Origin of the sequence: Moraxella macacae 0408225, assembly GCF_000320365.1 — a bacterium.
Lineage (GTDB): Bacteria > Pseudomonadota > Gammaproteobacteria > Pseudomonadales > Moraxellaceae > Faucicola > Faucicola macacae.
Genome location: NZ_ANIN01000002.1, coordinates 461,371 through 576,713 on the forward strand (window position 1 = coordinate 461,371; position 115,343 = coordinate 576,713).

104 protein-coding genes (2 of these 104 only partly in view) are annotated in these 115,343 nt (G+C 39.2%); 54 read left to right on the top strand and 50 right to left on the bottom strand.

The window, feature by feature from the left end:
* A protein-coding gene (locus MOMA_RS07585; protein WP_009501937.1) for a cob(I)yrinic acid a,c-diamide adenosyltransferase crosses the window boundary here: on the bottom strand, positions 1 to 9 show its 5' portion. Its footprint begins 576 nt before the window's first position; the window shows 9 of its 585 coding nt (coding positions 1-9); its start codon is at positions 7 to 9; the stop codon falls past the left edge of the window.
* A 66-nt stretch (positions 10 to 75) separates the two neighbouring features.
* Positions 76 to 999 carry a PHP domain-containing protein gene (locus MOMA_RS07590; protein WP_009501938.1) on the bottom strand — a complete coding sequence of 308 codons (924 nt, stop codon included), beginning with the start codon at positions 997 to 999 and terminating at the stop codon, positions 76 to 78.
* A 92-nt stretch (positions 1,000 to 1,091) separates the two neighbouring features.
* On the opposite strand from MOMA_RS07590, the gene MOMA_RS07595 reads away from it, so the two are divergent.
* Genes MOMA_RS07595 through mnmC form a run of 3 tightly spaced genes read left to right on the top strand, consistent with a single transcriptional unit; the run spans position 1,092 to position 4,117 of the window.
* Positions 1,092 to 1,649 carry an inner membrane-spanning protein YciB gene (locus tag MOMA_RS07595; protein WP_009501939.1) on the top strand — a complete coding sequence of 186 codons (558 nt, stop codon included), beginning with the start codon at positions 1,092 to 1,094 and terminating at the stop codon, positions 1,647 to 1,649.
* Entirely contained in the window at positions 1,649 to 2,014 is a 366-nt protein-coding gene (locus tag MOMA_RS07600) for a hypothetical protein (RefSeq protein ID WP_009501940.1), read from the top strand. Before MOMA_RS07595 ends, MOMA_RS07600 begins: the two co-directional genes overlap by 1 nt.
* Before the next feature lie 18 nt (positions 2,015 to 2,032).
* Entirely contained in the window at positions 2,033 to 4,117 is a 2,085-nt protein-coding gene (gene mnmC / locus MOMA_RS07605) for an FAD-dependent 5-carboxymethylaminomethyl-2-thiouridine(34) oxidoreductase MnmC (RefSeq protein ID WP_009501941.1), read from the top strand.
* Between the two features lie 47 nt (positions 4,118 to 4,164).
* Here mnmC and MOMA_RS07610 read toward each other — a convergent pair whose 3' ends face one another.
* The 5 genes from MOMA_RS07610 to MOMA_RS07630 form a co-directional block, all read right to left on the bottom strand.
* A complete protein-coding gene (locus MOMA_RS07610) occupies positions 4,165 to 5,007 on the bottom strand; it encodes a glycosyltransferase family 2 protein (RefSeq protein ID WP_009501942.1) in 843 nt (280 codons plus the stop codon).
* Entirely contained in the window at positions 5,004 to 5,861 is an 858-nt protein-coding gene (locus MOMA_RS07615) for a beta-1,6-N-acetylglucosaminyltransferase (protein WP_009501943.1), read from the bottom strand. Before MOMA_RS07615 ends, MOMA_RS07610 begins: the two co-directional genes overlap by 4 nt.
* On the bottom strand, positions 5,854 to 6,849 hold the full coding sequence (locus MOMA_RS07620; protein WP_009501944.1) for a glycosyltransferase family 52: 996 nt from the start codon (positions 6,847 to 6,849) through the stop codon (positions 5,854 to 5,856). The genes MOMA_RS07615 and MOMA_RS07620 overlap by 8 nt, the downstream gene beginning before the upstream one ends.
* Positions 6,850 to 8,052, bottom strand: coding sequence for an oligosaccharide flippase family protein (locus MOMA_RS07625; protein ID WP_009501945.1), 1,203 nt, complete (start codon positions 8,050 to 8,052; stop codon positions 6,850 to 6,852).
* A 102-nt stretch (positions 8,053 to 8,154) separates the two neighbouring features.
* Positions 8,155 to 8,907, bottom strand: a complete 753-nt coding sequence (locus MOMA_RS07630) for a hypothetical protein (RefSeq protein WP_009501946.1) — start codon at positions 8,905 to 8,907, stop codon at positions 8,155 to 8,157.
* 445 nt (positions 8,908 to 9,352) lie between these two features.
* Here MOMA_RS07630 and MOMA_RS07635 point away from each other — a divergent pair, with 445 nt between their 5' ends.
* Positions 9,353 to 9,664 carry an HU family DNA-binding protein gene (locus MOMA_RS07635; protein ID WP_009501947.1) on the top strand — a complete coding sequence of 104 codons (312 nt, stop codon included), beginning with the start codon at positions 9,353 to 9,355 and terminating at the stop codon, positions 9,662 to 9,664.
* A 163-nt stretch (positions 9,665 to 9,827) separates the two neighbouring features.
* Here the strand turns inward: MOMA_RS07635 and MOMA_RS07640 are convergent, their stop codons facing one another.
* Positions 9,828 to 10,328 carry a hypothetical protein gene (locus MOMA_RS07640; protein WP_009501948.1) on the bottom strand — a complete coding sequence of 167 codons (501 nt, stop codon included), beginning with the start codon at positions 10,326 to 10,328 and terminating at the stop codon, positions 9,828 to 9,830.
* A 284-nt stretch (positions 10,329 to 10,612) separates the two neighbouring features.
* Between MOMA_RS07640 and yajC the strand changes: the two genes are divergently transcribed.
* The 5 genes from yajC to MOMA_RS07665 all read left to right on the top strand — a co-directional run bounded on the left by yajC (position 10,613) and on the right by MOMA_RS07665 (position 15,434).
* On the top strand, positions 10,613 to 10,951 hold the full coding sequence (gene yajC / locus MOMA_RS07645) for a preprotein translocase subunit YajC (protein ID WP_009501949.1): 339 nt from the start codon (positions 10,613 to 10,615) through the stop codon (positions 10,949 to 10,951).
* Between the two features lie 118 nt (positions 10,952 to 11,069).
* Complete coding sequence (gene secD, locus MOMA_RS07650) at positions 11,070 to 12,965, top strand: protein translocase subunit SecD (RefSeq protein WP_009501950.1); 1,896 nt, start codon at positions 11,070 to 11,072, stop codon at positions 12,963 to 12,965.
* A gap of 9 nt (positions 12,966 to 12,974) precedes the next feature.
* Positions 12,975 to 14,288 carry a protein translocase subunit SecF gene (secF, locus tag MOMA_RS07655; protein WP_009501951.1) on the top strand — a complete coding sequence of 438 codons (1,314 nt, stop codon included), beginning with the start codon at positions 12,975 to 12,977 and terminating at the stop codon, positions 14,286 to 14,288.
* A gap of 92 nt (positions 14,289 to 14,380) precedes the next feature.
* Complete coding sequence (locus tag MOMA_RS07660; RefSeq protein ID WP_009501952.1) at positions 14,381 to 15,064, top strand: AzlC family ABC transporter permease; 684 nt, start codon at positions 14,381 to 14,383, stop codon at positions 15,062 to 15,064.
* Between the two features lie 31 nt (positions 15,065 to 15,095).
* A complete protein-coding gene (locus MOMA_RS07665; RefSeq protein WP_009501953.1) occupies positions 15,096 to 15,434 on the top strand; it encodes an AzlD domain-containing protein in 339 nt (112 codons plus the stop codon).
* A gap of 22 nt (positions 15,435 to 15,456) precedes the next feature.
* On the opposite strand, the gene MOMA_RS07670 is transcribed toward MOMA_RS07665, so the two are convergent.
* A complete protein-coding gene (locus MOMA_RS07670) occupies positions 15,457 to 16,419 on the bottom strand; it encodes a pseudouridine synthase (protein ID WP_009501954.1) in 963 nt (320 codons plus the stop codon).
* 34 nt (positions 16,420 to 16,453) lie between these two features.
* Complete coding sequence (locus MOMA_RS07675) at positions 16,454 to 16,654, bottom strand: hypothetical protein (protein ID WP_009501955.1); 201 nt, start codon at positions 16,652 to 16,654, stop codon at positions 16,454 to 16,456.
* A 344-nt stretch (positions 16,655 to 16,998) separates the two neighbouring features.
* Here MOMA_RS07675 and alaS point away from each other — a divergent pair, with 344 nt between their 5' ends.
* Complete coding sequence (gene alaS, locus MOMA_RS07680; protein WP_009501957.1) at positions 16,999 to 19,677, top strand: alanine--tRNA ligase; 2,679 nt, start codon at positions 16,999 to 17,001, stop codon at positions 19,675 to 19,677.
* A gap of 41 nt (positions 19,678 to 19,718) precedes the next feature.
* Positions 19,719 to 21,149, top strand: a complete 1,431-nt coding sequence (locus MOMA_RS07685) for an L-serine ammonia-lyase (protein WP_319795821.1) — start codon at positions 19,719 to 19,721, stop codon at positions 21,147 to 21,149.
* On the opposite strand, the gene MOMA_RS07690 is transcribed toward MOMA_RS07685, so the two are convergent.
* Both MOMA_RS07690 and MOMA_RS07695 read right to left on the bottom strand, forming a co-directional pair.
* Complete coding sequence (locus MOMA_RS07690) at positions 21,146 to 22,876, bottom strand: sigma 54-interacting transcriptional regulator (protein ID WP_009501960.1); 1,731 nt, start codon at positions 22,874 to 22,876, stop codon at positions 21,146 to 21,148. The genes MOMA_RS07685 and MOMA_RS07690 overlap by 4 nt on opposite strands.
* Positions 22,877 to 22,944: 68 nt before the next feature.
* The gene (locus MOMA_RS07695; RefSeq protein ID WP_009501961.1) at positions 22,945 to 24,138 is read right to left on the bottom strand and encodes a two-component system sensor histidine kinase NtrB; all 1,194 of its coding nucleotides are present in this window, start codon (positions 24,136 to 24,138) and stop codon (positions 22,945 to 22,947) included.
* A 212-nt stretch (positions 24,139 to 24,350) separates the two neighbouring features.
* On the opposite strand from MOMA_RS07695, the gene rimO reads away from it, so the two are divergent.
* The 3 genes from rimO (at position 24,351) to iscX (ending at position 26,944) form a co-directional block, all read left to right on the top strand.
* Positions 24,351 to 25,814 carry a 30S ribosomal protein S12 methylthiotransferase RimO gene (rimO, locus tag MOMA_RS07700; RefSeq protein ID WP_009501962.1) on the top strand — a complete coding sequence of 488 codons (1,464 nt, stop codon included), beginning with the start codon at positions 24,351 to 24,353 and terminating at the stop codon, positions 25,812 to 25,814.
* A gap of 46 nt (positions 25,815 to 25,860) precedes the next feature.
* Positions 25,861 to 26,550, top strand: coding sequence for an MOSC domain-containing protein (locus tag MOMA_RS07705; RefSeq protein ID WP_009501963.1), 690 nt, complete (start codon positions 25,861 to 25,863; stop codon positions 26,548 to 26,550).
* Between the two features lie 193 nt (positions 26,551 to 26,743).
* Entirely contained in the window at positions 26,744 to 26,944 is a 201-nt protein-coding gene (gene iscX / locus MOMA_RS07710) for a Fe-S cluster assembly protein IscX (RefSeq protein WP_009501964.1), read from the top strand.
* A 54-nt stretch (positions 26,945 to 26,998) separates the two neighbouring features.
* Here iscX and MOMA_RS07715 read toward each other — a convergent pair whose 3' ends face one another.
* Positions 26,999 to 28,576 carry an RNA polymerase factor sigma-54 gene (locus tag MOMA_RS07715; protein ID WP_009501965.1) on the bottom strand — a complete coding sequence of 526 codons (1,578 nt, stop codon included), beginning with the start codon at positions 28,574 to 28,576 and terminating at the stop codon, positions 26,999 to 27,001.
* A 202-nt stretch (positions 28,577 to 28,778) separates the two neighbouring features.
* Between MOMA_RS07715 and MOMA_RS07720 the strand changes: the two genes are divergently transcribed.
* A complete protein-coding gene (locus MOMA_RS07720) occupies positions 28,779 to 29,723 on the top strand; it encodes a nitrilase-related carbon-nitrogen hydrolase (RefSeq protein WP_009501967.1) in 945 nt (314 codons plus the stop codon).
* A 65-nt stretch (positions 29,724 to 29,788) separates the two neighbouring features.
* The gene (locus MOMA_RS07725; RefSeq protein ID WP_009501968.1) at positions 29,789 to 30,247 is read left to right on the top strand and encodes a cyclic nucleotide-binding domain-containing protein; all 459 of its coding nucleotides are present in this window, start codon (positions 29,789 to 29,791) and stop codon (positions 30,245 to 30,247) included.
* Positions 30,248 to 30,280: 33 nt separating this feature from the next.
* Here MOMA_RS07725 and MOMA_RS07730 read toward each other — a convergent pair whose 3' ends face one another.
* The 4 genes from MOMA_RS07730 to lptM all read right to left on the bottom strand — a co-directional run bounded on the left by MOMA_RS07730 (position 30,281) and on the right by lptM (position 33,822).
* Complete coding sequence (locus MOMA_RS07730) at positions 30,281 to 31,201, bottom strand: tyrosine recombinase XerC (protein ID WP_152411816.1); 921 nt, start codon at positions 31,199 to 31,201, stop codon at positions 30,281 to 30,283.
* A gap of 21 nt (positions 31,202 to 31,222) precedes the next feature.
* Positions 31,223 to 32,122 carry a diaminopimelate epimerase gene (gene dapF, locus MOMA_RS07735; RefSeq protein WP_009501971.1) on the bottom strand — a complete coding sequence of 300 codons (900 nt, stop codon included), beginning with the start codon at positions 32,120 to 32,122 and terminating at the stop codon, positions 31,223 to 31,225.
* A gap of 189 nt (positions 32,123 to 32,311) precedes the next feature.
* The gene (gene lysA / locus MOMA_RS07740; protein ID WP_009501972.1) at positions 32,312 to 33,622 is read right to left on the bottom strand and encodes a diaminopimelate decarboxylase; all 1,311 of its coding nucleotides are present in this window, start codon (positions 33,620 to 33,622) and stop codon (positions 32,312 to 32,314) included.
* A gap of 2 nt (positions 33,623 to 33,624) precedes the next feature.
* The gene (gene lptM / locus MOMA_RS07745; RefSeq protein ID WP_009501973.1) at positions 33,625 to 33,822 is read right to left on the bottom strand and encodes an LPS translocon maturation chaperone LptM; all 198 of its coding nucleotides are present in this window, start codon (positions 33,820 to 33,822) and stop codon (positions 33,625 to 33,627) included.
* 701 nt (positions 33,823 to 34,523) lie between these two features.
* Here lptM and MOMA_RS07750 point away from each other — a divergent pair.
* Positions 34,524 to 36,365, top strand: a complete 1,842-nt coding sequence (locus MOMA_RS07750) for a DEAD/DEAH box helicase (RefSeq protein WP_009501975.1) — start codon at positions 34,524 to 34,526, stop codon at positions 36,363 to 36,365.
* Positions 36,366 to 36,466: 101 nt separating this feature from the next.
* On the opposite strand, the gene obgE is transcribed toward MOMA_RS07750, so the two are convergent.
* From obgE to MOMA_RS07775, 5 genes are all read right to left on the bottom strand, one after another.
* Complete coding sequence (obgE, locus tag MOMA_RS07755) at positions 36,467 to 37,693, bottom strand: GTPase ObgE (protein WP_009501976.1); 1,227 nt, start codon at positions 37,691 to 37,693, stop codon at positions 36,467 to 36,469.
* Between the two features lie 153 nt (positions 37,694 to 37,846).
* Positions 37,847 to 38,842, bottom strand: a complete 996-nt coding sequence (tolA, locus tag MOMA_RS07760; RefSeq protein ID WP_009501977.1) for a cell envelope integrity protein TolA — start codon at positions 38,840 to 38,842, stop codon at positions 37,847 to 37,849.
* Positions 38,843 to 38,872: 30 nt separating this feature from the next.
* The gene (gene tolR, locus MOMA_RS07765) at positions 38,873 to 39,394 is read right to left on the bottom strand and encodes a protein TolR (RefSeq protein ID WP_009501978.1); all 522 of its coding nucleotides are present in this window, start codon (positions 39,392 to 39,394) and stop codon (positions 38,873 to 38,875) included.
* 82 nt (positions 39,395 to 39,476) lie between these two features.
* A complete protein-coding gene (gene tolQ / locus MOMA_RS07770) occupies positions 39,477 to 40,148 on the bottom strand; it encodes a protein TolQ (protein WP_009501979.1) in 672 nt (223 codons plus the stop codon).
* A 4-nt stretch (positions 40,149 to 40,152) separates the two neighbouring features.
* Positions 40,153 to 40,917 carry a hypothetical protein gene (locus MOMA_RS07775; protein ID WP_009501980.1) on the bottom strand — a complete coding sequence of 255 codons (765 nt, stop codon included), beginning with the start codon at positions 40,915 to 40,917 and terminating at the stop codon, positions 40,153 to 40,155.
* A 242-nt stretch (positions 40,918 to 41,159) separates the two neighbouring features.
* On the opposite strand from MOMA_RS07775, the gene MOMA_RS07780 reads away from it, so the two are divergent.
* The 6 genes from MOMA_RS07780 (at position 41,160) to MOMA_RS07805 (ending at position 44,675) form a co-directional block, all read left to right on the top strand.
* Positions 41,160 to 41,489 (top strand): hypothetical protein, encoded by a 330-nt coding sequence (locus MOMA_RS07780; protein ID WP_009501981.1) that lies wholly within the window; start codon positions 41,160 to 41,162, stop codon positions 41,487 to 41,489.
* Between the two features lie 7 nt (positions 41,490 to 41,496).
* Positions 41,497 to 41,751 (top strand): hypothetical protein, encoded by a 255-nt coding sequence (locus MOMA_RS07785; RefSeq protein WP_009501982.1) that lies wholly within the window; start codon positions 41,497 to 41,499, stop codon positions 41,749 to 41,751.
* A 261-nt stretch (positions 41,752 to 42,012) separates the two neighbouring features.
* Positions 42,013 to 43,410 (top strand): APC family permease, encoded by a 1,398-nt coding sequence (locus MOMA_RS07790; RefSeq protein WP_009501983.1) that lies wholly within the window; start codon positions 42,013 to 42,015, stop codon positions 43,408 to 43,410.
* A gap of 162 nt (positions 43,411 to 43,572) precedes the next feature.
* Positions 43,573 to 43,959 carry a DsrE family protein gene (locus MOMA_RS07795; protein ID WP_040625358.1) on the top strand — a complete coding sequence of 129 codons (387 nt, stop codon included), beginning with the start codon at positions 43,573 to 43,575 and terminating at the stop codon, positions 43,957 to 43,959.
* An 81-nt stretch (positions 43,960 to 44,040) separates the two neighbouring features.
* Positions 44,041 to 44,346, top strand: coding sequence for a hypothetical protein (locus MOMA_RS07800; RefSeq protein ID WP_009501985.1), 306 nt, complete (start codon positions 44,041 to 44,043; stop codon positions 44,344 to 44,346).
* Positions 44,343 to 44,675, top strand: coding sequence for a TusE/DsrC/DsvC family sulfur relay protein (locus MOMA_RS07805; protein WP_009501986.1), 333 nt, complete (start codon positions 44,343 to 44,345; stop codon positions 44,673 to 44,675). Before MOMA_RS07800 ends, MOMA_RS07805 begins: the two co-directional genes overlap by 4 nt.
* Before the next feature lie 18 nt (positions 44,676 to 44,693).
* On the opposite strand, the gene MOMA_RS09925 is transcribed toward MOMA_RS07805, so the two are convergent.
* A complete protein-coding gene (locus MOMA_RS09925; RefSeq protein WP_009501987.1) occupies positions 44,694 to 45,002 on the bottom strand; it encodes a YdcA family protein in 309 nt (102 codons plus the stop codon).
* Between the two features lie 81 nt (positions 45,003 to 45,083).
* Positions 45,084 to 45,623 carry a tRNA (cytidine(34)-2'-O)-methyltransferase gene (locus tag MOMA_RS07815; protein WP_009501988.1) on the bottom strand — a complete coding sequence of 180 codons (540 nt, stop codon included), beginning with the start codon at positions 45,621 to 45,623 and terminating at the stop codon, positions 45,084 to 45,086.
* Between the two features lie 337 nt (positions 45,624 to 45,960).
* Between MOMA_RS07815 and MOMA_RS07820 the strand changes: the two genes are divergently transcribed.
* Positions 45,961 to 46,101, top strand: coding sequence for an entericidin A/B family lipoprotein (locus MOMA_RS07820; protein ID WP_009501989.1), 141 nt, complete (start codon positions 45,961 to 45,963; stop codon positions 46,099 to 46,101).
* 164 nt (positions 46,102 to 46,265) lie between these two features.
* Positions 46,266 to 46,532 carry a hypothetical protein gene (locus MOMA_RS07825; RefSeq protein WP_009501990.1) on the top strand — a complete coding sequence of 89 codons (267 nt, stop codon included), beginning with the start codon at positions 46,266 to 46,268 and terminating at the stop codon, positions 46,530 to 46,532.
* A 112-nt stretch (positions 46,533 to 46,644) separates the two neighbouring features.
* Here MOMA_RS07825 and MOMA_RS07830 read toward each other — a convergent pair whose 3' ends face one another.
* Both MOMA_RS07830 and MOMA_RS07840 read right to left on the bottom strand, forming a co-directional pair.
* The gene (locus tag MOMA_RS07830; protein ID WP_040625186.1) at positions 46,645 to 47,319 is read right to left on the bottom strand and encodes a TetR/AcrR family transcriptional regulator; all 675 of its coding nucleotides are present in this window, start codon (positions 47,317 to 47,319) and stop codon (positions 46,645 to 46,647) included.
* Between the two features lie 337 nt (positions 47,320 to 47,656).
* On the bottom strand, positions 47,657 to 48,136 hold the full coding sequence (locus tag MOMA_RS07840) for a hypothetical protein (RefSeq protein ID WP_009501993.1): 480 nt from the start codon (positions 48,134 to 48,136) through the stop codon (positions 47,657 to 47,659).
* Between the two features lie 326 nt (positions 48,137 to 48,462).
* Between MOMA_RS07840 and MOMA_RS07845 the strand changes: the two genes are divergently transcribed.
* On the top strand, positions 48,463 to 51,075 hold the full coding sequence (locus tag MOMA_RS07845; RefSeq protein WP_009501994.1) for an ATP-binding protein: 2,613 nt from the start codon (positions 48,463 to 48,465) through the stop codon (positions 51,073 to 51,075).
* Positions 51,076 to 51,195: 120 nt separating this feature from the next.
* Here MOMA_RS07845 and MOMA_RS07850 read toward each other — a convergent pair whose 3' ends face one another.
* The 3 genes from MOMA_RS07850 to MOMA_RS09930 all read right to left on the bottom strand — a co-directional run bounded on the left by MOMA_RS07850 (position 51,196) and on the right by MOMA_RS09930 (position 53,682).
* Positions 51,196 to 51,729 (bottom strand): methylated-DNA--[protein]-cysteine S-methyltransferase, encoded by a 534-nt coding sequence (locus MOMA_RS07850; protein WP_009501995.1) that lies wholly within the window; start codon positions 51,727 to 51,729, stop codon positions 51,196 to 51,198.
* A gap of 12 nt (positions 51,730 to 51,741) precedes the next feature.
* Positions 51,742 to 52,698 (bottom strand): signal recognition particle-docking protein FtsY, encoded by a 957-nt coding sequence (ftsY, locus tag MOMA_RS07855; protein ID WP_040625361.1) that lies wholly within the window; start codon positions 52,696 to 52,698, stop codon positions 51,742 to 51,744.
* Between the two features lie 93 nt (positions 52,699 to 52,791).
* A complete protein-coding gene (locus MOMA_RS09930) occupies positions 52,792 to 53,682 on the bottom strand; it encodes a hypothetical protein (protein WP_009501997.1) in 891 nt (296 codons plus the stop codon).
* 272 nt (positions 53,683 to 53,954) lie between these two features.
* Between MOMA_RS09930 and MOMA_RS07865 the strand changes: the two genes are divergently transcribed.
* Together MOMA_RS07865 and MOMA_RS07870 are read left to right on the top strand one after the other, a co-directional pair.
* Positions 53,955 to 55,463: a M16 family metallopeptidase gene (locus MOMA_RS07865; RefSeq protein WP_009501998.1), complete on the top strand. Its 1,509-nt coding sequence runs from the start codon at positions 53,955 to 53,957 to the stop codon at positions 55,461 to 55,463.
* Positions 55,464 to 55,501: 38 nt separating this feature from the next.
* Complete coding sequence (locus tag MOMA_RS07870; RefSeq protein WP_009501999.1) at positions 55,502 to 56,983, top strand: M16 family metallopeptidase; 1,482 nt, start codon at positions 55,502 to 55,504, stop codon at positions 56,981 to 56,983.
* Here the strand turns inward: MOMA_RS07870 and MOMA_RS09935 are convergent.
* Positions 56,961 to 57,653: a hypothetical protein gene (locus MOMA_RS09935; protein ID WP_009502000.1), complete on the bottom strand. Its 693-nt coding sequence runs from the start codon at positions 57,651 to 57,653 to the stop codon at positions 56,961 to 56,963. The genes MOMA_RS07870 and MOMA_RS09935 overlap by 23 nt on opposite strands.
* Before the next feature lie 239 nt (positions 57,654 to 57,892).
* Here MOMA_RS09935 and rodA point away from each other — a divergent pair, with 239 nt between their 5' ends.
* Both rodA and MOMA_RS07885 read left to right on the top strand, forming a co-directional pair.
* Entirely contained in the window at positions 57,893 to 59,032 is a 1,140-nt protein-coding gene (gene rodA / locus MOMA_RS07880) for a rod shape-determining protein RodA (protein ID WP_009502001.1), read from the top strand.
* Between the two features lie 282 nt (positions 59,033 to 59,314).
* The gene (locus tag MOMA_RS07885; protein ID WP_009502002.1) at positions 59,315 to 59,908 is read left to right on the top strand and encodes a septal ring lytic transglycosylase RlpA family protein; all 594 of its coding nucleotides are present in this window, start codon (positions 59,315 to 59,317) and stop codon (positions 59,906 to 59,908) included.
* Positions 59,909 to 60,032: 124 nt separating this feature from the next.
* Here MOMA_RS07885 and MOMA_RS07890 read toward each other — a convergent pair whose 3' ends face one another.
* The 3 genes from MOMA_RS07890 to leuA all read right to left on the bottom strand — a co-directional run bounded on the left by MOMA_RS07890 (position 60,033) and on the right by leuA (position 62,622).
* Complete coding sequence (locus MOMA_RS07890; protein ID WP_040625365.1) at positions 60,033 to 60,473, bottom strand: hypothetical protein; 441 nt, start codon at positions 60,471 to 60,473, stop codon at positions 60,033 to 60,035.
* Between the two features lie 48 nt (positions 60,474 to 60,521).
* The gene (locus tag MOMA_RS07895) at positions 60,522 to 60,842 is read right to left on the bottom strand and encodes a YcgL domain-containing protein (protein ID WP_009502003.1); all 321 of its coding nucleotides are present in this window, start codon (positions 60,840 to 60,842) and stop codon (positions 60,522 to 60,524) included.
* A gap of 70 nt (positions 60,843 to 60,912) precedes the next feature.
* Complete coding sequence (gene leuA / locus MOMA_RS07900) at positions 60,913 to 62,622, bottom strand: 2-isopropylmalate synthase (RefSeq protein ID WP_009502004.1); 1,710 nt, start codon at positions 62,620 to 62,622, stop codon at positions 60,913 to 60,915.
* Positions 62,623 to 62,791: 169 nt separating this feature from the next.
* On the opposite strand from leuA, the gene MOMA_RS07905 reads away from it, so the two are divergent.
* Positions 62,792 to 63,256 carry an Lrp/AsnC family transcriptional regulator gene (locus MOMA_RS07905; protein ID WP_009502005.1) on the top strand — a complete coding sequence of 155 codons (465 nt, stop codon included), beginning with the start codon at positions 62,792 to 62,794 and terminating at the stop codon, positions 63,254 to 63,256.
* A 171-nt stretch (positions 63,257 to 63,427) separates the two neighbouring features.
* Here MOMA_RS07905 and MOMA_RS07910 read toward each other — a convergent pair whose 3' ends face one another.
* Positions 63,428 to 64,354, bottom strand: a complete 927-nt coding sequence (locus MOMA_RS07910) for a hypothetical protein (RefSeq protein WP_009502006.1) — start codon at positions 64,352 to 64,354, stop codon at positions 63,428 to 63,430.
* A 563-nt stretch (positions 64,355 to 64,917) separates the two neighbouring features.
* Between MOMA_RS07910 and ahcY the strand changes: the two genes are divergently transcribed.
* The 3 genes from ahcY to metF all read left to right on the top strand — a co-directional run bounded on the left by ahcY (position 64,918) and on the right by metF (position 69,514).
* Positions 64,918 to 66,351: an adenosylhomocysteinase gene (ahcY, locus tag MOMA_RS07915; protein ID WP_009502007.1), complete on the top strand. Its 1,434-nt coding sequence runs from the start codon at positions 64,918 to 64,920 to the stop codon at positions 66,349 to 66,351.
* 305 nt (positions 66,352 to 66,656) lie between these two features.
* Entirely contained in the window at positions 66,657 to 68,366 is a 1,710-nt protein-coding gene (gene msrAB / locus MOMA_RS07920; RefSeq protein WP_040625188.1) for a bifunctional peptide-methionine (S)-S-oxide reductase MsrA/peptide-methionine (R)-S-oxide reductase MsrB, read from the top strand.
* Between the two features lie 191 nt (positions 68,367 to 68,557).
* Positions 68,558 to 69,514 carry a methylenetetrahydrofolate reductase [NAD(P)H] gene (metF, locus tag MOMA_RS07925; RefSeq protein ID WP_009502009.1) on the top strand — a complete coding sequence of 319 codons (957 nt, stop codon included), beginning with the start codon at positions 68,558 to 68,560 and terminating at the stop codon, positions 69,512 to 69,514.
* A 156-nt stretch (positions 69,515 to 69,670) separates the two neighbouring features.
* On the opposite strand, the gene proB is transcribed toward metF, so the two are convergent.
* On the bottom strand, positions 69,671 to 70,816 hold the full coding sequence (proB, locus tag MOMA_RS07930) for a glutamate 5-kinase (RefSeq protein ID WP_009502010.1): 1,146 nt from the start codon (positions 70,814 to 70,816) through the stop codon (positions 69,671 to 69,673).
* A gap of 232 nt (positions 70,817 to 71,048) precedes the next feature.
* On the opposite strand from proB, the gene MOMA_RS07935 reads away from it, so the two are divergent.
* On the top strand, positions 71,049 to 71,924 hold the full coding sequence (locus MOMA_RS07935) for a DegV family protein (RefSeq protein ID WP_009502011.1): 876 nt from the start codon (positions 71,049 to 71,051) through the stop codon (positions 71,922 to 71,924).
* 69 nt (positions 71,925 to 71,993) lie between these two features.
* Here MOMA_RS07935 and MOMA_RS07940 read toward each other — a convergent pair whose 3' ends face one another.
* Positions 71,994 to 72,800, bottom strand: a complete 807-nt coding sequence (locus MOMA_RS07940) for a ribonuclease HII (protein WP_009502012.1) — start codon at positions 72,798 to 72,800, stop codon at positions 71,994 to 71,996.
* A 207-nt stretch (positions 72,801 to 73,007) separates the two neighbouring features.
* Between MOMA_RS07940 and purD the strand changes: the two genes are divergently transcribed.
* Together purD and MOMA_RS07950 are read left to right on the top strand one after the other, a co-directional pair.
* Positions 73,008 to 74,300 (top strand): phosphoribosylamine--glycine ligase, encoded by a 1,293-nt coding sequence (gene purD, locus MOMA_RS07945; RefSeq protein ID WP_009502013.1) that lies wholly within the window; start codon positions 73,008 to 73,010, stop codon positions 74,298 to 74,300.
* Positions 74,301 to 74,583: 283 nt separating this feature from the next.
* Positions 74,584 to 76,113 carry an acetyl-CoA hydrolase/transferase family protein gene (locus tag MOMA_RS07950; protein ID WP_009502014.1) on the top strand — a complete coding sequence of 510 codons (1,530 nt, stop codon included), beginning with the start codon at positions 74,584 to 74,586 and terminating at the stop codon, positions 76,111 to 76,113.
* Between the two features lie 158 nt (positions 76,114 to 76,271).
* Here the strand turns inward: MOMA_RS07950 and MOMA_RS07955 are convergent, their stop codons facing one another.
* The 3 genes from MOMA_RS07955 to tkt form a co-directional block, all read right to left on the bottom strand.
* Positions 76,272 to 76,940 (bottom strand): alpha/beta hydrolase, encoded by a 669-nt coding sequence (locus tag MOMA_RS07955; RefSeq protein ID WP_009502015.1) that lies wholly within the window; start codon positions 76,938 to 76,940, stop codon positions 76,272 to 76,274.
* Positions 76,941 to 76,953: 13 nt separating this feature from the next.
* The gene (locus MOMA_RS07960) at positions 76,954 to 77,673 is read right to left on the bottom strand and encodes an SIMPL domain-containing protein (protein WP_009502016.1); all 720 of its coding nucleotides are present in this window, start codon (positions 77,671 to 77,673) and stop codon (positions 76,954 to 76,956) included.
* A 67-nt stretch (positions 77,674 to 77,740) separates the two neighbouring features.
* Positions 77,741 to 79,738 carry a transketolase gene (tkt, locus tag MOMA_RS07965; RefSeq protein WP_009502017.1) on the bottom strand — a complete coding sequence of 666 codons (1,998 nt, stop codon included), beginning with the start codon at positions 79,736 to 79,738 and terminating at the stop codon, positions 77,741 to 77,743.
* 255 nt (positions 79,739 to 79,993) lie between these two features.
* Between tkt and MOMA_RS07970 the strand changes: the two genes are divergently transcribed.
* From MOMA_RS07970 to sixA, 3 genes are all read left to right on the top strand, one after another.
* A complete protein-coding gene (locus MOMA_RS07970) occupies positions 79,994 to 80,554 on the top strand; it encodes a nitroreductase family protein (protein WP_009502018.1) in 561 nt (186 codons plus the stop codon).
* A 75-nt stretch (positions 80,555 to 80,629) separates the two neighbouring features.
* Positions 80,630 to 81,847, top strand: coding sequence for an NAD(P)H-dependent glycerol-3-phosphate dehydrogenase (locus tag MOMA_RS07975; protein ID WP_009502019.1), 1,218 nt, complete (start codon positions 80,630 to 80,632; stop codon positions 81,845 to 81,847).
* A 74-nt stretch (positions 81,848 to 81,921) separates the two neighbouring features.
* Positions 81,922 to 82,413, top strand: a complete 492-nt coding sequence (sixA, locus tag MOMA_RS07980) for a phosphohistidine phosphatase SixA (RefSeq protein ID WP_009502020.1) — start codon at positions 81,922 to 81,924, stop codon at positions 82,411 to 82,413.
* A 122-nt stretch (positions 82,414 to 82,535) separates the two neighbouring features.
* Here sixA and aceF read toward each other — a convergent pair whose 3' ends face one another.
* Positions 82,536 to 84,221, bottom strand: a complete 1,686-nt coding sequence (gene aceF, locus MOMA_RS07985; RefSeq protein WP_009502021.1) for a dihydrolipoyllysine-residue acetyltransferase — start codon at positions 84,219 to 84,221, stop codon at positions 82,536 to 82,538.
* A gap of 126 nt (positions 84,222 to 84,347) precedes the next feature.
* Positions 84,348 to 87,161: a pyruvate dehydrogenase (acetyl-transferring), homodimeric type gene (gene aceE / locus MOMA_RS07990; protein ID WP_009502022.1), complete on the bottom strand. Its 2,814-nt coding sequence runs from the start codon at positions 87,159 to 87,161 to the stop codon at positions 84,348 to 84,350.
* Positions 87,162 to 87,416: 255 nt separating this feature from the next.
* Between aceE and MOMA_RS07995 the strand changes: the two genes are divergently transcribed.
* Complete coding sequence (locus MOMA_RS07995; protein WP_009502023.1) at positions 87,417 to 87,968, top strand: hypothetical protein; 552 nt, start codon at positions 87,417 to 87,419, stop codon at positions 87,966 to 87,968.
* Positions 87,961 to 89,274: a membrane protein gene (locus MOMA_RS08000; RefSeq protein WP_009502024.1), complete on the top strand. Its 1,314-nt coding sequence runs from the start codon at positions 87,961 to 87,963 to the stop codon at positions 89,272 to 89,274. The genes MOMA_RS07995 and MOMA_RS08000 overlap by 8 nt, the downstream gene beginning before the upstream one ends.
* 24 nt (positions 89,275 to 89,298) lie before the next feature.
* On the opposite strand, the gene MOMA_RS08005 is transcribed toward MOMA_RS08000, so the two are convergent.
* Entirely contained in the window at positions 89,299 to 90,006 is a 708-nt protein-coding gene (locus tag MOMA_RS08005) for a glutathione S-transferase family protein (RefSeq protein WP_009502025.1), read from the bottom strand.
* Positions 90,007 to 90,195: 189 nt separating this feature from the next.
* Between MOMA_RS08005 and MOMA_RS08010 the strand changes: the two genes are divergently transcribed.
* The 4 genes from MOMA_RS08010 to aroQ all read left to right on the top strand — a co-directional run bounded on the left by MOMA_RS08010 (position 90,196) and on the right by aroQ (position 95,775).
* Positions 90,196 to 92,496: an NADP-dependent malic enzyme gene (locus MOMA_RS08010; protein WP_009502026.1), complete on the top strand. Its 2,301-nt coding sequence runs from the start codon at positions 90,196 to 90,198 to the stop codon at positions 92,494 to 92,496.
* A gap of 136 nt (positions 92,497 to 92,632) precedes the next feature.
* Complete coding sequence (nhaC, locus tag MOMA_RS08015; RefSeq protein ID WP_009502027.1) at positions 92,633 to 94,012, top strand: Na+/H+ antiporter NhaC; 1,380 nt, start codon at positions 92,633 to 92,635, stop codon at positions 94,010 to 94,012.
* 66 nt (positions 94,013 to 94,078) lie between these two features.
* Positions 94,079 to 95,281 (top strand): polynucleotide adenylyltransferase, encoded by a 1,203-nt coding sequence (locus MOMA_RS10070; RefSeq protein WP_009502028.1) that lies wholly within the window; start codon positions 94,079 to 94,081, stop codon positions 95,279 to 95,281.
* Positions 95,282 to 95,298: 17 nt separating this feature from the next.
* On the top strand, positions 95,299 to 95,775 hold the full coding sequence (gene aroQ, locus MOMA_RS08025) for a type II 3-dehydroquinate dehydratase (RefSeq protein WP_009502029.1): 477 nt from the start codon (positions 95,299 to 95,301) through the stop codon (positions 95,773 to 95,775).
* A gap of 3 nt (positions 95,776 to 95,778) precedes the next feature.
* Here aroQ and trmB read toward each other — a convergent pair whose 3' ends face one another.
* Positions 95,779 to 96,657: a tRNA (guanosine(46)-N7)-methyltransferase TrmB gene (gene trmB, locus MOMA_RS08030; protein ID WP_009502030.1), complete on the bottom strand. Its 879-nt coding sequence runs from the start codon at positions 96,655 to 96,657 to the stop codon at positions 95,779 to 95,781.
* A 37-nt stretch (positions 96,658 to 96,694) separates the two neighbouring features.
* On the opposite strand from trmB, the gene MOMA_RS08035 reads away from it, so the two are divergent.
* Both MOMA_RS08035 and nrdA read left to right on the top strand, forming a co-directional pair.
* Positions 96,695 to 97,684 carry a DUF2628 domain-containing protein gene (locus MOMA_RS08035; RefSeq protein WP_009502031.1) on the top strand — a complete coding sequence of 330 codons (990 nt, stop codon included), beginning with the start codon at positions 96,695 to 96,697 and terminating at the stop codon, positions 97,682 to 97,684.
* Between the two features lie 424 nt (positions 97,685 to 98,108).
* Positions 98,109 to 100,394 carry a class 1a ribonucleoside-diphosphate reductase subunit alpha gene (nrdA, locus tag MOMA_RS08040; protein ID WP_009502032.1) on the top strand — a complete coding sequence of 762 codons (2,286 nt, stop codon included), beginning with the start codon at positions 98,109 to 98,111 and terminating at the stop codon, positions 100,392 to 100,394.
* 142 nt (positions 100,395 to 100,536) lie between these two features.
* On the opposite strand, the gene dusB is transcribed toward nrdA, so the two are convergent.
* Positions 100,537 to 101,532, bottom strand: a complete 996-nt coding sequence (gene dusB, locus MOMA_RS08045) for a tRNA dihydrouridine synthase DusB (protein ID WP_009502033.1) — start codon at positions 101,530 to 101,532, stop codon at positions 100,537 to 100,539.
* A gap of 295 nt (positions 101,533 to 101,827) precedes the next feature.
* On the opposite strand from dusB, the gene htpG reads away from it, so the two are divergent.
* The gene (htpG, locus tag MOMA_RS08050) at positions 101,828 to 103,744 is read left to right on the top strand and encodes a molecular chaperone HtpG (RefSeq protein WP_009502034.1); all 1,917 of its coding nucleotides are present in this window, start codon (positions 101,828 to 101,830) and stop codon (positions 103,742 to 103,744) included.
* 135 nt (positions 103,745 to 103,879) lie between these two features.
* Here the strand turns inward: htpG and MOMA_RS08055 are convergent, their stop codons facing one another.
* The 4 genes from MOMA_RS08055 to rpiA form a co-directional block, all read right to left on the bottom strand.
* A complete protein-coding gene (locus MOMA_RS08055; protein ID WP_040625373.1) occupies positions 103,880 to 104,812 on the bottom strand; it encodes a branched-chain amino acid transaminase in 933 nt (310 codons plus the stop codon).
* A gap of 73 nt (positions 104,813 to 104,885) precedes the next feature.
* Positions 104,886 to 107,711 (bottom strand): bifunctional [glutamate--ammonia ligase]-adenylyl-L-tyrosine phosphorylase/[glutamate--ammonia-ligase] adenylyltransferase, encoded by a 2,826-nt coding sequence (glnE, locus tag MOMA_RS08060; protein ID WP_009502036.1) that lies wholly within the window; start codon positions 107,709 to 107,711, stop codon positions 104,886 to 104,888.
* A 110-nt stretch (positions 107,712 to 107,821) separates the two neighbouring features.
* Positions 107,822 to 108,436 (bottom strand): DUF1345 domain-containing protein, encoded by a 615-nt coding sequence (locus MOMA_RS08065; protein WP_227498102.1) that lies wholly within the window; start codon positions 108,434 to 108,436, stop codon positions 107,822 to 107,824.
* Between the two features lie 127 nt (positions 108,437 to 108,563).
* Positions 108,564 to 109,232, bottom strand: a complete 669-nt coding sequence (rpiA, locus tag MOMA_RS08070) for a ribose-5-phosphate isomerase RpiA (RefSeq protein WP_009502038.1) — start codon at positions 109,230 to 109,232, stop codon at positions 108,564 to 108,566.
* A gap of 206 nt (positions 109,233 to 109,438) precedes the next feature.
* On the opposite strand from rpiA, the gene ilvA reads away from it, so the two are divergent.
* The 3 genes from ilvA to MOMA_RS08085 all read left to right on the top strand — a co-directional run bounded on the left by ilvA (position 109,439) and on the right by MOMA_RS08085 (position 112,201).
* Positions 109,439 to 110,980 (top strand): threonine ammonia-lyase, biosynthetic, encoded by a 1,542-nt coding sequence (gene ilvA / locus MOMA_RS08075; protein ID WP_009502039.1) that lies wholly within the window; start codon positions 109,439 to 109,441, stop codon positions 110,978 to 110,980.
* Positions 110,981 to 111,023: 43 nt separating this feature from the next.
* Positions 111,024 to 111,485, top strand: coding sequence for a pyrimidine dimer DNA glycosylase/endonuclease V (locus MOMA_RS08080; RefSeq protein ID WP_009502040.1), 462 nt, complete (start codon positions 111,024 to 111,026; stop codon positions 111,483 to 111,485).
* Positions 111,486 to 111,637: 152 nt separating this feature from the next.
* Positions 111,638 to 112,201, top strand: coding sequence for a TetR/AcrR family transcriptional regulator (locus MOMA_RS08085; RefSeq protein WP_009502041.1), 564 nt, complete (start codon positions 111,638 to 111,640; stop codon positions 112,199 to 112,201).
* Between the two features lie 32 nt (positions 112,202 to 112,233).
* Here MOMA_RS08085 and MOMA_RS08090 read toward each other — a convergent pair whose 3' ends face one another.
* Complete coding sequence (locus MOMA_RS08090; protein ID WP_009502042.1) at positions 112,234 to 113,343, bottom strand: metallophosphoesterase; 1,110 nt, start codon at positions 113,341 to 113,343, stop codon at positions 112,234 to 112,236.
* 130 nt (positions 113,344 to 113,473) lie between these two features.
* Between MOMA_RS08090 and MOMA_RS08095 the strand changes: the two genes are divergently transcribed.
* Positions 113,474 to 113,713, top strand: coding sequence for a SlyX family protein (locus MOMA_RS08095; protein ID WP_009502043.1), 240 nt, complete (start codon positions 113,474 to 113,476; stop codon positions 113,711 to 113,713).
* A 47-nt stretch (positions 113,714 to 113,760) separates the two neighbouring features.
* Positions 113,761 to 114,579 (top strand): peptidoglycan editing factor PgeF, encoded by an 819-nt coding sequence (gene pgeF / locus MOMA_RS08100; protein ID WP_009502044.1) that lies wholly within the window; start codon positions 113,761 to 113,763, stop codon positions 114,577 to 114,579.
* Positions 114,580 to 114,616: 37 nt separating this feature from the next.
* On the opposite strand, the gene MOMA_RS08105 is transcribed toward pgeF, so the two are convergent.
* On the bottom strand, positions 114,617 to 115,343 hold the 3' portion of the coding sequence (locus MOMA_RS08105; RefSeq protein ID WP_009502045.1) for a peptidylprolyl isomerase. The gene runs 716 nt beyond the window's last position; the window shows 727 of its 1,443 coding nt (coding positions 717-1,443); its start codon lies beyond the right edge, outside the window; its stop codon occupies positions 114,617 to 114,619.

Genomic DNA, 115,343 nt, shown 5'->3' on the forward strand with positions numbered 1-115,343 from the left:
GTTGCCCATGGTTTTGCCCTTGTGTCGGTTGATTTTATATAAATTTTTGTAATTTTTGTAACTGATGAATTATTCTCAAAGTTTTTGCCAAATTCCAATTTGTCCATCGTGTAATTTTGGCACCCTACCCAAAATCCGCCATGGGCTTGTTATGCCGTGAAAATCACTGCCTACTGACACAAGCAACTGATGCTCTTTAATACACCTATCTATCATGTGGCGAGTAGACTGGGCTTCGTTGGTTTGAGGCAATTCAATCGCATCGCCTCCTGCTTGTTTAAAATCAGCAATCAGTTTTCTAATTTTATTGGCGGTTAAATTGTAACAAGTGGCATGCGCCAATGACGCTTTTCCGCCACAAGCATGAATCAAATCCACACAATCTTTTAAGCACAAAGTATCCAATGCCACATAACAGCTTTTGTGATCACCAAGATAGCGTGAAAATGCCTTTTGTACATCGCTTACAAAACCTTTTTTCACCATCACATTGGCAATATGCATCCGCCCAACGGCTTGTGGATTGCCCTTGGCTTCTGTCAAAACCGCTTGCCAAAATTCATCAAAATCCACTTGACACGTTTTTGCCACTTTTTCACACATAGCCTTTCCGCGCGTTTGGCGAGATTGTTGAATGGCTAATAATCGATCACCCATTTTGTCAAGGTTGTCAAAACCATAGCCCAGCACATGAATGACTTTTTCTGCCTGACTGGGCTTTTTGCTATAACCGCCAACAATGCGATGTCGACAACTGATCTCCACGCCATTTATCAACAACATGCCAAGTTTTTTTGCAGTTTGTTTGGCTTCTGCAAGGCCTAAAATCGTATCATGATCGGTCAATGCCAAAACTTTTACTCCGTTATCAAACGCTTTTTGCACAACTTCAGCAGGCGAAAATGTACCATCTGAACGCGTGCTATGACAGTGCAAATCAAACGGTAAAACGGTGTAAATCGGACTTTGCTTCAGTAGATTTTCAATATCGGTTGGCATTATGTCATTCCCAATGCTAATTTTTTCAATAAAAACTTGCCATTTTAGCACAGATGTGTAAACTAACCACATTAAATTATTCGGATTTTTTTATGACTGCTATACTTGATTTAATTCCACTGGTTGCTTTTTTTTATTTTGCCAAAACCCAAGGCGTCATTGCAGGTGCAGGGGCGTTATTGATCGCAACTTTAGCCGTGTATGTCGTACATTTTAGCAAACAAAAAGGCAAACTTAACAAACAACAATGGGTTACATTGATTTTAACCATCTTATTTTGCGGATTAAGTCTTGCGTTTAACAACGACATCTTTATCAAATGGAAATCCGTCGTGATTAACAGCGTTTTTGCCATAGCCTTGCTCATCAGTGTGATTATTAACAAACCTTTATTAAAGTTTGCTATGAATCAATTTTTTCAATTATCCAACAAAGGTTGGCAAAATCTAACCTTGGCTTGGGTTGGTTATTTTGTCATTATGGCCGGTTTACAATATTATTTTGCCTTTTTTAGCAGCAACGAAACGTGGATCAACTTTAAAACCTATGGTTGGATACCTGTCATGCTCATTTTTATGGTGGGACAATTTGCTGTGTTAAAAAATCATTTAAACCCCAACATACAAAAACAATTAAATGAGAAAAAGTAATGAAACTGTTAAAAACTGCTTTATTATCAACGATCTTACTAATTTCTGATAGCCAAGCTGAGGTAAGTGTAACCGTCAATTCGCCAATCGCTTCAACAACCACTCAAGCAGCAAACCCAAACGCACCAACCTTAGCCCAAATGACAAAGCCCTCCGACAGTCAACTTTCACAAGCGAACCAACAATTATTGGCTAAAAATACCGAGTTACAGCGCGAAATTGACAGTCTCAACGCCCAAGTTGGTGTATTAACCCATGATTTTAGCGGACAATTGTTTATTTATGGCGCATTTACTGCCTTGCTTAGCTTTATTGCAGGAGCAATGTTGAGCTTTTTTGTGCTTGGACGTAAACGCGGTTGGTAACAAACGAGCAAATCATCAATGAGTAAAATGACTTGTGCCAATTTGACATGGCAAACCGATAACAACGGCTTAAGCATACCTGTTTCGACCGATTTTGCTGATGTCTATTTTTGCAAAGAAAACGGGTTGAATGAAAGCCGTTATGTCTTTATTGAACAAAATAACTTACAAAACCGATTAGAAAATCTTGATGATTATCAAAGGTTCGTCATTGCTGAAATTGGTTTTGGTACAGGTTTAAACGTACTGGCCACGTGGCAACTTTGGCAAAAAATTACCCAAAAAAACCCCAATAAAAACAGTCATTTACATATCATTACCACCGAAAAATTTCCGTTAACTGCCAAAGACTTACAACAAGCCTTGGCAGTTTGGCAAGAATTAGCGCCTTTTTCTCAACAGCTTTTGGCAAATTATCCGCCGCCCTTAGCAGGTTGTCATCGTTTGAATTTTTGGCAAGATCGCCTTACCATTGATCTGTGGCTTGGCGATGCTTGTGAAAGTTTAAGCCAAATCATAGGACATCAAAAAGTCGATGCTTGGTTTTTAGACGGTTTTGCTCCTGCGTGCAACAGTGAGCTTTGGGAAAAAAATTTATTTAGCCAAATCAAACGCTTATCTAAAGCAACCACCACCTTGTCAACTTTTAGTGTCGCAAATATCGTAAAAAATAACTTAAAAAACCAAGGATTTTGTTTAAAAAAAGTTAAAGGTTTTGGTAAAAAACGTGAAATGCTAACAGCTTTTTTTGCCAAAGACGATGCACAAAATCAAACAACAGCCAAACAAACCACCCATCATTTGCACCAACTTAAATTTCAATACAACAAAAAAATTCCACCTTTTTGGACAAAAATTCCATTTTTGCAAACACAAAAAACCCGAACACACACAAAACAAGCAAAAACTCAAAATTTTGTTTTACCAAATATTCACCCAACTGATAGTAAAGTAAAAAACAGCAAAAAACCCTTAAAAATCAGCATCATCGGTGCAGGCGTTGCTGGTTTAAGTTGTGCGTATGCACTGGCAATGCGCGGACATGACATCACGATTTTTGACAAAAACGCTCCAATCTGTGGGGCATCTGGCAACATTCGTGGCGTGCTTGCACCAAAATTAACCGCACTGCATAGGTTGCAATACGATTTGCACACCATCGGTTTTTTGGCAAGCTGCCGGTTTTATCCAGCTTTACAAAACCAAACAAATTTTGAGATTTTAGAAACCACAGGCTGTTTGGATTTGTTGGTACATAATCGCATTAATCTTAACAAAGATTTTGATTTTCCTAAAGAATTTGCCAGTTTTTATGATGCAAATGCAACCAAACAACACACCAATTTTGCATTAGGACAAGCGATTTTTACCCCAAAATCTGGCTTAATCCATACCAAAAATTTTGCTCAAGCGGTTTTATCGTTGCCAAACATTCGCTTTATCCAAGCTAAATTACAAAGTTTTCAGCAAAAAAATCAACAAATTGGATTAAATTTTAACAACAGTGATTTGAATCAAAACGCCGATCACCTAATTTTAACCACTGCACTGGCAACCTGTGATTTTTTACCACAGCTTAAAAAATTCAATCACAGCCGCGGTCAAATTTCTTGGCTACCCATCGATCCAAAAACCGCCGCAACACTGCCAAACATACCACTTAAATACGGCGGTTATTGTGCTAAGTTTTATGACAACCACACCAAACAAAATTTTGTTATGCTTGGGGCAAGTTTTGTGCGCGATACGTTAGACACCACAGCAAAACTTGCCGATTTAATCAGTAATATCAAGGATTTGCAAAATTTTATTCCAGATTTGGCCAATCGAGCAATTTTTCAACAAAATTTGCACAACTGGCAAGGGCGAGCCAGCATTCGCTGTCAAACGGTGGATTATTTACCATTGGTAGGTCAAGTGTATCACGCAGATTTTAGCACAACGTCGCATTTATGGACTTTTTGTGCTTTAGGTTCAAAGGGTTATGCTTATGCACCAATTTGTAGCGAATTGATCGCAGGGCTGATTTGTGGTGAGATTTTGCCACTTAGCGAAACCATGGTAAAAAAATTAACCCCCAATCGGCGTGCTTTACAGCAATAATCAGTTTGTTAACATTAGTTTGTTAACATTAGTTTGTTAGTATTAGCTTAACAACCTCTTAATAATTTTTGATAAATCATCGAACGCAGTCTATTAGGCAACAAACGCACAGGCAAGCGAATTGCCAAATTTTTTATCATTTGCCAAACCGACACAAAACCCAATTGCCAAAATTTAACCTGCATTTGCATTTCATTTTTGGCATAAGCCAATCCACCACGGCGTTCATACATTGCCTGCCCTGCTCTGGCATACACAAGCACATCTGGCAAATTGGCAAATCGATAATTTTTACTTAACAATCTCACCCACAAATCATAATCTTCATACAAAGGAGCGTGCTGATAACCGCCGACCGCTTGCACAGCTGATTTTTTAAACGCCACCGTCATATGATTGATAGGGTTGCGAGATTTGGCATATGTTACAATCGCATCGTGTGATGTTGGTACAACTCTTGCGTTCTTGGTTTGTAAACAATCTGTTTGTAAACAATCTGCTTGTAAAAAATCTTGTTCAAATTCAATAATTTGCCCACCGACCACATCAATATTTGGCTGAGTTTTGATAAAATCCACTTGTTTGGCAAAACGCTCGGACACACAAATATCATCGGTATCCATGCGAAAAACCCACTCAAACTGACAATGCTCTAGTCCTGCATTTAACGCTTTACCCAAGCCAACATTGGCTGGCAATTGTATGATTTTGAGCGGTAATTTTGGCAAAAATCCATCAACAACCTCTTGTAAATCCCTGCCAATTTGACCATCATACACCAAAATAATTTCATCGGCTTGCAAAATTTGCTTAGTTAAACTTAACAAACACTCTGCCAAAAAATTTGGTTGTTCTTTGGCATACAGCGACATCAACACCGAAAATTTCACCTGCCCTCCTGTTTTAAATCAGCAAGCAACCAAGCAGTTGCCACATCTTGATTGACCTTGCGAGCGAACCAGTTGCCTTGTTGTTTGGCTTGTTGCAATTGAGCAAAATTTAGATAAATTGGACTGTTGGCATTGTTAATTTTTTTATCAAAAATAATATAGCGTTTATTAATATTACTTAGGCTAATTTGCGTTTCTTGCCTTAGTAAAGTTTGAAAAAAATGTTCATCGGGTACTAGTTTTTTGACAAAAAATTGCTCATATTTATGCAAAAATGGTAAAATTTTTTGCCAATCAGATCGCGTGATAGAAAACCACTGCGAACCAAAATACACAGGTTTCGGATTGACAACCAGCAGATAAATTTTAGCGAAAAGCTGCTGCATTTTGGTCAAAATTTTACCCACAATCTGTCGTTGCCAGTCCGTATCTGCGTGGATTGCGTTACACAAAAAACGGTAATTGTAGCTTTGATTTTGCTTACAGGTTATCATAGGAGCAAAATTGTAAATTGCTTGCCAATTTTTTTCAATCATTTCAATTGGTTGCAACAAAACATCTTCGCCACTCACCAAATGAAAAAATTGATTTTCAGGCAAGGACATCGCCTTATCAAACAGCGTTAAGGTTGCCAAAATTTGACTAAATCCACCCCAAAACACCGAAATTCGCTCCTCAATTAAGTAAAAATTTGTTGGTAAATTTTGAGATTTTAGGCGTGTAAATTCATCAGATTTTTTATCTAAATGCACATAAATATTGAGATTTTTTTCATAATCGGCAAGCCTAATAAAATAATCCACATTTTTATGAGCCTGCACGAGCAAAGCATGTTTTTGCGTTGATTTAGTCATGGTTTTGTTCCGGTAAAATCTGAATGCCTTGCGTTTGTAAAAATTCATAATTTTGGGCAAAATCTGCTTGCAAAAACTCATGCAAAATCGCAAAAACCTTGACTCTTGGTAAGGCTTGTAACGAAAAAATAGCAGTACTGGTAAAAGTGTAAATTTCAAATACGGTATTGGACTGTTGTTCAAGCTGATTGATTAGATAATCTTCAATAATACTTTGTGTTTTAATCACTGGCAATGTATCATCAAAACGGCTATTTTCTCGTGGGTGAGGGTAAAAATAGTTGATTTGATAATCCTTTATGGTTTGATTAATCATGGTTTGATAGGCTTGCTCGCCGATAATATCGTCAAATGGCTGTCCAAGCAAAATGCGTGTTGTAGCAGTAACTGTCTTTAAATTTTGATAAGTTTTACTAAACAAATTAATCGGTATTGGGTTGGCAACAATATTGGTTTTATCAGGAAAAATCGTGTAATGCTGCTGAGTTTTTGCCAAAATTTTATTCAGATCATCTGCTTGAATTCCCAGCATTTTTTTAAACAACCATTTGGCAAAAGGTTGTTTTTTCGGTAAAAAATAACGGCTTGTTGGAAAAATATTCATCGTGCCATCGTCAAATGTATTTAACGTTTTATAATTAACTTTTGCTAAAATATACTGGGGTATAATTAAATCCATATTGGCTAAAAACACAGTTGATATGGGCTGTTGCCAAATATTTAGTCGCATTAACTGCTGTTTCACTGTTGTGAATTGTTGCAATTTTGCCAGTGATTTTTGCCATTTGGTTGCTGATTTATCCGTATTTAGGCTGATATAAGCGTGGCGTAAACATTGTTGTGCCAATTTTTGGCTATAAAAACGATGCTTGGCGTTATCAGTTTCTGCCAAATAAATACCAATAAAATCCTGCGAATGTCGCTCAATGATTTTGCGTGCAATTAGCACTTGAAGCGGAGTCATGCAGATAATCAGATTGGGTTTCATTTAGGTTTTATTCACTTTAATTGTAAAATAATATAACAATGGTAAAATTGCCAAATTGCTTAGCACACTGGCAAACGGTATATAACTCAACTTTATTTGACTAAATAGCCACAAAGCGAGCAAATACACCAAAGTAGACAACACAGAACAAGTGGAAATTTGTTGGTTTTTGCCATGATAAAACAAAAAATTCACCAACACCAAATAAGGTATCGTCAAAGCAAATGCCAATACAAACACAAGCGTATAATAGCGACTGGCAATAAAATCCGCCCCTAATAACCATGCATACACCGCCTCGGGTATCAACCATGCAATGACAGTTATCACAGGAACCATGCCTAAACCAAGCCAAAAAAAATATTGAAGTTTAGCTAAAGTCATGCGTTTATTTTTTAAGTTTTCGTACAGATACGGAATGGTTGCAGTATTGATTGCCATAATCACAACACTTAAGCTGCTGGCAACCTGCACGCCTGCTGCATAAATACCCAACTTATGTTCGCTAAATTGTTGATAAATCAACACACGATCAAGCTGTCCTTTCATGGTATAACTTAAAACATGGAGCAACAAGGGCAAACCCAAACCAAGCAAATAACGCATTGCCAAACTTAATCGCCTGTACGTTGGACGAAAAGTTAACTTAAACTGGCGCTTTGCCAATAAAAAAGCCATCATACAAGTAAACAAATACGCCAAATTAATAGCAACCAAGCGCGTTTTTACATCATGACTAAACAGATTAAATAAAATAACTGTTAATAATAAGTTTGTCATACTTAAGGTGATTTGAATGCCAAAATAATGTAGGGCTAATTTTTGGCATTGGCGTAAAGCGAGTTGGTTTTGTAGCAATGTTTGCAAAAAAGCCATGCTAAAACAATACCATAGCAACTCATTACCAACCAACAAACTTAACACAGCCCCAAGCATTAACCATACAAAACCATACAATCCGCCCACCAAAAGCACATTGCCAAGCCCTTGTTTGCCGTACACATAATAATAGCGACTGATTGAACTGTTTTGCGACAACCCCATCGCAATCAGCAAAAAGGCCACAAGCGACAAATAGTAAGACAACTCACCAAAACCATCAACACCAAGCGTGCGAGTAAGATAGGGCAACAACAAAAAAGGTGTGGCTTTTGCCAGCACCTCTCCGGCTACATAAATAACACTGTCTTTGAGCAACCTCATGATTTTACGGTAGTTTTTATCTGTTTGTTTTTGTCTGTTTGTTTTTATGGTTTAGCATGTTGGGTTTAGTGTGTTGTTTTTTTAGGCTTGATTGACCTAAGTTTATCGCATGATGACAATTGCAAGCACCACAATAACAAGCACCGCCACCAAAAGAACGATTTTTAGGATTTTGTTTTGGCTTTTGGCTTCTAATAAAGCGGTACTGGTTTCAGCGACTTTTATGGTTAAGGTGTTGATTTCTTGTTTTTGTTCGTCAATTTTTTGCTGGTATTTTTCAAGGTTTTTTTTCGGTTTTTCAGATTTTTCACCAGATTTATCCGTAAATTTTGCAACAATTTCTTGCACCACATTACTAATAGCAACCGCAGCAAAAAACGCCTTAACGTTAGCAACATCATCAGCTTCCCCTCGAAATTGCAACTGTTTAAGCACCGATGTTTTATTGCCAAACAACGCCTGCAACACTTGGAAACTAAAGCCGTTAATCGTTACATGGATTTGTTGATTTGGGCGTAATTCGCTGTCTAGCAAAACCCCATTCACAGTAAAGGTTGCATAAATTGTAACATGTGGCACATAACTGCGCACGCACAGCACCAAGTTTTGTTGTGCAAGCGGATACACCACCTGGCGCAAATTTGCATCAAAACGCAACAACAACGCAAGCAAGGTTTCTAACAACACCAACACCACGTCCAACGCCGTTTTACTCAACGTTTGTTGGTTAATTTGTGGATTTTGTGTGCGATTATTGCCGATTTGTGAAATTGGCGGTATCTGATTGTCGGTTTGATTGCTCTCAATTTGATTGCGATTTTGGCTGTCTTTGGTTAAATCATCGGATACATTCAAGGCTTTTCACTCATTAAACAAAAAAATTATCATAATAATACATTGCTAAAAGTCTTAGTACAATAGAAGATTGATTAAATCGCGTTAAAAAACGTTTTTTTTGGTAAAAAATGAAGCAAAATGAATTTTTTTGCATAAATTTGGCAAAAAATTACAAAATTTACTTGCTTATTTTTGTTTAAACCCTTAATCTATAAGCCATTGAGATAATTTTTTATCAAAAAAATATGTTTTTTATCAATTTTTTGAAAAATTTTAAAATGTGTTTTTTAAAAACTTGCTAAATCACTTGTTTATTGATAAAACTTTACTTATAATTCTTAAAACACTAAAATTTTTTTAGTTTTTTGTCAAATCTTATGTACAAGTTCTCATATGTACAGGTTAATTTTACAAGTTAACATGTACAAGTTAAATTGTACCATTACAACTAGAGGATATCTTTATGAACAAATCAGAATTAGTTGCAAGCATTGCTAAAAAATCAGGCTTAAGCCAAGCACAATCTGCCGATGCCTTAAACGCCTTTATCAGCACCGTTGGTGAAGCACTACAAGCAGGTGATAGCATTGCCTTGGTTGGTTTTGGCACATTTGCAGTAAAAGAGCGTGCAGCTCGCACAGGTCGTAACCCACAAACAGGTGAAGAAATGCAAATTCCAGCCAGCAAAGTACCAAACTTTAAAGCAGGCAAAGGCTTAAAAGATGCGGTAAACCCTGCTCCAAAAAAAGCACCAGCAAAAGGCAAAAAGAAATAATTTCAATACAAAAACGCCAAAAGTGTATTGTAAAAAATTAATGAAAAATTACGATAATAAAAACGCACATTGATTTGTGCGTTTTTTATGCTAAATATTTTTATGCTATAAACATGTTTATGCCAAATGCCAACCATCATTAAAGCAAAATTAAAAAGTTGGGTTATTGAATGGTTAGCTGACTAATGGCACGGCTTAGCACCACGCCTTTTGTAGTTTGGCTAAACGTGGCTCGTGATGTGGTGGTCATGTTGAGTGTTTTGCCATTTTCACTGATAACTTCCGTGGTAACGATGTCGGCTTTTGCTTGATCGCCTGTGCTGATCACGTTGTTAATGTGAATTGTGTAGCGGTAATCTGTGGCTTTTGCCCAGTTGGTTTGTAGTAGGTTTAGATAACTGGATTTATCTAAAGTACTGGTAACACCGCGTCGCGAGATAGAAATTAAAGCATCGTCGCCAATCAAACGACTGACTTGAGCAATGTTTTTGCTGTTGGCGGATTGGTGCATTTTTTGGGCAAATTGCTTAATATCATTTTCGCTGATATTGGCTGCAGCAAAATTACTAACCAAAACCAAACTTAATGTCAGGGCAGCTTGCATGGTTTTGGTAAAAACTGCTTGCGTGGTAAAAACTTTCGTGGTAAAAATTGGTTTATTCATTCAGTTTCACTTTTTAAAAAAGAAATGATTTGTTACAACTGTCATAACTAGCATACCACATTTTGCCAGATGATTGTCAATAATTTGTTGGGTTTTATCAATGATTTGATTTTGCTGTTTTGGCAATTTAAATTTTTCATACAATTTTAAATTTTTCATACAATTTTTTATGCAATCACGCTAAATTTATTGATTTTTATTTATTATATTGATTTTTATTTATTAATAGCAATAAATCGGTTATCATTATCAGTTATTTTGTTTATTTTATTTAAGGTTATATTATGTTGTTATTTATTCAATCAGCATTTGCCGAATCTACAGCGGATACAGGGACGGCATCTTCTATGTTTATGCAATTATTGTTGCCAATTGCGTTTTTTGCAATTTTTTATTTTATGATTATCCGCCCACAAAGTCGCCGTGCCAAAGAACATCGCCAAATGATTGATGCCATTAAAGAGGGCAATGAAGTTGTATTTGCAGGCGGTTTAATGGGTAAGGTAAAACGCACACAAGGGGAATATGCTGTGATTGCGTTAAATGCAACTCAAGAAGTCATGGTTCAACGTGCGTCTATTATTTCGGTGTTGCCTGTTGGAACGATTGACAGTTTAAAATAGTTTCACTTAAAACAATTTAAACAAACAATTTAAACTGTTTTTCGTTTATTAAGATATTTTGTGCAAGATCTTTATGATTTCACAATCCTTTATTATTCACGATTAAGAAGTTCACGTTATGCAATATCCCATCTGGAAATATGTGTTAATTGGCATTGTGCTGTTGGTTAGCAGCATTTATGCCCTGCCTAATCTTTATCCTGATAAACCTGCGGTGCAAGTTACAGGTTCATCTGCCAGTACGGTGTTGACCGATGATGTGTTGACAAAAGCCGAACAAATTTTAAACGCTCAAGGCATCAAAACCACAAATAATAGTTTTGATGGCAATTCAGCATTGCTAAAAATAGCCGATGAATCTGGTGAAACCCAAATTAAAGCCCAACAAATTCTGCGTGAAAAACTCGGCGATAATTATGTGGTGGCTTTAAACCTTGCCCAAACTACACCTGAATGGTTGCGCAAAATCGGAGCCGCTCCTGTAAAATTAGGGCTTGACTTGCGCGGTGGTGTGCGTTTTGTCATGGAAGTGGATATGAGCAAAACCATCAGCCAACGCTTAGAAGCAGCCAGTCAAGATGTACGCAATGAACTGCACGGACAACAAATTACGCTTGACCGATTAAGCAGTACTAAAAATGGTTTAAATTTGACATTTTCCGATAACGCACAACGTGATAAAGCGTTAAATACACTGCGTAACCGTTTTGGGGCAAATTATCATTTACAGCCTGTGATTGGTGATAAAGGCGCAAGTATTAACATGACGTTAACCGAAACGGCATTGGCACAAATTTCTCAAGATGCAGTTACGCAAAACTTGACAACCATGCGCAACCGCATCAATGAACTTGGCGTTGCTGAAGCGGTGGTACAATCACAAGGTTCAAATCGCATCGTGGTAGAATTGCCAGGGGTTCAAGATACCGCTGAGGCAAAGCGGGTGATTGGACGTACAGCAAACCTTGAGTTTCGTATGGTTGCCAATGAAAATAACAATTGGCAAGCAAACCCTAGCCAAATTTTACCCCCAGGTACAGAAAGTTACTCTTTTGGTGAAGTAGACAGCCCACAAAAATCACTTTTAGAACGCCAACCCATCGTAACAGGGCAAAACGTACAAGACGCCCAAGCAGGGCTTGATCATCATGGTATGCCACAAGTTAGCATTACCCTTGACAGTCAAGGCGGTAAACTTATGCAAAATACCACAGCAAAATCCGTTGGCAAACAAATGGCTGTGTTATTTATCGAAAACAAACAACGCATTAGCTTTGAAACAGATCCGCTAACAGGTGAAAATAAAGAGGTGCGTACCCCCTACTCTGAAAGTCGCATTATTAATCAAGCAACCATTCAAGGCGTATTTGGATCAACTTTCCAAATCACAGGATTGGATAACAATGCAGAAGCATCTGAATTGGCATTGTTATTAAGAGCTGGGGCTTTGGCTGCACCGATGTATTTTGTAGAAGAACGCACCATCGGCCCGTCTTTGGGACAAGACAACATTGAAAAAGGCATTTTCTCAACTCAAGTTGGTTATTTGCTTGTGTTTTTGTTTATGCTTGTGTTTTATCGTTTGTTCGGTTTGATTGCCAACATTGCACTGGCGTTTAACTTAATGATGATTTTGGCAATTATGTCAATTTTAGGATCGGCGTTAACTTTACCTGGAATTGCAGGCATTGTGTTAACCATCGGTATGGCAGTAGATGCCAATGTGTTGATTTTTGAGCGTATTCGCGAAGAATTGACTGGCAGTACCAGACCAAAATCGGCAATTGTGGCAGGTTTTAACCGCGCCTTTAGCAGTATTTTTGATGCGCAAATTACCACATTATTGGTGGCGTTTATTTTGTTTGCAATTGGTACAGGCCCAATTAAAGGTTTTGCTGTAACCCTTGCAATTGGTATCACCAGTTCAATTTTTACCTCGGTTACCGTTACGCGTGCGTTGGTGCAAATTTTTTACGGTTATCGCAAATCTGTCAAACGTTTAAGCATTGGTTAAGGAGTTGACATGAATAACAAAAATTTAGACTTAGACAATGAAGACAGCGTTGACAACCAAAATGCCGAGCAAAAATTGCAAGACTTAGGGGTTTATCAAGTTTCACAAAATAAAAGTGTAAAACGCGAACGTCGCACGCCACGCCGTAATGGCAAAGGGATTAATAAAAACCTAAGTAGCAACCTAAGTAGCAATAAAAAAAATACAGACAATCAGGCCATCACTCAAAGCAGCCAACAAAAAAACCCACAAACTGGCTTAGAAAACAGCTTGACAGAAAATCCAAAACCAACAGATGATTTTGGACAAGATTTTGGTGGTGAAAAAAATCCAATCGGACGGCATATCATTGATTTTATGAAAGTTGCCAAACCGTTTGCAATTTTTTCGGTGATTTTAACCCTTGTTGCCTTGATTGCAATTTTTGCCAAAGGTTTAAATTTAGGCCTGGATTTTACAGGAGGCGTGTCTGCAACTGTTGCGTATGAACAGCCGGTTGAACAAGCCCAAGTTCAATCCGCCCTACAAAAACAACAGATTCATGACAGTTCGGTACAATATTTAGGCAGCAACAAAGAGATTTTGCTGCGTTTACCGCCTCAAGAAAAAATCGATGGATTAAGTGCCACACTGGATAGAGCCCTTGATTTGCCAAATAACAATGCAAGCATTAAAAACCTTGATGTCGTCGGTAGTCAAGTCGGTAACGAAATTTATTTAAGTGCTTTTGGTGCAACAGCGGTGGCATTGATTTGTATGTTTTTGTATGTGGCGGTGCGGTTTCAATCCAAACTTGCATTGGGTGCAGTATTGGCATTGTTTCACGATGCAATTATTACCGTCGGTTTGTTTGCTCTGTTTGGTTGGCCGTTTGACTTGACTGTATTAGCAGCCGTATTGTCATTGATTGGTTATTCAATTAACGATACCATTGTGGTGTTTGACCGTATTCGCGAAAATTTTCGCCGTGTGCGTGGCATTAGCCCAACTCAAATCGTCAACTTATCCCTAACTGAAACACTGCGCCGTACCTTTATGACCATTTCAACTGTATTGTTGGTGGTGCTCGCTATGTTATTTTTAGGCGGTGAAAGTTTGCGTTGGTTCTCGGTAGCGTTATTTATTGGTTTGATTTTAGGCACATTTTCATCTGTCTATATTGCCGCTGCTATTCCGTTATGGATGGGTATGAGCCGTAAAGATTTTATTGTCGAAGTAAAACCTGAATTTATTGAAGAAGAAGTTGTGTTTGAAGATCGCAATGCTTCCATTTACAACGATGAAACCATTGACATTAATCCAAACAATTTAAATAAATCTTAATATTAAGTTAAAATACCCTATCAAATGATGGGGTATTTTTTGTTTTTTTAAATTCATAATTTATAACCAATAAATTTACATTGTTACGTTACATGATATCAAATTTAGACTGGCGTGATGCCTTAAAATTAACCTTGCCTGTGGCAATGGGCTATATTCCTGCAGGTGTTGCTTATGGTGTGTTGTTTGTGGCGGCAGGATTGCCTGCTTGGGCGGCGGTGTTTTCCAGTATGATTTTGTATGCAGGGGCTGCTCAATACGCCTCCATTCCATTATTGGCAAGCGGTGTCGGCTTTTTTACGCATGCCAGCAACACATTTGCTATTAATTTACGCATGGCATTTTATGGCATACCGCTTATTCAACATCTTCCCACGCATCCGATTGCACGGTTAATTTGTTTGTTTTGTTTAACCGATGAAACCTTTTCGCTGCTAACAACCTTAACTCCACAACAACGCACCAAATTGATATTGCCAATTAGCGTGTTAAATTGGAGCTATTGGTTAATCGGTACGATACTGGGTTTGGTTATCGGTGCAGGTTTAAATGATTTGGTGCCAAATTTGGATTTTGCATTGGTGTGTTTGTTTGTAATTTTAGGCTATGAACAGTTTAAAAATACCAACGCCCTTTATCCGATTGTATTTGCCAGTATCGCCTTTGTGCTTGCAATGTGGCTTATGCCATCGTGGGTGTTATTAGGAGCAATTGTATTAAGCAGCCTACTGATTATCGCTCGCTATTTTTGGCAAACTCACTCAACCCATTCTTAACCTTACGTAATAACTTTTAATAGACAAATTTATGCACAGCCAACTTTATTTTATTGTGGCAATATTTAGCATGGCATCGGTAACATTTATTATCCGCTTTATGCCAACTTTTTTGCCAAAAAAATTACTCAATTCACCTTTATTATTGGCAGTGAATAAGGCCTTGCCCTTAGCGGTGATGATCCTGCTGATTTTAACCTCGCTTGCTTGGTTGGATAACAACCAACAATTTAACCCATCAAAATTATTGATCGCCCAAATTTTAGCATTAATTTTTGTGTTAATCAGTTATCATATGTTTAGACAATTGTTTGTTAGTATGATTGTTGGCATTGTCTGCATTAACTTATTTTTAAAAATTTTAACCTAAATTTTAACCTAACTTAAGAAAATCAAACCGTGGGTAAATTTTGTTGACTGATAAATTCACGGTATTGAGATGAAATGGGATCAACAAAACCGATTTGTTTTGCCAATAACTGTAATGGGAACTTAAAATCTGTTGACTTAAAATCTGTTGTGAGATTTGGGGCGGTTTGAGTTTTGACAAGTGGATAAAAATCATCATACAACAGTGGCATACCAAGCGATGCCATATGCACGCGCAACTGGTGTTTTTTACCCGTTAATGGCGTTAAACGATAACGACTAAACCCTGCCAATTTGCCTTGTAAAACCTCCATATGTTCAATATTGGTGATTGCATTCACCTCCCCTGCGACAGTTTTTGTCAAAAAAAAGCGATCGGCTCGCACAAGTCTTGAAGCAATTTGATAAGGATAAACCAAATCCAGACGCGTTGGTGCAATTGCTTCATACACTTTGTGCATTTGTTTTTTTGCAAACAATTGTTGGTAATTACTGCGAGTTGTTGGATTGTGCGAAAATAACATCACGCCCGCTGTGTCTTTATCCAACCGATGAATCGGTGAAATTGCCATAACATCTAAGTGCTGTAATTTAGGGTGCGAACGCAACCGTGCAAGCAGGGTTTGCTTTACAAATCGCCCCGTTGGAATGACAGGCAAAAAATGCGGTTTATCTACCACAATCAAATGCTCATCTACCGCCAAAATCCGCTCTTTAAACGGTATGGCCGGCTCTTGCCCCACATCGCGATAATACAGCAAGGTCTGCCCTACTTGATAGGGCGTATTCGCAGAAACTGGCTGATGATTTTCGTCCAAAATCAAAGCATTGTCAAAACGTTGTTGCCAAGTTGTTTTATCAATATGACTAAATTTTTTGGCAAAAAAATCTAATAAATTGACATGCAAAAACGCTTTGTCATTAGATAGATATACACGGCTTGGTTTAACCCCTTGTTTTAACAAGGTTTTTTCTAAGATTTTCATTTTAACTTACCCACCAAGCCAAATTTTACCAGTGTTATTCTTTACGCATGCCTAGGGTTTGGATTTTTTTGGTTAACACAAACGCAACCGGAAACGATACCACAATCCCACCAACTCCTGCCATGATAATGTGCGGAATTTCATCAAAACCTATCACCAACGCTACAGTAATCAAAATCCCCGCCAATACAGTTGATGCGATACTAGAAATCACACTAAAAAGTTGCCAGTTCATAATTTCCTCACAGAACTTCGTTACAAAGTAAGTTGCTATAGACATAAGTTGTTACGTGCAATGACCGTCAACAAGGCCAATCATTGATTAAATTAACTTAATTCATAAATAGATTACGCCAAATCCACACTCATATCAAGGAAAAAATCGTTGGCAGTTTTTACAGATTAATAACATTTTTTTATAAATTAGTAAGGGTTGAATTTTAATTTTAATTGTCATTATAAATTGTCATTGTATTGGTGCGTATTTTATTAGTGATTTAGGCAATTTTATGCTAAAATGAAACGTTATTTTGTTAAATTTAGGTTATTAAATTTAGGTTGTTAAATTTAGGATTTGTTATGAAAGCTACGCTGCCAAAATTTATGAATTCAAATGAGCTTCGCCAAGCATTCATTGATTTTTTTAAGTCTAAAGGACATACCCCTGTTGCTTCAAGTTCGCTTGTGCCACACAATGATCCGACGCTTTTGTTTACCAATGCAGGCATGAATCAGTTTAAAGATACTTTTTTAGGTCTGGAAAAACGCGATTATAAACGTGCGGTAACCTCACAAAAATGCGTGCGCGCAGGTGGTAAGCACAATGATCTTGACAATGTTGGCTATACCGCTCGGCATCATACATTTTTTGAAATGCTGGGTAATTTTTCTTTTGGGGATTATTTTAAAGAAACTGCGATTCCATTGGCGTGGGAATTTTTAACCTCGCCACAATGGCTTGGCTTGCCAACAGACAAACTGTACGTTACCGTTTATCACACCGATGATGAAGCTTTTGATATTTGGCATAAAGTTGTCGGTTTACCTGCTGATAGAATTATTCGCATTGGTGATAATAAAGGGGCAAAATTCCAATCAGATAATTTTTGGGCAATGGGTGATACTGGTCCTTGTGGTCCATGCACAGAAGTGTTTTTTGATCATGGTGAACATATTTGGGGCGGATTGCCAGGAACTGCTGAAGAAGATGGCGATCGGTTTGTTGAGATTTGGAATAACGTTTTTATGCAGTTTAACCGCCAAAAAGATGGTACGCTTGAAAACTTGCCCGCTCCAAGCGTAGATACAGGCATGGGGCTTGAACGCATCAGTGCAATTATGCAAGGCGTGCATAGCAATTATGAAATTGATATTTTTGTCAATCTTATGAATCACGCTTGCCAAATTATTGGTATGCCAAAAGATACCGATATCAACGCCGAACCGTCGTTAAAAGTGCTTGCCGATCACATTCGCTCGGTGGCGTTTTTGATTGCCGATGGCGTCATTCCAAGCAATGAAGGGCGCGGTTATGTGTTGCGTCGCATTATTCGTCGTGCCGTTCGTCATGGCAACAAATTGGGTGCAAATGAAGCGTTTTTTTACAAACTGGTAACACCCTTGGCTGATATTATGGGCGGTGCATACCCACAATTGATTGACAATAAAACAAACATCGAACAAGCAATTTTAAAAGAAGAAGAACAATTTGCCAAAACCTTGTCGCAAGGCTTACGTCTTTTATCGCAAGAATTAGAAACGTTAAAAGCCGGTGATACCTTAAACGGTGAAACCGTATTTAAACTGTACGATACTTACGGTTTTCCTGCTGATTTGACCGCCGATATTTTGCGCGAAAAAGACATTCATATTGATGAAATTGGCTTTGAAAACAGCATGAACGCACAACGCCAACGTGCCCGTGATGCAGGCAAATTTGGTATGGATTATAATGACTTAATTCAGGTGGATTCCGCTACCGAGTTTTTAGGCTATGATTTGCTTCATGCTGACAGTGAAATTACCCATTTGTATAAAGATGGCAAGGCTGTCAATGAATTAACAGAGGGTGATGAAGGCGTGCTAATCCTTGACAAAACGCCGTTTTATGCCGAAAGTGGCGGTCAAGTGGGCGAACTTGGTGAAATTTCAACGCCAAGCGGTGTGTTTGAGGTGCTTGATACCAAAAAATCAGGACAAGCGTTTATCCATCATGGTATTGTCAAAATGGGGCAAATTCATGTAACACAAACAAGTTTTGCAAGCGTCGCTGAACAAGTGCGTACATCTAGTGCCAAAAATCACTCAGCCACGCATCTGTTACATGCAAGTTTGCGCCATGTTTTTGGTGATACGGTTACCCAAAAAGGCTCGCTTGTTAGCAGCGATCTGCTTCGTTTTGACTTTTCGCATGACAAACCCTTAACCAACAGTGAGATTGAAAAAATTGAAACCATTGTCAATCAACAAATCCTTGCCAACACGCCTGCGATCATTGAAGTGTTGGATATAGAAACCGCCAAAAACCGTGGGGCAATGATGCTGTTTGGTGAAAAATACGGTGATACCGTGCGTGTGTTGTCTATGGGCGTGATTGACAAACAAGGCAAGCCGTTTTCTATCGAGCTGTGTGGCGGTCTGCATGTTGCCAGAACCGGTGATATTGGATTGTTTAAAATTATTAGCGAGCAAGGCATTTCAGCTGGAGTGCGTCGCATTGAAGCGGTAACAGGCTTGGGTGCGTTAAAATTTGTACAACAAGGCGAAAAAGAATTGTCCAAACTTGCCAATCAATTTAAAGCCAAACGCCACGAAATTGGCGATCGCGTTGCTCAATTAAACGATAAAAATCGTGATTTAGAAAAACAACTGGAACGCCTAAATCAAAAACTAGCCAACATTCAAGCCAAAGAGCTCAGCCAAAATATTGAAAAAATCAATGATATCAAGGTGTTAATTGCACGGCTTGATGGTATGGATAGCAAAAATTTACGTTCTGTGGCAGATGACATGAAATCCAAACTACACGATGGTATTGTGGTATTGGCAAGCACAAGCAATGACAAAATTGCCCTCACCGCAAGCGTTGGCAAAAACCTAACCGACCGCATAAAAGCAGGAGATATCATCAAAAACTTGTGCGAAAATTTAGGCGGTAAAGGCGGTGGCAAGCCTGATTTTGCCCAAGGCGGTGCAAGTGATATCAATAATCTTGATAAAGCATTAAGCGACATTAAAACCATGATAGACAATTGTTAAAAAGCCACAAAACAAGCAACCAAGCTAAACCACAGGTGATTATCATGATTAGCACTTTTGATTTGTTTAAAATCGGTATTGGGCCGTCAAGCTCGCACACAGTTGGACCGATGAAAGCTGGGAATTTATTTATCCAAAATTTGCTTGACAAAAATTTGTTGCCACAAGTAAACAAAATCCACGCCGTACTGTACGGATCGCTTGGAGCGACAGGGCGTGGGCATGGTAGTGATATTGCGGTTATGCTTGGGCTTATGGGTGAAGAACCGCATCTGACTGATGTCAAATTAATTCAACATAAAATCGCAACCATTCGTACCACAAAAAAATTATCACTCAACCAGCAAATTGAGATTGATTTTAACCCTGACACGGATTTGATTTTAAATGGATCGGAGTTTTTGCCTTATCACCCAAATGCCTTGACAATCGAAGCTTTTGCTGATGACAAACTTTTGTTGTCCGATACGTTTTATTCTATCGGCGGCGGATTTGTCAAAACCGAACAAGAGGCCAAAAACGATGAACCTGTAATTGATACCGTCAAAAAACCCGTGCCCTATCCGTTTGACACCGCCGAAGCATTGTTAAGCATTTGTAAAACCAATAAACTTAGCATTACCGAGGTCGTAAAAGCCAATGAACTCGCCAATATGAACGAAAAAGCGTTAAATGACAATCTGCACGCCATTTGGCAAGTTATGCAAGATTGCGTGATAGACGGCTGTCATAATGAGGGGATTTTGCCCGGAGGTTTAAATGTCAAACGTCGTGCTAAGGCCATTTATCGCCAATTATCAGGCATTGATAGCCGAAAAGTTTTTCATGATTTGTTGGGGGTTATGGATTGGATAAACTTGTATGCCTTGGCCGTCAATGAAGAAAACGCCAGTGGTGGTCGCGTTGTTACCGCTCCAACCAATGGTGCAGCGGGCGTTATTCCTGCAGTCATGCACTATTATAAAGATTTTTGTCAAAACTACAGCGATGAAAAAATTTATGAGTTTTTATTAACCGCAAGTGCTATCGGTATCATCATCAAAGAAAACGCCTCCATTTCTGGAGCGGAGGTAGGCTGTCAAGGTGAAGTTGGATCGGCATGTGCTATGGCGGCGGCAGGATTAACCCATGTTTTGGGTGGCACGCCTGAACAATGCTGTAACGCCGCTGAAATTGGCATTGAACATCACCTTGGTATGACTTGCGATCCGATTGCAGGGCTTGTGCAAGTGCCCTGCATAGAACGCAATGCTATGGCCGCAGTCAAGGCTATCAATGCATCGCGCCTGGCTCTAAAAGGCGATGGCTTTCATGTGGTATCACTGGATAAAGTCATCAAAACCATGAAAGAAACCGGACAAGACATGATGGCAAAATACAAAGAAACCGCCCTGGGCGGATTGGCAACCAACGTTTTAGACAACCAAAAAATCCCTGTGATTGATGTAACCGTAAATTATAGCCAATGTTAATTTATAGTCGGCTCATTGCTTGATTTTGCGATTGTAACTGCACTTGACACTGTGCTTGATTTTTCAACAGCTTGATTTTTCAACAGTTGGCGGTGTTTTCTGGTTAAAGTATTCCGCCCCCAACCGAGCAGTTGTGCCGCCTTTGATTTGTGATTGTTGGTAAAATCAAGCGCGGTGGTTAATAAAATTTGCTCAAACATTGGCATTGCTTGTTGCAAAATATCCTGCTTGTCTTGCTCTAATGCCAATTTTAGCCAATTTTTTAATGGGTTTTGCCAATCGTTGGCATTGATTGTATTGGCATTAACAACATGATTGACAACACGATTAACAACACGATTGTCATTTGGTTTATTTTGGCTATTGGTTAAATCATGGTTGATTAGATTTGTTAAATTAACTGTATCAACTGGGTTAATATTACTTGTATTGTTAACCTTGCTCGTTGGATTATTGTTAATATTTACTAAATGATTTGTTTGGATAAAGTTTAAAATCTCCACTGGCAAATCATCAGGCTTAACCACATGACCTGTTGTCATCACCATCAGCCAACGACAGACGTTTTCCAACTCTCGCACATTGCCCGGCCAATGATAACACGTCAGACAATGTAATGCCTCGGAACTTAGCGTTTTTGTTGGCAATTGCATTTGGCTTGCCAATTTTTGCATAAAAAAATCCAACAACAAGGCAATATCTTCGCGACGCTCTTGTAGCGTAGGCAACTGCAAACGAATGACATTTAGGCGGTAAAACAAATCCTCGCGAAATTTACCAAGTTTTACCAAATTTTCAAGTGGCTGATGGGTGGCAGCAAGGATACGAACGTCAACTTTTATCGGTTTTTGCCCACCAACTCGAAAAAATTCACCATTGGCAAGCACTCTTAGCAGCCGCGTTTGAGTTGATAAAGGCATATCCCCAATTTCATCTAAAAACAGCGTGCCACCGTGTGCTTGTTCAAAACGCCCAAGCCTTGCATGAATTGCACCAGTAAAAGCCCCTTTTTCGTGTCCAAATAACTCCGATTCAATCAAATCCTGCGGAATTGCTGACATATTTAAGGCAATAAAAGGCTTGGTTTTGCGAGGTGAATGTTCGTGCAATGCGTTGGCAACCAACTCTTTGCCTGTACCTGATTTGCCTGTGATTAGCACAGTCATCGGCATGCTTGCTAAACGCCCAATTGCACGAAACACCTGCTGCATTTTAGAGCTTTTGCCAATAATTCCTGAAATTGGTTCATGATTTTGCTGGGTATGCTTCAAACCAGTGTCGTTCAAATAATTATTTGGCTTGGCTTGATTTTTTTCTTGATTTTTTATCAGGCTTTGTTCTTGGTAAAACCGCCCTGCCTTTTTCACCATTGTCAACATCACATCAAGATCAAATGGCTTTGGCAAATATTCAAACGCCCCAACTTGGTAACTGTCCACTGCCGATTGTACATCTGCATGAGCAGTCATAACAATCAGCGGAATGTGTGCAAATTTTTCGCCCAATTTAGCCCCAAAATCCAAACCACTCATCAGTGGCATGCGCATATCAGTCAAAATCACCTGTGGCAAATTGATAAAATCTTGCGTGTTTTCAAGCTGTTCATACGCCAATTTTGCATTGCCAAAAGTTTGCACCTCAAAATTTGCATCCGTCAGTGCATCTTGCAAAATCATACGCAATGCCACGTCATCATCAATAACCCAAATTTTTTTAGCGTTATTCATTTTTTGCCTTTCATCTCATGCTTTGTTGATTGTTATTTAGAATATGTTATTTAGAATAATTAAATAATTTAGTGGTTTTGCTTAAATGGTAAAAACAAACCAAACACTGTTTTTCTCGGTTCAGATTGGACTTTGATTAAACCTTGATGACGATGTACAATGTCTTGCACCACCGAAAGCCCAAGCCCTGTGCCATCAACACGCCCTGTTACCAGTGGATAAAAAATCCGTGGCAACAAGGTTTTGTCAATACCAATGCCATTATCCATCACATTGACTTGCAATACACTTTTATGCCGAATATCGTTAATCGTATATTGATATGCAATGCGTGTTTGCACGGTGATCACAGGTTTGGATTCATTGGCTAGTGCATAGATAGCATTGTTTAGTAAATTTAAAAAAACTTGAATCAACTGGTCTTTATCCGCCACAATTTCAGGCAAGGATAAATCATAATCTTTCACAAAATCAATTGTCTGATGTTGATTTTCCAACAAGGCCAATACTTGTTGTATCGGTTCATGAATATTGATAGCTTGCCAATTTGGTAAGGTTGGTTTGCCAAGCAGTTGTTCTACCAAATTGTTTAATCGTTTGGTTTCGCTGCTAATAATGTTTAGATAATTTTCAATTTTGGCAAGTGGATTTTGATCGTCATTTGCCAAATTTGTTAAATTTTTCTTATCAATCAATTTTGGCAAAGCACGTTGCAACAATTGCGTTGCACCCAAAATTCCTGCCAGCGGATTTTTAATTTCATGTGCCATACTACAGATAAGCTGCCGGGTGATATGATGCTGGGCTTGTTGCTGTTGTTCCTGTTGAATTAAGGTTTGGCGGTCTTTTTCCCACAGTTCAATCACAAAACCGATACCAGATTTTAACGCAATCGATGCCACGCCATAATCCACCAAAATCGGCTTTGATACACCATGAATTTTTACATCATGTTGGATAAACGCTTGGTAAACCTGTCTGGCATTGTTAAGCTGTTTTGTAAAATAATGTTCAAAATCGTCGACGGTTGCCAACTTATCAATTGCCAATGTATCAACCGGTTGTAAAATACGAAAAATCGACAGGGTTGAAATTTGGCTAAAACTTGCCGCCAAAATCTGTTCTGCTGCATTATTCACCAATATAATTTGGTAATTTTCATTCAATACCAACACGCCTGTTAACAAATTTTGCAACAAATTAACGGATAAATGTTCGGTATTAAGAGAGGCGGTGGCAACAAAGGAGTTTGGGTGCAACATTTGGTTAAAAGTTTATCATTAAGGCTAACAATGCCTTGTAATGTATCACAATTGACAAAAAAACAAAAGTAGAAAAAGCAAGGTAATTGTTTTTACAATATCATTTTTACAATATTGTTTTTACAACAATCACAAAAAACGTTAAAATAGACAGTTTATTTGTATGTTTATTTTTTTATATTTAATTTTATGTTTAGCCAAAAGTGAAAACCATGAGCCAACCACAGATTTTTAACCCACAACATTCTAACCACCAACAAAACCATCATAAAGCCAATCACAACCAAAATCGCAGCCTTGCCCAAAACGCCCAATTTGCCAAAAACACACCAACAAACGACAAACCACCAAAAATCGGTTTTGTTTCCTTAGGTTGTCCAAAAGCCTTGGTTGACAGTGAACGCATCATTACCGAACTTACCAAAGACGGCTATCAAGTGGCAAGCGACTATGATGGAGCAGATTTGGTTGTAGTGAACACTTGTGGCTTTATTGAAAGTGCGGTACAAGAAAGTTTAGATGCAATTGGTGAAGCTCTAAACAAAAATGGCAAAGTGATTGTAACAGGCTGCCTTGGCAAAGATAGCGAAAAAATCCGTAGCATGCACCCTGCTGTGCTTGCTGTAACTGGAGCCCATGCTTATGATGAAGTGGTAAACGCAGTCAATCATCATGTACCAAAACCCACAAAATCCAAAACCTATGATCCAAAAATTGATCTAATCAATGACGCCGGTATTAAACTTACACCAAAACATTATGCGTATTTAAAAGTCTCAGAAGGCTGCAATCATCGCTGTACGTTTTGTATTATTCCATCGCTGCGTGGTGATTTGGTTAGCCGTCCGATTGACAATGTCATGAAAGAAGCCGTCGCCTTGGCAAAATCAGGGGTAAAAGAGCTGTTGGTTATCTCACAAGATACTTCCGCTTATGGCTTGGATCTGAAATACAAAATGACCTTTTGGGAGGGCATGCCAATTAAATCTAAGTTTTACGATATGTGCCAGGCGTTAAACCGCCTTGGTATTTGGGTGCGCCTGCATTATGTTTACCCATATCCGCACGTTGATGAGGTGGTAAAACTCATGTCAAAAGACAAATTACTGCCCTATCTTGACATTCCGTTTCAACACGCAAGCCCATCTGTACTAAAAGCAATGAAACGCCCCGCCCATAGTGAAAATGTGCTAGAACGCATTCAGCAGTGGCGTAAAATCTGCCCTAACATCGTCATTCGCTCTACTTTTGTGGTGGGCTTTCCGGGCGAAACCGAAGAGGATTTTGAATATTTATTGGACTGGCTAAAAAAAGCACGCTTAGATCGCGTTGGTGCGTTTACTTATTCCACAATCGAAGGGGCAACTGCAAATAACTTGCCAAATCCTGTGCCAGAAGAAATCAAACAAGCACGTTATGAGCGTTTAATGGCATTACAACAACAAATTTCTGCTGAAAAATTGCAAGAAAAAGTTGGTGCAACATTAACCGTTTTGGTTGATGAGATTGATAATGAAGAAAACATTGCGATTTGTCGCAGTTATGCAGACGCACCAGAGATCGATGGGCATGTGTATGTAGACAATATCGACGCAACGGTTAAAGTCGGTGAATTTTTGACAGTAACGATTGACGAAGCCAGTGAATATGATCTATTTGCAAGTTTTGCAAGCTAAAATTTTTGCAAGCTAAAATTGCCAAACAACCCTAAAAGGCATTTTAATGAACCCTTTACCACAAAAAGTTGGCATACTCACGCACCTACGCATAGGCAAAGCCAAACCCTTTAGCCGCGAAAAATTAAGTGCCATTCACAAAATACCAACCACCGAAAGCCGATTTGTCAATGAACTTGGCATATCCGAAGATGAACAAGCCGATCTGCGTCATCACGGAGGATACCTAAAAGCGGTGCATCAAATGTCCACCGAAACTTACGAGCGACTTAACGCCCATTTTGGCATAAACTTACCCATCGGTGCATTGGGCGAAAATTTAACCGTACAAGCACCAAATTTTAACATGAACGAAACCAACGTTTGCATCGGTGATGTTTACCATTTTGGCAATTTTAATTGCACAGATGCCGTAAAATTACAAGTTGTTCAGCCACGCCTGCCCTGCTACAAAATCAACGATGTGATTAACAAACCCCATGCCAAACACGCCGCTTTATGGCTTAGCACCAACGGCATTAGCGGTTGGTATTACAAGGTGATACAAACAGGCAATCTTCAAGCAGGCATGGAGGTTTTTTTGGCAGCTCGCCCCTATCCGTTTGCCAATTTGCAAGCACTATGGCAACTCATCAACCAACAAAGCAACCTTGACAACGACACCCTTACAATGTGGCTTAACATCGACTGTTTGGCAACCAGTTGGAAAGAAAATTTAGCCAAAAAAGCACGGTAATCAAAAAAAGCACTGTTATTTTTCTCAAAAATCTGTTATGTTATTTGGTTTCGCCAGATTGTTTTGGTTACACAGTTTTATTACAGTTTTATTACAGTTTTATTACAGTTTTATTTTAACCAACCAAACCAACAAATTAAACCAAACAAATTAAACCAAACAAATTAAACCAAATGTAACATTAGGAAAATTTATGACACTTAAATGGTCTGACACACTGGACATTGCCCTTGAGTTGGCAGAAAAATACCCCAACGAAGATGTACAGTACATACGCTTTACCGATTTGCACCGCTACATTACAGAATTGGAAGAATTTGACGACGATCCTGAAAAATCCAATGAAAAAATCTTAGAAGCAATTCAGATGGCTTGGCTTGACGAGATGGATTAACACGTTGATTAATAAATTCATCAGTAAAAACCAAAACTGGTCTAAAAACAAAGCCTAAAAACGTTGTTTACGCTGAGTTGACGATCCAATGTGCATTGCTTCGCGGTATTTGGTAACGGTACGCCGTGCAATATCAATCCCTTGTGTTTTTAAATTTTCTACAATGGTATTGTCAGACAGCGGTTTTTTTGGATTTTCATTGTCAATCATTTGTTTGATCATTGCACTGATGGCAGTTGATGATACGTTTTCGCCATCTTCGCTTGCAACATGACTTGAGAAAAAGTATTTTAACCCAAACAACCCTTTTGGCGTAAGCATGGTTTTACTCGTGGTGATACGTGATACTGTAGATTCATGCAACCCCACTTCATCAGCCACATCTTTTAAAATCATCGGTTGCATAACGGTTGCCCCATGCTCAAAAAAACTTTGTTGGCGTTTGACAATGCAAGTTGCCACTTTTAGCAAATTTTGATTGCGCTCTTCTATGCTACGGATAAACAGGCGTGCATCGTTTAAATGCTCACGCAAATATAGATTTTGGGCACTTTCATCATTACGTTTGATTAAATTTGCGTATTCTTGATTAATGCGCAGTTTTGGCAATGTATCAGAATTGAGACTCACTTGCCAAGAATCTTTATGTTGCACCACCAAAACATCAGGAATGTCATAGCTTTCTGGACCAAAATCAAACTGGCTTTGGCTTTGTTGATACGCGGATGCAGGGTTAGGATCAAGCGTGCGAATAAGTGCCAAAGCCGGCTGAATATCCTCAATATTTAAGTTGGTTTCTTTTAACAGTGCATTGATGTTATTGGCAATAATTAGATCAGGATAGCTTAACAGTTTTTTGGCATTTTCTAAATTTTCGCTATCGTTTGGCAAATGATTTAATTGCAACAACAAACATTCCGATAAATTTCTCGATCCAACCCCAAGCGGTTCACAACTTTGGATTTGCTTTACAACCGCCTCAACATTTTCAAGCGTCAGATCCACTTCTTCAACCTGATAAAACGACAACATTGTATCTAAACTAGCAAACAACTCATCGGTCGTCAAACGAATAAAACCCTTTTCGTCCATGCTGTCAATTAAATACTCGGCAATAACCATTTCAATATCAGACAAATGTTTAAAATTTAACTGCCAACGCACATGATCTTGAATGTTACCGCGCGTGCTAAATTTATAAGCATCATCTAACTCATCAATATCTGCATGCAAAGCAGTGGGCGATTCATGCGTGTAAACCTCACCCCAGTCGCTATCGATGGCCATCTCAAGGTTATTACTGGCAAAATATTCACTGCTGTCTATTGCATCACTGCCATAATCTTGATAATCATCTTGGCAATCATCTTGATAATTGTCCTGACTTGATTTGCTTAGGCTATTTTTTAAAGAAAAATCATCTTGCAAAAAATCACCACTTAGATCATCACGGTGCGTATCATTGCCAAATTCGTCTTGTTCAATGCGTTCCAGCAGTGGGTTACTATCCAACTTTTGTTGAACTTCTTGTTCAAGCTCAATACTTGACAATTGTAACAAGCGAATCGCCTGTTGCAATTGGGGTGTTAGGCTTAAACCTGTTGTCAGTTTTGCTCCCAGTGCTATTTTCATTGCAAATCACCTATGGTTTTATTTTACATGATTTTTATCGTTATTTACAAAGTTGAATGTAAAAATTCAAGGTTGAATGTAAAAATTTTAGCAAAAATTATGTATCTCGACAATATTTTAACATTTTTTTGGCAAAAATCGGTATAAAACGTGCTAAAATGGGTTAAAATTTTGCCAAAAACCAACAAAACAGGACAAAACCATGCCAAAAGTTGCTTGTGTCCAATTAAACAGCCAAACCGATATTTTGGCAAATCTTATTCAAATTGAAAGTGCGGTAAAAACTGCAGTCAGTGTTGGTGTATCGCTTGTGGTGTTGCCTGAAAACGCGTTTTGTTTTGGCAAACAAAGTTTGGCCGCCCAGTATTTTCACGCCTTGCACGATTGGTGCAGCAAAATTAGCCAACATTATCAAATCCACTTATTGGCAGGAACATTGCCCTGTCCATTTCGCCCAAATGGTATGCCTGTGGCTTCGGGTAAATTTCGCCAAACATCGTTGTTGTTCGATCCATCGGGTGATTGTGTGGCACGTTACGATAAAATTCATCTGTTTAAAGCCACGGTTAATGACTCTATTGCAAGCTATGACGAGGGCATAACCTTTGAAGCGGGTAATGAACCTGTCGTGGCAAAAACCGTGCTTGGTAATATTGGCATGATGGTGTGTTTTGATTTGCGCTTTGCCAGTTTGGCTATACGCTTACGCCAACTTGGAGCTGAAATACTCACCATACCATCTGCTTTTACTTACGCCACAGGCAAGGCACATTGGCAAACATTGCTTACCGCCAGGGCACTGGACAGTCAATGCCTAACACTCGGTGCAGGACAAACAGGCACACACCTAATTAACGATCGGCACAGGCAAACGTGGGGACATAGCCAAATTATCAATGCGTATGGTGAAACGATTGGCAAATATCTTACCAAGCCTTTGCCAAATTTCGATGCCTTGCCAATCAGTCAACAAGCAACATCTTGGCTAGATTTAAACGAAAATTCCACCAACAAAAAACCTGATAACTATCAGTTAATAAATTATCAGTTGATAATCGCAGATTTTGACAACGCACAACAACAAATTTGGCGACAAAACATGGATTTAATGGCAAGCCTGCGTTTTGATATTCATAATCCCTGCTAATAATCAAATTAAATAAAGTTAAACTAAACTAAACAAAATCAACCAAGGATAAATTAAGAACAACCATGAACAACAGCTTATTTGATTATTTAAAAAAAAGCCCCTTATTTGCCAATTTTGACCCTTATATGTTTCAAATATTAGAACAACGCTTGGTTTTTAAAGAGCTTTTTGCTGATGAGTTTTTATTTCACGAAGGAGAGCACGGCGACTATATGGCATTTGTATTGATCGGCGGGCTTGATGTGTTAAAATCAAACCCAACCAAATCTGCGCATCTTGTCCATATTGGCCACATTGAACAAGGTGATACGATTGGTGAGATGGCATTAATTGACACATTAACACGATCGGCAACTGTGCGTGCATCGGAAACAACTGCATTGGTATTGCTGACCAAAAAAGATTTTGAGACACTGTTAACCGATTATCCAAGGGTGGCAATTGAAATTTTGCGTGGCATTGCAATTTTATTAAGTTTAAAACTGCGCAAAACCACTGAAAATTTAAGTCGTTCTTGTTAATGCTTTAATAATGGCTTAATAATAATGGCTTAATCAAGAACGACGCGAACGCGGATGGGCATTGTCATAAACTTTGGATAAATGTCCAAAATCCAAATGGGTATAAACTTGCGTGGTGCTAATGTCGCTATGTCCAAGCAATTCCTGCACGCCACGCAGATCGCCACTGTCGCTTAAAATGTGCGAGGCAAAACAATGTCTAAGCAAATGCGGATACACATTTTGGGAAATGTTAGCACGTTTGGCATGGTGTTTAATGCGTAACTGTACCGTTCTGGTTGTCAAGCGTTTGCCAAATTTTTCACTAATAAAAATCGCACTGTTGCTTACATTGTCGCGTTGCCACAACTGACGATAAGGCAAATAATCTTGCAAGGCTTGCCAGGATTTTTGACCGATTGGCACAAGGCGTGTTTTACCACCCTTACCCAAAACCCTTACAATTTGTTGTTGTTTGTCAATATCGCTTAAGTTTAACCCTACCAATTCACCAACGCGAAGTCCGCTGCCGTACAACAACTCAAGCATGGCTTTATCACGAAGCCACAGCGGAATTTGTTTGGCATGCTTAGGTGGTGCTTGATCCAGCAGTTGGATTATAATATCCATATCCAATAAAGGAGGCAAAGGACGTGTCGGACGTTTTAAACGATGGGCAGTGGTTGGATTTTCGTGGATAAAGCCTTGTTTTAACAACCATTTAAACAGTTGGCGCAATACAGTTAACTCATGTTGTACACTGGATTTTGCAAGTTTGTCTTTATCCAAACGATCTACAAGATAATCACTGATATGTTGACGGTGAATTTGACTGATGTCATCACAGTCAAGTTGTTGCAAAAACAGCAAAAAAGGACGCAACGCTTGACGATAAGTGCGCAACGTCGCAACCGTATAATTTTGCACAGTTAAAGAATCAAGCCATTGCTCGATTAATGCCAACATACTATTCATCTAAATACTATTCATCTAAAATTATTCATCTTCTGCCACTGATGTCGCAAGTTTCATGCCTGCCCCTGCCATTAAACCTTCTGGACTAAACACACCCTCATACACAAAAGTTGCAGGGCCAGTCATATACATCGGATAGCCGTCTTGCCAATGGATAATCAAGCTGCCCCCATACAACTGGGCTCTGATATCCACGCCTTCATCTAACCAACCCTCACGCACACCTGTTGCAACCGCAGCACAAGCCCCTGTACCGCAGGCTTGAGTTTCGCCCACACCGCGTTCATACACACGCAAACGAATATGACGGTTGTTCATCACTTGCATAAAACCAACATTCACTTTTTCAGGAAATGCAGGGTGCGACTCAATTGCTCGCCCAAGTTTTTCTACATCTGCTGTTAACACATCATCTACTCGGATAACCGCGTGTGGGTTGCCTATATTTGCCACATAAAGCGTTACAGGTATGCCCTCTACATTTAGGCGATATGAGTTTTGCACTTTGGTAATGGCTTTTGGCGTAAATGGTATCTCATCAGGTTCAAATTTTGGCTTGCCCATATCCACTTGCACCCAACCATAATTATCGGTACTAAGTGCAATCACGCCCCCTGCCGTCTCAACGCGGATTCGCTGTTTAAACGACAATTTGCGAGCTTGGATAAATCTGGCAAAACATCTAGCCCCATTGCCACATTGTTGCACCTCCGATCCGTCTTGATTAAAAATGCGATATTTAAAATCCACATCAGGACGCGTGGGCGGTTCAACAATTAACAATTGATCAAAACCAATTCCCAAATGACGATCGCCAAGCAATCTGACAAAATCTTCTGTCAAATCCAAACGCTGAGTAACAAGATCTATCACCATAAAATCATTACCCAGGCCGTGCATTTTTGTAAATTCAATTAACATGATACTTCCTTAACTTTTTGGTTTTATACAATTTTTGCAAATACTATATTATATATCAAATATTATATTATAAAATCAAATACTATAATTATAAAATATTATATTAACATGATATGCCAAAAAAATTGATAAGCATTTTGTAAAATTTACGCCAATTTACCCAAGTTTTTCAGATTTTCCAAACCCACTTTAACCCAACAAATGTTCACCTTCCCACAAACTTGCCACAGTTTCGCGTTCGCGAATCAGGTGAATTTTGTTGTTGTCAATCAATGTCTCGCATGCACGCGGACGACTGTTATAATTGCTTGACATGCTAAAACTGTATGCTCCAGCACCTGTGATAGCAAGCAGATCGTTTTCGGCCAAAGCCAGTGTGCGATTTTTTGCCAAAAAATCCCCCGTTTCACAAATTGCCCCAACAATATCCCAGATTTTATTGTCAGCTTTATTGTCAGCATGAGTGTCAAGATTGACAGGTATCACCGCCATGACTGCTTCGTATAAGGTTGGACGGATTAAGTCATTCATTGCACAATCCACCACTGCAAAATTTTTATGCTCGGTCGGTTTTAAAATGTCTACTTTTGTCAGCAAAACGCCAGCATTTGCAACAATGCTTCGTCCGGGCTCTAAATAAAGTTTTAGCCCAAGCGTTTTTAATTTTGGCAATAAAGCATTGGCAAAATCTGTTAAATTTACAGGCGTTTCATCGGTATAACGCACACCCAGGCCACCACCTAGATCAATGTGTTTTAAATAAATGTCATGGGTTTTTAATTGGCAAATCAGTTCAATCACTTTATCAAGGGCATCGATAAAAGGGTTAACTTCACTCAATTGAGAACCAATATGACAATCAATGCCAACAATCTCAAGGTTTGGCAAGGTTTTGGCAAGTTTATAAACCTGTATCGCTTCAGCATGACTGATACCAAATTTATTGTCTTTTAAACCTGTAGAAATATACGGGTGCGTTTTTGCATCTACATCTGGATTAACTCGCAAAGAAATCGGAGCGGTTTTCGCCATTTTTTGTGCAACCTCGCTTATGCGATACAACTCGCTAACCGACTCCACATTAAAGCAAGCAATACCAACTTGTAGTGCTTGTGCAATATCAGCATGACTTTTGCCAAGCCCTGAAAAAACGATTTTGTTGGGATCGCCACCTGCTTTTAGCACGCGTGCCAATTCTCCACCTGTAACCAAATCAAAGCCTGCACCTGCTTTTGCCAACGTTTGTAAAACCGCCAAATTAGAATTAGCCTTGACTGCGTAACAAATTTGGCTTTCAATGTCAGAAAAACCATCAACATACGCCTGATAATTTGCCAAAATTGCCTGCTTGCTATAAACATACACAGGCGTACCAAATTCATTGGCAACGGTGTTTAAATCCACTTTATCCATGGTTAAGCGGTTGTTTTTATACGCCAAAAATGGCAAATGAGCAACGTGTTGGATTGGGTTGATTGTAAATGTATCGTCGTGAGTCATTACTATACCTTTAGTTTTTGGTCAGATTGTTCTTTATTTGGGCTATCACCGTGCTCTGATGAAATTGACTGATTGGTCTTATCAGGCAAATACAAACTGCCTTTTTGTCCACAAGCTGTTAATGCACATGCAACCACAAGCAAAACCAAACGCACGCTTTTGCCAAACCAAGAATTAAACCAAGCAATATTATGTAACATAAATCAATTTTCCAAAAATAAGTTATTTTACCTTGTTATCACTTGTTTTGATAGCAAAATTTTGATAGCAAAAAATCCATGCTTTTTTGTTAATCTATGCTTTTTTTGTTTATGTAAAACATTTATGTTTATGTAAAACATTTATGTTTATGTAAAACATTTATGTTTATGTAAAACATTTATTTGCACAAAAAATACTTGCTTTTTATTGCCATTTTAGGTAAAATAACTCCTTTCATTACGCTGATAGCAATGTCAAGTTTATTCCAAATCTTGTCAACATTATAAACGGTTAAAATTATAAAGCATTGTTAATAATCATGTTAATATTAACATGTTAATACTAATAAATTAACAATAGTTTTCAATAGTTTTGCCGTTTGATATCATTTTAGCATTGTAATAAAAATTTCCACTTTTTGTCATTTTTAACCGTAAAATATTTTTACCAGTAACTCGTAAAATGACACTTGAGATTGCAATGCTCAAATAACACGATTTTTGTGTTGAACGTACTTTAATCAGGTGAATTTGATTAAGGTTCTGAGTTTTGCTTTTTTGCGTGTAATTTTTACACTTAAAACCAAATGATTAATCACAACAAATCCAAAACTTTTAGGGTTTTAGGGTCGCTGATTGGTTGGCATTTGTTTTTAAGGTTATTTTTTAAAATTATTTTAAAATTATTTTAAAGGTTTTTTATGACAAGTATCGATCGTTTTTTAACCACTGCCCACCAAAATCACCAACCAACCGACAGCTTTAACCCTCAATTAAGCGAAATTTTACAGCCTCTGAATCCGCTTGACAACACCAACCTTGACAACACCAACAAAGAAAATTCAGACAATTTAGGTTTTGCCGATTTGGGATTGTCCAACATTTTGTTAAAAAGCATTGAAAAAACAGGCTACACCACGCCAACACCTATCCAAGCCAAAGCAATTCCTGTCGCTATCGAAGGGCGTGATTTGTTGTTATCCGCCCAAACAGGCAGTGGCAAAACCGCTGCATTTGTATTGCCAATTTTGCACCAACTAAGCAACACCCCCGCTATCAAAACCAAACAACACAAATCCAAGGCAGTAAAAGCCTTGATTTTAACTCCAACGCGTGAATTAGCCCATCAGGTTTCTGATAGCATTCGTCGTTATGGTTCGTCAATGCGTGATTTGTTTAGTGTGCCACTGGTTGGCGGATCGGCGTATGGCGGACAAATTCGTGCCTTAAAAAAAGGCGTGCAAATCATCATTGCCACACCGGGGCGTTTGCTTGATCATATCAGTGCAGGACGTGTGGATTTATCCGATCTGTCTATGTTGGTGCTTGATGAAGCCGATCGCATGTTGGATATGGGTTTTGCCGATGACATCAATGCAATTTTAGATGCCACACCGAGCAGTCGCCAAACCATCATGTCATCAGCAACATGGGATGGCGCGGTAGGCAAAATTGCCGAAAGTTTTACCGAAAACCCAGAACGCATTAGCATTAAAGTAGAAACCGCCCACATTGATGAAAAAGTGTATTTTTGTGATAATTTTGACCATAAAAACAAATTACTAGAACATTTAATTTGTGATAATGAACGCAGTCAAGCCATTATTTTTACCGCCACCAAACGCAGCAGCGAAGAACTTGCCGAGCGTTTGCAAGAATGGGGGCATAAAGTTTGCTACTTACACGGTGATTTGCCACAAGGCAAGCGTAACCGTATCGTTGCCGATTTACGCAGTGGCAAATATCAACTTGTTGTGGCAACCGATGTAGCAGCCCGCGGTATTGATTTGCCTAATATCAGTCATGTGTTTAACTATGATTTGCCTCGCCAAGTTGAAGATTATGTGCACCGCATTGGTCGATCAGGACGAGCAGGACGCACAGGCATTGCAATTAACTTATGCAGTCGCGATGATCGTCGTCAACTTGGCAACATCAACCGCTATCTAAAACGTGATATGTCTGAAGCTGTGGTGGAGGGACTTGAACCAAAATTTATCGAACGTCATGATCGCGATGCCAAAAAAGGACGCAGCAAAGGACGTTTTGGCAAAAAAGCAGATTTTAGTGGGCGTGAAAAATCTTTTGATCGCAAACCAAAATTTGACAACAGCGAGCGTTCGTTTGACAAACGTTCAGTTGACAAAAAGACACGCTTTGCTCGTGATGATCGTTATGAAAATAAAAAAACCGAAAACAGCAAAAAATTTGCTGATTTTGACAAACAACCGCGTAAATTTGGACAAGATTTTAACAACAGCTTAAGCTCCAACAGCCCCAACTATGAAAACCGCGATAAACCGTCAAACCGTCGCCAAGCAGAAAGCCGTTTTAATAACACCAAACGCAACAGTCAGTCTTTTGCCAAAAAAGACAACCAAGACAGTCATAAAAGTTTTGACAAAAACAGCAAAAAATTTGCTAAAAAAGGTGCTGATAAAAACAGCATTGATAAAAAATCAAACTTTGAATCCCACAAAGCCAAAAACACCAAAACTGATCTATACCGATCATCTACCAAACGCCGTCGTTCGCACGATTAATTGCATTACCAAAATCACAAAAAGAATCACAAAAAAAAGAGAAAATCTAAATTTTCTCTTTTTTTCACTCAATGAATTGATGGGTTAATAAAATTGGCGGGTTAATAAGGTGCGTATGCCACTTCTACGCCGTCATCGTCATGATCGTCATCATCAAAATTTTCATCTTCTTCCATATGCGTTAAATTTTCGCGTTGGGCTTTTCGCATAGCACGATACGCCTGTTTTTGCTCTTCGCTGTTGGCACGCACTTCGGCTTCTAAACGCTCAAAACGCAAGTGTTGCTCTTTGGCAAATTCAGGACTTTGTTGTTCCAATTCTTTTTCGCGGTCAATTTCATTCATCAAATGAAACACCACATCATCAACGCCTGCCCCTGTCAAAGTTGAGGTACGAAATACAACCCCTATCCAACCAAGCTCCGCCACAATGTGCGTGCATAACGCATTTTGCTCTTCTGTTGGCACTTGGTCAATTTTGTTTAAAATCAACACTTGTGGCAATTTTGATAATTCTTTGGAAAATTTTTGCAATTCGTTTAAAATCACCTCAGCATTTTGTACAGGATCGCTGCCATCAATCGGCTTCACATCAACAATATGAAGCAGTCTGCGTGTACGAGCAACGTGTTTTAAAAAACGAATGCCAAGCCCTGCTCCTTGCGATGCCCCCTCAATCAAACCAGGTATATCCGCCATAACAAACGAACGCCCCAAACCAACATCTACCACACCCAAATTTGGTACAAGCGTGGTAAATGGATAACTGGCAACTTTTGGCCGAGCCGATGACACTTGCCGAATAAAAGTGGATTTGCCTGCATTTGGCAAACCGATCAAACCGACATCAGCAACAACTTTTAATTCTAGTTTTAACTGTTTTAACTCACCCTCAAAACCTTTGGTTGCCTTGCGTGGGGCTTGATTGGTAGATGTTTTAAAATGAGTGTTGCCCAATCCACCATCACCGCCCTTTGCCACCATGATTTTTTGTCCGCGTTCGGTCAAATCACCGATCACCTGATCAGTGTCTAAATCGATAATGGTTGTACCAATTGGTACGGATAAAAAAATATCATCAGACTTACGACCTGAACAGTTTTTACTGCGTCCATTTTCACCACGCTTGGCCTCATAGCGACGCGTATAGCGGTAGTCTACAAGGGTGTTGGTGTTGTCATCAGCAACCACATACACACTGCCACCTCTACCCCCATCACCGCCGTCTGGCCCGCCTTTTGGAATGTATTTTTCACGGCGAAAACTAACAATGCCATTGCCCCCATCACCCGCCTTGACTGTTACAACCGCTTCATCAATAAATCGCATAGCAAAACCTTTATATTTTTAGATAAACCGTATATTATAGCAGATTTTTTGGTTAAAAACACATTTTTAAAAAACACATTTTTAATTGGCAATTTCATCAACACTCATTTAACAACCAGCGTGAAATTCTTAAGCCTAAAATCTTTGATTAGGTCAATCAGCAATAAAGGTAAATTGATTGTAACGAAATTCTTCGTAAGCATCAGCAGGCGGTGGTGGCAAGGGGCTAGATGATTGCACCGCTTTTTTAAGGCTGTTTTTAAAAACCTCATCACCACTGCCTTGCACGCGAATATTGCTAATTACTCCTGATGGTGAAATGCTAAATTGCACGGTAAGTTTTTTGCCATTACTGTTGGTCGGCGGATGCCAATTGTTATCGATAATGGTTTGAATTTGGTTTAAATAATTGGCAAAATTTGCTTCATTTTTTGCCCTTGGCTTCGGTTCATTATTGGCATCTTGTGGGTGGTTGTTTGGCAAATTGTTGTTTGGCAAATTGTTGCTTAGGCTACTAGAGTTTTTTGCCAGACTTTGTCCATCTGTTGCAATGTTTTTGCTTTCAATGCGAATGCGTTTTTCATCAACACGCCTTTGAATCTCATCTCTTGCACGCTCCATATCGGCACGCAAGTTGGCTTCAATTTCGTCAATGCGATTTTTAGCAGCGGCATATTCTCTTAACGTTTGTTGCTCTTCGGCAAGTTGTTGATTAAGTTCATTGACAATGCGTTGTTGTTCGGCTTTATGTTGCTCGTCAACTTGTTTGGCCAATTGGGCTTGTTTGGCTTGAAATTCAGCTTCTTTTTGGGCAATTTCTTGCATGATTTTCGCGGTTTCTGGATTGGGCGGTGGCAGATTTTCAGCTTGATTTTGGTTTAAATTTTGCTCTGTGTCGCTCTGATCTGTGTAGCCTTGATCTGTATGCTTGGTATTATTTTGTTGCTTGGCTTTTACTTGTTCTTGCAATTGAGACAGATCTTCAGGAGAAATTAACACGGTTTGCATGGGCGGTGGTGGCGGTTCACTGTGAAAATACAACACCGCTCCTAACAACAACCCATGTCCAAAAACACTAAGCAAAACCGCCAAAAAGCGATAATCTTGGGTTTTTACAGGAATATAAACAGACGTAACTTCAGGGCGCATGGTATTTCTCGTAAAAATTTCTCGTAAAAATCATTCGTCTTTGGGTGTTTTTATTTTAGGGGTTTTATTAGGTTTGGGGTTTTTGTCAGATTTAGCGTGGCTTTCAGGCGGTGCGGTAAGCAGACCAACTTTCACAACTCCTGCTTGTTGTAATTTTGCCATAAGCGCCATAACATCACCATACGCATTGCTTTTGTCTGCATTTATCATCACCTGCATGGTTGAGCCTTCTGCATTTTGGTATTCAGGCAATTGTTGCAAGGTTTGTAACGTTGTTATCAATTGGCTTTGACTTACAGGTTCATCACTTTTGTCTTGATAGCTTAAATAGACATCACCCTTACTGTCCAGCGATACAATAACAGGCATTTGCACCCCTTGTTTAATCGCATTGGTCTGTGCCTTTGGCAAATCAATATCCACACCCGTCGTCAACATCGGCGCAGTTACCATAAAAATTACCAACAACACCAACATCACATCAATATACGGCACAACATTCATGCCTGCATTGACTTTTTTGACAGAACGGCTAAAAGGATTGGCTTTCATACGCGTCTCTTATTAAAATAGCGATTCTTATGTATACTTAATTTTGATTGTCACTTATCTTGATTGTCATTTATCTTGTTTATCACTTATCTTGATTATCACTTAGCAACATGCCCGTCATTTCATCACAAAATAATGCACGGTTTTGGTATACTTTTTCGGTTTTTGCGGTAAAATGGTTAAATGCCAACGCTGCAGGAATGGCTGCAAACAAACCTAAAGCTGTTGCAATCAAGGCTTCAACAATACCGGGAGCAACCGCCGCCAATGTCGCTTGAGAAGATGTTGACAACCCCATAAATGCCACCATAATTCCCCACACTGTACCAAGCAACCCCACATACGGTGATACCGATGCAATACTGGCAAGCAATGCCAAGCCGTGCTCAAGCTCAAGTTGCTGACGTCCAAGCCCAACACGCAATTTACGCTCCACACCGTCGATCACGTCCGATTTGGTTTGGCGACTGCGACACAGTTTTAGGTATTCAGTAAAACCAATAAAAAATATCTGCTCAAGCCCACCACGCTTAGTATTGCCTTGCACGCCTTTATACAAGGTTGGCAATTCAACCCCAGACCAAAAAGTTTTCTCAAAATAAGCATCGGTTTGATTGGCTGCTACTAAGCGACTGCTTAAACGAAAAATCGTCGCCCAACACAACAAACTTGCCAACAACAAACTTGCCATCACCAATTTGACAAACGCACTTGCCTGCACAATCAGGCTTAACACATCAATTGAAGTTTCCATTTGGTTACCTACGATTAGTTTGTTCATACAATGATTGGTTGTTAATGCAATTGACAACCGCGTCCACAATCTGTGCCAACCAAAAATCCGCCAACATCGGCGATGCCATACATTGTCTTTGTAAATCCAGTGCAATTACAGATGGTAGTGGCAAAAACCGCTGGCTTGATGACTGTTGCCACAGCACCACATTTTGTAAGGCATCACCCAGATCTGCCCTATCCGCTTGTTGAGTGCCAATAGGCTTACCAACAACTTGAAACGTAACATTGGATTGTTTGCTGATAAAATCAACCTCACCTACCAATTGCCAATGCTTAAACATTGAATTTTTTACATTTTGTAGGGCATTTTGTAAATCATCATGCTGTATATGCAACAATTCAAAATTTTTTAACGTATTCGTCCAATGCAAACGCAACGCAACTTCTGGGTTTTGGCAAAAAACCACCAATTTACCCTCAAATTTAAGCTGATAAGGCTTTGCAATTTTATTAATATCAATTTTTAACAATTCTGCAAAATCTTCTCTGGTCATCACATCGTCAAAACGCTTTAACAATGCCCCATTTAAAGGGTTTTGTGCTTTAATTTCATCAGCCAGTTGTTCATAATGATAAATGAGTTTCATCGGTTCATGCTGACCAATCAAGGCATGGGTTACCTGACAACGATGTATTTGCCAATCCATGATGGTATCGGCAATAAAATCAAAAAAATCAAGCACTTGTTGATTTTGTACTGGGGTTAATTCTGTCGTGTCGCTCATAACAGTCTATTGTAAAAGATCTATTGTAAAAGATATCGTGGCAAAAACGTGCTTATAGTACCTGTTTTTGTCAAAAAAAACCATTACCTTTCACCAAAAATAAAGATTTTTTCAACGAAACCATCATAATGAATTACAATCCATAACATTAATATACTATATTATTACAATATTTTAATTTATTCTAAATTAAACGCTTAAAACAATACAATAAATACAATAAAAGAAAGGGATTTTAGTTAATGAAAAAAATATTCTGTCTATCATTGGTTGCATTATCTGCTTTGTCCATTAGTAATTTGTCTTTTGCTCAACATGAAAATGGCGATTCGCTTCCAAGCTATGTTGGCTTTACACAACAAGCATTGGCTGATGCCAATTTACAAAAAACATTAAAACGATCACTGTCCTTGCAGGATTATAATAATTTTTATAATCATTTCTCCGATACTGATAATATCAGTTATCCATATGGCATTCTTGGTCTAAAAAACCGTAGTTTTGAAAGACGCAGTTTTGAAAGAGCAAGTGTAGAAAATAACGGTCAAAAACAAGCTCGTTTGGTCGCTTAGGTCTAAAATGCTATTTTGGCTTTGTTTTACCTTATTAACCAATTTGTTTTTTGTTTGGGTCATATTTTATCAAGGGGCGGATTGGTTGGCAAAATTGGATAATTTACCCATTGTCAATTGGCTGTCTCAAGAATACAATGCAGAACAAATTAAATGTTATGCTTGCATACTATGGATTGTGTGGGAATTTTTGTTGATTTATGGTTTTTTGAATACGGCATTTCGTGAGCAATTTTTTGATTATATTTGGTTTTTTGGATAAGTTTTTACATTTATTTGCCAATTTTCTGTATATTTTTTACACAAAAGCAAAAATTTTGTAACAAAGCAATTTTTTTGCTTTTTTTTATGAATTTTGTCTATATAATACGCTTTTTCTAAGCAGTATTATTTTTTAAAAACTTTTTTATCAATTTGTCATTTTTAATTGAATTTTTAAATTGATAAAGCCTAAACACACCCCTAATTTCATGGTTAAAATTGTTTTATCCTTGATTTGTCTAGGTACAGGAGTAAGATAGCATTGACAACATCAGCACATAGCAGCGGCGTAACGTTACAAAAAAATTTGGTGCTTTGGCACGTGATTATTATCGGTCTGGCTTATATTCAGCCAATGACTTTATTTGATACTTTTGGTATGGTTTCTCGAGATAGCGGTGCACACGTTCCGACATCTTATATCTTTGCATTACTGGCAATCATGCTTACCTCGGTAAGTTATGGACATATGATTCGCCGTTACCCTTCTTCTGGTTCAGCATATACCTATGCCCAAAAAGCCATTCACCCCAATGTGGGTTTTTTGGTAGGTTGGAGCAGTTGGCTTGATTATCTGCTCGCTCCGATGGTAAATATCATTTTGGCAGAAATTTATCTAAAAGACATTTTCCCTGGCATTGCACCGTGGATTTGGGTCGTCGGTTTGACGGCGGTGATGACGGCGGTGAACTTATTTGGTGCAAGATTTGTGGCGCGTTTTAACAGTACCATTGTGTTTGTACAGCTTGGCGTGATTGCCTATTTTACTTACCGCGTCTATGACTTTTTGGCAAATGGCGTAACCGCCGATGGTGCAATTGACACTGCCAAATACCAACTTTGGACATTTGAGCCATTTTGGAATAGCAGCACTGAAGTCAGTGCATTGATTACAGGTGCAACAATTTTGTGCTTCTCGTTTACAGGTTTTGACGCCTTATCAAGCCTGGCAGAAGAAACCAAAAACGCCAAAAAAGTTCTGCCAAAAGCAATTGTGCTAACGTCGTTAATTTCTGGGATTATTTTTATCATCAGCAGCTACTTTATGCAGATTTATTTTCCAAGCAACCCAGAAAATTACTTTAAACTGGTAGATGAAACTCAACCTGAGATTTTAAAATATATCCTAGGTGAAGCCCAAAAAACCATTGTGCTGTATTTTGCAATTATCACGGTCATGGCATCGGGCATTTCAGCACACGCAGGGGTTTCGCGTTTGATGTATGTTATGGGTCGCGACGGTGTGATTAACAAAAAATTCTTCGGATCGCTGCATCCAAAACTTCGCACGCCTGTTAACAATATTTTATTGGCAGGGCTTGTAGCATTAACCGCCATTCCGTTTGAGCTTGAAGATGTGGTTGAGTTAATCAGCTTTGGTGCATTGACTGCGTTTAGTTTTGTCAATTTCTCAGTGGTTTGCCAATATGTATTTCGCGATGGTCGTTATAGAACTGGCGGTGATATCTTTAATTATTTTGTTGTGCCAACGGGCGGTTTTATTGCGATATTTTTGATGTGGCTAAACATTGATCCAACAGCGTTAAAATACGGCTTAATTTGGGCATTTATCGGTGTGTTTTACCTTGCGTATGTTACACGTGGTTTTAAACGCCCAGCACCACAACACAACGAATTTTTACACGATGACAATGCATAAGCATAATTTTCATCAGTAAAAAACCAAAACAAAAAAGCAAACATTTTTTAGTGTTCGCTTTTTTGTTTATTTTTTAACCAAAAAAATTTACTTTTTACCAAAATCCCCTTAAAATTAGTGATTCTTTTACCAACTATGTTTATTGATAAAAACCAAACTGCTATGACAACGTTACTTTTTACCCACTCACCTTTTAGTGACAGTACCAAACAAGGCATTGAATTTATTGAAAATTTTTACAAAAACTCACCAAATTCCAAAAAAATCAATATTTTTTTATATTCTGATGCGGTATATTTAGCAAGTCGCCTAAATTGGTTGCCAAGTGATATGCCAAATCCTGTGAAAAATTTTCAATATTTACTAAATAAATATGAATTATCTGCTAAAGCATGCGTTAGTACAGCATTGGCACGTGGCATAGTGGATAGCGAAAATGCCAAACGCCATCAAATTCATGGTGAGAATATTGCCAAGTCTTGTGAATTGGTTGGTTTGGGTGAATTGGCTATGTTTTTACACAACTCAAACGATGTCTATCAGTTTTAACTTTAATTAGTTTTAACTTTAATTTAAGTCTAAAAAAACTAAATCCAAAAATCAAATCTAAGAAATCCAATCTAAGAAATTATGAAAATTTTAATCCAAATTAACGCCAATAATACCCTGCTATGTCATGAGGCCTTAAGTATGGCATTTGCACTGGCAAGTTTTGAACATCACATTCAGTTATACCTTGGAGATTATTTGTGCGACTGTCTGCAAAACGAACCTGGCGGAAAATTCGCCAAAATGCTAGCCTCATTGGCATTGTATGACATGCCAAATCTTTGGGTTAACCAACAAAATTTTAATAAACTCAACACGTTGGATCTTGATAGTCAAATTATTGAAAACTTTGACAAAACTGCTTTTGATGGTATTTTTTCCTTATGACAAATTTAACCAACATCACCGCAGAACTTGATTGTGATGGCCATCTTGCTGATCCAAACGATTGGACACCTGATATTGCCAAGCAACTTGCCAAAAACCTTGAGATACAGCTTGATGAAACGCATTTTTTGGTGCTATCAGCGGTGCGCGATTATTATCAAGCCTTTAGCCACTCTCCCACCACGCGGCCACTTATCAAATACCTAAGTCAAACTTTGCCAAACTTACAGTTGGATAACGCCAAACTACAAACTTTGTTTAATACAGGGCTTGTCGCTCGTCATGTCAATCGATTGGCAGGACTGCCAAAACCTGCCAATTGTTTATAAACCAAAACTGTACAACATTTACAAACTTGGCTTATTTGTTTTTTGTGTTGTTGCTTGATTTTTACTTTGCTGTGTTGATTGAGCCTTTTTAGCATCTTTTTTGACATCTTCGCTTGGTTTGGTAGATGTGGTAGATTTTATGCCATCACCACCACAAGTGCGTTTTGAGGCACTGATTGAACCATCTTGACACAAAAATTTGCCATCTGTTGTACAAGATTCGATGCCACCTTTTTTGCCCGAACACGGCTCTCTGCCACGCCATTCTGCATGAGATGACATCACGGTTAACGTGCTTAATGTAATTGCAATGAGTAAGTTTTTCATTCAATACCTCTTTGGGTTGTTACATTTTGATTGTTACATTTTGATCTGCTGCATGATTTTGCCAAAAAGCAAATATCACGGCTATTTTGGAGCATGTGGGTTTGGATCATATGGGGTTAAATTTTCATAGCCAACACTTTGTTGAATATCCCCAACAAAACCAAATTGTCGCCACACCTCAAACAGTGCAATTGCCACACTATTAGACAAATTTAAACTGCGAGAGGTTGGCAACATGGGCAAACGCAACCAGTTTTGGCTACCGATACTTGCCCTCACTTCATCGGATAAACCTTGCGTTTCTGAACCAAACACCAAAGCAATATTGCCAAAACCGCTAAAATCTTGATCATAAAACGGCTGTGATAATTTGGTGGTTAATGCCACTATCCGATCAATGTTTGCTTGTTGTAAGGCTTCATAACAAGTTTGCCAATTTGGATACACCCTCAGATCGGCAAATTCATGATAATCAAGCCCTGCCCTGCGTAATTTTTTATCACTCAACTCAAATCCTAACGGCTCAACCAAATGTAGCATCACCCCTGTATTGGCACACAAGCGGATAATATTGCCCGTATTGCTCGGTATTTTTGGTTCAAACAGCACGATATGTATCATAATCACTCAACTTTATTCACATAAAACTTGACACAAATTAAACACAACAATTAAACACCAAAACTAAACACAAGTGTTTTTACCAATTTTACCAAAAATTTACAACTTAGTAAAAAAAATTACACAAACACTATGGTATGATAAACCAATGACCGTTAATATATTCATAGATTTTGCAAACACCATATTAAAATATTAAACTTTTTAATAAAAACCCTTTAATTTTAATCACTTTAATAAAAAGGGGCAATAAAAAATAGCTTGATAAAACTTGCAAAATCTGATAGCCTTATTTGGCATTTTACCTTAAATTTACATTAATTGTAAGGAATATACCATGAAAAAATTAATCATCGCAACCCTTGCCTCGGTATTTGTATTAACTGGCTGTAATACAGTTAAAGGTTTTGGCAAAGATGTGTCAAAAGCAGGTGATGCGGTTACTGAACAATCACAAAAAGTTGAAAATCAAATGTAATTTTACCCATAAATTTGTAAAACTCATCAACTCATCAATCTTGGTGAGTTTTTTTATAGCAATGATTTTTACCAAAAATCCAACAACTGTTTACTAAAATACAAATTAGCAAAATACAAAATTTATCAAACACTTAAATTTATCAAACACTACTAGGAAAGATCATGAAAAATACCCTAACAAAAATGCTCGTATTGTCCTTGTCTGGCGGTTTTTTATTGACAGGTTGTAATACTGTGCGTGGCATCGGATCAGACATCGCAAGTGTCGGTAATAGCATCATAAACACAGCAAACCAAGCCAGTTACAACAATCAGATGCGTAAAAACACAACCCAAAACAATCCACAAAATAACCCAGCCACCTACACGCAACCACAAACCTACAACAACTACGATCCAAACTACAACACAACGCCAACTTATCAATAATTACTTATTTAATTTTAGCCACAAGCTAATTTTAACCACAACTAATTTTATTTAACCACAAAAAAAACGCACTGTTTTGCACGTTTTTTAGTTTGTTTTTGTTTGTAGCGTATTAATTTTTTGACAAATTTTCTGGGATATAGTTACGCAAATATGCAAGCAATGCCGAAGTTGCTTCACGGCGATAGCTTTCACTGATTTTACCCTCGGATCGATAGGCCATTTGTAACACGCCATTGACAATGCCGTAGCCTACCAACATTTGTTTTTGTACACTGTCAAAACTTGGTACTTTAAATTGGGTTGCCAATTTGGCATAAATCATTTGGGTGATTTGTTTTTCAACTTCACTACCAAATTGATTGTTCTCAAAAGCAGGGGTATCGGTTTCATAAATCAAACGTGCAACCGTTGGATCAGCCTGAATCGCCTCTACTCCTGCTTCAATCAACGCGGTTAAATAATCCGACCAACGGCTATATTTGCCCACTTCCAACGCATCCAATTTTTTCACAATTTCACTGGTATTTAAAAAACGCAATGCCAAAAAAATTGCCGCCACATTGGGGAAAAAGTGATACGCAGATGCCCTAGGAATGCCAGCTTTATCGCATACATGTGCCAAGGTAATTTCAGCAATTGGGTGAGATGCGGACAATTCTTTAGCAGCGACTAATAATTTTTGGCGACGTTTTCGCCCTTGTTGACTGGTAAATTTAAATTTATTTGGGACAAGACGACGTGCCAACTCTGAGTCAGCAAGGACATTGTCAAATTTTTTCATCATAAGAGCTTGGCATAGAACTTGACACAAAACTTGGCATAGAAATCTCCAATCGCAATTTAAACGAATAACCGCTTAATATTAAAGCTGTTTTAATTGTAATAACAGATACAGATAAATTCAGATACAGATAAATTATAATAACAGATAATAACAGATTTTTGTTAATTGTTGCGTGTTTTATTGTGTGAATTATTAACAATTTTTTAGGCAATTGTAAACTTTTGATAATAATGGTTTTTTTGCAATTTGATTGGATAAAATTGAACAAAAAGCCAAAGTATGCCTTTGGCTTTTTTTATGCTTTTATGAGCTTTTTTATGAGCTTTTGTGAATTGTATTAGGCTTTAATGCGATACCAAGCATCACGAGCGGCCTTACGTGCTTGCTCCCAAGCCAGGCGTGATTGACCTTTTACTTCATTCCATGAACGCTCCAAATCCGCCTCAACCTCTTCAAAACGCGTGGCTGTGTCATAACGATGACGGTTTGCATAACCAACTGCATACGCTGGCTGATAATCGCGATCATAGGTGTAGTCATCACTGTAGTAAGTTGCACTGGTGTAGCCTTCATCACGCCAATAAATATCTTCACCTGTTGGATCAATCGCCTCGCCAGCTGCACTTCCTGCTTTACCACCAACAACCGCTCCAATTGCACCGCCAATTAACGCACCTAATGGACCGCCAATTGCACCAATGGTAGCACCTGCAGCCGCTCCTGCTCCTGCTCCGATACCAGTACCAACTGGGTGCGAACCCGGCTCGCCTGTAATTGGATCACGGTTTAAATCTCTTTCTTCAACACTGGTTGTCATGATACGACTCCTTTAAATACTGTACTAAAAACTACTGTGCATAAAAACATTGCACGTTTTTGTTAATAAAAGTTAATAAAATTTGTTAATAAAACCAAATTACATTCATCATTGAACTTGTGGCTATATTACGGTTTTTTTGGCGGTGAAAATAGGGGTATTTTGTGAGTTGTGTTATTGTATGAACCAATTTTGGTAAAAGTATGTAATCACATTGCCAAGTTTGTAAGCAAAAAAGTTTGTAAGCAAAAAATTTGGGTTTTTGATTGATTTTTTTGTAAAATTACCACATAATTTTTACGATTTTTTATGACTAAGATTTTTCTATGACTGATAAAACAACCGAAACTTCTGTAATTAACATACAAAAAATTAACAAACAAAAAATTAACAAACAAAAATCCACTCAAACCAATAACAACCGCAAAAATTTGGTAAAAACCATTTTGACTAATCATTTACAGCCGTTAGATTTTCAGCAATTAAAACGCCACAGCGATCCTGTCCATTTACCCAAAGACAGCGAACAAGCAAAAAAACTGTTTGCCAAGCAAAGCAATGCAGCAATTTTTAGCACAGAGCATTTTAATGTAGAGCATTTTAGTGCAGAGCAACCACGCGCTTATCAAGCAATTCGCACCGCACTTAACATTCATGCCAATGGCTATCATATTTTTGCATCAGGCGAAAATGGACTGGGTAAACGCACGTTTATTGAAAAACTCTTATCAGAACACGCCAAAAGCCGGCAAAAGCCGTCAGATTGGGTGTATGTGCATAATTTTGCCGATGAACGCATGCCAGTTGCATTGGCATTGCCAACAGGAATGGCACAAGATTTTTCCAATGACATCAAGCAGTTATGGTTATCCGCAAAACGCTTATTAAATCAGCGTTTTAGATCGGAGCATTACCAAGCCAAAATAGAAGCCATCAAAAACCAAATCAGTTTACAAGAAGAACAAGCGTTTTTGGCATTAAACGAAGAAGGCAAACAGTTTGCACTGACATTAAGTGTGGGTAAATTTGACAACAAACCAATTTTTATGCCTATCAATGACGATGACCATGAATCAGGTCATCACAAAACAATTAAAAAACCGTTAAACACCCTTGGCATACCAAAACACAAGCAATCATGCCAAAAAAATCACATGCAAAAACGCTTAAGTTTATTAACCGTGGCATTAGAAAAAATTGAAGACGAAGCCAATCAAACCTTGCAAAATCTGCACCGATCGCTTGCCAAACGCACACTTGCCCCTTTGTTTGCCCCATTGCAACAAAAATATGCCAAATTAGCCAATGCCCTAGACTATCTGCAAGCGGTTTTTGACGATATGCAAAATCATGTAGAACAGATTGTCAATGAAGATGATGAATTTTTGCCTGGTTATTTTTCGCCAGTGCCTGCGCGTTATTTTGTCAATGTCATGGTATGCCACGATCCAAATCAACACGCTCCGATTGTGTTTGAGGCGTTGCCAACTTGCTTAAACTTGTTAGGCCATGTAGAACAAATCACCCACATGGGTGTGGTTTCTACCGATATTAGCCTTATTCGGCCAGGCTCGCTCCATCGTGCCAATGGTGGTTATTTGGTGATAGATGCCAGCAGTTTGCTTGAATACCCGTATGCGTGGCAAGGGCTAAAACATGCACTACAAACCCTACAAATCAAAATCTCAAACCTTGAACAAATGTTGACTTTAACAGGATCGATAAGCCTAGAACCACAAGCCATTGCCCTTGATGTCAAAGTCATTTTACTGGGTGAGCCTGATTTATACTATGATTTGTTGGAATTTGAACCAAAATTTAATACACTGTTTAACATTTGCGCAGATTTTCAAGATACGATCGTGCGTACACCTGACAATGAATTGGTCTTGGTTGCCAAAATGGTCGATATGATTGATCAATATCAATTGGCAACTTTTGATAATACCGCCTTGGCTGCTGTGCTTGATTATTTAAGCGAACAAGCTGAAGATCAAAATGAACTTAGCCTGCACAATGGGCGTTTGCTACAATTGTTATTAGAAAGCGATCGCTTAGCCAACTTAGCCAAAAATAACTCTATCAACAAAACCGACCAAATAGAAAAACCAACCATCGTAACCGCCAAATACGTTCACCAAGCAATAAACGATAAACAGTATCGCTTGGGTTATTTGCGTCAATTGTTTTGGCAAGAATTAAAAAAAGAACAACAACTCATTAGCACCACAGGGCAAGCAATTGGACAAATTAACGCCCTAACCGTCATCAATCATGCCGATAGCGAATTTGGCATGCCTGCCAGACTTACCGCCAGTGTGCATTATCGTGTCGGTGATGGTGATATTTTGGATATTGAGCGTGATGTGGATTTGGGAGGGGCAATTCATGCCAAGGGCGTGCTAATTATGAGCAGTTATTTGCGCGGACTGTTTGCTGATGATTATGCGTTAAACTTTAACGCCTCGCTTGCTTTTGAACAAAGTTATGGCGAAATTGATGGTGATAGTGCCACAGTTGCCGAAACATGTGCGTTGCTATCCGCTCTTGCCAATGTGCCAATTTTTCAGCATTTGGCAATCACAGGATCAATGAACCAATTTGGACAAGTACAAGCCGTTGGCGGTATCAATGCCAAAATTGCAGGCTTTTTTGATGCGTGTTTAATAAACGGCTTAACAGGCAACCAAGGGGTTATCATACCAAAAGCCAACATCAGGCAACTTATGTTGCGTCAAGACATCATTGAACAAGTCAAACAAAAACAGTTTTTTATCTATGCAATTGAACATGTCAATGAAGCTCTGCAACTGTTAACTGGCATGCAAATTGACACTTGCAACAAAAAAGGCAATTATCAAAAACATACTTTATACCGACAAATTACCAAACGTTTGGAACATTGGACTCAAAAAGATCATGACAACAAACAACCATAGCTTGTTTGTTAACACGTTAATTTATTAGCACGTTAATTTGTTAACACGTTAATTTGTTAATACAGTTTGTTAAGTATGTTTTGACTATTGGTTAAGCGTTTATTGTTAATTAAGCATTGATTAATGAGAAAAACTTTCTAAATCCAACAAAATTTGCTTAATATTGACACCACCTGTATAACCACCCAAACTGCCATCAGATGCGATCACGCGATGACAAGGAATGATTAAGCTGATTGGATTTTGCCCATTGGCATTGGCAACAGCACGAAAGGCGGTTGGTTTACCGATGTTTTGAGCAAGTTTGGCATAGCTGATCGTCCTACCATAAGGAATTTTTAACAACTCACGCCAAACCATTTGTTGAAACGCACTGCCTTGCGAGATATCAAGTTCAATATCAAAATCAGTGCGTATGCCCTTAAAATATTCATCTAACTGCGTAACCGTTTTTAACAAAACACTTGTGTCTAAGTTGTCTGTTTGCTTGTTTTTTAACGCATCAAGGTCAAAAAACGTCGCTTGTGCGTTTAAATTACATAACAGTTGTTTGGTTTTTTGCGTAAACCAATCAAGAGCAATAAGTTTGCCGTTATTGACAACAAGCGTCATGGTTGGTAAATCGGTGCGATAAATGTAAGTGGTTGCAATCATGATTTGTCTTTTTTAGTCATCATCTTTTTCAAACAACGCCTTGACAAAATCATCAGGAGAAAATGGTCGCAAATCATCAATCTTCTCACCAACACCAATAAAACGAATTGGTATCTCGGTATTTTCAGCAATGTTAAAAACCACACCGCCTTTTGCCGTACCGTCAAGTTTGGTAATGGTAACGCCTGTCAGTGGTATAGCTTCATTGAAAATCTCTACTTGATTGATCGCATTTTGTCCTGTGCCAGCGTCCAGTACAATCATTGCTTCATGAGGGGCGGTTGGATCGGCTTTTTGCATAACCCGAATCACCTTTTTGAGCTCTTCCATAAGGTTGGTTTTGTTTTGTAATCTGCCTGCGGTATCTGCAATTAACACATCAATGCCACGTGCTTTGGCTGCTTGCATGGCATCAAAAATCACCGATGCACTGTCCGCTCCATGGCCTTGTGCCACAACAGCAATATTATTACGCTCGCCCCATACTTGCAATTGTTCGGTGGCCGCCGCCCGAAAGGTATCACCCGCCGCCAACATGACGGTTTTGCCCTCGCCTTGTAAACGTTTGGCAAGTTTACCAATTGTGGTGGTTTTTCCCACGCCGTTAACACCAACCATTAAAATGACAAACGGTTTTTTATCAGTGTCAATGTTAAGCGGTTTTACTTTTGGGGCTAAAATCTGTAACAGTTCTTTTTGCAAGGCTTTGTATAAAGCATGCGAATAAATTAAATCACCACGTGCAGTGGCCTCGGTTAAGTTTTTGATAATGCGATTGGTGGCATTTACGCCAATATCAGCAACCAATAACTGATCTTCAACTTCTTCTAAAAGTTCATCATCAATTTCTTTACCGCCAATTAAGATGTTGGTTAAGCCCTCGGTTAGATTTTTACCAGACTTTGACAGCCCTTGCTTCATACGCGAAAACCAACTTGTCTTTTCGCTTGATTGTTCGTTTACACTCATTTTACCACCCATTTACCGTTATTTTATTTGTTGGCTTGTTTAATGCTTGCTTAAAATTTAATGCTTGCTTAAAGTTATTGCTTTAAAGATGCATTATTCCAACCAAAAATCATACATAAATTCTTTGGCAACTTGTTTTAAAGCCGTCTCTAAATCCTGCCCTTGTTCATCTTTACAGCGTGATAAAATCATGTTTAAATACGCCTGTCGCTTATCATACAGTGCATTATCATAGCCAAAATAGCGATCTTTGTTGGTTTTGACTTGATCCAAATAAAAGCTAAATTTATCTTGATAACGCCCAAACACATCTATCACCAACGGCTGATATTGATATTGTTCACTGTCATCTGGCAAGGCCACATCTAATACCGTAAAAATAATGCGAAACTCGGCGGTATCGTCTATATATTTTATATTGACGTGTTTTTCTTCGCTAAGTTTGACATCTGTTATCAAAAACGGTTCAACAAAATATTGCTTAATCCGTTGTAGCACAAGTTTTGGTAAGGTATAAATATCCACTGCTTCAGTTGCTTGTTCAGTTGCTTGTGTGGCGTTATTATTAAAATTATTAAAATTATTAAAATTATCAGAATTGTTATCAAACGCAGAATCTGGTTTGCCAAAACCCTGCTCATTAGAATTTTGCTTATCAGAACCCTGCTTATCAAAACCCTGCAGCATCGTGTCTATATCGCCAACAATAAAATTCACCAATGCCACAGAATAACGCTGCTGGTAATGAAAAATAGCCGTATCCATTTTGTGATATAATTCAGCCAACATGGCCAAATTACGGTAATTTTCAATAGATGCTTCATACACACTGTAGCTAAACTCAAGGTTACGCACGCGCACATCACGACTGTCTACCGCGGTTAAACCCAGTTCATCACGCCACAAAAAATTAGCCAAACTTTCGCTAATTGCTAACTGTTCAAAACTACCCAATTCTTTGATTAAAATATAAATTTTTTTCATTATGCTTCTTTCAATATTTTAGATGGCCAATATTTTAGATGGTATTTTAGATTGCATTTGCGATAAAACAAACCAAGTGGTTCATTTATCAACAAATTCAGGCAAAAACAAACTGCTATTTTACATGGTTATTAAGGATTTGTCATATTAAAAATTCAAAAACCGCTTTTGCTACAAAAAAACACTGTTTGTTTGGTAACTTATCCGATATTATAACTTATTATAACTTGGCAAAAACTTTTTTTTATTTAACCCATTTTATGGAATACGGTATGGAATTTTCAAAAAAAATTAACAATGAATTTAGCAAAACATTTAGCAACAAAACATTTAGCAACACATTGCCAAGTTTGGCATTAAGTGCACTATGTATCGGTTTAAGTGCTTGTGCAGCATTAACCCCAAGCTCAAAACCAATGCTAACACAACACCCAATTAAACAACAATCGTCTAACAACCAATCACCCAACCCAGCTTTAGAATCAGATTTAAACTCAAATTTAAAAAGTACACAACTGCTATCAAATCGACATGAATACCGTTTAGACAATGGTTTAAAAGTGATTATCAAAGAAGATCACCGCTCGCCAATTGTGATGAGCCAAGTTTGGTATAACGTTGGATCTGACGATGAACCAGAGGCATTAGGTGGCATTTCGCATTTGCTTGAACACATGATGTTTAAAGGCACAAAAAAAGTTTCTTCTAATGATTTTGAACAATTGATTGCCAAATTTGGTGGCAAAAACAATGCCTTTACAAGCCACGATTATACCGCTTATTATGAAATTTTTCCTGCCAATCGGCTAAATTTGGCATTGGAATTAGAAGCCGATCGCATGACAAATTTACAGTTACAACAAGCCGATTTTGACAGCGAACGCCTTGTGGTTATGGAAGAACGCAGGCAACGCACCGATGACAACCCACAGGCTTTGGCGTTTGAACAATTTATGCAAATGGTCTACCCCAATAGCCCAAAAGGCGAATCAGTCATAGGGCCAATGGCTGAAATTCAAGCAATTACACTTGACGATTTAAAAAAATGGTATCAAACTTGGTATGCACCAAATAACGCCACAATCGTGATTGTGGGTGATGTCAAAGCCAAAGAAGCCCTAGCCCAAGTTAAAAAGTATTTTGGCAATAAAAAACCAACCCAACTGCCAAATCGCCCAAGCGTTCAACAAAAGGCATTTCGTGGTTACCAAGAAGCAACCACAAAACTATCCGTACAAGCCCCTTTTGTGCTAATGGCATACAATCTCCCAACACTAACCACTGCAAAAGATCCAAATACCGCCTACACCCTTGCACTGTTAAACAATGTGTTAGACGGCGGATTGTCCGCGCGCTTAGAAAAAAATCTCGTACGCCAAAGACAAATTTTGGCCGCAGTAGCAAGCAACTACAGTGCGTTTCATCGTGGTGATGGCGTATTGATGATACAAGCCACACCCAGAGACGGAGTTAGTCTTGAGATGGCCAAACAAGCAATTATTGACGAAATTGAGGCATTAAAAACCCAAACAATTTTAGACAGCGAATTAAAACGAGCCAAAACCACCACCATGACAGGTTTAATTTACAGTCAGGATACCTTAACCGGGCAAGCACAAATGATCGGTAGTTTAAGCAGTATCGGTTTAGATGATCGTTTAATTTACCAATTACCGACAATTTTTGACAAAATCAATCAACAACAAATCCAACAAGTAGCCAAACAATATTTGACCAAGGACAATTTAACCGTGTTAAAAGTGGTTAAAGACAGCCAATAAACCTATCAAAACAATGACAAACCATCTTAGGAATAAACATGAAATTATTATTAAAACAATCTGTATTAAAAACACCACTTGTTATAATTTTAAGCCTCATTGGCATAACAAGCTATGCTGAAAGCCACACTGGTGCAGAAATTGATCCAAACACGCCGATTGTTGCTTTATCTCATCTTGACAGTTTAAAACACGAAAGCAAACTTGATGTCAATTTGCCAAATATTCAACATCTTAGCACAGATAGCGGCGTGCCTATCGCACTGGTACAAAACCCAGATTTGCCAATTGTAGATATCGCTTTATACTTTAAGGCAGGATCGGCGTATGATGAACAAGTAAAAAAAGGTGCGTTTGGCCTTGCCAGTTTGACCGCCAGCATGTTAAAAAAAGGCACCGCCCATCACACTGAAAATCAAATTGCTGAACAGTTGGAACAACTTGGAGTGATTTTATCCACAAATGCCCACAAGGATATGTTTATTGTCAGTTTGCGCAGTTTGTCCGATGATAAAAATTTAACCCCTGCAATTGACTTAATGCAAGAAATTTTAAGCAAGCCTGCCTTTTCAAACGAAAGTTTAGCCACAACAAAAGCCCAATATTTGTTGGCAATTGCCCAACACAAAGAAAACCCAAGTGCCTTGGCAAGTTTGACATTTGACAAAGAATTATATGGCGATCACCCATACGCCCACCCAACAATTGGTACAGAAACCAGCGTTGCAAACATCAATCGTGATGATTTACAACAATTTGCCAAACAATTTTTGGTAAATAGCAACCTTAACATTGCAATCACAGGCAATATTAGCCCAACAAAAGCCAAAGCAATTGGCAACCTACTCACAAAATCCATTCCACAGGGCAAAAAAGCCCAAACTTTGCCAGATGTAAAACCGTTAAACCAAAGCAAAACCGTACACCTTCCTTTTGACAGTTCACAAACCAGCATTCATATCGGACAAGTCGGTCTAAAACGCAGCCCAGACAACCAAACCTTGCAACAACAAACCAATTTTGCCTTGGCCGATGAAATTATCGGTGGCAGTAACTTTCAAGCACGACTTATGCGTGAGATTCGTAAAAATCGTGGCTTGACTTACGGTATTTATAGCCATGCCATACCAATGCAAGCCCAAGGCAGTTATGCAATTAGCCTATCTACCAGCAATGACAAAACCGATGAAGCAATTAAGCATACTTTAATTGTGATAAAAGATGCCCTAAACAATGGTGTTCGCCAAAACGAACTGGATTTAACCAAAGACAGCCTAAAAAACAGCTTTCCGCTTAGTTTTAGCAGCAATGCTGGCATTAACAGCCTGCTTGGCATGATGGGATTTTATGGGTTGCCTGACAGTTATCTAAGCCAATACCATCAGCGAATTGACAAGGCAAGTTTAGACGATGTTAACCAAAGCTATCGCAAACAGATTAAACCTGATAACTTTTTAATCGTTACCGTTGGCAAACAAAAAAGCCAACAAAAATCCACTAATCAAGCGTCATCGCCGTAGGATTTTTGCTAATAATCACATCATAAGCAAAATTTTTCGGTTGGTAACGCGTACCGTTATAACTTAAACGCAAGGTATAACGGTCAAATTTATCCGCCCGAAACACGCCGTTGGCAAAATTAAAATACACAGGCGACACAAGTACCGCTTTCATCTGTGCCGATGTGGCAACTTTTAGTCTATCGCCTGGGTTTAGATACACAAGGTATTCACATTGTTGTTTTGCAAGTTTTTCATTTTGACGCACAATTGACTGGCTAACAAACTGAAAATCCAACAATTTTGGACAAAGACTGTCTTGTTGCGATGCCACTCTGGCAAATCCTGTGGTTAAATTCTCAGCAAATGTTTGGCTTTGTTCGCTGTGTTGCAACTGTTGTTGTAACTGTTGTTGTAATTGTGTTGCAGTTGCAGCTTGGTTAAAACTGGAGGTTTGGGTAAAATTGGTTGTTTGGGTAAAATTGGTTGTTTGGGTAAAATCAGCAACATTGGTTTGTTGGTTATTAGTAGCTTGGTTATTGGTTTGGTTATCGGTCGGATAGCAGGCGGTTAAAATCCAACCTGCCAATACAAAACTCAATGTTTGTTTGTGGTTAATCAAGGCTTGTTTGTGGTTCAAGGCTTGTTTGTGATTACAGTGCGATTGTTTTTGCAATAAATTCGTTTGCATGTCTATTCTCGGATAATTTACCACACATCAATATCAACATTTGAATATAAACCCTTGCTTGTTGGTTTATTTTAGCAAAAACCATAAAAATTTCAGTAATTTTTTGCAAAACCTCTATTAAATTTTGTCAAACATCGCTAAACTAAGCAGTTTTTCTGATGACAATTTTTGCGGTTAATTTTTTTAATTGATTGCTGCGATCTCAACACTGTATCTAAACCAAACACTGTATCTAAATTATGTCAAAAAATATCGGTCAATTCCGCTTTTCTCGCCAAACCAGTCATTTTGGTACTGACAGCACGCCAACTTTTTGGCAAAAAGTGCATCTTGATCCATGGTTGTTGATGTTACTTTTTGTTACCGCACTATCAGGACTTGGAATTTTGTACAGTGCCTCTGCTCAGGATATGGGGTTGTTTCTCAAACAAACGTTAAGTTTTAGCATAGCATTTACCGTGATGATTGTAATGGCTCAAATTCCGCCCAGTATTTACCGTAATTTTACGCCCTTTTTTTATGTCATGGGAATTTTTTTGCTGATTTTGGTGGAAATTATTGGGGAGATTCGGCTCGGTGCACAGCGCTGGATAAAAATACCGGGATTTGGTAGTGTGCAGCCGTCTGAATTTATGAAACTTGGCATGCCCATGTTGGCCGCTTGGTTTTTATCACGCCGTGAGTTACCACCAAAACTGCCAACCGTTTTTATCACTTTAATACTCATCTTAATCCCTGTATTGTTAATTGCCAAACAGCCTGACTTAGGTACGTCGCTATTGGTTGCATCAAGTGGCTTATTTGTGCTATTTTTATCGGGATTGCCGTGGTGGATGATAGGCACAGCAACCGCAATTTTTATTCCATTTGTGCTGATATCTTGGGAATATTTATTGCACGATTACCAAAAACGCCGCGTCATGACCTTGCTTGATCCTGAAGCCGATGCGTTAGGAGACGGTTGGAACATCATGCAGTCTAAAACCGCAATTGGTTCTGGTGGCATGACAGGCAAAGGCTATTTAGAGGGCACACAGTCGCATTTGCATTTTTTACCCGAGGGACATACCGATTTTATTATCGCTGCTTTTTCTGAAGAATTTGGCTTGATTGGCGTGTGTTTACTCATGTTTTTGTATTTTTGTATTTTGCTTAGAGTGCTGTATTTGGCTTATATTAATACGCAAGTGTATGGCCGCCTACTTTGTGGGGCAATTGCTATGTCTTTTTTTGTGTATGTATTTGTCAATGCAGGCATGGTGGCAGGGATTTTGCCTGTCGTAGGCGTACCACTTCCGTTTATTAGTTATGGAGGCACAGCATTAATTACCTTAATGGCAAGTTTTGGCCTTGTTATGTCTATGTCATCGCACAATTAAGCACAAATTATCTGACTTTTAGCAAAAAAACCATACGATACATAAAAACAAATACAATAAATAATGCAATTTTGCTAAAAATTTGCTATCATTTTAAATGCAAAAGGAACTTATCAATTAATTTGCTTTTTTAGCCATTAATAATAAGCTAATACAAAGATAAATTAAACAAAAGATAAATTAAGAAAAACCTTGAAAAACAGCAAATTAGCCTAATTTTAAGGTGTTATCTTAAAAAATTAAGACATAAAAAACTAAGACATAAAAAATTAAGAGGTGCTTATGTTAAAGCGTCAAACGCATCTAGCCTTGCTTACTTGTTTTTGTTCGTCATTGGCAGTCAGCATTCCAAGCTACGCCCAAATAAACAATGACAATTTAGACCATATTTTAAATGAGTTGTCTCGCCAACATAGCAACGCATCCGATCTTGTCAAATTTGCTCGTCAATCGTCAACCATTAGCAACTCATTGGCAATGAACAGCCAACTACTCGCCAAAGAAAATAGCGAAACAAGCAATAACAGCGATATATTGGAGCGTTTATCCGCCGTTGCCTCAAACACTGTGAGCAAATTTAGCCAAACAGGGGTTGCATCTTGGTATGGACGTCAATTTCAAGGCAAAAAAACAACAAGCGGTGATATTTTTGACCAATACGCATTTACCGCCGCCCATCGCTCGCTACCGATGAACTGCTACATCAAAGTTACCAACAAATCCAATGGCAAAAGCGTTGTGGTAAAAGTCAATGATCGTGGCTCTTTTTCAGGCAATCGCGTGTTGGATTTGTCTTATGCTGCTGCCAAACAGATTGGCATCGTCAATTCAGGCACAGGCAATGTTGTGATTGAACGCGTTGCAGGTCCTGGTTAGTTTTACCTTGGTTAGTTTTAAATGCTGCTACTCAACGGTAGGGTTTGGATAAAACGGCGGATATCAAAATCACCATTATCATGATTGATATAATTGCAGTGATATAACTGCTTTTAACCACGCTTTAAACCGATTTTGTTGTTGATTTTGGTTTTTTGGTAGATTTTTCAACCCCTATTTTTACCAATTGCCACAAAAAACCAAGCACGCAACCAGCCGTAATCACAACCATAATTGGCAATAACCCATTAAAAATAATCGCCGTATCTTGCAATAAAATCCCATATGCCACCGAAATGCTTGCCGGAGCAATTTCAGGTTTTGTGCCAAGCGATGTGGTAGGCGTAAGTAAAATTGCAAATAAAACCACCCAACTTAAACCCGCCAAGGTTTTTGGCAAAATTCGCACCACCAAAACCCACAACAGCAGTACCAACATCGAAAAGCCAATATAAGCCATCATTGGCAATTGCTCTGCAGGAATGCCTTTAACAAGCTGTGTCCACCAAACGATGATCTCGCCTAATATTTCACCAATTTGATCCAACGGAAGAGGAGGTAACATAATCACCTTGTTGTTAAAAAAATATGCGTATTTTAACACAATTTTACCTTATTGCCATTTGTTTTGTTGCGCTTCTTTCATTTTTAGGCATGCCTGACGTTCCCACTCTTCTTTGGCAGGCATTTGTACAAAATAGCCTTGCTTGTGTAACTTTTCCAACACTTCTGCTTTATCCACTCTGGCTAATTTTTTGCTGGTTGCCAAATCAAGATGCATAACAAAACACGCACTACCCAAGGTTTTACGCAAATCTTTTGGCAACACGCTTAACCAGTCTTTCAGCTCCTCCACATCGTTTGGATAATCAGGGCGAGCAATATAAACATACAAATCGTCTTTTTTGCTAAATTTATAAATATCAACGTGCATAAACCTACCTAAAATAAAAATGCTAAAATTTAAGTATTTTAGCATTTTTTAAAAAAATTTGGCTAAATTTTTACACCTGCGAAAGTGCCGACAGCACCGCTTTTAGCATCGATGACACCGTACTGCTACAAGTGCCAATACCCGATACAATTTTACCGCCAACATTTAATTGCAAATAACTGACCGCATTGGCATTGGTATTGCTTTCGTTTTCTTTGACTAAAGCATGTTCGGTATAATTGATGACGTGAATTTGCTTGTCAAATACATCGCTTAACCCATTCACAAATGCCGACAATGCTCCATTACCCATCGCATTAATGTCAATTATCTTGCCGTTTTGGCTAATTTGCCCTGTAAATTTTACATTGCCCTCGTCATTGTCAATTTGATAATTGTTAATTTGATAGTTATGAAGTTTAAATATAGTATTATTTAAGTAAATATTTTCAAATATCTCAATAATATCATCAGATGTCAATTCAGTCTGACGATTTTCAGCTTCTGATTGCACCGCACGACTAAAATCAATCTGCGTCCAACGTGGCAAATTAAAGCCAAAATCACGCTGTAAAATATAAGCCACACCGCCTTTGCCAGACTGGCTATTAATACGCACCACATCTTGATAGCCACGTCCAATATGAGCAGGATCGATTGGCAAATATGCCACTTCCCAAACATCAAGGGTTTTAGCGTTTTTAGCATTAAAATCAAGGCATTTTTTAATCGCATCTTGGTGCGAACCACTAAACGCTGTGAACACAAGTTCACCAACATACGGATGACGCGGATGGATAGGCAATTGATTGCACTCACTCACCACTTGAGCAATTTCACTCATATTGCTAAAATCAAGGCATGGATCAACCCCTTGGCTAAATAAATTCATCGCCATAACCATAATATCCATGTTACCTGTGCGCTCGCCATTACCAAACAACGTACCCTCAATCCGATCAGCACCGGCCATAAGTCCAAACTCACTAGCCGCTATCGCACAACCACGGTCATTATGCGTGTGTAAACTCACAAGCACATCTTTACGCATTGGCAAATGACGACAAAAATATTCCACTTGGTCAGCATAAATATTTGGTGTAGAACTTTCAACTGTAGCTGGTAAATTAAAAATCACCTGTTGCCCCAAATCCGGTCGCCATACTTGACACACCGCATCGCAGACTTGCACCGCAAAATCAGTCTCCGTTTGACTAAAACTCTCGGGTGAATATTGAAAAACCCACTCGGTATCAGGGTATTGTTTGGCAATTTCACGCAAAAGTGTCGCACCCTCTACAGCAATTTCGGTAATTTCAGCAAAGTTTTTTTGATACACTTTATCGCGTTGAACTTTTGAGGTGGAATTATAAACGTGAACAATCGCTCGTTTTGCCCCTTGCAAACTCTCAAAAGTACGCCGAATTAAATGTTCGCGTGCCTGCACCAACACTTGCAACGTTACATCATCAGGCACATGACCACCTTCGATTAGTTGACGCGTAAAATCAAACTCAATCTGTGATGCCGATGGAAAACCAATCTCAATTTCTTTAAAACCAACATCTACAAGCGTGCGAAAAAAACGCATTTTTTGTTCAATACCCATAGGCTCAATCAATGCCTGATTGCCATCGCGCAAATCCACGCTGACCCACATTGGAGCTTTATCAATAATCTTATCTGGCCATGTACGCCCAGTTAGTTTTGGAGCAAACGCAAATGGGCGGTATTTTTTATAATCAAACGCTGGGTTTTTTGGCTGAATATTTTGGCTCATGGTTTTTCCTTTTATGAATAAATTTAAAATCACTAAAACAACTAAACATTATTATAATCATTTTTAACACAAAAAACTCACTAATTTTGGTTAAATTTTTACTAAATATTGGTATTTTTCACTCATTTTTTATAAAATAATAGTGAATTTCACTCAAATCAGAAAACCTATGCCAAATTTAATTGATGATATTGACAAACAGATTTTAAAGCAGTTACAAAATAACGCGCGTATCAGTAATTTAGAGCTTGCTGAACTTGTATATTTAAGCCCAACGCCCTGCACAAGACGCGTTAAACACCTAGAAAATACAGGCATTATCACTGGTTATCACGCCCATACCAATCCACAAAAACTTGGTTTTTCGCTATCTGTATACATAGCAATAAGCATGGATAGGCATACCGCTGAACGCTTTGCCAACTTTGAAGAAAAAATTAAAAACTTTCCAGAAGTGATAAGCTGTAGTATCGTTACAGGACGCTCCGAGGATTATTTAATTCGCGCAGTGGTACGCGATATGGCACATTATGAGGAATTTTTATTGCACCGTTTAAACCGTATTGAGGGCATTGCACAGGTGCATACCAGTTTTGAATTGCGAGAGGTATTTTCACGCACCGCACTTTGTTAAAAACCCATTTCACCGTTAAAATATCACTGTTAAAATCAGCCCATTAAAAAACGACATTGTTACAATGTCGTTTTTTTTGCCAATTGATTCAACCAAACCAGTTTTTAATCAAAAATAGCATTCAATTAAAACTAGCAACCAATCGAATCCAAAATTGAAAGGGCAGACAGATTAGAAGCGTAGCGTTGCACCAACTTTGGCAATTGGATACCAACTTTTACTGGTGTTTTTAAGTTTATCATTGGCATCTTGCTCAATCTTTCTTACGGTTTCTTCTACTGGAACAGTTACCTTAACACCATTTCTCTCTACAGTGATGTCTTTTTTATCACCAGTAATTTTCGCTTTGGCTTCATAACCACCTAAGTAAGCCGCTCCAACCTCACCAAACAAACCAAAACGCTTGGTGATGTTCGGACGGAAGCCCACGGTTAAATAAGGAGCCAGATTTTTCTTAGTTTCAAGCGAATACTCCAAACCTACATTGGCTGGAATTTTATATGTGGTCGTAACACCGTTTACAGTAACTTTGTAAGGGTATTGGTAGTTTTTATCAGGTGATAAAGATGCCTTGACTTTATTGTTTTGTAAGACAACCCCTGTGCCAATTGTGAACGCATTTGCCAATGGACGCAAGTTCACACCCAAATAAGGGTTGTTCATTTTGCCTTCAAATTTCATTTGGCCTTTAAAGTCGTTTAGGTTTTCCGCACCCACATCTTTTAACACTTTTTCCCAACGAATGTAGGAATCTTTGTTCGTGGTATCGATATTAATGTCAAATTTTGGATTGCCACCATTCCAACCTGCAACCAATTCAGTTGTGTCATTTACGCCCCAAGCAATATTACCGCCGTAGCCCAATGTACCAACTTCAGCACTGATAGCCGCAGGATGTGTTGCTGTGTCAAAGAATGTTCTTGTGCCATCTACCATCTGAGTGGTTGTGTTTTTAACCATGCCGTTATCTGGGTTATAGGTTGTGGTAGAAACTGCCACAGGCTCTGCAACTACTTGTTGGTCAACAACGACATCTGCAGCGAATGCTGATGTTGCAAATAATGCAACTGGTAATACTGCTAATTTAAAAGTTCTCATAAACTTTTCCTCTAGTGAGTTAAAACAATTTTTCATTGTAACATATTTTAATAATTAATTAATCACTAAATTTTATTAAAATATGTTTTTTTGTAACAAGCTGTGTAATGACACGTTTTGTTACGAAATCGCCCTTTGAATATTAAAGCGTATTTTTTAGCATTTGTCATTTACTTTTATTGGTTATTTATGTAGCGTTATGTAAAAAAATTTTGGATATTGTAAATGCACATACAACCAATTACATAAATATATCTATTTTAGCATAATTATGACATCACAATAAACCATTTTTATAACTGTTTTTTAAAGCAAAAATTTTTAAAACAAAAATTTAATGACTTTTTGGCAATAATTTTTTACAATATATCCGCCAAGAGATGTTGCGGTAAATTGTTGAAAATTATTTTTAACCATTTTATTAGGCTTGGTTTAATTTTTATGAGTTATTTTTTTGCAAAATCACAAAACAAAACTATAAAACACAAAATTATAAAACAACGACATCTGCGATTTGGTTTTAACCATGAAGTTTATTTTTAAATATTTTTAAGGAAAACTGTATGAACGCAGTGTCAAATACTCTTAACTCAAACCCTCTAAAATCAACTTCTTCCAATAATAATGGTTTTGACGATTACAAGGTCGCCGATATCAGTCTTGCTGATTATGGTCGCAAAGAAATTAAACTTGCCGAAACCGAAATGCCAGCGTTAATGGGGCTACGCAGTCGTTACCAAGCCAAGCAGCCGTTAAAAGGTGCAAAAATCGTTGGCTGTATCCATATGACCATTCAAACGGCGGTGTTAATTGAAACTTTGGTTGCTTTGGGAGCGGAGGTTCGTTGGACTTCGTGCAATATATTCTCAACCCAAGATCACGCAGCGGCCGCAATTGCAGCAGTGGGCATTCCTGTGTTTGCGTGGAAAGGTGAAACCGAAGAAGAATATGCGTGGTGCTTGCGTCAACAGTTGTTTGTAGGTGGTGAAGAAAACGGTAAGCTTTGGGATGCCAATATCATTCTTGATGATGGTGGTGATTTAACCGCTTTAATTCATGACAAATACCCACAAATGTTAGACAAAATCCACGGTGTCTCCGAAGAAACAACAACAGGCGTTCACCGTTTAATTGATATGTTCAACAAAGGCGATCTAAAAATCCCTGCTATTAACGTCAATGATGCCGTTACCAAATCCAAAAATGACAACAAATACGGCTGTCGTCATTCGCTAAACGATGCCATCAAACGCGGTACGGATATGCTATTGTCAGGACGTCGTGCGTTGGTGATTGGCTATGGTGATGTCGGTAAAGGTTCAGCCCAAAGTCTACGCCAAGAAGGCATGATTGTGCGTATCAGCGAGGTTGATCCCATCTGTGCTATGCAAGCATGTATGGACGGCTATGAGTTGGTATCGCCGTTTATCGAGGGCAATCCTAACAGTGGCATAAACGAAGCATTACTAAAAGATACCGATTTGATTGTTACCACCACAGGCAATTATCACGTGTGCAATGCTGATATGCTAAAAGCCTTAAAATCAACCGCTGTGGTGTGCAACATTGGACATTTTGACACCGAGATTGACACGCAATTTATGCACGATAACTGGCGTTGGGAAGAGATTAAACCACAAGTGCATCAGGTTTATCGTTCTAACGATGCAAGTGATTATTTAATCGTCTTATCTGAGGGTCGTCTTGTCAACCTTGGCAATGCCACAGGCCACCCATCTCGCATTATGGACGGCTCATTTGCCAACCAAGTGCTTGCACAAATTCACCTGTACCAAGAAAAATTTGCTGATTTGCCAACAGACAAAAAACCCCAAAACGTCTATGTTAAAGTTTTACCAAAAAAATTAGATGAAGAAGTTGCCGCCGCTATGGTAGCAGGTTTTAATGGCGTCATTACCAAACTCACTCAAGAGCAGGCCGATTATTTAGGGGTTTCTGTTGACGGTCCATTTAAGACAGATGAATACAAGTATTGATTGCTAAGTGATTAAATTTTTAGATAAATTTATCAATCAAGCACAAACAAAAATAAATATTGGGTGAAAAAAAATATTGGGTGAAATTTCGCCCAATATTTGATTTACAATCGCTTAATATGGCATAACAAAAAAACACATGTTCACTCTTGACAGAAATTTATTAATGCGTGATTATGGAGTGGTTAAATTTTAACCAAAACCAGGCAAATTGATATACCAAAATTTATCAGTTTTATTCACATTAATAAATAAGCTTAAAACCTCATTATACAATTGGCATTAAGCAATTAGCGGATTATCCAATCATGAAACCAAAAATCCCAAACAACGCCCTAAAAAATTTATCGCTCATTAGTATTTCTGCCCTTGCTACCATCGGTATATCTAGCCTTGTCATCGCTTGTGAAAGCCATGCCAAAAACGAAAGTCATGCCAAAACCACTCAACAGGAAAAAGCCATGTTACCAACCAACACACTAAAAACCTTACACAATCTGCCTCAATTGACAACCACGCTTGGTGCAACAGGCAAAGACATCATTGATCCAAACAAGCCCACACTGGTAAAATTTTGGGCAAGTTGGTGCCCTTTATGCTTATCCACACTGGGCGAAACTCACGAATGGGCAAGCGATCCTGCTTTTGACGGCTTTAATGTCATCACCGTTACCAGTCCCACACAATTAAACGAAAAACCCACCAATGAGTTTAAAGATTGGTATAGCGTGGTACAAAAAGACTATCCAAAATTGCCCGTACTGATTGATCCTGAGGGCAAACTCATTCGCACGTTTGGTGTTCAAGTATATCCAAGTTGGGCGGTGCTTGATAAAAACGGCGACTTGGTTTACCTCAATAAAGGCAATCTCACCAAAGAGCAAGCCCATTATTTGGCAAGCCACCCAAATGAGCTTAATCAACTAAAAGCCTTAAACACAAAAACCAACTCTTCAAGCAAGGCGGATAGCAAAAACGCAGATAGCAAAAACCAAGCAACGCAAAAAGACGGCGTGTACTATAACGCCCAAGGCAAACCGATTAACACGCAGACCATTTATTTGGCGGGAGGCTGTTTTTGGGGCGTAGAAGCTTATTTTGAACGCGTAGACGGCGTGGTAGATGCCATTTCCGGTTACGCCAATGGTAAAACAGACAAGCCCACTTATGAACAGGTGATTGCAGGATCAGGACATGCCGAGACGGTAAAAGTGATCTTTGATGCCGATAAAGTAGACTTGGACACGATTTTGCAATATTATTTTCGCATTATCGATCCAACAAGCCTAAACAAACAAGGCAATGACAAAGGCGTGCAATACCGTACGGGCGTCTATTATACCAACCCAAGCGACAAACAAATTATTGCCAATGCCTTGAATACTTTGCAAAAACAATACAAAACGCCGTTGCAAGTTGAAAACCTGCCCTTGGTTAAATTTAGCGAAGCTGAAAACTATCATCAGGACTACTTAACAAAAAATCCAAACGGCTACTGTCATGTTGACATCAGTCTTGCCAATGATAAAATTGTCAAACTTGCACCTGCCAATAGCATTGATGAAGCATTAAACCCTAAGCGCTATGCCAATTATGACAAAAATTTATCCCACTTAAACGATAAACAGCGCCACATCACCCAAAATGCTGGCACAGAACGAGCGTTTAGTCATGAATATGATCATTTGTTTGACAAAGGACTTTATGTAGACATTGTTAGCCGTGAACCGTTGTTTTTATCCAGTGATAAGTATGCTTCTGGTTGCGGTTGGCCAAGTTTTGTCAAACCCATAAGCGAGGCAGTCATCACCAAGCATGACGACAACAGCTACAATATGCATCGCACCGAAGTGCGTTCGCGTACAGCAAATTCGCATTTGGGGCATGTGTTTGATGATGGTCCAAAAGATCGTGGTGGTAAGCGGTATTGCATCAATGGTGATGCGTTAGACTTTATACCACTCAACAAAATGGAAAGTGCAGGCTATAAAGCACTCATACCGCTTATAAAATAACGCGGTAAATAGCCAAACAATCCAGTAACATAAAGCTATGTAGCTATTTAACCATGCAACTTAACCATGCAACTAAATATAACCATACAACTAAAAAATGGTTATAAAAATGGTTATAAAAACAGTTACACAATAGCTACATAGCATTTTAACTTAATTTAAAGCAAATAAATTTAAAGCAATAAACCGTCATGACTCAATATCTAACCCTTATCAACCGCCTAAATGACATTGAAAACTTAGTTGGTGCTCTAAAAACAGATTTGCATGAGCAAGCAACCAAACAAAAGACATCAAAAACCTTTAAAAAAGTGCCATTTTCCTTTGAGTTTTTCCCTGTCAAAACCGATGAAGGGCAAGAAAAACTCATGACAACTTTTGATGAATTAAATGCTCTTAACCCTAAATATTTCTCGGTAACTTACGGTGCTGGTGGCACAACGCGTGAACGCACATTGGGAATTGTTAAGGCATTAATTGAAAGAAGCAACACACCGATTGCCCCACATATGTCGTGCATTGGTGATAACAAAAAGCAGATTGGTGAATTGTTAGATTTTTACAAATCGCTTGGCATAACGCGCCTGGTGGCGTTGCGTGGTGATTTACCGAGCGGTCAAGTCGGCTATGGTGAATTGCCCTATGCCCTTGATTTGGTTAAGTTTATTCGTCATCACAGTGCTGAACATTTTCAAATAAAAGTTGCCGCTTACCCAGAAATGCACCCACAAGCCAAAAGTTTTGCCCATGACATTGAGCAACTGATTGCCAAATATCACGCAGGGGCTTCTGAGGCCATCACCCAATTTTTTTATAATGCCGATAGCTATCTGTATTTGCGTGATGAGCTTGCCAAAAAAGGCATTCATCAGGAAAACTTTCCCATCACCGCAGGCATTATGCCAATTACCAAAGCAAGCAGTTTAATTCGTTTTGCTGACAGTTGTGGGGCAGATGTGCCACGTTTTATGCGTAAAAAATTTGCCGATTTTGGTGATGACAGCCGTGCGGTGCAGGCCTTTGGTTTTGATGTGGTGATAAGTCTGTGCGAGCGTCTAATCGCAGAAGGTGTGCCAGCTTTACATTTTTATAGCATGAATCACGTTAAACCGAATAAATCTCTGGTAACAGAATTGGGGTTAATTTGACTTTTTAAGATCGATTAAATTGACAAGTTGATAAAGGCAATATTGATAAAGGCAATAACGATGGATTGTTGCCTTTTTATTAAACACTTTTATTAAAACTGTTACCAAACAATGTTGGTTAAATATTGGTTAAACATTACATTTAACTAAAAAAATTTAAACTACCACAGCCATATTATCGCGGTGTAAAATCACCTGCTCGGCTTTTTCGCCCAATTTATCACCCAAAATTTGGCTGATTTCTTGACTGTGTTTTTTTGCAATTTGTTTGGCAATATTGGCGGAAAAACTCACCTGTCCTACAGCCACGCGTACCCCTTGAGTATCCACACATTCCACCACATCACCCTCATCAAAATCACCTTGTACTTCTATCACGCCAATTGGCAACAAACTTTTGCCATTGTTTACTATCGCTTTCACCGCACCATCATCAAGAATCAAACGCCCCGCCATACGAATATGAGCAGCAAGCCATTGTTTTTTTGCAATTTTTTTGTCTTCTTCATTGGTGGTTAATAACGTACCAATCCTCTCGCCTGCCACCACACGGCTAATCACATCATCATAACCGCCATTGGCGATCACAGTTGGACAACCCCCCATTGCTGCCAAACGTCCAGCACGGATTTTGGTTAACATACCGCCACGTCCTAATTTTCCCCCATCACCTGCAATATCAAAAAGATAATCCGCCATTGCACGTTCGCTATGAATGAGTGTTGCATTTGGATTGGTGCGTGGATTGTCGGTAAAAACGCCATCTTGATCCGTCAAAATAATGTATAAATCAGCTTTGACCATACTCGCTACCATTGCCCCTAAGCTGTCATTATCACCAAATTTAATTTCATCAACACTGACAGTGTCATTTTCATTAATCACGGGCAACACTCGCCAATCCAACAATTGGTGCAACGTATTGGCGGCGTTTAAATAGCGATTGCGATTTGCCAAATCATCATGAGTTAACAAAAGTTGGGAAGTTTGCACACCATATTGAATGCATGCTTGCCACCATGTTTCTATCAAACCCATTTGTCCAACCGATGCACAAGCCTGCAAGGCTTCTAATTTTTTTGGGCGTTCGTCAAGATTCATACGTACCACGCCTTCTGCCACAGCACCCGATGACACCAAAAGCATGCGATAGCCGTTATTTTGTAGCCGAGCAATTTGTTTTGCCCATTCATAAATAGCCGTGCGATCAAGCCCACGTCCATTGTTGGTTAGCAGTGATGATCCGATTTTTACCACGATGGTTTTGCCAGTCAAGGTGCGTTTTTGCAATGTATTTGCCATAATTTTTCCGATAGATTGCGTAGATTTATAAGCAAGAATTTGTCAATGTAGTTTGTCATAATAAAACGCACATTTTTTAAAATCAAGCACTCTTTTTTAAAATCAAGCATTCTTACGATTTTTTAAACAATTTTTAAGTTTTTTAAAAATAACTTGCAAATATATTGCAACTTTGTATATTTTTGGCTACACTACTTAGATACATTTATATTGACTTTAGGCAGTTGATTTTATGAAACACCTTGTTTTAAGTACGTCTTCATCTTGTTTGACCAATTTAAACTTAACACACAATGTTCAGAGCATTCCACTGCATTTAAATATTAATAATGTTGAATTTTTAGATGGTAAAAACATTAACCCCAGTTCGTTAACCCACATCATGCAAACCTCACCAAACGCATTGGCAAAAACCTCACCGCCAACTGAAAGCGAAATTATGGCTATTTTTCAAAATGTATACACCGAAGGCTATCAGACCGTGTTTGTGTGTACTTTGTCATCAAAATTTAGCGAAACTTATAAAATCGTGCAAAAATGCCGACGCAGTTTTGAAGATAAAATGAACATTTATATTTATGACAGTCTTAATTTAAACTTAACCGAAGGGGCAATGGCATACGAAGCTGACTTAATGCTAAGCCAGGGTAAAAATATCGCCGAGGTAACGAGCCGTTTGGATTATATCCGCGAACACAGTGCATTTTTCTTTACCCTAAGCGACTTAAGCTATATCACCAGAGCCAAAAAATTGTCCGCACCTGCAAGTTTTTTTGCCAATTTGTTTGACATTAAACCCATTATGGAAATTAACCAAGCAGGTTACATTGTCGCAACCGAAAAAGTACGCAAAATCAACCCAACCTTATGCAAAATGGCAGACAACATCAAACAATTAATCAAAGACAATCAGGCGTTTGTTTACCTTGCCGATGCAGGTTTTGACTATTTAACCAGTTATTTTGCCAATATTTTAGCCAGCGAATACAACTTGACCAACCTGCCTGTTATCCCAGTATCCAGCATCTCTTTAGCCAACCACGGTTATAAAGGCGTAGGCATTGGCGTATTTTATGGTGATTTGCCCAAATTGATTGAACGTTTATAACCCGGCTTATAACTCTTGCGTTTTTTAAATTAGTTTTTAGTTAAATTAAATTAATAGTTAAGTTAGTATTTAAATTAATTTGTTTTTGATAGGGGCAAAACTTCGGCGATGTTCTGGCAAAACACCATATTTTTCAATGGCTTGCAAATGCAGCTCTGTTGGATAGCCTTTGTGTTTTGCCAATCCATAATTTGGGTATTTTTTATCCATTGCCAGCATGTCTGTGTCTCGCACCACTTTTGCCAATACGCTTGCCCCACTAATACAAGCGTGTTTGCTGTCGCCTTTGACAATGCTTCGTAACTTGATGCTTTGTAACTTGATGCTTCGTAACTTGATGGTTGTGGCATTGGCTAAATGGTCGATGTTTGGCAATTGATTGCCATCGATCACCACATAAAATTCTGGTGCAAAATGTTTGGCATTAGGCAATGATTCACAACATGATTGCGTGATTGTTTGCACAATCGTTTCAATTGCCTGACTCATACCAAACAAGGTTGCCTGCAAAATATTTAATTCATCAATCACAGTTGGGGCAATTTTTATCACACTAAAGGCGGTTGCGTGTTGTTTGATCAGCTCAAACAACCGCTCACGTTTTTTGGTGGATAATTTTTTAGAATCGGTCAAAGCTGTCAATGAATGATTGGCAATTATTTTTACCTGATCTGCTTGATAAATATCAGGCGGTGTAAACAAATTTTGTGCGTTAAACAAATTTTGTGCGTTAACCAGATTTTGTGATGTCTGTAGGTTCTCAACCGTTAATAACTCAACAGGAAAACACACCGCCGCCACTACCACATCGCCAAATAAAGGGCCACGCCCAACTTCATCTACGCCTATGATAAATTTTTGGCTTGTTTTGCTCATTGCTTTTATCCTTTGTATGTATGACTTTTTAAAATTTGTATGTATGACTTTTTAAAAAATGTTGCATGGTAAAAGTTTTTGCATGGTTTTGCAAAAAATACCCATTATACGCCAAATTTTGTTACAATAAGCCGATTTTTTATTGCAATATTTTAGCAAACCGTTTTAACAGCGAAAAATTTCACCAAAAATTCAAGGAAAATGCTTATGAAAATTTTAGTTATTGGTATGGGCGGACGCGAACATGCACTGGCGTGGGCGTGTGCCAAAGATGAACGCGTAGATACGGTTTTTGTTGCCACAGGCAATGCAGGCACAGCAACAGAAACCAAACTTCAAAACATCAACATTGATATGAACAACCATCGTGATGTGATTGAGTTTTGTAACACAAACAACATTGCGTTTGTTGTGGTAGGGCCAGAGGCACCGCTTGTGGCAGGGTTGGTTGATGATTTAACTCAAGCAAACATCAAAGCCTGGGGGCCTGTGGCGTATTGTGCTCAACTGGAGGGCTCAAAAGCCTTTGCCAAAGACTTTATGATCGCCCATAACATTCCCACAGCCAAATACCAAACTTTTAGCGATGTAAACCTTGCAATTGATTTTATCCAACAAAACGGCACACCAATTGTCATTAAAGCGGACGGACTGGCAGCTGGCAAAGGCGTGGTTGTGGCAATGACAGATGACGAAGCAATTCATGCAGTACGTGATATGCTTAGTGGCAATAAATTTGGCAGTGCAGGCAGTCGCGTGGTTATCGAACAATTCTTAACCGGTGAAGAGGCCTCTTTTATCTGTATGATTGATGGCAATAACATTCTACCCATGGCAACCAGTCAAGATCATAAACGCATAGGCGAAGGTGATATTGGTCCAAACACCGGTGGAATGGGTGCGTACAGTCCTGCCCCTATCGTAACTGGCGATGTGCACACTAAGGTTATCGATCGCATTATCCGCCCTGTTGTAGATGCAATGAACGCCAATGGCACGCCGTACACAGGGTTTTTGTATGCAGGCCTTATGATTGATGCACAAAACAACCCATACGTCATTGAATTTAATTGCCGATTTGGCGATCCTGAAACCCAACCGATTATGATGCGCTTACAATCATCATTGGTGGATCTGATCGAACAAGGCCTAAAAGGCAATTTACCAAAATCCGCCAAATGGGATAATCGTGTAGCATTAGGCATTGTATTGGCAAGTGGTGGTTACCCTGAAAACTCAAGCGGCCATGAGATCATCACAGGGCTTGACAATCATTTTGATGATGTCAAAGTTTTTCACGCAGGCACAAAAATTAACCATGAAGGCAAAGTTGTTACAAACGGCGGCCGCGTTTTGTGCGTAACTGCCTTGGCTGACACCCTTAAAACCGCCCAACAAAAAGCCTTACAAACCTGCAAAACCATTGACTTTAACGGCAAACAATTTCGGCGCGACATCGGTTGGCGAGCAATTGATCGTTCATTGTCATTTGGTGAATAAAATGCGATTTTTAGCAAAAAAAACTTGTCAAATTAGGCAAGTTTAGCTATATTAGATAAGGTTTAAAATTGATAAATTGATTGGTTTTAACATCGATTGTTTTAACATCGATTGTTTTAATATCGATTGATTTTAATGTCGATTGATTTTAACAATAAAACAGTTTAATTTAGATAAATAAGACTTGATTAAACAAGATTGTTAGTAAATACAATTGTTAGTAAATTTTATAATTTTTAACAATTCATTTTAATTTTTAATATTCTGACAACAGGAGCACACAATGAGTGGCATACAACGCATTAGACACGAAGGATTGAAAAACAAAATTATGAGCGCAGAAGCAGCGGCTGATTTTATTCAAGATGGCATGACCTTGGGAATTACAGGTTTTACAGGTGCAGGTTATCCAAAAGCCTTGCCAACTGCTATTGCCAATAAAGCCAAGGCCGAACACAGTGCAGGACGCTCATTTGGCATTAACATGATTACAGGTGCTTCTACTGCACCTGAGTGTGATGGTGTTTTGGCAGAAGCTGGAGCAATTAAGTTTCGCAGCCCATTCCAATCTGATCCAAATTTACGCAATGGCATTAACGCAGGTGATATTTCTTATCAAGACATGCATTTATCGCACGTCGAACAACAAATTCGCCAAGGTTTTTATGGCAAATTTGATGTTGCAATTATTGAGGCATCGGGCATCACAGAAGAAGGTAAAATCATTCCAGCAATGGGTATCGGTCATGCCAACGAAGTGTTAAAAGCGTGCGACAAAGTCATCATTGAAGTCAATGATGCCCAAAACGCCTTGCTAGAAGGCATGCACGATGTGGTTTATGACATCGGTATGCCACCACACCGCAAACCGATCAACATCATCGGATCGTTTGATCGCATCGGCACGCCTTATTTAGAATGTGATCTTGATAAAATTGTAGCAATTGTTCTAACCAGTGCAAGCGATCGCAACTCTAAATTTGCCGAACCTGATGATGTTTCAAAACGCATTGCCGCCCAAATTATTGACTTTTTTGATCACGAAGTCAAAGCAGGACGTTTGTCAAAAAATTTATTGCCACTCCAATCAGGCGTAGGCAATGTAGCAAACGCAGTGATGGCAGGGTTATTAGATGCACCATTTGATGATTTGTTGGGTTATACCGAAGTGTTGCAAGATGGTATGTTAGATTTGATCATTGCTGGCAAAATGAAAACCGCCTCCGCCACAGCCTTATCATTTAGCCCAGATGCGTTACAGCGTTTTAACGACAACATTGAGTTTTTACGCGATAAAATCATTTTGCGTCCAATGGAGTACACCAACAATCCGGAGGTGATTCGTCGCTTAGGGGTGATTGGTATGAACGCTATGATTGAAGCGGATATTTACGGAAATGTAAATTCAACGCACATCATGGGCACAAAGATGATGAACGGTATCGGTGGTTCTGGTGATTTTACGCGTAACGGTTTCTTTAGTATTTACGTTAGCCCATCAGTTGCCAAAGGCGGTGCAATTTCAGCCATTGTTCCAATGGTAAGCCATCATGACCATACCGAGCATGATGTCATGTTTATCGTTACCGAACAAGGCATGGCTGATTTGCGTGGTAAATCACCCAGTCAACGTGCCAAATTAATCATTGAAAACTGTTCGCACCCAGATTATCGTGATATGCTTCGCGATTACTACGATCGTGCCGAAGCACTTAGCAAAAAATTGGGCGGTTTACACACACCACACATTCTAACAGAAGCGTTATCGTGGCATCAGCGTTTTGTTGAAACAGGTGATATGCGTATCAAATAACGCATTTTTCTGACATACACAAAAAAATACCGTCAAAAATTGGCGGTATTTTTATCTTTTTTGGTTTTTATTTTATCAATTTTATCAATTTTATCAATTTTATCAATATTGTTATCGATATTGTATAAAGTTTTATCGATAAAAATTTTAACAATCAATCAAACAAATCGTTGATTTAACCATTGTCCAATTGCTTTAATTTGTGGTAAACAAACTTGATGAGCCATCGGATAAGTTTGGTAAACTGGTTTAAATCCATGCTGTTTTAGCCAAAAAACCGCTTGTTGTCCCAACACTTCAGCCACAATCGGATCTTGCGTGCCGTGTTGTATTAGAATTGGCAAAGATGGATTCATTGCCTTTTCGCTTAGCGTGTCTTTGGTTGCCAAATAAGTAGACAAAGCCAACAAACCCGCCAGTGGCTTATCAAAAGTTAATGCCGTTTGGTATGCCACTGCACCGCCTTGAGAAAAACCTGCCAACACGATCCGCTCGCTTGGTATGCCACGCTCCATTTCACGCAAAATCAAGGCTTTAATCGCATTGCTTGATTGTTCAATTTGCCCCACATCAATTTTTCGATCCAAACTTGCCTCCAAAATATCATACCAAGCAGGCATGACATAACCGCCGTTTATCGTAACAGGGATAGACGGTGCGTGCGGAAAAATAAAGCGCACACCACAGCTTGTATCCAGATCCAACTCAGGCACAATCGGCTCAAAATCATGGCCATTTGCACCCAATCCGTGCAACCAAATCACACTGTGCGTAATTGGCAACGCATTGGGATTATGAACAACTTCTACACAGTCCAATAAATTCATCTAACCAACCTTGTTATTTTACCAATTGAATCACGCCGTTTGCGGTAACCGAAATTGTACTTTCCCCCACTGCAAAATTTTGAGTAGGTATGCTCACATCTGTCGCAACAGGCATTGCCAACTCCTTGCTATAAGATGCATAATTATGACCGCTGCCTTGAGTAAAATCCAAACTCACCAACTGATAATCGGTTGCATTCCATACAGGCAATAAGTTTTTGGCTTGTTGTTGAAAAGCCTTTGATGCATCAATCATAAGTGTTTGCGTGATGGCTTTTTGTTTGGATTCTGACACCGAAAAATCAAGACCGCTTAATTGCATAAAATTTTGTAAATCTGCAATTAACTGACTGACCGCGACCGTATCACTGCTTTTTAACTGCAAGGTTGCCCGCCCTGTCCAGCCACTGATTTTTTGGTTTTTGTCATATTCAGGGTAAGTGGATTGACTGCCAGTATTGACTGTTACGCTTGGGTATTTTTTGGCAATCATCATCGCTTGGTTTAGCGTTTCAGTAATGCGTTTTGCCACTTCAGCACTGGATTTATGCCAAATGCTTTTACTCATCGTGGCATGAACTTCGTCATTTTCCACTTTTTGCGTGGCATTTGTTGAAAAACCAATCAAATTGTGCTCTGGTTTACTTGCATGACTGTGTGCGTTATTGTGTGCATTGGCATTGATTGTCAATGTCATCAAGCCTGCCAAAGCCCATAAAGCAGAAAGTTTCATAACAAATCCTAATAAAGTTTTCCTAAATAAAGTTATAAACAGTTATAAACAGTTAAAGAAAATAAATTTAGCCCTTAATGAGCGACGTAACCGCTTGTATCACCGCTTCGGCGGTAATGCCAAAATGATTAAACAACTGCTTAGCAGGAGCTGATTCGCCAAAGGTTGTCATGCCGATCACCTTGCCATCAAGCCCCACAAATTTATACCAAAAATCTGTGTGAGATGCTTCTATTGCAACCCTTGCTCGGATATTAGAGGGCAACACGCTTTCACGATAATCATTGTCTTGATTGATAAATACCTCGGCACAAGGCATCGATACCACGCGTATGCCTTGACCATCTAAGCTGTTGAATGCATTCATTGCAATTTCAACTTCCGATCCTGTGGCAATAATAATAGCTTTTAATTCGCCTTTTTCTTTTGCCAAAATATAACCGCCTTTGGCAATGTTGGCAATTTGATCATCATCGCGACTTTGGCAAGCCAAATTTTGACGGCTAAAAATCAAAGCAGACGGCGTGGTTTTGGTTTTTAATGCCTCAACCCAAGCCACTGCCGACTCTACCGTATCACAAGGCCGCCATGTGTGTAAATTTGGTGTACTTCTTAAAGCGGTTAACTGTTCAACCGGCTGATGCGTCGGGCCATCTTCGCCCAGCCCAATGCTGTCATGCGTATAAACGTGAATGACGCGTTGTTTCATAAGTGCTGACATACGTACAGCGTTACGAGCGTATTCCATAAACATCAAAAACGTCGCCACATAGGGTATAAATCCGCCGTGCAACGCTATGCCATTGGCAATCGCCGTCATACCAAATTCACGCACACCATAATGAATATAATTGCCCGCAGGATCATGTTCTAAGGCTTTGGCATTGTGAAACCATGTCAAATTCGATCCTGCCAAATCCGCCGAACCACCAAGCAATTCAGGCATTAAAGGCTGCAAGGCGTTAATGGTATTTTGACTAGCCTTACGACTGGCCACACTTTCACCCTTGCTTTGACAATCTTTGATAAAATCATAGGCAACCTTGTCAAAATCTGCAGGCAAATCACCATTTAAACGGCGCAACAATTCATCAGCCAACATTGGGTGCTGTTTTTTGTAATTGTCAAAATCCGCTTGCCAATTGCCTTGTAACGCTTGCCCTTTCGCCTTGTTATCCCATGCATCATAAATTTCTTGATTGATAACAAACGCATCGTCTACCCATGCTAAGGTTTCACGCGTAAGTTTAATTTCATCTGCTCCAAGTGGCGATCCGTGCGACTCTTCTTTGCCTTGTTTGTTTGGCGATCCTGCTCCGATCACGGTTTTACACATAATCAGTGATGGTTTGCTTGTCTCGTTAAGGGCGTTGATTGTCGCTTGGGTAATTGCATCGGTATCGTGTCCGTCAATTTTTTGTACCTGCCAACCGTAAGCCTCAAAACGTTTTTGCGTGTCATCTGAAAACCAACCCTCAACCTCGCCATCAATTGAAATGCCATTGTCATCATAATACGCAATCAATTTGCCAAGTCCAAGCGTTCCTGCCAATGAACACACTTCATGACTAATCCCCTCCATCAAACAACCATCGCCCAAAAACACATAAGTATGATGATTGATAATCTCATGCCCTGCGCGGTTAAACTGCTGGGCTAAAGTTTTTTCAGCAATCGCAAAACCCACAGCATTGGCAAGCCCTTGACCAAGAGGCCCTGTGGTGGTTTCTACGCCTGCTGTGTAACCATACTCCGGATGCCCTGGGGTTTTTGAATGCAACTGACGAAAATTTTTTAAGTCATCAAGGCTTAACTCATACCCTGTCAAATGAAGCAAGGCATAAAGCAACATAGATCCATGTCCGTTTGACAACACAAAGCGATCACGATTCGCCCAATTTGGATCAACCGGATTGTGTTTTAAAAACTTTCGCCACACAACTTCGGCAATATCCGCCATACCCATCGGCGCTCCTGGATGCCCTGAATTGGCCTTTTGTACCGCATCAAAAGCAAGAACACGAATGGCATTGGCAAGTTTTCGTTCATGAATGGGAGTTGGCATGATTTTTCCTATCTGATGTTTCTGATGTTAAAGTTTCTGATGTTAAAATTGCTTATTTTAGCACATTTTAACAATAAATTGCTGAAGATTTTGCCAAGTTTTTTGTAGCCAACATAAAACAACCAACACAAAATTATTACAATTGCAAAAATTGACTTAATAAAAAGTCAAAATTAAGGTATGATAAGTCAAATTTTTACGTTTAATTTTCGCGTTTAAAATTCAAACTTTTACTTTTAAAACCAAGGAAAAACAATGAATAGCCAACAAATTTTAACTTTTATCCAATCTCGCCGCTCTGTCGGAAGATTGCTTGCACCCACCCCTACACCTGAACAAATCAAGCAAGCCGTCGCAACCGCCCTTACCGCCCCCGATCACAAACAACTTAAGCCCTTTCGTTTTGTTGTACTGGAAAAGCAAAGTTTGGATAATCTAGGCATGGCATTACAAAACGCAAGCATCGAAAACGGTGAAACCAACGAAATTGCATTAGAAAAAGCCAAACTTTTGCCAAAACGAGCCCCTATGATTATTGCCTGTTTGACCGATTATAAAGAACACCCAAAAGTGCCAAAATTTGAGCAACTGTTGTCCGCGGGTGCAGGCGTACAAAATCTGTTGCTGGCATTACAAGCCCAAGGTTTTGCCAGTGTGTGGCGCAGTGGAGATTTGATGAACAGTCAAGCCGTTAAAAATTTTTTTGGCATTTCAAGCGAAAATGATGTCGTTGCTTTTGTGTATGTTGGCACAGCAGACGTACAATTACCGCCACGTAAAACGATTAATCTTGATGAATTTGTTCAGTTTAAGTAAAGATACTTTTTAATAAAATCATTTTTAATAAAATCATTTTTAATAAAAACAGGAAACCACAAGAACAGGAAAACAATGAAAAACCCATTAGACAATCTCAATTTAGAAAATTTAAAATTAGAAAATCTTAAAAATGAAGCCTTAAATTTTGGTGAACATTTTGGTGAGAATTTTGCCGATATGAACAAGGCTAAACATTTGCTTAGTGAAATGCTCCAAAATTTTAAAAATCGCAAAACCAAATCGCAAAACGATGACAACAATAAAGGTTTGACCGCTCCGTTAAGTTTGGTATTTTTGGGCGGTGGTAGTTTTGGCACGGCTATGGCAAATCTTGCCAGTCGCAATGGTTGCGATTCTACGCTGTGGGTACGTGATAAAAACACGGTAAAAACCATGCAAAAAACGCACGTTAACAAAAAATATTTGCCTGATTTTAAACTGGATAAACGCTTAAAATTTGAACATGATTTAGAAAAAGCCGTCAAAGGCAAAGACCTTGTTTTTGTGGCAATTCCAAGTCTGGCGTTTCGCGAAACTTTACAAAAAATTGCGCCGTTTATCACATCGCAAGTTATCATCTCACTCACCAAAGGCATGGAAAAGGATACTTTTGCCTTGATGAGTGAGATTATCCAACAAGAATTGCCTCAAGTGGCGTTTGGTGTTATGAGTGGCCCAAACCTTGCCAAAGAAATTATGAACAATATGCCCTCAGCAACTGTCATTGCCAGTGATAACGAAGCGGTACGTCATGCGGTACAAGTGGCATTGCATGGGGCTTTTTTTCGGGTTTTTGGCAGTGATGATGTGGTTGGCGTAGAGCTTGGCGGTGCGTTAAAAAATATTTACGCCATTGCAATGGGCATGGCACAAGCGTATGACGTGGGCGAAAATACCAAAGCCATGCTGCTAACCCGTGCCTTGGCCGAGATGAGTCGCTTTGGCGTGCAAGCAGGGGCAAATCCACTCACTTTTTTGGGCTTGTCAGGCGTGGGTGATTTGTATGCCACTTGTGCATCACCGCTAAGTCGCAATTACCAAGTTGGCAATATGCTTGGCAAAGGTTTAAGTTTAGAACAAGCGGTTAAAAAACTCGGACAAACGGCAGAGGGTATCAATACCATTCAGCAAGTACATGAAAAATCAATAAAAAATGGCATTTATATGCCAATTACTCATGCATTGTACGATGTGATTTTTAATCAACAAGCACCGTTTGGTGTTGCTCTTGAATTGATGGAAAAAGGCTTTCGCAGTGATGTGGAATTTGTCATGCCACACGATAATTGACATACAAACTGACATACAAAACATACCCAAACCCCAACATAAAAAACCCCAATAAAACACCAAAAGGACAAAACATGAAAATCATCTTAATCCGCCACGGCGATGCAGGGGCTTATACCCACCCTGATAACGAACGCAACTTATCCGAACTTGGCAAAACCCAAGCCTGTCAAAGTGCCACATGGCTTGAAAATTGGACAACAAACCACACCAGACCTACCCTATTTATTTCAAGCCCTTACAACCGAGCGGTACAAACTTGTGCAATTATCAAACAAAATTTTGCCAACATTCCATATCAAGTTTTTGACAACATTACACCCAACGACGATGCCAACATAGCGATTAACAAGTTATCGGATTTATTATCAAAAGATCTAACTGATAAAACAAACAAACATGCGTGCGTAGTCATTGTAAGCCACATGAATATCATTGCTGAAATGGCTGGTATTTTAACAGGGCAAGCACCACAAAGTTTTTCACTTGCCGAGGTTCGTGTGTTAAAAACCGATGTTTTTGCCCCAGATTTAGCAACCGAAATTGAACGATTTATCCCAAATTAATCGCCTAAATCACCCAAGCAGATAAAAAGGCAAGCCTTAAGTTTGCCTTTTTACCGTTTCATGTTTTGGTTTTTCATGTTTTGGTTTTTGTTACAATGAATTTATTCATGACAACAAAACAATTACAACAAAATTTTACGCGGATCTTGCAATAATTTTGCAATTTGACGAGTAAACACAGCAGCATCAGCACCATTAATCACACGGTGATCATACGAAAGCGACAAAGGCAACATTAAACGCGGTTCAAATTCTTTGCCATTCCAACGCGGCTGAAAGGTAGTTTCTGACACGCCCAAAATTGCCACTTGTGGCCAATTAACCAGTGGCGTAAAATACGTTCCGCCCAAATTGCCTTGACTGGAAATGGTAAACGACGCCCCTTGCAATTCTTTGGCAGTTAGCTTGTTATCACGGGCCTTTTTGGCAAGTTCACCAATTTCTTTTGCAAGTTGTACAATGCCTTTATCTTGCACATTTTGGATAACAGGCACGGTTAAGCCGTTATCAGTTGCTACAGCAAAACCCATGTTCACCGATTTACGCACGATGATTTGAGTGTTGTCATCGGATAAATGACTGTTGAATTTTGGATTTTTTTGTAGAGCATAGGCGGCCGCTTTCATAATAAAAGCCAAAATGGTCAACGATACACCTTGTTTTTTAAGATCGTCTTTTAACTCACCGCGCAAGTTTTCAGTATCGGTAATGTCCGCCAAATCAAACTGCGTTACCTGTGGCAATAAGGTGTTGTAGTTTAGCTGTGGAATGGACACTTTTTGTAGGCGTGATAAATCCTCGGTGTAAGTTTCGCCCCAAATTTCCACTTTACTCATATCAGGCAAAGGCGGTAAACTTGTACCAGATGTGTTTGATTTTGCCACTGCTGTTGCTTTTGGATTTTGCAGTTGTTGCTTGACATAAGCAAACAGATCTTCTTTAATCACACGCCCATTAATGCCTGTGCCTTTTACTTGCGTGATATCCACACCCAACTGGCGCGTAAGTTTACGTACAGCAGGCCCTGCATAGGCATCGCTTAATTTGGCATTTACTTGTTGCTCGGTTAACGGTTGCTCGGTTAACGGTTGTGGTTGCGTTTCGGCTGTTTTGGTAGGCTCAACAGGTTTTGGAGTTGATTTTGACTCTGATGTGGCTTCGGTTTTGGCGGTTTCGGTTTTTGGTGTTGGTGTCGTGGTTGGTGCTAAACTTGTTGTTTCAATCACAATGAAATTTTGTCCGTTTTTGGCAATATCACCTGCATTTAGCAAAATTTTTACCACTTTACCGCTTGTGGGAGCAGGCACCTCTACCGATGCTTTGTCAGATTCCATCAAAATCACAGGCTGATCGGCTGTTACTGTATCACCCACATTTACCATAATTTCAGCAACTTCGGCTTCTTCTACACCCAAATCAGGCAGAGCAAATGTTTGTTCCCCTGCTTGTACGGTTTGTGATTGTGCTGACTGTTCTACTTTTGGATCTGGCTTATCTTGAGTTGGTTGATCGGATTCAACCTTAGTTTTAGCCACTGTATCGGTTGGCTGTGTGGCTTTGGCATCAATCTCTGATTCATTAACCTTTGATTCTAAGGTTAAAATCACATCGCCTTCTTTAAGTTTATCGCCAACATTGATTAAAATTTCGGTGATTTTACCTTGTGCGGTACTTGGCACTTCTACCGAAGCTTTGTCTGATTCTAGCAGTACGATGTTGTCATTAACCTCAATCATATCGCCAACTTTTACCATAATTTCACTGACTTCGGCATTCTCTACACCCAAGTCTGGGACTGTAATTTGCATGATTTATCCTTTTATTTTTTAAAATACATATTAAAAAAACTATGAAATAAAAATGAACTAATTTTTTTAAAATCAGTGGGTTAGCCAAATTTTACCCACTGATTAACACAACCAAACATTTTACGGTTATTGATTATCCAACATAGAGGCATCGGCTTTATCTTCTGCTTTGCTTTCGCTGATGCTTTCATCGTCTTCTTCAACCAACTGTGGTACAGGTTTGGCATTTACGCCTGTGCCTTGTGTAACAGGAGCATCAGGTGATTGATCGATTTGGTGTTGTGGATACCAAGCTGGGCTTGCATCTGCATCAATACCAAGGCTTACAATTGCATCTTTGACAAGACGCAACTCAACCTCGCCAACATCTGCCAGTTGTTTTAAAGTGGCAACCACGATATGAGCTGCATCTACTTTAAAGAAACTACGCAAATTAGCACGTGAATCCGAACGCCCATAACCATCAGTACCTAGCGTGGTATAAGGCTTGCCCTCTGGTAGCCACGCACGGATTTGCTCTGAAAATTGACGCATGTAGTCAGTTGATGCAACCACAATACCATCGTGCTGTGCCAATTGTTCGGTTACCCATGCTACTTTTTGTTCTTCTGTTGGGTGAAGACGGTTGTATTCATCACAAGCCATAGCTTCGCGGGTTAATTCATTAAAACTTGTTACGCTCCAAACATTGGCTGAAATGTTAAATTCATCAGCTAAAATTTTTGCCGCTTTTTCCACTTCACGCAAAATCACACCAGAACCGAGCAATTGTACTTGTTTTGAACCGTTGTCATGTAACAAATACATGCCTTTTTTGATGCCTTCTTCTACATAATCGCGGTTGGTAGGCAAGGCGGGTTGTACATAGTTTTCGTTCATTAACGTAACATAATAGTACACGCGTTCACCCTCGCCATACATACGACGTAAACCATCTTGAATAATCACTGCAAGTTCATAGCCGTAACATGGATCGTAAGTAACACAGTTTGGAATTGTGTTAAATAAAATCAACTGATGACCATCTTGGTGCTGTAAACCCTCACCATTTAACGTAGTGCGCCCTGCCGTACCCCCAAGCAAAAATCCTTGTGCTTGACTATCACCTGCCGCCCACGCCAAATCACCAATGCGTTGAAAACCAAACATTGAATAATAAATATAAAACGGAATCATTGGCAGTGCATTGGTTGAGTAACTTGTCGCCAACGCAATCCACGCACTCATTGCCCCTGCTTCATTAATTCCTTCTTCTAACATATGTCCATCAATCGCTTCACGATAACCCATCAAGGCATCGGCATCTTCGGCAATGTATTTTTGCCCATTGGCAGAATAAATACCAAGTTGGCGGAACATACCCTCTAAACCAAATGTACGTGCTTCATCAGGCACAATTGGCACAACCCGATCTTGAATGGCTTTATTTTTTAACAAGGCTGACAATAAACGCACAAATACCATGGTGGTGGATTGTTCTTTATCACCACTGCCTTGTAGCACTTTGTCAAACACATCAAGGCTTGGAATTTCAAGCGGAATGTGTCCACTGCGACGGCTTGGCAAATGTCCGCCCAATGCTTGACGACGCCCCATTAGGTATTTGTATTCGGCTGAATTTTCATTTGGGCGATAAAAAGGCAACTCTTCTAGCTGATCATCGGTAAAGGGCAAATCAAAACGATCTCTAAAATATTTTAAATTTTCAATTTCTAATTTTTTGATTTGGTGGGTTTTGTTTACAGATTGTGATTGAGCGGATAAGCCATAACCTTTGACGGTTTTTACCAACACAACCGTTGGTTGCCCTTTGGTTTTCATTGCTTCGCTAAAGGCTGTGTAAACCTTGATTGGATCATGTCCTCCACGATCAAGGTGCTGAATTTCGTCATCGCTCCAATCTTTTACCATTTCGGCAAGTTCTGGGTATTTGCCAAAAAAATGTTCACGCACAAATTTGCCATCACGTGCTTTATACAGCTGATATTCACCATCAACCGCTTCCTCCATACGCTGTTTTAATGCACCTGTGTGATCTTTGTCTAATAGTGTATCCCATTTGCCACCCCAAATGACTTTAATCACGCGCCAACCTGCACCGCGGAATACCGACTCAAGTTCCTGAATGATTTTACCATTACCACGCACAGGCCCATCAAGGCGTTGTAGGTTACAGTTAATTACCCAAATTAAATTTTCTAATTTTTCACGTCCTGCAAGGCTAATTGCACCTAAACTTTCTGGCTCATCGGTTTCACCATCGCCTAAGAAAGCCCAAATTTTGCGTTCTTGTTTTGGCAATAAACCGCGATTCTCCAGATAATTTTGGATATGGGCTTGATAGATTGACATCAGTGGCCCTAAGCCCATTGACACGGTTGGAAATTGCCAATAATCAGGCATCAGATATGGGTGTGGATAACTTGACAGGCCTTTACCGCCCACTTCACGGCGAAAATTAATCAGTTGTTCTTCACTCAAACGCCCCTCTAAAAACGAACGCGCGTACATTCCTGGTGAACCATGACCTTGATAATAAATCATATCACCGCCAAAATGTTCATCTGCTGCTCGCCAAAAATGGTTAAATCCTGTTTCGTACAAAGTTGCACTGGATGCAAAAGTTGCCAAATGTCCGCCCAAATCATCGTTGTTTTTATTGGCACGCATAACCATGGCCAATGCATTGTAACGAATTAATGCACGAATTTTACGCTCCAAAGTCAAATCACCCGGATAAGATGGCTGATCTTCTACTGGAATGGTATTGATATAAGCCGTGTCAAGGCGGTTAAACAACACGCCCTCTTGCACCGCTTTGTTATATAAGGCTTTTAACAAAAACGTCGCACGCTCTTTATCGGTGTGTTTGATCACCGATTCAAACGCATCGAGCCACTCTTGGGTTTCTTGGTTATCAGTATCATTGTAATATTTCATGATAAGTTCCTTAAGGTGAAAAATAAAAGTTATGTGAAAAGTAAAATTCTTACAAAAAAAGGGGAATTTTTCTAATTTTACTGTAAAATGTAAGATTTTTCCATTTTTCTATTTTCTATTGTTTCGTTTTGTATTTATTAAATAAATAGTCATTTTTCTAAATTGCATAGACAAAGCTAAAATAGTATGTTACGCTTAATTCATCATTTCGTTTATCTTAACATCTGATACAGGGATATCTATACAGGAGTTTTTATGAAACATCTTATGATGGTTTTATTTGGCATAAGTTTACTCACAGCATGCACGCAAGGCAATGTCAATCAGCCCAACCCACCACAAAACAAACCCTCTTCTTCTGTAGCAGAATTGCCTGACAAGCCACAAGCAGACACGCAAGACAACCTTGATAGAAGCAATGCCCTGTTAGGCACAGACAGTGATGACAATGGCATTCGTGATGACATTGATACTTACATTGCAAAAAAATTCACCGATCCTGTACAAAAAAAGGTTGTAGAAAAAATTGCAAAATCCATGCAAAAATCCTTGACCGTTGGTAAGATAGCTGATGAAGAAACAAGACGGCTTGAGGCAAAAAAACTTTCATTGGAAATGGATAAAAACAGTGGTTGTATTTTTTACCTTGCAGACCAAAACCCTAATTTTGATGATAATATTATTTTAGAATTAGAATCTTTAACCACCAATACAAAACCTCGGTTATTAGCCTATTTGGCATACGATAAAGCACTAGATGGTACAGTAAGCACCTTAATGGACGAAAAGGAGTCTTGTGATGAATAAGCATATTATTGCAGTGGTTTTATTGACCTTGGTTACAAACAGCTCATTGATATCTACAGCTCAAGCAGAAATCATAGCACCAGCAAATAATGCTTGCCAATCCCAAGGGATAGTATTTGGATTTTTAAATGGCGTTCGAACCACATCAGCACAAGCAAATAAAAATTTATACTATTTAGAAAAGCTATACGGCAACACAACACCAAAAGGCGAAGCCATTAAATACGAACTGCTTTACAACCAAACCAACGGTTTTTCTGATTTTGTAGAGGTTTTTGAACAAAGGTTGCTTGAACAAAGCCCTGTATTAAAAGGTAGATTTGAACTGTTTTTTGAGGCTATTCGTGGCGAGGGTGGTTTTTTGGATAAAATTAAAAAAATTGCACCAAGATTAGCCAAAACCCTTGACTCTTTTATGGAGATACAAAAAAAATGGATCATTGAAAAACTCACCAAACCATCTAAAAATCCACTCACGTTGGCAGACTATAAAGAACACCAAACCAGAATTGACACTTGGGCATTGGAGGGTTATAAAGTGCTATTATTTGCCCATTCTCAAGGAAATTTGTTTGCCAACCCTGCTTATCAATATGCACGAACAAAAATGGACGCTTCTTCGGTGCAACTGATACACATTGCCCCTGCATCGTTAATCACCAATGGCAAACATGTGTTGGCTGATAAAGATCTTGTCATTAATGGTTTAAGACTGGTAGGTCAAGTTCCACCAATCACCGATGTCATTCCCGGATACTTGCGTAGGCCTGCAGGACTAAATGGTAAAAAAGATTTTTTAGGGCATGGATTGTTAGAAATTTATTTAAACAAAAATTTAACCATTTCTGCCAAAATTGCCGATTACGTGCATACCTCTTTTAACACTTTAGAAAAACCCAAAGCCGTAGCCTCGCAAGGTTTTTTTACCACAACATTGACATGGGACGGTGCAGGTGATGTGGATTTACACGCCTTTGAACCCAGTATGCAAGTTTTTTATAAAAACCCACAAGGGCGTGCAGGTTATCTTGATGTGGATAACACACACGGTTTTGGCCCTGAACATTATTTTGCAAGTTGCGATAAAAATAAACTCCAAGAGGGCATTTACACCATTAAACTTGCCAATTATAATCAAGCAGATGGACGCACAGCCACGGTACAAATTGCCACCAATAAACAAGGCGTGGTTTTAACCAAAAGCGTGGTTATGGGAAAATCCACACAAGACACACCAACGCACTTGATTGCCAATATCCATGTAACCAAAGACAATACGGGCAATTATCATGCAAAAATTCAATAATTTTTGCATAACTTAACACAAAAATTAAAACTGATTTTCACCGCCTTTTGCTACCGCCTGTTGATACGCAGGTCGAGCATGACAGCGTTTTAACCAGTTGTGAATATTGGCAAAACACGGTTCAAGTTGCCAAGTTTTTTGCATGGCATCAATGGCAAATTCCAACTGAATATCCGCCCCTGTAAACTGCTCGCCTGCCAACCAGTCATGTTGCCCCAAATGTTTGTCAAGCATTAACAATTCAGCGTTTAAAGTTTTATGCAAATAAGACTGCTCCACACTTTTGCTTAGTAATTTTGCCACTTGTTTGATACCAATGGGGGATTGTTTCATCATTTTGCCAAACAACAGACGAATCATCAACAAAGGCATTAACGAACTTTCGGTAAAATGCAACCAATAGCGATAATTTTCGTATGCCACTGTCCCATAATCTGGGCGAAATTGTTTGTTAATCACCAAATTTGCCAACAATTCAGGGTTGTTGCCAATGGCTAAATCATAATTGTCAATCAAATACTCAATGATATGTGCCGACTCAATGAGTGTCTTATCACCATCGGTTAAAATCGGTGATTTGCCCATTGGGTGAATGGATTTTAACGATTTTGGTGCAAGCGTATTTTCACGATCATAACTGGTTAATTGATAAGGAATACTTAACTCTTCTAGTAGCCAAATAATACGAAAAGAGCGAGAATTTTTTAGATGATGCAAATGCAAATTTGACATAAAATGTTCCTTTATAGTATTGTTTGTTCTAATGGTGGTTATCATGGCATACATGGATTGTCATGACATACATGATAGTAGCCTACTATTTTTTATGCTGAATGAAAAGCAAAAAGGTGTTGTTATTTTGTTGAGATGTGTTATTATTCTAGTATTTTTAACCATCACCCAACACAAAAAAGGTATTCTATGGAAGAAGCAAAATTTTCAGAAAAAACCGATAAAGAACAGTTTGAGCAAGCAGCCTTACACTATCATGCCAATCCTGTTGCCGGTAAAATTGCAGTAACCCCAACCAAACAACTGGCAAACCAACGTGATTTGGCATTGGCATATTCACCGGGCGTTGCTGTGCCTTGCTTGGCAATTGAAAAAGATCCAAAACTGGCTGCCAAATATACCGCTCGCAATAACCTTGTTGGCGTCGTAACCAATGGTACAGCGGTGCTTGGACTGGGAAATATCGGCCCACTTGCATCAAAACCTGTGATGGAGGGCAAAGGCGTCTTATTCAAAAAATTTGCAGGCATTGATGTGTTTGACATTGAAGTTGCCCAAAATGATCCTGACAAATTTATCGAGGCTATTGCCTCACTTGAACCAACATTTGGCGGAATTAACCTTGAGGATATTAAAGCCCCTGAATGTTTTTATATTGAGCGTGAACTACGCAAACGCATGAACATTCCTGTATTTCATGATGATCAACACGGTACGGCCATTATTACCGCGGCCGCTTTGTTAAATGCACTACAAATTACAGGTAAAAAAATACAAGACATCAAAATTGTTTGTTCGGGTGCAGGAGCAGCTGCAATTTCATGTTTGGATTTAATCGTAGCGTTGGGTGCAAACAAACAAAACATTACCGTTGCTGACTCTAAAGGCATTATTAGCACTCAACGTAACCATTTAGATGAAAGCAAACAACGTTATGCAATTGACACCACAGCAACGAAACTTAGCGAAGTGATGAACAATGTTGACATGTTTTTAGGCTTATCAGCAGCAGGCATGCTTACCCAGGACATGGTCAAACAAATGGCCAAAGATCCGATTATTTTTGCCCTTGCCAATCCAAATCCTGAAATTTTGCCTGAAGATGCCAAAGCGGTGCGCTCAGATGTGATTATTGCCACGGGTCGTTCAGATTACCCAAACCAAGTAAACAACGCCTTATGCTTTCCGTATATTTTTCGTGGAGCGTTAGATGTTGGTGCAACCACTGTTAATGAAGAAATGAAAATCGCTTGCGTTAAAGCAATTGCAGCTATGGCCCATGTGGAGGCCACGCCCATTGCAGGGCAAAAAGACAGCGATGAAAGCCTACGTTTTGGACGTGAATACCTTATTCCTGGGCCTCTTGAACCAAATTTGATTTTAGAAATTGCCCCTGCGGTTGCCAAAGCCGCTATGGATTCTGGCGTGGCAACTTTACCCATTGATGACATGCAAGCGTATCGCCAAAAACTGTCAGAGTTTGTATACAACTCGGCATTTGTCATGAAACCAATTTTTGCCAAAGCCAAAGAAAGTCCAAAACGCATTGTATTTTGCGAAGGTGAAGACGAAAATGTATTGCGCGCAATACAAGTTGTCATTGATGAGGGTTTGGCGTATCCGATTGTGATTGGTCGCCCTGAGGTTGTAACGCGTCAAATTGAACGCTTAGGTTTGCGCATTCACGCAGGCAAAGATTTTGAACTGATCTACCCTGAAACCGATCCGCGCTATGACAGCTATGTGGAGTTTTATTACCAAAAAACCAAACGTCAAGGCATTACCCTAGAATTGGCACGCCGTGATGTACGCCGTAAAACCTCGCTGATTGGCTCATTGATGGTCGAGCGTGGTGATGCCGATGGTATGATTTGCGGTACATTTAGTCATTATCATCACCATTTGCGTTATGTTACCAAAGTGATTGACAAACAAGCCAAAGTTAGTCAATATTACGCCATGAACGCAGTGCTTATGCAATCGCGCAACGTATTTATCGCCGATACTTACATTCACGAAGATCCAAGTGCAGAACAATTGGCTGAATTAACCGTGTTGGCCGCCAATGAGATGAAACGCCTTGGCATTACGCCGCGCGTGGCTTTGTTATCACATTCTAATTTTGGCACATCAAATTTTGACAGTGCAAAAAAAATGCGAAAAGTGCATCATTTGTTAACCCAAATGAACGTAGATTTTGAATTTGATGGTGAAATGCATGGCGACTCAGCATTAGATGAAAACTTGCGCAATCGTAACTTTGATTTTTCAACACTAAAGGGCTCGGCAAATTTATTGATCATGCCAGATTTAGACTCGGCAAATATTTCGTACAATTTACTAAAAACCGCCACAAACAGTGCAGCTTTAGGGCCGTTTTTGCTTGGAGCAAACAAACCTGTGCATATTTTAACCCCTTCAGCAACCGCGCGCCGTATCGTGAATATGACCGCAATTGCAGTTACTCAAGCCCAGGATTTGGCAAAATAATTTTACCTATTTCAACTAAAGGCAATTTCTTAGGATTTTGCCTTTTGCATTGGCTGATGGCTTAAACTGGTTGATAGCTTAAAATGCCAAAAACTCCATAAAGTTTTTTTAAAAAATTTATTAAAGAAGACTTATCATGAATCAGGTATTGTTAAATCTTTCTACTCAAGAAGCCGTTGTCATTGCTGTTGTCATTGTTGCACTGATGGGTATAATGATGATAGGTTTTGGTTTTACGCCACATTTGGCATTGATTGTTGTGTTGTGCGTGTTGTTTGCATTTGGCAAATTTAAAGGGCTTGATTTTAATTTGCTACAAAAACATATGGCAAACGGTGTGATGGGCGGTATTGGGGCAGTTTATTTGTTCTTTTTTATTGGACTGCTTGTGGTAGCTTTGATGAGTGCAGGGACGATTCCAACATTAATGTACTATGGTTTTGAAATTATCTCGCCCAATTTATTTTATTTATCAGCATTTGTCTTAACCTCGATTATTGGCATTGCATTAGGTAGCAGCCTGACAACCTGTGCAACCATTGGTGTTGCGTTTATTGGCATGACATCAGCATTTGGAGCAGATCCTGCAATTGTGGCAGGCGCTGTGGTATCTGGTGCATTTTTTGGTGATAAAATGTCGCCACTGTCCGATACAGGGACGATCGCTTCATCGGTCGTTGGCATTGATTTGTTTACCCATATCAAAAACATGATGTACACCACCATTCCTGCGTGGTTGCTGTCGGCATTGATTTTTTATGTTTTGTCAAGCTCACTGCATCAGGCAAATTTGGCAAATATTAGCCAAATGCAAAAATTATTGCTAAGCAGTCATTTGGTGCATCTAAGTGCTTTTTTGCCAATCGTGGTGTTAATTGGTTTAATCGTGTTACGCGTCAATGCAATTTACACCATCATTTTAAGCATTTTGGTGGCAATTGGCATTACTTATAGTCATTCCAGTCCAAGCATTCAGGATATGGGCAACTATTTTTTTGCTGGGTTTAAAGCCCCACAAGAGTTAGGCGTGGTCGCTGATTTGCTGTCTCGTGGCGGTCTTGAAAGTATGTTTTTTAGCTTAGCAATCGTCATGCTTGCGTTGTCATTGGGCGGTTTATTGCAAGCCTTAGGCGTGTTGCCTGCCTTACTAAATGCAATGAAACATTTGTTAACCAAACCCAGCCGCGCTATTGCCGCCACAGCTTTTACAGGGCTTGGCATTAATATTTTAATTGGTGAACAATATTTAAGTTTGTTGTTAAGCGGACATACCTTTCGTGATTTGTTTGCCAAATTTGGCTTGCACCCAAAAAATCTCTCGCGCACCCTTGAAGATGCTGGCACTGTCATCAACCCTCTCGTACCGTGGAGCGTGTGTGGCGTGTTTATCAGTCAAGTGTTAAACGTTAGTGTGTTAAGTTATTTGCCTTATGCGTTTTTTTGTTATTTGTGTTTTATCTTGACTTTGGTTTTTGGTATGACTGGTTTTACCATTAGTAAAATTGATAACAAATAAGCATGATTTTAATCAACCATATTTTTCAATCAACCATATTTTTCAATCAACCAATAAAAAAACAACATGACCAAACCAATCAGTGTTTATTTAGTCGGCGGTGCAGTGCGTGATAGCCTGCTTAACCGCCCTGTCAGCGAACATGATTACGTCGTTGTCGGTGCAACACCAGCATACATGCTCAATCAGGGATTTTCCCAAGTTGGAGCGGATTTTCCTGTGTTTTTGCACCCAATCACGCACGATGAATATGCTTTGGCTCGCACCGAACGCAAAACCGGTAACGGCTATCACGGTTTTTGTGTCCATGCAGATCCTAAGGTAACCTTAGAAGATGATCTAATCCGTCGTGATTTGACCATTAACGCTATGGCAATTGAGGTAAACGGCTTGTTTGACAATCAACCAAAACACGGTTTTGCCAAAAGCCACATTATCGACCCTTACGGCGGATTAACCGACTTACAAAACAAACAATTACGTCATGTATCTTATGCTTTTGTCGAAGATCCTGTGCGCGTGTTACGCCTTGCACGCTTTAAAACTCGTTACGCACCCTTAGGTTTTGTTATTGCCGATACAACACAAGCCTTGGTAAAAAAAATAAAACAGCGCGGTGAATTAAATCATCTGGTTGCCGAACGCGTCTGGACAGAAACGCTAAAAGCCCTATCAGAACCGTGGGCAGATGTGTATTTTGACACACTAAACAACATGGGTGTGTTAAATGTCATCATGCCAAATATCGCCTTGGCAATGAATACAAAACCTGCACAATATTGGCAAATGATTGGCAAAAGTTTGCAACTGGCTCATATGTTTGACAATCTGCACATTAAATTTGGTTTGTTGGCTCTTATGTTTGTAGAATATGATAGCAAACATAGCAATATTGACAGCTTTAATCAATTTTGCCAGTGCTTAAAAACGCCAAAAACATACCAACAATTTGGGCAGTTTTTATTACAAAATTTTGCCACTTTGATGGATTTTAACCAATTAAATGCCAAAAAACTGTTGGCTTTGATCAAACAAAACCATGGGTTAAAAAATCCAACAACCTTAAAACTTGCCTTAATCACCATGCAATGCTTTAATTTAGCCAAACAACAAGTTTTACTGGATAAATCATTACAGTTATTAAACAGCATTGGTATTCACGACATCGATCCGGCATTACAAGGCAAAGCGGTAGGTTTGGCAATTGACAATCTACGCTTAACAAAATTAGACGAATTTTTAGATAAATTTATTACAAGCCAAAGATAAAATCCAAGGATACAACCATGAACCAACACATTTTGGTGCTAAACGGTGCCAATTTAAACCTACTAGGCAAACGCGAACCTGAAATTTACGGTTACAAAACCCTAGCCGATATCGAAGCGGATTTAAGCAAACGAGCGTTGGCATACGATTTAAAACTCACTTTTTTTCAATCTAACGCCGAAAGCCAACTGATTGACAAAATTCATCATCATGGTTTATTAACCCAAAACGCAAGCGAAAAAATTGACGGCGTGATCATCAATCCTGCAGGTTTTACCCACACATCAGTGGTGCTTCGCGATGCGTTATTGGCAATTAACAAGCCCTTTGTGGAGGTACATTTGTCTAACATTCATAGCCGCGAAGCATTTCGTCATCACTCATTTTTTAGTGATAAAGCCGATGCACTGATTTGTGGTTTAGGGGCTTTGGGCTATGTATCAGCGTTGGATTATTTTATTGCAAAATTTGGCAAACAACCAACCCTCGGTTAATTTTTAGCCAGTTTTTTTAGCCAATTTTTTATACATAAGATCATAAATCACCCGCCCTTCATTGATGCCACGTTGTTCAAATTTGGTCAGTGGACGAAAATTAGGGCGTGGTAAAAACGCTCCTTTGCCAGCAACATTGTTAAATTCTGCTAAACCATCTAAAACTTCCAGCATCCAAAACGCATAATGCTCCCAATCCGTCGCTGCGTGAAAAATACCACCATCTGTTAACACTTGCGCAACCACAGCCATACGCCCAGTATTCACAAAACGGCGTTTATAGTGGCGCTTTTTTTGCCAAGGATCGGGAAAATACAGTTGCACTGTATCTATATGATTTTTAGGCAATTGTTTCATTAATGCCAATGCATCACCGCTGATTAATTGTAGATTGGTAAGGCCTTGTTCACCTGCCAAAAACGCACAATTGCCAAGTCCTGCTTCATGCACTTCAATGCCAACAAAATTACGCTTTGGATCGGCTTTTGCCATTTCTACCAAACTTGTTCCCATACCAAAACCAATTTCAAGCGTCAGGGGTTGTTTAGGATTATTAAACAATGCACGCAAATTATCAATACCCTCAATATCCATCGCCAATATGGCATCTAAATTTTTTTGGGCAAAATAGCTTTGATACGCATCACTCAAACCGATTTGTGCCTTTTTGCCCATATGGGTTTTGCGTTTCATAAAAGTATTAATCGTGCGTAAATTTGTGGGCGTATGACTGGCAACGTTATCAATCTCGTTTTTTACCGTATTTTTATCGATATTTTTTAAGCTGCTTGCCGGGCTGTTTGTTGGACTGTTGGTTGAGACGCTTGTTGGCAAATTGCCAGTGCTTTGAGTTGCATTTAAAAATAAAGTTTCGCGGTTCATAAAAAAATCTGATATTGGTTAAAAATTACGCTATTATATGTTATTCTTTTGCCAATTTAAATCCAAAAATTCACAAGTCATGTTATTTATCGAAGAAACCACACCGCCGCCCTTTTGGCAAAACAACCTTAGCGACGCCCAACGCCTTATGTACGATAAAGCCTTTATTGGCAAGCGTTCACAAGCCTATTATCTTAAGCGATTCGCCGAATTTGATCGCGCAGGCAAACTTTCAGCCAAATGGCATTGGGCGGGGTTTTTTATGACTTTTTCGTGGCTTTTGTATCGCAAACGCTACCTTGACAGTGTGGTGTATTCGGTGGCAGGTTGGTCTTTTATTCATTTAAATATGACAATTTTTTTGGTGATTGGTGAATATTTAATCATCGGTTCATTGCCAAATGACTGGCAAATGTTGACACGGATTGGCATTGGCATGAGTGTGTGGCTATTTTGGGCCAGCATGGTGGCACGTTGGTGCGATGCGTTTTATTACCGTACCGCACGGCGTGAAATTGCCGATGCACTTGAACTTTACCCACAAGATACCGAACAACAGTTGGCACATTTAAAACAGCATGGCGGTGTCAGCCCTGTTGGTATGGGACTTGCGTTTGGATTTTTTGCTTTTGCCCTGCTTGTCATTCAAGTACAATTTTTGCCAATTTATGCCAAACAAAAATCCAGTGAGGTATTGTTTGAAACTTTTGACACGGTACAAAATATCCAAAATCGCGTCGAGAGCATTTACCAAACCACGCACCAATGTCCGATCAACACGCCATTTAACAGCCAAAATCCCAACATTCGTTTACAAATTTTAACAAAATCCGATAAAATCTTAACCCAAAGTCCCTGCATTATCCAAGCCACTGTGGAAAACATCGGCTTTCCCAATCGTTGGCTAAACAATCAAACCTTAATCATGTACCGCGTAAGCGATGACAAAAACAACCCAAAATGGGCGTGCGTTACATCACTTAACAAAAAACAAACACCAAAACAATGTATGCTCGCTGAACGCTAATTTGTATCAATTTAAACAAAACTTAGCAATCACCAGCTATTTTTTTAACATTTTTTTAACATTTTTTGTAATATGTGCTTGACTTTTATAACTGTTAAAAAAATCAATTAATTAGACCATATTGGCAAAAACCACAAAAATAAAACCACAAAAAAAAATAAAATACAAGCTAGTTTTTTAAAAATTTTTCGGCTATATTGTGCATAGCAAAACAACTTTACCTCTAAATCTAGTATTTCAATTCTTAAAAACCTACTACTTCTTGAATGATATACCAAACAGAAAAATTTTTGTCAAGTTTTTCTGATGGGATTTTTTGTCTATGAATTATGAGAAAAATGGTATGGTTTGTTTAGCTTTTTTATATAATTGACTTGCGCAACCAACTTGTTTTTATCTGTTTATCTGATTAAAGGATACCGTTATGACTCGCTTTGAAGAAATTTTTGTCAAAAAACGCAATGGGCGTTTGGAAAAAATTGACCTTGAAAAAATCCACCGTGTGATTGAATGGGCGGCCAAAGGACTTGAAAATGTGTCGGTATCACAAGTTGAGATCAATTCTCACATTCAGTTTTATAATGAAATTACCACCAAAAGCATTCACGAAACCATCATCAAATCAGCAGCAGATCTCATCTCGGTAACCACGCCTGATTATCAATATTTGGCTGCAAGATTGGCAATTTTTCATTTGCGCAAAATCGCTTACGGAGAATTTGAGCCACCACATCTATACACTCATGTGAAGCGTTTGACCGAACTTGGCAAATATGACAAACATTTGCTAGAAGATTATAGCGAAGATGAGTTTAATGTTTTAAATGATTACATTGATCATAATCGTGATTTGAATTTTGCCTATGCTGCGGTAAAACAGATGGAGGGCAAATATTTGGTACAAGATCGCGTTAGCAAACAAGTGTTCGAAAGCCCTCAATTTTTGTACTTGCTCGTTGGCATGTGTTTGTTTGCAGGCTATGATAAATTATACGATAAAGCTGTACGCTTAGATTATATCAAACGTTTTTACGATGCCGTCTCAAGTTTTAAAATTTCATTGCCAACCCCAATTATGTCTGGCGTACGCACTCCAAGCCGTCAGTTTAGCTCGTGCGTGCTAATTGAATGCGACGACAGTTTAGACAGTATCAATGCCACAAGCAGTGCCATTGTGCGTTATGTATCACAACGTGCAGGCATTGGAGTAAATGCAGGGCGTATCCGTGCCATTGGCAGCAGCATTCGTGATGGTGAAGCCCAGCACACAGGCTGTATTCCGTTTTACAAACATTTTCAAACCGCGGTCAAATGCTGTTCGCAAGGTGGCGTTCGTGGCGGAGCGGCCACGCTGTTTTATCCAATTTGGCATTTAGAAGTAGAAAATCTATTGGTGTTAAAAAACAACCGTGGTGTAGAAGATAACCGAGTGCGTCATATGGATTACGGCGTTCAAATTAACAAAACCATGTACCAACGCTTAATTAAAGGCGAAAATATCACCTTGTTTTCACCGTCCGATGTAGCAGGTTTATACGATGCGTTTTTTGCCGATCAAGCTGAATTTGAACGTTTATACACGCTTTATGAAAACGACGAAACGATTCGCAAAAAACAAATCTGTGCTCAAGAATTGTTTGGCTTAATGATGCAAGAACGTGCCAGTACAGGACGCATTTACATACAAAATGTTGATCATTGCAACACGCACAGTCCATTTAATCCTGCACTTGCCCCCATTCGTCAATCAAATTTGTGCATGGAAATTGCGTTACCGACCAAACCGCTTGACAATATTAACGATGAACGCGGTGAAATTGCCCTTTGTACACTATCAGGAATTAATTTGGGTGAGATTAATCACTTATCGGAGATCGAAGAACCTGCTGAATTGATTGTGCGTGCACTAGATGCTTTGCTTGATTACCAAGATTATCCTGTTATTGCCGCCAAAAATGGTTCTATGAATAGACGTACCTTGGGTGTGGGCGTGATTAATTTTGCCTATTATTTGGCAAAAAATCACACAAGCTACTCTGATGAACAGGCCTTAGGTTTAACCCATCGCACCTTTGAAGCACTGCAATATTATTTGCTACAAGCGTCTAATAAATTGGCAAAAGAACAAGGGGCTTGCCCTGCATTTGCTGATACCACTTACTCTCAAGGCATTTTACCAATTGATACTTATAAAAAAGATATTGATAGTGTGTGTAGTGAACCTTTACAGTTAGATTGGGAACAATTGCGTCAAGCCATCAAAACCTACGGCCTGCGCAATTCTACGTTATCGGCATTAATGCCCTCAGAAACTTCAAGCCAAATTGCCAATGCAACCAATGGTATTGAACCACCGCGTGGTTTGGTATCGGTAAAAGCCTCAAAAGATGGTATTTTAAAACAAGTTGTCCCAGAAATTAACCGCCTAAAAGATCAATACGAACTGCTTTGGCAAATGCCAAATAATACCGGTTATTTGCGCTTGGTGGCAATTATGCAAAAATTCATTGATCAAAGCATTTCAGCAAACACCAACTACGATCCTATGCGTTTTGAAGATAGACGCGTGCCAATGAAAGCTATGATACAAGACTTACTCACCGCTTACAAACTTGGAATAAAAACCTTGTATTACCATAACACACGCGACGGTGCAAATGACACTCAAGACGATCTTGATGCCTGTGCAGGCGGTGCGTGTGCTTTGTAATTAACTTTTAGTTCATGCTTTTGCAAATAACCAACAAATACCGATTGTTTAAATACCGATGTTTAAATACCGATGTTGATTGACATTGGTATTTGTTTTTTTGACATTGATGACATTGATAACATTGGTATCGTTAAACAAGCTAATCATAACTGGCCTGACTTAAAAACCGCTCTACCACAGCAAATTGTCCAGATGTGCTATCTTCTTGGTACATCGCCTGACGAAATTCATTGGCGTATTGAATGCCCGATGTATACCAAGCAATGTGTTTGCGTGCAATTCGACAGCCTGAATATTCGCCGTAAAACGCGTACAATTCTTGTAGATGCGTAAGTACAATTTCTTTTAAATCGGTTATTGATGGAGGTGGCAACAGTTCACCTGTTTGTAAAAAATGAGCAATTTCCTTAAAAATCCACGGCCTGCCTTGAGCCTGTCGTCCTATCATAATTGCATCCGCCCCTGTCATCTCAAACACCGCTTTGGCTTTTTGTGGGCTATCAATATCACCATTGGCAATCACATGCATGGCTACATTTTGTTTCACTTGTGCAATCAGTTCATAGCGCGCCTTACCCAAATATTTATCTTCACGCGTGCGCCCATGAATGGTCAAAGCCTTAATCCCTGCATCTTCGGCAATTTTTGCAAGTGTCAAAATATTTTCATTTCCATTTGCAAAACCCAAGCGAGTTTTTAAGGTAACAGGCACATCTACCGCGTCAACCGTCGCTTCCAACAATTTTTTAACCAAATCCAAATTTTGTAACAACGCCGAGCCTGCCAATTTATTGCACACTTTTTTGGCAGGGCAACCCATATTAATGTCAATGATTTTTGCCCCATTTGCCACTTGAAAACGAGCGGACTCGGCTAATTTTTTTGGTTCTGAACCAACAATTTGAGCACAAATTGGCGCAATTTCACCGTCAAAATTGGCACGATACAAGGTTTTGTGCTTGGCAAATAACGTTGCATCGGAAGTCATCATTTCTGAAATGGCATAACCTGCTCCAAAGGATTTTGCCAAGCGACGAAAAGGATTGTCAGTTACGCCCGCCATAGGTGCAAGCCAAATGCGATTGGTTACAGTTTCATTGCCAATTTTTAGCGGTTGTAATAAAGGGTGAGTCATAATTTTGGCTTTATGCTAATTGGTTGTTGATTATTGGTTTATTGGTTAATTGGTTAATTGGTTAATTGGTTATGCCAATTGATTTTATGATGAATTGTAACTCAATTAAACAAAATTATCCAAAATTTTCTTGAAAAAATCGCCGTTAACCACAAATAATCACCAAAATAACGCTTAATCCAATTTGTTATTAGCAAATCGTTATTAACAGATCGTTATTAGCAAATCGTTATTAATCAACATAATCCAAACATTAACATTGGATTTCACAACCATAGATTTAACAGGAGTAATTATGACAACCCCAGTAAAACACACTTTTGAAGCTGAAGTTGCCCAACTACTACACCTTGTAACCCATTCATTATATTCCAATGCCGATATTTTTGTGCGTGAACTCATCTCAAACGCATCTGATGCGTGTGATAAATTACGCTTTGAGGGCAATAGCGATGACAGTCTGTTTGAAAATGACAGCGAATTAAAAGTGCGTATTGACATTGACAAAACCGCCAAAACCATTAAGTTTATTGACAATGGTATCGGTATGAACGAAGCTGAGGTCATTGAAAATTTAGGTACAATTGCCAAATCTGGCACAAAAGCCTTTTTAGAAAAACTTAGCGATGCTCAAAAACAAGACGGTCAATTAATCGGTCAATTTGGTGTGGGTTTTTATTCAGGTTTTATCGTTGCAGACACCATCACAGTAGAAACACGCAAAGCAGGCGACAATAGCGATAACGGCGTGCGTTGGGTATCCGATGGCACAGGTTCGTTTACCACCGAAAAAATCAGTAAAACCGGGCGCGGTACAACCATTATTTTACACATTAAAGAAGAACACGCAACTTACCTTGATCGCACCAAAATCAAATCTTTAGTCAACAAATATTCTGATCACATAAGCCTGCCAATCCAAATGCGTAAAGAAGTTTGGCAAGAGGACGAGCCAACAGACGGCGAAGAAAAACCGACAAACGGTCAATACATCACAACCGATGAATGGGAAACCATCAATCAAGCCAATGCCTTGTGGACGCGTTCAGCAAGCGATATTACAGATGCAGAATATCAAGACTTTTACAAAAATTTAACTTACGATTATGACGAACCACTCACCTGGTCGCACAACCGCGTAGAAGGGCGATTACAATACACACAATTGCTTTACATTCCCAAAAAAGCCCCCTTTGATTTATACGCACGCGAACATCAGCGCGGTTTGAAATTGTACGTAAAACGCGTATTTATCATGGACGATGCAGAGCAACTTTTGCCAATGTATTTGCGTTTTGTCAAAGGCGTCATTGACACCAGTGATTTACCGCTAAACGTCAGTCGTGAGATTTTGCAAGAGTCGCGCGATGTCAAAGCAATTCGTGATGGCAACGCTCGGCGGATTTTAACCGTTTTGGCAAATTTGGCAAATTCTGATGAAGCAGAAAAACAAGACAAATTTAAACAATTTTATCAAGCGTTTGGTGATGTTATTAAAGAAGGTTTGGGCGAGGATATGCCAAACCAAGAAAAAATTGCCAAATTATTACGCTATGCCACAAGTCATGACGATACCATTAGCACAGGTTTTGCTGATTACAAAGCTCGCATGAAAGATGGGCAAAAGGCAATTTATTACCTAACGGCTGAAAATTTGACAGCGGCCAAAAACAGCCCACAACTGGAAGTCTTTAAGAAAAAAGGCATTGAGGTTATTTTGATGACTGGCCGCGTTGATGAATGGGCTATGAATTTTCTGCATGAATTTGACGGCATGCCACTACAAAACATTGCAAAAGGAGCGGTGGATTTAGATGAGTTAACCGATGATGCAGAAAAAGAACAAGCAAAGCAAGCCGAAGAAAACTTAAAACCCATTGTTGAAAAACTAAAAGGTGCGTTAACTGGCCGTGCCAAAGATGTCAAGGTCTCAAATCGCTTGGTAGATAGCCCTGCCTGTCTTGTTGTTGGTGATGGTGAGTTATCGCCACAAATGGTACAAATGCTCAAACAAATGGGACAATCTGTGCCTGACATCAAACCAACATTGGAGGTAAATCCAAATCACCCACTGATCCAAAAACTAGAAACCTCGGAACAATTTGACGATCTTGCTCAAGTGGTTTTTGATCAAGCCGTGCTGGCAGACGGTGGCCAACTTGACGATCCGGCAACCTATTTAAAACGCATCAATGCATTGCTGTTAAAATAGGCTGTTAAAAATAGACTTGTTAAAACAGAGTCATTTTGCCCTTTAAAAACCAAAAACCCAATCACGCCGATTGGGTTTTTTATCAAGCTAAAAAGATTAACGGTATAAAAATTAACCATACATCTACAAAATTAATTACGCATCTACATAGCTTAACCAATGGCTGTATTTTTCATTGTGGCCATGCACCACATCAAAAAATAACGTTTGCAATTTTTCGGTGATTTCACCACGAGCACCATTGCCAATCACGCGATCGTCATATTCACGAATGGGGGTAACTTCCGCTGCCGTACCCGTCATAAAAACTTCATCTGCCAAATAAAACTCATCTCGCGTGATGCGCCGTTCATGCACTTTAATACCCAAATCATTGGCAAATTCAATCATGGTACGCCGCGTAATGCCATCTAACGCACCGCCTGATAAATCTGGCGTGTGCAATTCACCATCTTTAACCAAAAACAGATTTTCGCCAGAACCTTGGCATACATAACCCTGCGGATCCATCAAAATTGCTTCATCATAGCCGTTTTTGGTAACTTCTTGATTTGACATAATAGACACAGGGTAATTGCTTACAGCTTTAGCCTTGCACATGGTAATGTTTGGCATATGGTGCGTGTAGCTTGAGGTTTTAACGCGGATACCTTTTGTCATACCCTCCTCGCCCAAATACGCACCCCATTGCCAAGCTGCAACAATGGCATGCACGGTGTTGTCTTTGGCTGCAATGCCTAGTTTTTCTGAACCCACCCAAATTAACGGACGCAAATACGCCGATTCTAGGTTATTTTTACGCACCACTTCTTTTTGAGCCAAGTTAAATTCATCAAAACTATAAGGCACATTTAACTGAAAAATTTTTGCCGAATTTAGCAAGCGTTTGGTGTGATCATTAAGACGAAAAATCGCGGTACGCCCATCGCACGTTTTGTAAGCACGCACCCCCTCAAACACACCCATACCATAATGCAAGGTATGGGTTAGAACGTGGATTTTGGCCTCACGCCAGTCAATCAACTCGCCATCTTTCCAAATCACGCCGTCGCGATCTGCCATAGAAATTGTTGCCATTTTTTTCTCCATTTTGTTAAAAAAGCAGGTTGTTAAAAATATTGTTAAAAAAAGTTGTTAAAAGTTAAAGTTTATCAAATCGTTGTCCGATCAGTGTTTGCCATTGTTTGTCAACAAATGTTCTTAGTTCATGCCAATCACGCTCATCTACAACCACGGACTGTTCTGCCAATGCCAATGTGTGCGTTTTGGCACGCAAGATTAAATAACACTCAATCAGTCTTTGACAAATTGATCGATCCAACAAATCTGTTTTGCCAAGCACTTCAAAAATCCGCACATTGTCGCTGTACACAGAAAGGCAAGGATACGCATTGGCATAAGCCAACACCGCAAATTGTGCAATAAACTCAATATCCACCATGCCACCTGTGTCCTGTTTTAGGTGAAATTTACCTTGCTGTTTGGCATGATTTTTTGTACCAAGATGATCTTGCATTTTGTGGCGCATTTCACCCACATCGATCCGAACTGCGTCCAATTGGCGAGGCATGCACAAAACTTTTTGTCGAATGTCATTAAATTTTGCCATGACTTGCTTATCACCACAAATTGCCCTTGCTCGCACCAAGGCCTGATGCTCCCACACCCACGCTTTTTGTTCTTGATACATCTGATACGCATGACACGATACCACAAGCATGCCTGCCTGCCCTGACGGACGCAAACGCATATCAACCTCATAGGCTCGTCCATCGCGTGTTTGAGTGGATAAATAATTCATCAAGCGCTGTGCCAAACGACTGGCAAACTGCATACCACTCACCGGTTTATTGCCAATCGTCATCGCCTGTTCGTCAATATCGTGCAAAAACACCAAATCCAAATCCGAGCTGTAACTCATCTCAAGCCCACCCAGTTTGCCATAACCGATGACCGCAAAACCGTTTTGTTTGGCATTGATAGGCTCGCCTTGTTTATTCAGTGGATAGCCGTGTTTTTTAACCAAATCGTCAAATGCTCGCTTTAGCGCCTTTTCCAATACCACTTCAGCAATAAAGGTAAGCGAATCTGACACTTTCATAATGGGACGATCTGCGACAATATCACTGGTTGCCACGGCCAACACTTGCGTTTTTTTAAAAAAACGAAACGCATTGAGAAGCCCTTCTTCATCACCGGGTTCAACCCTTAATAATTGTTGGCGTAAAATATCACGCAATTCATCTTTATTTGGCAAATATCGGTATTTTTCGCGCAAAAACGAATCCAGCAGCACAGGGTGATTTGCCAATTCAGTAGCAATCCACGGACTGGCTGCTAACATTGGGATAAGTTTTGAGGTAGCGTGCGGATTTTCGCTTAACATCACCAAATAAATCGAGCGCCGGTTTATGGATTCTAACAGATTTAACAAACGTGGCAATGCAACATTTGCCACCGCCGTATCCACTTGTAACAACGCATATACCAATAGCGGATAAGCGGTGTTTAGGCGTTTTTTTGCTTCATCACTTAGTTTTTTTACCAAATTGCTTTGCCAAAAATTTGCCAACTTTTGTTGATTTTCATAGGTCAAACGTTGTGTCAATTGATCCAAATTTTCATCGTGTTTGATCTCCACCACACAAGACGGATGCTTGCGTTCGGTAACAAGGTTGTCAAACGGTATTTTTACCATCAGCCGGTATTGGTTTAAATGGGTTAACAATGCCGCCCAGTCAGAAAATCCCAAGGTATGGGCTAAATTTTGTTGCCAAATTGGATCGGTTGGCAACCGCTGGGTTTGTTCGTCATTGATTGCTTGAATGCCATGCTCCAAACGGCGCAAAAAACGATACGCATGCACCAAATTTTCATAAGTTTGTGTGTCTAAATAACCAAATTCATGCAATTTTTGCAACGCTTTTAAACAATTTTTGACTTTTAATGCCAACACGCGGCCGCCGTAAATCAGTTGAAATGACTGCACAATAAACTCAATATCGCGAATACCTCCTGCACCGAGCTTGATGTTGTCGCTGTCTTGACGTTGTGCCACTTGGTTTTCAATGAGCAATTTCATCTCTCTAAGCGCCGAAAACGCACTATAATCCACATAATAACGAAACACAAACGGCTGAATCAAGGCTTGCAAATTGTCTGTAAAATCAATGCTGTTAACAATTCTGGCTTTAAGCCACGCAAAACGCTCCCATGCACGTCCATGTTGGGCAAAATATTTCTCAAGTGCTGGCAAATGTATCACCAAATCACTGCCCTCGCCCCACGGCCTAAGACGCATGTCAATGCGAAACACAAAACCATCTTGGGTTGGTTTGTCCAACAGTTCAATGATTTTTTGCGCCCATTTGGTCATAAATTTTTTGGTGTCAATGGATTTTTGGGCATGCTCACAATTAAAGCTGGCAAATCCGGTTTCGCCTTGCCCTTGATGCACAAAAATCAAGTCAATATCACTGGATAAATTAAGCTCCTCTGCTCCCATTTTCCCCATGGCGATCATTGCCAAATCGTCTTTTTGTGGGCGGTTTTTGGTGTCATAACAATACGGATAACAATACGGCTCACCATATTTATTGGTTAAATTTTGGTAAGCATAGCTTTTAGCAAAAATTAAACATTCATCAGCAAAATGACTCAATTCCCACGTTAATTGTTCAAGGCTAATCAACCCTAACGCATCTTGCCAAATCCAACGCAACATTAATAAATTACGCAAAATACGCAAGCCTTTCATCACGTTCATTTCATCGGCTACACAACACTCGTCGTCCAATGTATAATCTTGAATCAAATCTTTGATAATTTGATCGTTTAGCACTTGATTAAGCGGATAGCTTTTGATAAAAGATTTGGCAATGGTTGGTTTGTTTTGCCAAAATTGAAACCCAAATTGACTTGCTTGTTGCAAAACATCGATATCCTTAAGGGTTGGCAAAACTGACATGAATATTCCCTTTTTTTAAAAACAAAAAACATAAAACAGTTACAAACAATTTAAACTTTAACAATAGCATATTTTTATAGATTTTTAAAAGGGTTTTGACAAATTTTTTATCAGCCTAAAAAACTTGCAGCCATTTCAATCATCAATGCCAAAATTGCCGTATTATAAAAAAAGCTAAGCACTGAATGTACTGTGCCAATGCGTCTCATAACCTTGGTGGTAAATGCCACATCTGATGCCTGTCCTGACACGCCAATGCCATAGGAAAAATATAAAAAATCATAATAATCAGGGTTTGATTCATGCGGAAAATCCAGCGGAAAATCATCATCATGTTCAGCATGGTAATAATAATGGGCGTAATACAACGCAAACAAGGTATGAATAAAAAACCACGATAAAATCACCGTGGTCATTGCCAAACCGATATGAAAACCGATTTGGGCGTCATTCCAATGCTCCGATGATCCAAGCTCGCGTACCACAGCCACCACACAGTTGATACTGGATAAAATCGTGGTAATCAGCATAATGCGTTTGCGTTCATACTCGTTTTTGGTGCGGCGTTTAATCTGCCCATGCCTTGTCCGCCAAATCATGTAAAAGGTCATGCCTAAATACACAAGCACTGCCAAATTCCAACTGATCAAATACAAACTTTCTGACGACAATTTTAGTGCAATAAAATGCTCTAACTCACCAAATACAGATGATTTAAAAAACATAAAACTACCAATAAAAACCATCATTGCCCATAACAATTGGCGGTTTTGATGATAAAATTTATTCATATTTTAGTAGTTCTAATTAAATATTATTGTAATGGTTAAATATCATGGTAATCATTAAATATCATGGTAAAATTTCTACACCTGTTTGGCGGGCAATGAGCAATTTATCGGCTTTGCGTTTGGCAAAAATCCCATTGCACACCACGCCGGTAATGTTGTTAATGCACTGCTCCATTGCCAAAGGATCACCAATATCAAGGTCATACACGTCCAAAATCAAATTGCCATAATCGGTAACAAATCCTTCGCGATACACAGGCTCACCGCCCAATTTTACCAACTCACGTGCCACATAAGATCGAGCTTGAGGTAATACCTCAATTGCCACTGGAAAAGCCACCCCGAGCGTTTGCACCCATTTGCTGTCATCGACCATGCAGATAAATTGTTTTGAGGCGGCCGCTACAATTTTTTCGCGCGTTAACGCACCGCCACCGCCTTTTATCAGCTCCAGCCCAGAATTTACCTCATCTGCTCCGTCAATGTATAAATCAAGTTCACCAGTTTGATTTAAATCCAGCACCTCAATGCCTAAGGCTTTCAGTTTGTTTTCGGTAACTTGAGAGCTGGCAACCGCCCCTTTTAGGTTAACTTTTGCTAATAAATCAATTAAACAATTTACGGTACTTCCTGTACCAACCCCTAAAATCATGCCCGGCTCTATCAGGGTGAGAGCTTGTTTGGCTGCTGCTTGTTTTAGCTGTTGTTGAGTAAAGGTGAGTTTTGACATAAAAATCCTTAGCAAAATTTAACCAAATAAAAAACTATCATTACCTAAAAACCGTTATTTTAACAAATTTTTGCCAAAAAACCATTAAAAAACTTTTTTATTGTCAATACAACAACTTTTTAGCAAAATTTAGCAAAAAAAACTTGCAACAAGGCTTTGAAAACTCTAAGCTATGACGTTATTTTTGATTGATTTTAGGATTTGTTATGTTATCGCACTATGTTCGTCTGATTTTACAAGCCACTGTCTACGATGCCGCCATTCAAACACCGTTAGAACCTGCCAAAAAATTAAGCATGCGTTTTAACAATGACATTCGTTTTAAACGCGAAGATTTACAACCTGTGTTTTCCTTTAAACTGCGTGGGGCGTATAATCGTATCAGTCAGCTTAGTGAAAACGAGCAACAAAAAGGGGTGATTTGTGCATCAGCTGGCAATCATGCTCAAGGTGTCGCTTATTCTGCCAGTCGCTTAAACCTACAAAACGTTATCGTTATGCCAACCACAACTCCGGATATCAAAGTAAATGCCGTCAAGGCATTGGGCGGAAATGTGGTGTTGCATGGGGATAGTTTTGATGAGTCTAACCGTTATGCAATTGAACGTGCCAAAAACGATGGGTTGACCTTTATTCCGCCGTATGATGATGCCTTAGTCATTGCAGGGCAAGGCACAATTGGCATGGAGCTTGTGCAACAATGGCGAAAAATGGATTATGTGTTTGTTGCTGTCGGCGGTGGCGGATTGATAGCGGGTATTTCGGCGTTTTTGGGTGAAGTTGCCCCACATGTCAAAGTCATTGCTGTTGAGCCTGAAGATGCCAATTGCTTACAAATTGCCTTAGCCACAGGAGAACGCAAACGTTTGCCACAAGTCGGGCTGTTTGTAGATGGTGTCGCGGTTGCCCAAATTGGTGAATTGCCATTTCAAATTGTCAATTTAACCAAAAGCGATGGTACTGGCAAATTGATCGAACCTGATGTCATCACCTGCAACAATGATGAAGTATGCGCCGCCTTAAAAGATGTGTATGACGAAACACGCAGCATCGTTGAACCTGCGGGAGCTTTGGCAGTGGCAGGCATGAAAAAATATATCAGTGAACATGGTTTACACGGTAAAAATTGTGTGGCTATTTTGTGTGGCGCAAACATGAATTTTGACCGTTTACGCTATATTGCCGAACGCACCGAGATTGGTGAAAAAAAAGAAGCCATTTTTGCAGTTACCATTCCTGAAAAAACCGGAGCATTTTTGGATTTTTGTTGTGCGTTAAAAGGGCGTAATATCACTGAATTTAACTACCGCTTAAACAACAACCTTGAAAAATCCGCCTGCATTTTTGTTGGTATCGCCTTAAAAGAAGGACAAAAAGAACGCCAAGCAATTTTGCAATTATTGACCGATAACGGCTATCAAGTAGTAGATTTGACTGACGATGAAGTGGCAAAAACCCATATCCGCTACTTAATCGGTGGACATGCTGATCTAAATGATGAACAATTGTTTAGAATCATGTTTCCTGAACGTCCAATGGCATTGTTAAATTTTTTACAAAAACTTGGTAGTGATTTTAATATATCTTTATTTCATTATCGCAATCATGGGGCGGCTGAAGGGCGGATTTTGGCCGGGATTCAAATGGGGCAACAAACCGCTGAAAAACTGCAAACCACGTTGCAAAATATCGGTTATGAATGCGAAAACATCACAGATAATATTGGCTATCAAATGTTTTTAAAATAGCTTAACAATCATACAAGCAAAACCAACATGACCGAAAACCAATATGACCAGAATTAATGTCATTGATGTCAATGAATTAACCGATCAACATTTGTTTGCTGAATACCGAGAAATTACCCGGATTTTTACCCTTGTCAACCAAGCGTGTAAAAAACACCCAGTGTCCGCTATTTTAAAAAAAATTCCGCCGACTTATCGCATGAGTACAGGCCATGTGTTGTTTTTTTATGATAAGCTAAATTTTATTGAACAGCGTTATTTTCATTTGCGTCATGAAGTGCTAAAACGTGGGTTTAACGTAACGCTTAAAGATGACATCGTGGCATTTCGCACGCTCATTGATCCGCGGTTTTATCAAGATTTTCACCCAACCAAAACCGATATCGCGGTAAATATTGGACGACTGTTGGAAAAAATCCACGCCAAACCAAATTGGTATAAAATCCATGGCAACTTAATTAACGATACTAACTATTGTCAACAATTACAACAACTTAGCAAATAAAACCCATTGTTTTCTTTTATGTATAATTTTTAAGAAAAATTTACAAAAATTTCAATATAACTGTTGCATAACGCACCAAAAAGTACAATAATGTTGCCGCCAACAAATTACGGTGGCTAAATTACGGTGGCTAAATAAACAGGAACAACCTTATGACTGATTTGCGTGTGATAAAAACCATTCAACACATTGAACAAGCCTTTTTAGAACTGCTTAGCAACATGCCCTATCGAGCAATTACCGTGCAAGATATTTTGGATAAAGCACTGGTTAATCGCTCCACTTTTTATCGGCATTACACGAGCAAACAAGCCCTTGCTGAAAAAATGGTCAATGACTTTAAACAAAACTATGAAATGCTGTTAAATCAACGTTTTAACTTGCCACAAGACAGCAATTTAGATGAGTTTTTGTTAACCTTTATTGGCTTTATTGAACGCGAAAAATTCAAAATTTTGGCACTTTGGCAAATTAAAACCGATAAATTGCATTTATACGATGACATGTATCAAATGATTAAACACAAGTACATTGAATTTGCCAAAACCCATCAAGGCGTGGGAAATTTAGATTATCAAGGCCATGCGTATGCCACGTTTGTTCTTAGCAATTTAAGCTATACATTGCAACAAGAAAAAACCATGAGCATTCATGAAATTCGTCGTGAATTGTCATCTATGTGCAACACCATTCAATACAAGCACAACCAGCCTTAACGCCTTTAAGATTTACCACAACTGATCTGCACTCAAAACGCCGATTTTGGCTGTAGATCAATTATCCAAACCTCAGATTGTGAACCAAGACGAAATGGCATGCCCCAAAACCCATAGCCTGAGGTAACCAACACATCGGTATTGTTAATCCGCTTATGCCCATAAGCGACTGTATTTAGGTATTTGACAATAAAGTTTGCAGGAAAAATCTGCCCATTGTGCGTATGCCCGGATACTTGTAAATCAATCGGTAATTTGACATTTTCGTCAATTTGGCCAGGACGGTGATCCAATAATACCACAGGCTTATCAATCACTTTTGGCAATAACTCTGCCGTTGGTTTACGCGTTTTTGCCAAATCATCTAACCGCCCAACCAAATACAAACGCTCATCTACACGCACAGTTTCATCAAGCAAGGTTTTTACCCCTGCTTGCTGCAAGGCGGTGGTAATTTGATGTTCATGCCCAAACACATCGTGATTGCCAAGCGTTGCATACACCCCAAGCGGTAAACTCTCTACCAGTTTTGTCATCGCAACGTGCATATTTTCGCGTTCATAATACACCGTATCATCATCTAAAACATCGCCCGGAATCAACAAAAGTTCCGCCTTATTCGCTTGTACAATCTTAACCAGTTTGTTAAGCTGGCGTTTACCTACCAAAAACCCCAAATGTAAATCCGCCACCAGGGCAATTTTTGTCGGTTTTGACAATGCCTGATTTGGCGTAATTTGTAAATAACGCACCACGGGCGTGTAGGCATTGTACACCGCCTTGATCGTGATGAATAAAAAAATCACCATTGGCAAAATTTTTATACCAAGATCCTGATAAACCGATATATAAAACTTACCAAAAAATTGGCTAAAGATCGTATTTAACAACACAGTTGCCAAAATTGCCATCAGAAAAAACCATAGCAAAGTCTGCCATGCCATCAGCAGCCGAAACCCAACTTTTGTAAAACCCATCATCGCCAATGCCAACAGTGTATTGCCAAACCCAAACAACCCAATCGCAAGCCAGCGTTTACCCAAATCTCCAAGCCCATCAAATTGCCACTGCAACCCACAAACCACGCCGTAAGTTATGATTTGCAATAAAACAAACGTAATTGCCAAAAAAATCACTCGCATAAATGGATTGCCTATTTGTTAATGTTAAAAGTTTTCATGTTAAAAATTTTCATGCTAAGTTTTGTCAAGCAAGCCAATGATTAAAGCAAAAAGTATGCTACAATAGGTTTTTTAGCTATTGGCAAACGTTATGCAACTTTTACACCCCACAACTTGCGACCTACAAAACCAACTCATACAGCTACAAAGCCAAATTACGTTTATGGAGGCCACACTAGACACCCTAAACGATATTGTTACAAAACAAAATCAACAACTTAGTGCACAACAGCGCCAATTACAACTGCTATACCAAAAAATCAGCACCATGCCAACCGAAAGCCAAATCCAACCTTTTGACGTATTGGCGGATAAACCACCGCACTATTGATAATAAACTTAACATGGTATTTAATTATCTTAACATGGTATTTAATTATGCTACAAAATTCTTATATTTTACCCTTAACCCCGTCAAATAGCCCCATTCAAGTTGTGCAGACCTGTCGTCAAATACCAAGTTCTACCGCCGATGTGTATGGTGATTTTAATTTGGCGTTGCACGTTTTTGACAACCCCACAACTGTACACAAGCATCGCATGGATTTGTTAGAAAAACTACAACAACATTATCCAAATTTAAACCAAATTCATTGGCTAAATCAAGTGCATGGCAATTGCGTTCATTGCACAACAAAACCGCACGCCCACGCCATTTTAGCAGATGCACATTTTAGCAATCAGTCCAATGTTGCTCTTGCAATTATGACGGCCGACTGTGTGCCAATTATGCTTGCTGATACCGAGGGTCATATCGGAGCCATACACGCAGGGTGGCAAGGTTTGGCAAAATCCATCATTGCCAAAACCGTAAATCACCTTAATCCAACAGATGAACATCAATCCAAAAGACATCGATCCAAGTGGCAAGCATGGATCGGCGCACACATCGCCCAAGCCAATTATGAAGTAGATGACAATGTACGCAGTCAAATATTGGCAAGTTTGGCTAAACTTTCGATAACGATTGACGATGAGTTAAGCCAATCGTTATTTTATCCCACCACAAGCGGACACTATTTGGCAAATTTAGCAAAAGTTGCCAAATTACAGCTAAATGCTTGTGGCATTAGCCAAGTTTATGACAGTCATTTAGACAGTTATCACGATCCGCGTTTTTATTCGTACCGCCAACAATGCCAACAAAAACAAGTTGCCACAGGGCGTATGGCAACATTGATTTTTCGCACCATTTAAGCAACAGTTTTAAACAAAAGTTTTAACCAACAAGCACTCAATCATTGATAATTTTGATATAAGATTGGGCTTTTAACTCTTGCATCCATTCTTCTAAGGTTTGAGGTGCAAAAAGTTGATACAAGGCTTCTTTTGCCATATTGCGCAAATAGGTTTTGCTAACGTCTTGCTTGCGTTTGGCATCTACTTTTAAAATATGCCAACCAAACTGACTTTGAAAAGGGGTAGAAAAATCACCTGCGGCTGTTTGTTTCATCATCGCCTCAAATGGTGCAACCATGTCGCCTTCACTTACCCAACCCAGTGAGCCACTGTTACCTGCACTGCCTGTATCGCTTGAATAAGTAGATGCCAGTGTCGCAAAATCCGCTCCTTGTTGCAACTGCTGATAAAGTGCTTCGATTTGTTGTTTTGCCATAGCCTCTGATAAATTCTCGGACGGACTGATCAAAATATGACGCGTTTGGTATTGATCAATGATGTGTTTAATATTGTCTGTTTTGTCAATTAATTTAATCACATCAATGCCTTGTTCGGTAAACAAAGGTTTACTCACCTCGCCTACTTTTAAATTGATAATGTCATTGGCAATATTCGTTGGCAATTCATTGGCACTTCGGTAACCAACATCAGCACCTTGTAGCTGTAGTTTGTAGCCTTGTTGGGCTTTTTGCATTAAATTTTCTAAACTTGCTGTGGTGTTGCTTGTTTCATTTTGTAGTGCGTTAATCAAACGATTTGCCACTTGCAAGGCTTCTTGTTTT

Excerpts from the sequence above, each read along its gene's own strand:
- MOMA_RS07590 (WP_009501938.1), bottom strand. The coding sequence starts at position 999 with ATGCCAACCGATATTGAAAATCTACTGAAGCAAAGTCCGATTTACACC.
- MOMA_RS07595 (WP_009501939.1), top strand. The coding sequence starts at position 1,092 with ATGACTGCTATACTTGATTTAATTCCACTGGTTGCTTTTTTTTATTTT.
- MOMA_RS07600 (WP_009501940.1), top strand. The coding sequence starts at position 1,649 with ATGAAACTGTTAAAAACTGCTTTATTATCAACGATCTTACTAATTTCT.
- mnmC (WP_009501941.1), top strand. The coding sequence starts at position 2,033 with ATGAGTAAAATGACTTGTGCCAATTTGACATGGCAAACCGATAACAAC.
- MOMA_RS07615 (WP_009501943.1), bottom strand. The coding sequence starts at position 5,861 with ATGACTAAATCAACGCAAAAACATGCTTTGCTCGTGCAGGCTCATAAA.
- MOMA_RS07620 (WP_009501944.1), bottom strand. The coding sequence starts at position 6,849 with ATGAAACCCAATCTGATTATCTGCATGACTCCGCTTCAAGTGCTAATT.
- MOMA_RS07625 (WP_009501945.1), bottom strand. The coding sequence starts at position 8,052 with ATGAGGTTGCTCAAAGACAGTGTTATTTATGTAGCCGGAGAGGTGCTG.
- MOMA_RS07635 (WP_009501947.1), top strand. The coding sequence starts at position 9,353 with ATGAACAAATCAGAATTAGTTGCAAGCATTGCTAAAAAATCAGGCTTA.
- MOMA_RS07640 (WP_009501948.1), bottom strand. The coding sequence starts at position 10,328 with ATGAATAAACCAATTTTTACCACGAAAGTTTTTACCACGCAAGCAGTT.
- yajC (WP_009501949.1), top strand. The coding sequence starts at position 10,613 with ATGTTGTTATTTATTCAATCAGCATTTGCCGAATCTACAGCGGATACA.
- secD (WP_009501950.1), top strand. The coding sequence starts at position 11,070 with ATGCAATATCCCATCTGGAAATATGTGTTAATTGGCATTGTGCTGTTG.
- secF (WP_009501951.1), top strand. The coding sequence starts at position 12,975 with ATGAATAACAAAAATTTAGACTTAGACAATGAAGACAGCGTTGACAAC.
- MOMA_RS07660 (WP_009501952.1), top strand. The coding sequence starts at position 14,381 with ATGATATCAAATTTAGACTGGCGTGATGCCTTAAAATTAACCTTGCCT.
- MOMA_RS07665 (WP_009501953.1), top strand. The coding sequence starts at position 15,096 with ATGCACAGCCAACTTTATTTTATTGTGGCAATATTTAGCATGGCATCG.
- MOMA_RS07670 (WP_009501954.1), bottom strand. The coding sequence starts at position 16,419 with ATGAAAATCTTAGAAAAAACCTTGTTAAAACAAGGGGTTAAACCAAGC.
- MOMA_RS07675 (WP_009501955.1), bottom strand. The coding sequence starts at position 16,654 with ATGAACTGGCAACTTTTTAGTGTGATTTCTAGTATCGCATCAACTGTA.
- alaS (WP_009501957.1), top strand. The coding sequence starts at position 16,999 with ATGAAAGCTACGCTGCCAAAATTTATGAATTCAAATGAGCTTCGCCAA.
- MOMA_RS07690 (WP_009501960.1), bottom strand. The coding sequence starts at position 22,876 with ATGAATAACGCTAAAAAAATTTGGGTTATTGATGATGACGTGGCATTG.
- MOMA_RS07695 (WP_009501961.1), bottom strand. The coding sequence starts at position 24,138 with ATGTTGCACCCAAACTCCTTTGTTGCCACCGCCTCTCTTAATACCGAA.
- rimO (WP_009501962.1), top strand. The coding sequence starts at position 24,351 with ATGAGCCAACCACAGATTTTTAACCCACAACATTCTAACCACCAACAA.
- MOMA_RS07705 (WP_009501963.1), top strand. The coding sequence starts at position 25,861 with ATGAACCCTTTACCACAAAAAGTTGGCATACTCACGCACCTACGCATA.
- iscX (WP_009501964.1), top strand. The coding sequence starts at position 26,744 with ATGACACTTAAATGGTCTGACACACTGGACATTGCCCTTGAGTTGGCA.
- MOMA_RS07715 (WP_009501965.1), bottom strand. The coding sequence starts at position 28,576 with ATGAAAATAGCACTGGGAGCAAAACTGACAACAGGTTTAAGCCTAACA.
- MOMA_RS07720 (WP_009501967.1), top strand. The coding sequence starts at position 28,779 with ATGCCAAAAGTTGCTTGTGTCCAATTAAACAGCCAAACCGATATTTTG.
- MOMA_RS07725 (WP_009501968.1), top strand. The coding sequence starts at position 29,789 with ATGAACAACAGCTTATTTGATTATTTAAAAAAAAGCCCCTTATTTGCC.
- MOMA_RS07730 (WP_152411816.1), bottom strand. The coding sequence starts at position 31,201 with ATGAATAGTATGTTGGCATTAATCGAGCAATGGCTTGATTCTTTAACT.
- dapF (WP_009501971.1), bottom strand. The coding sequence starts at position 32,122 with ATGTTAATTGAATTTACAAAAATGCACGGCCTGGGTAATGATTTTATG.
- lysA (WP_009501972.1), bottom strand. The coding sequence starts at position 33,622 with ATGACTCACGACGATACATTTACAATCAACCCAATCCAACACGTTGCT.
- lptM (WP_009501973.1), bottom strand. The coding sequence starts at position 33,822 with ATGTTACATAATATTGCTTGGTTTAATTCTTGGTTTGGCAAAAGCGTG.
- MOMA_RS07750 (WP_009501975.1), top strand. The coding sequence starts at position 34,524 with ATGACAAGTATCGATCGTTTTTTAACCACTGCCCACCAAAATCACCAA.
- obgE (WP_009501976.1), bottom strand. The coding sequence starts at position 37,693 with ATGCGATTTATTGATGAAGCGGTTGTAACAGTCAAGGCGGGTGATGGG.
- tolA (WP_009501977.1), bottom strand. The coding sequence starts at position 38,842 with ATGCGCCCTGAAGTTACGTCTGTTTATATTCCTGTAAAAACCCAAGAT.
- tolR (WP_009501978.1), bottom strand. The coding sequence starts at position 39,394 with ATGAAAGCCAATCCTTTTAGCCGTTCTGTCAAAAAAGTCAATGCAGGC.
- tolQ (WP_009501979.1), bottom strand. The coding sequence starts at position 40,148 with ATGGAAACTTCAATTGATGTGTTAAGCCTGATTGTGCAGGCAAGTGCG.
- MOMA_RS07775 (WP_009501980.1), bottom strand. The coding sequence starts at position 40,917 with ATGAGCGACACGACAGAATTAACCCCAGTACAAAATCAACAAGTGCTT.
- MOMA_RS07780 (WP_009501981.1), top strand. The coding sequence starts at position 41,160 with ATGAAAAAAATATTCTGTCTATCATTGGTTGCATTATCTGCTTTGTCC.
- MOMA_RS07785 (WP_009501982.1), top strand. The coding sequence starts at position 41,497 with ATGCTATTTTGGCTTTGTTTTACCTTATTAACCAATTTGTTTTTTGTT.
- MOMA_RS07795 (WP_040625358.1), top strand. The coding sequence starts at position 43,573 with ATGACAACGTTACTTTTTACCCACTCACCTTTTAGTGACAGTACCAAA.
- MOMA_RS07800 (WP_009501985.1), top strand. The coding sequence starts at position 44,041 with ATGAAAATTTTAATCCAAATTAACGCCAATAATACCCTGCTATGTCAT.
- MOMA_RS07805 (WP_009501986.1), top strand. The coding sequence starts at position 44,343 with ATGACAAATTTAACCAACATCACCGCAGAACTTGATTGTGATGGCCAT.
- MOMA_RS09925 (WP_009501987.1), bottom strand. The coding sequence starts at position 45,002 with ATGAAAAACTTACTCATTGCAATTACATTAAGCACGTTAACCGTGATG.
- MOMA_RS07815 (WP_009501988.1), bottom strand. The coding sequence starts at position 45,623 with ATGATACATATCGTGCTGTTTGAACCAAAAATACCGAGCAATACGGGC.
- MOMA_RS07820 (WP_009501989.1), top strand. The coding sequence starts at position 45,961 with ATGAAAAAATTAATCATCGCAACCCTTGCCTCGGTATTTGTATTAACT.
- MOMA_RS07825 (WP_009501990.1), top strand. The coding sequence starts at position 46,266 with ATGAAAAATACCCTAACAAAAATGCTCGTATTGTCCTTGTCTGGCGGT.
- MOMA_RS07830 (WP_040625186.1), bottom strand. The coding sequence starts at position 47,319 with ATGATGAAAAAATTTGACAATGTCCTTGCTGACTCAGAGTTGGCACGT.
- MOMA_RS07840 (WP_009501993.1), bottom strand. The coding sequence starts at position 48,136 with ATGACAACCAGTGTTGAAGAAAGAGATTTAAACCGTGATCCAATTACA.
- MOMA_RS07845 (WP_009501994.1), top strand. The coding sequence starts at position 48,463 with ATGACTGATAAAACAACCGAAACTTCTGTAATTAACATACAAAAAATT.
- MOMA_RS07850 (WP_009501995.1), bottom strand. The coding sequence starts at position 51,729 with ATGATTGCAACCACTTACATTTATCGCACCGATTTACCAACCATGACG.
- ftsY (WP_040625361.1), bottom strand. The coding sequence starts at position 52,698 with ATGAGTGTAAACGAACAATCAAGCGAAAAGACAAGTTGGTTTTCGCGT.
- MOMA_RS09930 (WP_009501997.1), bottom strand. The coding sequence starts at position 53,682 with ATGAAAAAAATTTATATTTTAATCAAAGAATTGGGTAGTTTTGAACAG.
- MOMA_RS07865 (WP_009501998.1), top strand. The coding sequence starts at position 53,955 with ATGGAATTTTCAAAAAAAATTAACAATGAATTTAGCAAAACATTTAGC.
- MOMA_RS07870 (WP_009501999.1), top strand. The coding sequence starts at position 55,502 with ATGAAATTATTATTAAAACAATCTGTATTAAAAACACCACTTGTTATA.
- MOMA_RS09935 (WP_009502000.1), bottom strand. The coding sequence starts at position 57,653 with ATGCAAACGAATTTATTGCAAAAACAATCGCACTGTAATCACAAACAA.
- rodA (WP_009502001.1), top strand. The coding sequence starts at position 57,893 with ATGTCAAAAAATATCGGTCAATTCCGCTTTTCTCGCCAAACCAGTCAT.
- MOMA_RS07885 (WP_009502002.1), top strand. The coding sequence starts at position 59,315 with ATGTTAAAGCGTCAAACGCATCTAGCCTTGCTTACTTGTTTTTGTTCG.
- MOMA_RS07890 (WP_040625365.1), bottom strand. The coding sequence starts at position 60,473 with ATGTTACCTCCTCTTCCGTTGGATCAAATTGGTGAAATATTAGGCGAG.
- MOMA_RS07895 (WP_009502003.1), bottom strand. The coding sequence starts at position 60,842 with ATGCACGTTGATATTTATAAATTTAGCAAAAAAGACGATTTGTATGTT.
- leuA (WP_009502004.1), bottom strand. The coding sequence starts at position 62,622 with ATGAGCCAAAATATTCAGCCAAAAAACCCAGCGTTTGATTATAAAAAA.
- MOMA_RS07905 (WP_009502005.1), top strand. The coding sequence starts at position 62,792 with ATGCCAAATTTAATTGATGATATTGACAAACAGATTTTAAAGCAGTTA.
- MOMA_RS07910 (WP_009502006.1), bottom strand. The coding sequence starts at position 64,354 with ATGAGAACTTTTAAATTAGCAGTATTACCAGTTGCATTATTTGCAACA.
- ahcY (WP_009502007.1), top strand. The coding sequence starts at position 64,918 with ATGAACGCAGTGTCAAATACTCTTAACTCAAACCCTCTAAAATCAACT.
- metF (WP_009502009.1), top strand. The coding sequence starts at position 68,558 with ATGACTCAATATCTAACCCTTATCAACCGCCTAAATGACATTGAAAAC.
- proB (WP_009502010.1), bottom strand. The coding sequence starts at position 70,816 with ATGGCAAATACATTGCAAAAACGCACCTTGACTGGCAAAACCATCGTG.
- MOMA_RS07935 (WP_009502011.1), top strand. The coding sequence starts at position 71,049 with ATGAAACACCTTGTTTTAAGTACGTCTTCATCTTGTTTGACCAATTTA.
- MOMA_RS07940 (WP_009502012.1), bottom strand. The coding sequence starts at position 72,800 with ATGAGCAAAACAAGCCAAAAATTTATCATAGGCGTAGATGAAGTTGGG.
- purD (WP_009502013.1), top strand. The coding sequence starts at position 73,008 with ATGAAAATTTTAGTTATTGGTATGGGCGGACGCGAACATGCACTGGCG.
- MOMA_RS07950 (WP_009502014.1), top strand. The coding sequence starts at position 74,584 with ATGAGTGGCATACAACGCATTAGACACGAAGGATTGAAAAACAAAATT.
- MOMA_RS07955 (WP_009502015.1), bottom strand. The coding sequence starts at position 76,940 with ATGAATTTATTGGACTGTGTAGAAGTTGTTCATAATCCCAATGCGTTG.
- MOMA_RS07960 (WP_009502016.1), bottom strand. The coding sequence starts at position 77,673 with ATGAAACTTTCTGCTTTATGGGCTTTGGCAGGCTTGATGACATTGACA.
- tkt (WP_009502017.1), bottom strand. The coding sequence starts at position 79,738 with ATGCCAACTCCCATTCATGAACGAAAACTTGCCAATGCCATTCGTGTT.
- MOMA_RS07970 (WP_009502018.1), top strand. The coding sequence starts at position 79,994 with ATGAATAGCCAACAAATTTTAACTTTTATCCAATCTCGCCGCTCTGTC.
- MOMA_RS07975 (WP_009502019.1), top strand. The coding sequence starts at position 80,630 with ATGAAAAACCCATTAGACAATCTCAATTTAGAAAATTTAAAATTAGAA.
- sixA (WP_009502020.1), top strand. The coding sequence starts at position 81,922 with ATGAAAATCATCTTAATCCGCCACGGCGATGCAGGGGCTTATACCCAC.
- aceF (WP_009502021.1), bottom strand. The coding sequence starts at position 84,221 with ATGCAAATTACAGTCCCAGACTTGGGTGTAGAGAATGCCGAAGTCAGT.
- aceE (WP_009502022.1), bottom strand. The coding sequence starts at position 87,161 with ATGAAATATTACAATGATACTGATAACCAAGAAACCCAAGAGTGGCTC.
- MOMA_RS07995 (WP_009502023.1), top strand. The coding sequence starts at position 87,417 with ATGAAACATCTTATGATGGTTTTATTTGGCATAAGTTTACTCACAGCA.
- MOMA_RS08000 (WP_009502024.1), top strand. The coding sequence starts at position 87,961 with ATGAATAAGCATATTATTGCAGTGGTTTTATTGACCTTGGTTACAAAC.
- MOMA_RS08005 (WP_009502025.1), bottom strand. The coding sequence starts at position 90,006 with ATGTCAAATTTGCATTTGCATCATCTAAAAAATTCTCGCTCTTTTCGT.
- MOMA_RS08010 (WP_009502026.1), top strand. The coding sequence starts at position 90,196 with ATGGAAGAAGCAAAATTTTCAGAAAAAACCGATAAAGAACAGTTTGAG.
- nhaC (WP_009502027.1), top strand. The coding sequence starts at position 92,633 with ATGAATCAGGTATTGTTAAATCTTTCTACTCAAGAAGCCGTTGTCATT.
- MOMA_RS10070 (WP_009502028.1), top strand. The coding sequence starts at position 94,079 with ATGACCAAACCAATCAGTGTTTATTTAGTCGGCGGTGCAGTGCGTGAT.
- aroQ (WP_009502029.1), top strand. The coding sequence starts at position 95,299 with ATGAACCAACACATTTTGGTGCTAAACGGTGCCAATTTAAACCTACTA.
- trmB (WP_009502030.1), bottom strand. The coding sequence starts at position 96,657 with ATGAACCGCGAAACTTTATTTTTAAATGCAACTCAAAGCACTGGCAAT.
- MOMA_RS08035 (WP_009502031.1), top strand. The coding sequence starts at position 96,695 with ATGTTATTCTTTTGCCAATTTAAATCCAAAAATTCACAAGTCATGTTA.
- nrdA (WP_009502032.1), top strand. The coding sequence starts at position 98,109 with ATGACTCGCTTTGAAGAAATTTTTGTCAAAAAACGCAATGGGCGTTTG.
- dusB (WP_009502033.1), bottom strand. The coding sequence starts at position 101,532 with ATGACTCACCCTTTATTACAACCGCTAAAAATTGGCAATGAAACTGTA.
- htpG (WP_009502034.1), top strand. The coding sequence starts at position 101,828 with ATGACAACCCCAGTAAAACACACTTTTGAAGCTGAAGTTGCCCAACTA.
- glnE (WP_009502036.1), bottom strand. The coding sequence starts at position 107,711 with ATGTCAGTTTTGCCAACCCTTAAGGATATCGATGTTTTGCAACAAGCA.
- MOMA_RS08065 (WP_227498102.1), bottom strand. The coding sequence starts at position 108,436 with ATGTTTTTTAAATCATCTGTATTTGGTGAGTTAGAGCATTTTATTGCA.
- rpiA (WP_009502038.1), bottom strand. The coding sequence starts at position 109,232 with ATGTCAAAACTCACCTTTACTCAACAACAGCTAAAACAAGCAGCAGCC.
- ilvA (WP_009502039.1), top strand. The coding sequence starts at position 109,439 with ATGTTATCGCACTATGTTCGTCTGATTTTACAAGCCACTGTCTACGAT.
- MOMA_RS08080 (WP_009502040.1), top strand. The coding sequence starts at position 111,024 with ATGACCAGAATTAATGTCATTGATGTCAATGAATTAACCGATCAACAT.
- MOMA_RS08085 (WP_009502041.1), top strand. The coding sequence starts at position 111,638 with ATGACTGATTTGCGTGTGATAAAAACCATTCAACACATTGAACAAGCC.
- MOMA_RS08090 (WP_009502042.1), bottom strand. The coding sequence starts at position 113,343 with ATGCGAGTGATTTTTTTGGCAATTACGTTTGTTTTATTGCAAATCATA.
- MOMA_RS08095 (WP_009502043.1), top strand. The coding sequence starts at position 113,474 with ATGCAACTTTTACACCCCACAACTTGCGACCTACAAAACCAACTCATA.
- pgeF (WP_009502044.1), top strand. The coding sequence starts at position 113,761 with ATGCTACAAAATTCTTATATTTTACCCTTAACCCCGTCAAATAGCCCC.